Origin of the sequence: Paraburkholderia sp. (genome assembly GCF_028283785.1) — a bacterium.
In the GTDB taxonomy this organism is placed as follows: domain Bacteria; phylum Pseudomonadota; class Gammaproteobacteria; order Burkholderiales; family Burkholderiaceae; genus Paraburkholderia.
On the sequence record NZ_JAPWKB010000005.1, the window covers coordinates 576715 to 692057 of the forward strand.

The 115343-nt window shown below is 62.7% G+C and carries 103 protein-coding genes and 6 pseudogenes (2 of these 109 only partly in view); 47 read left to right on the forward strand and 62 right to left on the reverse strand.

Annotation, left to right across the window (positions count from 1 at the left end):
- On the reverse strand, nt 1-113 hold the beginning of the coding sequence (locus tag PW947_RS06580; RefSeq protein WP_299630262.1) for an FAD-dependent oxidoreductase. The gene continues 1594 nt to the left of window position 1, outside the view; the window shows 113 of its 1707 coding nt (coding positions 1-113); its start codon is at nt 111-113; its stop codon lies beyond the left edge, outside the window.
- Nucleotides 114-190: 77 nt separating this feature from the next.
- Nucleotides 191-1150 carry an MBL fold metallo-hydrolase gene (locus tag PW947_RS06585; RefSeq protein WP_299630264.1) on the reverse strand — a complete coding sequence of 320 codons (960 nt, stop codon included), beginning with the start codon at nt 1148-1150 and terminating at the stop codon, nt 191-193.
- Between the two features lie 366 nt (nt 1151-1516).
- Here PW947_RS06585 and PW947_RS06590 point away from each other — a divergent pair, with 366 nt between their 5' ends.
- The 3 genes from PW947_RS06590 to PW947_RS06600 all read left to right on the forward strand — a co-directional run bounded on the left by PW947_RS06590 (nt 1517) and on the right by PW947_RS06600 (nt 4165).
- Nucleotides 1517-2341: a helix-turn-helix domain-containing protein gene (locus tag PW947_RS06590; protein ID WP_299630615.1), complete on the forward strand. Its 825-nt coding sequence runs from the start codon at nt 1517-1519 to the stop codon at nt 2339-2341.
- Nucleotides 2341-3237, forward strand: coding sequence for a helix-turn-helix domain-containing protein (locus PW947_RS06595; RefSeq protein WP_299630616.1), 897 nt, complete (start codon nt 2341-2343; stop codon nt 3235-3237). Before PW947_RS06590 ends, PW947_RS06595 begins: the two co-directional genes overlap by 1 nt.
- Before the next feature lie 103 nt (nt 3238-3340).
- The gene (locus PW947_RS06600) at nt 3341-4165 is read left to right on the forward strand and encodes a Sir2 family NAD-dependent protein deacetylase (RefSeq protein ID WP_299630266.1); all 825 of its coding nucleotides are present in this window, start codon (nt 3341-3343) and stop codon (nt 4163-4165) included.
- Here PW947_RS06600 and PW947_RS06605 read toward each other — a convergent pair.
- The 3 genes from PW947_RS06605 to PW947_RS06615 all read right to left on the reverse strand — a co-directional run bounded on the left by PW947_RS06605 (nt 4162) and on the right by PW947_RS06615 (nt 7025).
- Nucleotides 4162-5016 carry an SIS domain-containing protein gene (locus tag PW947_RS06605; protein ID WP_299630268.1) on the reverse strand — a complete coding sequence of 285 codons (855 nt, stop codon included), beginning with the start codon at nt 5014-5016 and terminating at the stop codon, nt 4162-4164. The two genes, PW947_RS06600 and PW947_RS06605, sit on opposite strands and share 4 nt — an antisense overlap.
- A 70-nt stretch (nt 5017-5086) precedes the next feature.
- Nucleotides 5087-6169 carry a sn-glycerol-3-phosphate ABC transporter ATP-binding protein UgpC gene (ugpC, locus tag PW947_RS06610; protein WP_299630269.1) on the reverse strand — a complete coding sequence of 361 codons (1083 nt, stop codon included), beginning with the start codon at nt 6167-6169 and terminating at the stop codon, nt 5087-5089.
- A 46-nt stretch (nt 6170-6215) separates the two neighbouring features.
- Nucleotides 6216-7025 (reverse strand): SDR family oxidoreductase, encoded by an 810-nt coding sequence (locus PW947_RS06615; protein WP_299630271.1) that lies wholly within the window; start codon nt 7023-7025, stop codon nt 6216-6218.
- Between the two features lie 267 nt (nt 7026-7292).
- Here PW947_RS06615 and PW947_RS06620 point away from each other — a divergent pair, with 267 nt between their 5' ends.
- From PW947_RS06620 to PW947_RS06645, 6 genes and pseudogenes are all read left to right on the forward strand, one after another.
- Nucleotides 7293-8525, forward strand: a complete 1233-nt coding sequence (locus PW947_RS06620; RefSeq protein ID WP_299630272.1) for a sugar ABC transporter substrate-binding protein — start codon at nt 7293-7295, stop codon at nt 8523-8525.
- A gap of 204 nt (nt 8526-8729) precedes the next feature.
- A complete protein-coding gene (locus tag PW947_RS06625) occupies nt 8730-9644 on the forward strand; it encodes a sugar ABC transporter permease (protein ID WP_299630273.1) in 915 nt (304 codons plus the stop codon).
- On the forward strand, nt 9641-10486 hold the full coding sequence (locus tag PW947_RS06630) for a carbohydrate ABC transporter permease (protein WP_299630275.1): 846 nt from the start codon (nt 9641-9643) through the stop codon (nt 10484-10486). The genes PW947_RS06625 and PW947_RS06630 overlap by 4 nt, the downstream gene beginning before the upstream one ends.
- A gap of 264 nt (nt 10487-10750) precedes the next feature.
- Nucleotides 10751-11701: an IS5 family transposase gene (locus PW947_RS06635; protein ID WP_299630277.1), complete on the forward strand. Its 951-nt coding sequence runs from the start codon at nt 10751-10753 to the stop codon at nt 11699-11701.
- 1083 nt (nt 11702-12784) lie between these two features.
- Nucleotides 12785-14497 (forward strand): annotated as a pseudogene (locus tag PW947_RS06640) (glycosyl transferase); the annotation flags it as partial.
- A 303-nt stretch (nt 14498-14800) separates the two neighbouring features.
- Entirely contained in the window at nt 14801-15970 is a 1170-nt protein-coding gene (locus PW947_RS06645) for a porin (protein WP_299630278.1), read from the forward strand.
- An 89-nt stretch (nt 15971-16059) separates the two neighbouring features.
- Here the strand turns inward: PW947_RS06645 and PW947_RS06650 are convergent, their stop codons facing one another.
- From PW947_RS06650 to PW947_RS06670, 5 genes and pseudogenes are all read right to left on the reverse strand, one after another.
- On the reverse strand, nt 16060-17442 hold the full coding sequence (locus PW947_RS06650; RefSeq protein ID WP_299630280.1) for a collagen-like triple helix repeat-containing protein: 1383 nt from the start codon (nt 17440-17442) through the stop codon (nt 16060-16062).
- 720 nt (nt 17443-18162) lie between these two features.
- Nucleotides 18163-18504 (reverse strand): zinc ribbon domain-containing protein YjdM, encoded by a 342-nt coding sequence (locus PW947_RS06655; RefSeq protein WP_299630282.1) that lies wholly within the window; start codon nt 18502-18504, stop codon nt 18163-18165.
- Nucleotides 18505-18608: 104 nt separating this feature from the next.
- Nucleotides 18609-18734 (reverse strand): annotated as a pseudogene (locus tag PW947_RS06660) (hypothetical protein); the annotation flags it as partial.
- A 39-nt stretch (nt 18735-18773) separates the two neighbouring features.
- Complete coding sequence (locus PW947_RS06665; protein ID WP_299630284.1) at nt 18774-20576, reverse strand: methyl-accepting chemotaxis protein; 1803 nt, start codon at nt 20574-20576, stop codon at nt 18774-18776.
- Between the two features lie 195 nt (nt 20577-20771).
- Nucleotides 20772-22022: an SGNH/GDSL hydrolase family protein gene (locus tag PW947_RS06670; RefSeq protein WP_299630286.1), complete on the reverse strand. Its 1251-nt coding sequence runs from the start codon at nt 22020-22022 to the stop codon at nt 20772-20774.
- 252 nt (nt 22023-22274) lie between these two features.
- On the opposite strand from PW947_RS06670, the gene PW947_RS06675 reads away from it, so the two are divergent.
- On the forward strand, nt 22275-23447 hold the full coding sequence (locus PW947_RS06675) for an acyltransferase (RefSeq protein WP_299630287.1): 1173 nt from the start codon (nt 22275-22277) through the stop codon (nt 23445-23447).
- Nucleotides 23448-23513: 66 nt separating this feature from the next.
- Here the strand turns inward: PW947_RS06675 and PW947_RS06680 are convergent, their stop codons facing one another.
- From PW947_RS06680 to cyoA, 7 genes and pseudogenes are all read right to left on the reverse strand, one after another.
- Nucleotides 23514-24707 (reverse strand): sialidase family protein, encoded by a 1194-nt coding sequence (locus PW947_RS06680; protein WP_299630288.1) that lies wholly within the window; start codon nt 24705-24707, stop codon nt 23514-23516.
- A 69-nt stretch (nt 24708-24776) separates the two neighbouring features.
- Nucleotides 24777-26000, reverse strand: a complete 1224-nt coding sequence (locus tag PW947_RS06685) for an EpsG family protein (RefSeq protein ID WP_299630289.1) — start codon at nt 25998-26000, stop codon at nt 24777-24779.
- 379 nt (nt 26001-26379) lie between these two features.
- Complete coding sequence (locus PW947_RS06690; RefSeq protein ID WP_299630290.1) at nt 26380-27612, reverse strand: FAD-dependent oxidoreductase; 1233 nt, start codon at nt 27610-27612, stop codon at nt 26380-26382.
- 296 nt (nt 27613-27908) lie between these two features.
- Complete coding sequence (cyoD, locus tag PW947_RS06695; RefSeq protein ID WP_299630291.1) at nt 27909-28241, reverse strand: cytochrome o ubiquinol oxidase subunit IV; 333 nt, start codon at nt 28239-28241, stop codon at nt 27909-27911.
- Entirely contained in the window at nt 28242-28850 is a 609-nt protein-coding gene (gene cyoC, locus PW947_RS06700) for a cytochrome o ubiquinol oxidase subunit III (RefSeq protein ID WP_299630293.1), read from the reverse strand. It lies immediately after the preceding gene.
- Nucleotides 28850-30838 (reverse strand): cytochrome o ubiquinol oxidase subunit I, encoded by a 1989-nt coding sequence (gene cyoB, locus PW947_RS06705; protein WP_299630295.1) that lies wholly within the window; start codon nt 30836-30838, stop codon nt 28850-28852. The genes cyoC and cyoB overlap by 1 nt, the downstream gene beginning before the upstream one ends.
- A gap of 3 nt (nt 30839-30841) precedes the next feature.
- A pseudogene (gene cyoA / locus PW947_RS06710) lies at nt 30842-31731 on the reverse strand (ubiquinol oxidase subunit II).
- Between the two features lie 393 nt (nt 31732-32124).
- Here cyoA and PW947_RS06715 point away from each other — a divergent pair.
- The 3 genes from PW947_RS06715 to PW947_RS06725 all read left to right on the forward strand — a co-directional run bounded on the left by PW947_RS06715 (nt 32125) and on the right by PW947_RS06725 (nt 34856).
- Nucleotides 32125-32772, forward strand: a complete 648-nt coding sequence (locus PW947_RS06715) for a TetR/AcrR family transcriptional regulator (protein ID WP_299630297.1) — start codon at nt 32125-32127, stop codon at nt 32770-32772.
- 28 nt (nt 32773-32800) lie between these two features.
- On the forward strand, nt 32801-33715 hold the full coding sequence (gene cyoE / locus PW947_RS06720; protein ID WP_299630299.1) for a heme o synthase: 915 nt from the start codon (nt 32801-32803) through the stop codon (nt 33713-33715).
- Nucleotides 33716-33857: 142 nt separating this feature from the next.
- Nucleotides 33858-34856 (forward strand): hypothetical protein, encoded by a 999-nt coding sequence (locus tag PW947_RS06725; RefSeq protein WP_299630300.1) that lies wholly within the window; start codon nt 33858-33860, stop codon nt 34854-34856.
- Between the two features lie 33 nt (nt 34857-34889).
- Here the strand turns inward: PW947_RS06725 and PW947_RS06730 are convergent, their stop codons facing one another.
- On the reverse strand, nt 34890-35879 hold the full coding sequence (locus tag PW947_RS06730; protein WP_299630301.1) for a zinc-binding dehydrogenase: 990 nt from the start codon (nt 35877-35879) through the stop codon (nt 34890-34892).
- 351 nt (nt 35880-36230) lie between these two features.
- Here PW947_RS06730 and PW947_RS06735 point away from each other — a divergent pair, with 351 nt between their 5' ends.
- Together PW947_RS06735 and PW947_RS06740 are read left to right on the forward strand one after the other, a co-directional pair.
- Nucleotides 36231-37913, forward strand: a complete 1683-nt coding sequence (locus PW947_RS06735) for a long-chain-fatty-acid--CoA ligase (RefSeq protein WP_299630302.1) — start codon at nt 36231-36233, stop codon at nt 37911-37913.
- Nucleotides 37914-38008: 95 nt separating this feature from the next.
- Nucleotides 38009-38680, forward strand: coding sequence for a glutathione S-transferase (locus PW947_RS06740; protein WP_299630304.1), 672 nt, complete (start codon nt 38009-38011; stop codon nt 38678-38680).
- A gap of 260 nt (nt 38681-38940) precedes the next feature.
- Here the strand turns inward: PW947_RS06740 and PW947_RS06745 are convergent, their stop codons facing one another.
- Complete coding sequence (locus PW947_RS06745) at nt 38941-40098, reverse strand: IS30 family transposase (RefSeq protein WP_299630305.1); 1158 nt, start codon at nt 40096-40098, stop codon at nt 38941-38943.
- An 863-nt stretch (nt 40099-40961) separates the two neighbouring features.
- Entirely contained in the window at nt 40962-41258 is a 297-nt protein-coding gene (locus PW947_RS06750; RefSeq protein ID WP_299630306.1) for a hypothetical protein, read from the reverse strand.
- A gap of 378 nt (nt 41259-41636) precedes the next feature.
- Here PW947_RS06750 and PW947_RS06755 point away from each other — a divergent pair, with 378 nt between their 5' ends.
- The gene (locus PW947_RS06755) at nt 41637-42368 is read left to right on the forward strand and encodes a GNAT family protein (RefSeq protein ID WP_299630307.1); all 732 of its coding nucleotides are present in this window, start codon (nt 41637-41639) and stop codon (nt 42366-42368) included.
- A 37-nt stretch (nt 42369-42405) separates the two neighbouring features.
- The gene (locus PW947_RS06760) at nt 42406-43053 is read left to right on the forward strand and encodes a VC0807 family protein (protein ID WP_299630308.1); all 648 of its coding nucleotides are present in this window, start codon (nt 42406-42408) and stop codon (nt 43051-43053) included.
- A gap of 38 nt (nt 43054-43091) precedes the next feature.
- Here the strand turns inward: PW947_RS06760 and PW947_RS06765 are convergent.
- Nucleotides 43092-44007, reverse strand: a pseudogene (locus PW947_RS06765) (LysR substrate-binding domain-containing protein).
- A gap of 139 nt (nt 44008-44146) precedes the next feature.
- Here PW947_RS06765 and PW947_RS06770 point away from each other — a divergent pair.
- The 3 genes from PW947_RS06770 (at nt 44147) to PW947_RS06780 (ending at nt 46727) form a co-directional block, all read left to right on the forward strand.
- On the forward strand, nt 44147-45145 hold the full coding sequence (locus PW947_RS06770) for an AEC family transporter (protein WP_299630309.1): 999 nt from the start codon (nt 44147-44149) through the stop codon (nt 45143-45145).
- A 126-nt stretch (nt 45146-45271) separates the two neighbouring features.
- A complete protein-coding gene (locus PW947_RS06775; RefSeq protein ID WP_299630311.1) occupies nt 45272-46000 on the forward strand; it encodes an ABATE domain-containing protein in 729 nt (242 codons plus the stop codon).
- 130 nt (nt 46001-46130) lie between these two features.
- On the forward strand, nt 46131-46727 hold the full coding sequence (locus tag PW947_RS06780; protein ID WP_299630313.1) for a DUF4337 domain-containing protein: 597 nt from the start codon (nt 46131-46133) through the stop codon (nt 46725-46727).
- 72 nt (nt 46728-46799) lie between these two features.
- On the opposite strand, the gene PW947_RS06785 is transcribed toward PW947_RS06780, so the two are convergent.
- The 3 genes from PW947_RS06785 to PW947_RS06795 are packed head-to-tail and all read right to left on the reverse strand — an operon-like array spanning nt 46800 to nt 48961.
- A complete protein-coding gene (locus PW947_RS06785; protein ID WP_299630617.1) occupies nt 46800-48089 on the reverse strand; it encodes an RNA polymerase sigma factor in 1290 nt (429 codons plus the stop codon).
- A 7-nt stretch (nt 48090-48096) separates the two neighbouring features.
- Nucleotides 48097-48504, reverse strand: coding sequence for a VOC family protein (locus PW947_RS06790; protein WP_299630315.1), 408 nt, complete (start codon nt 48502-48504; stop codon nt 48097-48099).
- Between the two features lie 43 nt (nt 48505-48547).
- Nucleotides 48548-48961, reverse strand: coding sequence for a YciI family protein (locus PW947_RS06795; RefSeq protein ID WP_299630316.1), 414 nt, complete (start codon nt 48959-48961; stop codon nt 48548-48550).
- A 364-nt stretch (nt 48962-49325) separates the two neighbouring features.
- Between PW947_RS06795 and PW947_RS06800 the strand changes: the two genes are divergently transcribed.
- Nucleotides 49326-51137, forward strand: a complete 1812-nt coding sequence (locus tag PW947_RS06800; RefSeq protein WP_299630318.1) for a hypothetical protein — start codon at nt 49326-49328, stop codon at nt 51135-51137.
- Between the two features lie 142 nt (nt 51138-51279).
- Here PW947_RS06800 and PW947_RS06805 read toward each other — a convergent pair whose 3' ends face one another.
- Nucleotides 51280-51633 carry a YciI family protein gene (locus tag PW947_RS06805; RefSeq protein WP_299630319.1) on the reverse strand — a complete coding sequence of 118 codons (354 nt, stop codon included), beginning with the start codon at nt 51631-51633 and terminating at the stop codon, nt 51280-51282.
- A gap of 222 nt (nt 51634-51855) precedes the next feature.
- Here PW947_RS06805 and PW947_RS06810 point away from each other — a divergent pair, with 222 nt between their 5' ends.
- The 3 genes and pseudogenes from PW947_RS06810 (at nt 51856) to PW947_RS06820 (ending at nt 54074) form a co-directional block, all read left to right on the forward strand.
- Nucleotides 51856-52026, forward strand: coding sequence for a glycine zipper 2TM domain-containing protein (locus PW947_RS06810; RefSeq protein ID WP_299630321.1), 171 nt, complete (start codon nt 51856-51858; stop codon nt 52024-52026).
- 416 nt (nt 52027-52442) lie between these two features.
- Nucleotides 52443-53466: pseudogene (locus tag PW947_RS06815) on the forward strand (IS110 family transposase).
- Nucleotides 53467-53615: 149 nt separating this feature from the next.
- A complete protein-coding gene (locus PW947_RS06820) occupies nt 53616-54074 on the forward strand; it encodes a hypothetical protein (protein WP_299630323.1) in 459 nt (152 codons plus the stop codon).
- 115 nt (nt 54075-54189) lie between these two features.
- Here PW947_RS06820 and PW947_RS06825 read toward each other — a convergent pair whose 3' ends face one another.
- Nucleotides 54190-54486: a hypothetical protein gene (locus PW947_RS06825; RefSeq protein WP_299630324.1), complete on the reverse strand. Its 297-nt coding sequence runs from the start codon at nt 54484-54486 to the stop codon at nt 54190-54192.
- 36 nt (nt 54487-54522) lie between these two features.
- Between PW947_RS06825 and PW947_RS06830 the strand changes: the two genes are divergently transcribed.
- Complete coding sequence (locus PW947_RS06830) at nt 54523-56496, forward strand: carboxypeptidase-like regulatory domain-containing protein (protein WP_299630325.1); 1974 nt, start codon at nt 54523-54525, stop codon at nt 56494-56496.
- Nucleotides 56497-56612: 116 nt separating this feature from the next.
- On the opposite strand, the gene PW947_RS06835 is transcribed toward PW947_RS06830, so the two are convergent.
- The gene (locus PW947_RS06835) at nt 56613-56837 is read right to left on the reverse strand and encodes a hypothetical protein (protein ID WP_299630327.1); all 225 of its coding nucleotides are present in this window, start codon (nt 56835-56837) and stop codon (nt 56613-56615) included.
- Nucleotides 56838-57264: 427 nt separating this feature from the next.
- On the opposite strand from PW947_RS06835, the gene PW947_RS06840 reads away from it, so the two are divergent.
- The 3 genes from PW947_RS06840 (at nt 57265) to PW947_RS06850 (ending at nt 59672) form a co-directional block, all read left to right on the forward strand.
- Nucleotides 57265-57489, forward strand: coding sequence for a hypothetical protein (locus PW947_RS06840; protein ID WP_299630329.1), 225 nt, complete (start codon nt 57265-57267; stop codon nt 57487-57489).
- 309 nt (nt 57490-57798) lie between these two features.
- Nucleotides 57799-58815 carry an alcohol dehydrogenase gene (locus PW947_RS06845; protein WP_299630330.1) on the forward strand — a complete coding sequence of 339 codons (1017 nt, stop codon included), beginning with the start codon at nt 57799-57801 and terminating at the stop codon, nt 58813-58815.
- 209 nt (nt 58816-59024) lie between these two features.
- Complete coding sequence (locus tag PW947_RS06850; protein WP_299630332.1) at nt 59025-59672, forward strand: hypothetical protein; 648 nt, start codon at nt 59025-59027, stop codon at nt 59670-59672.
- 47 nt (nt 59673-59719) lie between these two features.
- Here PW947_RS06850 and PW947_RS06855 read toward each other — a convergent pair whose 3' ends face one another.
- On the reverse strand, nt 59720-61432 hold the full coding sequence (locus PW947_RS06855) for an ATP-binding protein (RefSeq protein WP_299630334.1): 1713 nt from the start codon (nt 61430-61432) through the stop codon (nt 59720-59722).
- Between the two features lie 343 nt (nt 61433-61775).
- Between PW947_RS06855 and PW947_RS06860 the strand changes: the two genes are divergently transcribed.
- From PW947_RS06860 to PW947_RS06870, 3 genes and pseudogenes are all read left to right on the forward strand, one after another.
- On the forward strand, nt 61776-62993 hold the full coding sequence (locus PW947_RS06860; RefSeq protein WP_299630335.1) for a GGDEF domain-containing protein: 1218 nt from the start codon (nt 61776-61778) through the stop codon (nt 62991-62993).
- Nucleotides 62994-63062: 69 nt separating this feature from the next.
- A pseudogene (locus PW947_RS06865) lies at nt 63063-63509 on the forward strand (GNAT family N-acetyltransferase); the annotation flags it as partial.
- A gap of 21 nt (nt 63510-63530) precedes the next feature.
- A complete protein-coding gene (locus tag PW947_RS06870; protein WP_299630618.1) occupies nt 63531-63899 on the forward strand; it encodes a DOPA 4,5-dioxygenase family protein in 369 nt (122 codons plus the stop codon).
- 4 nt (nt 63900-63903) lie between these two features.
- On the opposite strand, the gene PW947_RS06875 is transcribed toward PW947_RS06870, so the two are convergent.
- Nucleotides 63904-64212: a high-potential iron-sulfur protein gene (locus tag PW947_RS06875; protein ID WP_299630338.1), complete on the reverse strand. Its 309-nt coding sequence runs from the start codon at nt 64210-64212 to the stop codon at nt 63904-63906.
- A gap of 294 nt (nt 64213-64506) precedes the next feature.
- Here PW947_RS06875 and PW947_RS06880 point away from each other — a divergent pair, with 294 nt between their 5' ends.
- The gene (locus PW947_RS06880; protein WP_299630339.1) at nt 64507-65745 is read left to right on the forward strand and encodes a hypothetical protein; all 1239 of its coding nucleotides are present in this window, start codon (nt 64507-64509) and stop codon (nt 65743-65745) included.
- 112 nt (nt 65746-65857) lie between these two features.
- Entirely contained in the window at nt 65858-66853 is a 996-nt protein-coding gene (locus PW947_RS06885; protein ID WP_299630340.1) for an aldo/keto reductase, read from the forward strand.
- Nucleotides 66854-66880: 27 nt separating this feature from the next.
- On the opposite strand, the gene PW947_RS06890 is transcribed toward PW947_RS06885, so the two are convergent.
- From PW947_RS06890 to PW947_RS06905, 4 genes are all read right to left on the reverse strand, one after another.
- Nucleotides 66881-67798: an ROK family protein gene (locus PW947_RS06890; RefSeq protein WP_299630342.1), complete on the reverse strand. Its 918-nt coding sequence runs from the start codon at nt 67796-67798 to the stop codon at nt 66881-66883.
- 23 nt (nt 67799-67821) lie between these two features.
- Complete coding sequence (gene zwf / locus PW947_RS06895; RefSeq protein ID WP_299630343.1) at nt 67822-69450, reverse strand: glucose-6-phosphate dehydrogenase; 1629 nt, start codon at nt 69448-69450, stop codon at nt 67822-67824.
- 127 nt (nt 69451-69577) lie between these two features.
- On the reverse strand, nt 69578-72307 hold the full coding sequence (locus PW947_RS06900; RefSeq protein WP_299630345.1) for a glucosidase: 2730 nt from the start codon (nt 72305-72307) through the stop codon (nt 69578-69580).
- A gap of 100 nt (nt 72308-72407) precedes the next feature.
- A complete protein-coding gene (locus PW947_RS06905) occupies nt 72408-74375 on the reverse strand; it encodes an amylo-alpha-1,6-glucosidase (protein WP_299630347.1) in 1968 nt (655 codons plus the stop codon).
- A gap of 391 nt (nt 74376-74766) precedes the next feature.
- On the opposite strand from PW947_RS06905, the gene PW947_RS06910 reads away from it, so the two are divergent.
- Entirely contained in the window at nt 74767-75483 is a 717-nt protein-coding gene (locus PW947_RS06910; protein ID WP_299630349.1) for a hypothetical protein, read from the forward strand.
- A 40-nt stretch (nt 75484-75523) separates the two neighbouring features.
- Here the strand turns inward: PW947_RS06910 and PW947_RS06915 are convergent, their stop codons facing one another.
- The 6 genes from PW947_RS06915 to PW947_RS06940 all read right to left on the reverse strand — a co-directional run bounded on the left by PW947_RS06915 (nt 75524) and on the right by PW947_RS06940 (nt 81970).
- On the reverse strand, nt 75524-76660 hold the full coding sequence (locus PW947_RS06915) for an aromatic ring-hydroxylating dioxygenase subunit alpha (protein ID WP_299630350.1): 1137 nt from the start codon (nt 76658-76660) through the stop codon (nt 75524-75526).
- A gap of 114 nt (nt 76661-76774) precedes the next feature.
- Entirely contained in the window at nt 76775-78382 is a 1608-nt protein-coding gene (locus PW947_RS06920; RefSeq protein WP_299630351.1) for a glycosyltransferase, read from the reverse strand.
- Between the two features lie 104 nt (nt 78383-78486).
- Nucleotides 78487-79074 (reverse strand): cytochrome b, encoded by a 588-nt coding sequence (locus PW947_RS06925; RefSeq protein WP_299630352.1) that lies wholly within the window; start codon nt 79072-79074, stop codon nt 78487-78489.
- Between the two features lie 185 nt (nt 79075-79259).
- Nucleotides 79260-80408, reverse strand: coding sequence for a cyclopropane-fatty-acyl-phospholipid synthase family protein (locus PW947_RS06930; RefSeq protein ID WP_299630354.1), 1149 nt, complete (start codon nt 80406-80408; stop codon nt 79260-79262).
- A 74-nt stretch (nt 80409-80482) separates the two neighbouring features.
- Nucleotides 80483-81268 (reverse strand): DUF1295 domain-containing protein, encoded by a 786-nt coding sequence (locus PW947_RS06935; RefSeq protein ID WP_299630356.1) that lies wholly within the window; start codon nt 81266-81268, stop codon nt 80483-80485.
- A gap of 117 nt (nt 81269-81385) precedes the next feature.
- The gene (locus PW947_RS06940; protein ID WP_299630358.1) at nt 81386-81970 is read right to left on the reverse strand and encodes a lipocalin family protein; all 585 of its coding nucleotides are present in this window, start codon (nt 81968-81970) and stop codon (nt 81386-81388) included.
- A gap of 291 nt (nt 81971-82261) precedes the next feature.
- On the opposite strand from PW947_RS06940, the gene PW947_RS06945 reads away from it, so the two are divergent.
- Nucleotides 82262-82456 (forward strand): DUF3562 domain-containing protein, encoded by a 195-nt coding sequence (locus tag PW947_RS06945; protein ID WP_299630360.1) that lies wholly within the window; start codon nt 82262-82264, stop codon nt 82454-82456.
- Nucleotides 82457-82505: 49 nt separating this feature from the next.
- On the opposite strand, the gene PW947_RS06950 is transcribed toward PW947_RS06945, so the two are convergent.
- Nucleotides 82506-84011 carry a PLP-dependent aminotransferase family protein gene (locus PW947_RS06950; RefSeq protein ID WP_299630362.1) on the reverse strand — a complete coding sequence of 502 codons (1506 nt, stop codon included), beginning with the start codon at nt 84009-84011 and terminating at the stop codon, nt 82506-82508.
- A gap of 104 nt (nt 84012-84115) precedes the next feature.
- Between PW947_RS06950 and PW947_RS06955 the strand changes: the two genes are divergently transcribed.
- Nucleotides 84116-84577, forward strand: a complete 462-nt coding sequence (locus tag PW947_RS06955; RefSeq protein ID WP_299630364.1) for a GNAT family N-acetyltransferase — start codon at nt 84116-84118, stop codon at nt 84575-84577.
- 107 nt (nt 84578-84684) lie between these two features.
- Here PW947_RS06955 and PW947_RS06960 read toward each other — a convergent pair whose 3' ends face one another.
- The 14 genes from PW947_RS06960 to PW947_RS07025 form a co-directional block, all read right to left on the reverse strand.
- Nucleotides 84685-86088: an MFS transporter gene (locus PW947_RS06960; protein ID WP_299630365.1), complete on the reverse strand. Its 1404-nt coding sequence runs from the start codon at nt 86086-86088 to the stop codon at nt 84685-84687.
- A gap of 26 nt (nt 86089-86114) precedes the next feature.
- Nucleotides 86115-87377, reverse strand: a complete 1263-nt coding sequence (locus PW947_RS06965; RefSeq protein ID WP_299630366.1) for an FAD-dependent oxidoreductase — start codon at nt 87375-87377, stop codon at nt 86115-86117.
- Nucleotides 87370-88335 (reverse strand): VOC family protein, encoded by a 966-nt coding sequence (locus tag PW947_RS06970; RefSeq protein WP_299630368.1) that lies wholly within the window; start codon nt 88333-88335, stop codon nt 87370-87372. Before PW947_RS06970 ends, PW947_RS06965 begins: the two co-directional genes overlap by 8 nt.
- Before the next feature lie 85 nt (nt 88336-88420).
- Entirely contained in the window at nt 88421-89911 is a 1491-nt protein-coding gene (locus tag PW947_RS06975) for an aldehyde dehydrogenase (RefSeq protein WP_299630369.1), read from the reverse strand.
- A gap of 66 nt (nt 89912-89977) precedes the next feature.
- Nucleotides 89978-90811: an aspartate dehydrogenase gene (locus PW947_RS06980; protein ID WP_299630371.1), complete on the reverse strand. Its 834-nt coding sequence runs from the start codon at nt 90809-90811 to the stop codon at nt 89978-89980.
- On the reverse strand, nt 90804-92462 hold the full coding sequence (locus PW947_RS06985; RefSeq protein WP_299630372.1) for a thiamine pyrophosphate-binding protein: 1659 nt from the start codon (nt 92460-92462) through the stop codon (nt 90804-90806). Before PW947_RS06985 ends, PW947_RS06980 begins: the two co-directional genes overlap by 8 nt.
- Entirely contained in the window at nt 92455-93252 is a 798-nt protein-coding gene (locus PW947_RS06990) for an SDR family oxidoreductase (RefSeq protein ID WP_299630373.1), read from the reverse strand. Before PW947_RS06990 ends, PW947_RS06985 begins: the two co-directional genes overlap by 8 nt.
- Nucleotides 93252-94112 (reverse strand): IclR family transcriptional regulator, encoded by an 861-nt coding sequence (locus PW947_RS06995; protein WP_299630374.1) that lies wholly within the window; start codon nt 94110-94112, stop codon nt 93252-93254. The genes PW947_RS06990 and PW947_RS06995 overlap by 1 nt, the downstream gene beginning before the upstream one ends.
- Complete coding sequence (locus PW947_RS07000) at nt 94113-95015, reverse strand: alpha/beta fold hydrolase (protein ID WP_299630376.1); 903 nt, start codon at nt 95013-95015, stop codon at nt 94113-94115. It lies immediately after the preceding gene.
- A gap of 61 nt (nt 95016-95076) precedes the next feature.
- Nucleotides 95077-95613, reverse strand: coding sequence for a cupin domain-containing protein (locus PW947_RS07005; protein WP_299630377.1), 537 nt, complete (start codon nt 95611-95613; stop codon nt 95077-95079).
- Nucleotides 95614-95639: 26 nt separating this feature from the next.
- Nucleotides 95640-96407, reverse strand: coding sequence for an SDR family oxidoreductase (locus PW947_RS07010; RefSeq protein WP_299630619.1), 768 nt, complete (start codon nt 96405-96407; stop codon nt 95640-95642).
- Nucleotides 96400-97503, reverse strand: a complete 1104-nt coding sequence (locus PW947_RS07015; protein ID WP_299630378.1) for an aromatic ring-hydroxylating dioxygenase subunit alpha — start codon at nt 97501-97503, stop codon at nt 96400-96402. The genes PW947_RS07010 and PW947_RS07015 overlap by 8 nt, the downstream gene beginning before the upstream one ends.
- 94 nt (nt 97504-97597) lie before the next feature.
- The gene (locus tag PW947_RS07020; protein ID WP_299630379.1) at nt 97598-97909 is read right to left on the reverse strand and encodes a recombinase-like helix-turn-helix domain-containing protein; all 312 of its coding nucleotides are present in this window, start codon (nt 97907-97909) and stop codon (nt 97598-97600) included.
- Nucleotide 97910: 1 nt separating this feature from the next.
- The gene (locus PW947_RS07025) at nt 97911-98225 is read right to left on the reverse strand and encodes a non-heme iron oxygenase ferredoxin subunit (protein WP_299630381.1); all 315 of its coding nucleotides are present in this window, start codon (nt 98223-98225) and stop codon (nt 97911-97913) included.
- Between the two features lie 427 nt (nt 98226-98652).
- Here PW947_RS07025 and PW947_RS07030 point away from each other — a divergent pair, with 427 nt between their 5' ends.
- Entirely contained in the window at nt 98653-99726 is a 1074-nt protein-coding gene (locus tag PW947_RS07030) for a porin (RefSeq protein ID WP_299630383.1), read from the forward strand.
- A 64-nt stretch (nt 99727-99790) separates the two neighbouring features.
- Here PW947_RS07030 and PW947_RS07035 read toward each other — a convergent pair whose 3' ends face one another.
- From PW947_RS07035 to pruA, 4 genes are all read right to left on the reverse strand, one after another.
- Nucleotides 99791-100735 carry an IclR family transcriptional regulator gene (locus PW947_RS07035; RefSeq protein WP_299630385.1) on the reverse strand — a complete coding sequence of 315 codons (945 nt, stop codon included), beginning with the start codon at nt 100733-100735 and terminating at the stop codon, nt 99791-99793.
- A gap of 30 nt (nt 100736-100765) precedes the next feature.
- On the reverse strand, nt 100766-100927 hold the full coding sequence (locus tag PW947_RS07040) for a hypothetical protein (protein WP_299630386.1): 162 nt from the start codon (nt 100925-100927) through the stop codon (nt 100766-100768).
- 110 nt (nt 100928-101037) lie between these two features.
- Nucleotides 101038-102180: a branched-chain amino acid ABC transporter substrate-binding protein gene (locus PW947_RS07045; protein WP_299630620.1), complete on the reverse strand. Its 1143-nt coding sequence runs from the start codon at nt 102178-102180 to the stop codon at nt 101038-101040.
- 143 nt (nt 102181-102323) lie between these two features.
- Entirely contained in the window at nt 102324-103931 is a 1608-nt protein-coding gene (gene pruA, locus PW947_RS07050) for an L-glutamate gamma-semialdehyde dehydrogenase (RefSeq protein WP_299630387.1), read from the reverse strand.
- A gap of 152 nt (nt 103932-104083) precedes the next feature.
- Between pruA and PW947_RS07055 the strand changes: the two genes are divergently transcribed.
- The 5 genes from PW947_RS07055 (at nt 104084) to PW947_RS07075 (ending at nt 107137) form a co-directional block, all read left to right on the forward strand.
- Nucleotides 104084-104743 (forward strand): GntR family transcriptional regulator, encoded by a 660-nt coding sequence (locus PW947_RS07055; RefSeq protein WP_299630388.1) that lies wholly within the window; start codon nt 104084-104086, stop codon nt 104741-104743.
- A gap of 225 nt (nt 104744-104968) precedes the next feature.
- Nucleotides 104969-105328, forward strand: coding sequence for a DUF3564 domain-containing protein (locus PW947_RS07060; protein ID WP_299630389.1), 360 nt, complete (start codon nt 104969-104971; stop codon nt 105326-105328).
- Between the two features lie 216 nt (nt 105329-105544).
- On the forward strand, nt 105545-106312 hold the full coding sequence (locus PW947_RS07065) for a DNA/RNA non-specific endonuclease (protein WP_299630390.1): 768 nt from the start codon (nt 105545-105547) through the stop codon (nt 106310-106312).
- Nucleotides 106305-106565, forward strand: coding sequence for a hypothetical protein (locus tag PW947_RS07070; RefSeq protein ID WP_299630392.1), 261 nt, complete (start codon nt 106305-106307; stop codon nt 106563-106565). Before PW947_RS07065 ends, PW947_RS07070 begins: the two co-directional genes overlap by 8 nt.
- Before the next feature lie 149 nt (nt 106566-106714).
- Nucleotides 106715-107137: a hypothetical protein gene (locus PW947_RS07075; RefSeq protein WP_299630394.1), complete on the forward strand. Its 423-nt coding sequence runs from the start codon at nt 106715-106717 to the stop codon at nt 107135-107137.
- Between the two features lie 135 nt (nt 107138-107272).
- Here PW947_RS07075 and PW947_RS07080 read toward each other — a convergent pair whose 3' ends face one another.
- Complete coding sequence (locus PW947_RS07080; RefSeq protein WP_299630395.1) at nt 107273-108016, reverse strand: Crp/Fnr family transcriptional regulator; 744 nt, start codon at nt 108014-108016, stop codon at nt 107273-107275.
- A gap of 88 nt (nt 108017-108104) precedes the next feature.
- Here PW947_RS07080 and PW947_RS07085 point away from each other — a divergent pair, with 88 nt between their 5' ends.
- On the forward strand, nt 108105-108635 hold the full coding sequence (locus PW947_RS07085) for an Mpo1-like protein (RefSeq protein ID WP_299630397.1): 531 nt from the start codon (nt 108105-108107) through the stop codon (nt 108633-108635).
- A gap of 19 nt (nt 108636-108654) precedes the next feature.
- On the opposite strand, the gene rarD is transcribed toward PW947_RS07085, so the two are convergent.
- Nucleotides 108655-109545, reverse strand: a complete 891-nt coding sequence (gene rarD / locus PW947_RS07090) for an EamA family transporter RarD (RefSeq protein ID WP_299630399.1) — start codon at nt 109543-109545, stop codon at nt 108655-108657.
- A 511-nt stretch (nt 109546-110056) separates the two neighbouring features.
- Between rarD and egtD the strand changes: the two genes are divergently transcribed.
- Nucleotides 110057-111043 (forward strand): L-histidine N(alpha)-methyltransferase, encoded by a 987-nt coding sequence (gene egtD / locus PW947_RS07095; RefSeq protein ID WP_299630401.1) that lies wholly within the window; start codon nt 110057-110059, stop codon nt 111041-111043.
- Between the two features lie 60 nt (nt 111044-111103).
- Here egtD and PW947_RS07100 read toward each other — a convergent pair whose 3' ends face one another.
- Nucleotides 111104-111400: an acylphosphatase gene (locus tag PW947_RS07100; RefSeq protein ID WP_299630402.1), complete on the reverse strand. Its 297-nt coding sequence runs from the start codon at nt 111398-111400 to the stop codon at nt 111104-111106.
- Between the two features lie 151 nt (nt 111401-111551).
- Here PW947_RS07100 and hpnA point away from each other — a divergent pair, with 151 nt between their 5' ends.
- Nucleotides 111552-112562, forward strand: coding sequence for a hopanoid-associated sugar epimerase (gene hpnA, locus PW947_RS07105; RefSeq protein WP_299630403.1), 1011 nt, complete (start codon nt 111552-111554; stop codon nt 112560-112562).
- A 178-nt stretch (nt 112563-112740) separates the two neighbouring features.
- On the forward strand, nt 112741-113244 hold the full coding sequence (locus tag PW947_RS07110; protein WP_299630404.1) for a hypothetical protein: 504 nt from the start codon (nt 112741-112743) through the stop codon (nt 113242-113244).
- 115 nt (nt 113245-113359) lie between these two features.
- Here PW947_RS07110 and PW947_RS07115 read toward each other — a convergent pair whose 3' ends face one another.
- A complete protein-coding gene (locus PW947_RS07115; protein ID WP_299630405.1) occupies nt 113360-114535 on the reverse strand; it encodes a glycosyltransferase in 1176 nt (391 codons plus the stop codon).
- A gap of 427 nt (nt 114536-114962) precedes the next feature.
- Here PW947_RS07115 and ispH point away from each other — a divergent pair, with 427 nt between their 5' ends.
- Nucleotides 114963-115343 carry the beginning of a 4-hydroxy-3-methylbut-2-enyl diphosphate reductase gene (gene ispH, locus PW947_RS07120; RefSeq protein WP_299630406.1) on the forward strand. 564 nt of this gene lie beyond the right edge of the window, so 381 of the gene's 945 nt are visible here — the first part of the coding sequence; it begins with the start codon at nt 114963-114965; its stop codon lies off the right edge, out of view.

Below are 115343 nucleotides of genomic sequence, written 5' to 3' on the forward strand. Positions count from 1 at the left end.
GGCCCCGCGCCGACCACGATCACCGGATACTCCGTTTGCGCATCGCCGGGACCGTGATCCTGCTCGCGGCACCGCCGATAGTCGAACGACAGCGTCTGATAGTTGATGTCCACCGTGTGTCTCCTTCTGTCTCTTTCGTGCGTGCCGCTTTCTGCGTGCTACGTACTGCGTGCGCGTGGCGCCGAAGCCGTCAGGCTTGCAACGCGTCCCACATGTCCTTGTCGCGCTGCGCTGTCCAGATGCGCGGATGCGTGATGCCGCTCGCTTCGTCGAAGGCGCGCGACACATCGAACGGCAGGCAATGCTCGTAGATAAACACGTGGCCGAACTTCGGGTCCATCGCCTTGCGCGTGTGCGCCATCGCGTCCTTCAGGTCGAGCTTCATCTCGACGGCTTCGCGGCCTTGCTGAAGCAACGTGGTGACGAAATCCTTCGTGTAATCGAGGCCTTTGTTGACCAGTTCCGGCGTGGTCAGCGCGGGGCCGCGTCCCGGCACGAGCTGTTGCGGTTCCAGCGCGCGCAACGCTTCGAGCGTGGCCGGCCATTGTTCGAGTTGTGCGTCGCCGCAATAGCAGGCCGCGTCGTATTCGACCAGGTCGCCGGAGAACAACACCTTTTGCGACGGCAGCCACACGATCGTGTCGCCCTTCGTATGTCCAGCGCCGAGATGCGCGATGCGCACTTCCAGCTTACCCAGATATAGCGTGATTTCCTTCTCGAACACCAGCGTCGGCCACGTCAGGCCCGGCACCGTTTCGACGCCCGCGAACAGACGCGGAAAGCGCTCGATTTCCGACTTCATATCGGCTTCGCCGCGCTCGACGATCATTTCGTACGTGCCGCGACTCGCGATGACCTGCTGCGCGCCTTCTTCGAAGTACGCGGACGCGCCCAGCACCCGCACCGCGTGATAGTGCGACAACACTACGTATTTGATCGGCTTGTCGGTGACGCTGCGGATTCTCGCGATCAGGTCTTGCGCCATCGCGGGCGTCGCCGTCGTATCGACGATCAGCACACCGTCATCGCCGATGATCACACCCGAGTTCGGATCGCCTTCCGTGGTGTACGCGTACGCGTTTTCGGAGAGCTGGGTCCACGTGACCTTCTTTTCTTCGAGGTCGGCTTGGGATGCGAATGCTTTGGCCATCGTTGTCTCCATCATGAGTGAGATGTGAGGCGAGACGGCCGTCTGCGCGGCGCGCAACGTGCGACGCCGACCAAGCATTGGGAGGAATGTCTCGCCCCGAATTTTTTACTCTGTTGATGCACCGGTGTATCGGGGTGAGCTCATCTTAATCCCGGCGTTATATTTGTCAATAGCGAATTGTGTTGCTATACGCAAATTCAACGCATCCACGGACGATGCTCGGGGAAAGCCCTGGCTTCGTTTAACATGGACCTTTTTTCGACCAGAGCGATACGCGTGACGACAGCAGCAAAACCGGGCAGGCGCGGCGGCAGCAAGGCAAGCGTCGTCAAGGCCGACGCCACCGACAGCACCGCCGCCACGGCCGTGAGCGAGGGCAAGACGCAGCGCGGCATCCAGAGCGTCGAAGTGGGCGGCCGTTTGCTGCAGGCGCTCGCGCACGCGCGCGGGCCGCTGGCGCTGTCGGATCTGGCCGCGAGTGCTCAACTCGCGCCGGGGCAGGCTCACGCGTATATGGTCAGCCTGACGCGGCTCGGTTTGCTGAAGCGCGACGCGCTATCCGGACGCTACGAACCGGGACCGCTCGCGCTGCGGCTGGGCCTGTTGCATCTCGAACAGCAACCGGCGTTTCGCGCCGCCGTGCCGAGCGCGGCCGCGCTGGCCGAAACCGTCGGCTTCAGCGTCGCGATCTGCATTGCCGGGCCGCAAGGGCCGACCATCGTGCGCTATGAAAACGCCGGCTTTCCGCTGCATGTGAACCTGCATGTCGGCACCGTGATGTCGCTGCCGGCGACATCGACCGGGCGTGTGTTCTGCGCTTTTCTCGACGATGACGCGATTCGCGCGATGTGGGTGAACCAGTCGGGTGCGACCGATCAGCCGCTGGTGCCGGACGCCGAACGATCCGCCTTCGACGCCACGCTCGACGCGATCCGCACACGCGGACTGGAGCGCAGCGTCGATGCGCCGAGTCCCGGCATCAGCAGTCTGAGCGCGCCGGTTCTCGACGCGAACGGCGCGCTTCGGCTCGCGTTGACGGTGATCGGCTCGACCGGCGCGATCGACGTCAAATGGAACGGACCCGTCGCGCGCGCGCTGCTGGATGCGACGCGGGATATCGGCGCGGCGCTGGGTGCCGCGTCGGGTGCATCCTTCGATCCATCCTCCCGCGCAGCGGACCTCCCATCGTGATCGATACCGTGAAATCCACCTTCAATCCCGAACCCGACGCGAACGCCGATTCCGACGCGCGGCAACAGCGCGGCATCCAGTCGCTCGACAGCACCGGCGACCTGCTCGCGGCACTCGTGGCGGCGGGACGGCCGCTGAATCTGCGCGATCTGGCCGCCGCCGCGGGCATGCCGTCGGCGAAGGCGTTCGCGCATCTGGTGAGCTTGCAGAAAATCGGGTTGCTCGCTCGCGATGCCGCCGGATGTTACGAGGCGGGGCCGCTCGCGCTGTCGTTGGGATTGATCGGATTGCAGCGTTTGTCGCCGACGCGCGAAGCCGAACCGGAGATCGTCGAACTCGCGGCGACGACCGCGATGAGCGTCGCGCTGGCGGTGTTGGGACCGCTCGGGCCGACCGTCGTACGGCTCGAAGAATCGGCCCGGCCGACGCATGTGAGCTTGCGGGTCGGCACCGTGATGTCGATGGTCAATACGGCGATCGGCCGCGTGTTTGCCGCGACGGTCGCGCACGAAGTCCGCGACGGCCTGCTTGCCGACGACGCGCTGCGTCTCGCCGGCGCGCAGTCGCCGGAGATTTTCGTGGCGCCGCCGTCAGGGGCCGCACCGGCCGGCGCGTTGCTGCCGCGTTACGCGCAACGGCTCGACGCGGTTCGCGCGCGCGGTATCGATACCGCGTTGAGCAAGCCGATTCCCGGTATCGACACGCTGGCCGCGCCGGTGTTCGATCACACCGGCAATGTCTGCCTCGTGGTCGCGTTGATGGGACCGGCAGGAAGTTTCGACAGCGCGCTGAACGGCGATCCCGCGACGACGCTGACCGCCGCGACGCAACGCTTATCACGGCGGTTTGGCTGGATGGGCGCAACGCCGGCACCGCGCGGCCAGCCCGAAATTTGACACGCTTGCCCGATCGATCGCCGCGCCCGATCATGATGATCGTGGACGCCGGCTGGCGTGTTCGACGCCGTCGACACGGTGACCCGATCCTGAACGAAGACCTATGGACGAAGTCGATAAATTGAAGCGCGCGGTGTCATGGCTCCGGGATGCCGACGGTGTGCTCATCACGGCGGGCGCGGGGATGGGCGTCGATTCGGGCCTTCCCGATTTTCGCGGCGCAGAAGGCTTCTGGCGGTCGTATCCGGCGTTACGCAGGCATCAGCTCACGTTTCAGGACATGGCGAATCCGCGCACGCTGGTCAAGTCGCCGACGCTGTCGTGGGGCTTCTACGGTCACCGCCTTCAGTTGTATCGGAAGACCGTGCCTCACGCCGGATTTCAGATCTTGCTCCAATGGGCAGCGCGCACATCGCGTCGCGCGGCCGTCTTCACCAGCAATGTCGATGGACAGTTTCAGCGCGCGGGGTTTCCCGACGATGCCGTCGCCGAATGTCACGGCTCCATCCACATGATGCAGTGCTCGGAAGTCTGTACGGACGCGCTGTGGTCGGCGGCGAGTTTCGATCCCGTCGTGGACGAAGCCGAGTGCCGCCTGCTCAACGCGCTACCGACCTGCCCGCATTGCGGCGCGGTCGCGCGGCCCAATATCCTGATGTTCGGCGACTACGACTGGATCGCGCTGCGCACGGAAGCGCAGGAATCGCGTCTGAACGCGTGGCTTGCGTCGGTGCAACGCCCCGTCGTGGTCGAGATCGGCGCGGGGAAAACCATTCCGACCGTCCGGAATTTCAGTGAACGGGCCGGGCCGCGCGTGATCCGCATCAACCCGAAAGACTCGGGTATCGCCGCGCATCGCGGCGTCGGATTTGCAGCAGGCGCGCTCGACACGCTGACGCGGCTCAACGAGGCGCTCGACAACGTCTAGCCGACGCCGTCGTCATGCGACAACCGCGCCTTCGCCACGCGCATTTTCTCCAGCGTCTTCGGTCCCAGACGTAACGCGACGCCGATCGCCAGCGCGTCCATGATGCACAGATGCACGAGCCGCGACACGCCCGGCGTATGCGGATCGATCGCGCTCGGCACGCGCAGCAGCAGCGGAATATCCACCAGCCACGCAAGACGCGAACCGACGTTGGTCAGCGCGATCGTCGTCGCGCCACGCTCTTTCGCAATCTGGATGCTCTCGTTCACCTCGACGCTGCGCCCCGCATGCGAGATCGCAAACGCGACATCGCCCGGTTCCATCAAACCCGCGTACAGGCGCTGAAGATGCGCGTCGGTGAATGCGCTGGTCGGAATATCGAGCCGCAAAAAGCGCAGCGCCGCGTCTTGCGCGACCAGCCCCGAACCCGAGCCCACACCGAAAAACACCACGCGCCGCGCGGTCGCCAACGCCGCAATCGCGGTCTCGACAACTGCCGGGTCCAACGCGCTGCGCGCATGCGTGATGCCGTCGATCGCCGCCTCGCCGACCTTGTCGAACAGCGTCTGCACGTCGTCGTCACGGGCGATCGCCGTCGATGCATACGGCATGCCGCCCGCCACGCTCTGCGCCAGTTGCACCTTGAAATCGCGCAGACCGTGCGCGCCGACCGCACGGCAAAAGCGCGTCACCGACGGCTCCGACACATCGGCGCGCTGCGCGATCTCGGTAATGCTCGCGCGCATCGCGAAATCGACGTCGCTCAGCACCATTTCGGCAACCTTGCGCTCGGCCGGACGCAAGCTGTCCAGCGCGCTACGCAAATGAGGAATCAGGTTCGGTGCGGACAACAGGGACGTCCTTGTCAGTTCAGGGTCGGGAATCCGCGTCACGTCACGGCGTGGATGCGCCGGGTCAGTTTCACGCGAGCCTTCGACCACTTGCGGTGTCGAACAGATGCATATGCGCGGCCGGCAAATCCAGCATCACGCGCTGACCGGGTTCGAATTGCGCGCGCTGACGCGTCGTCACGCACCACACGTTGCCGCCGATCTTGCCGTACAGATGCGTTTCCGCTCCGGTCGGTTCGGTGACGTCGATTTCCATCGGCACGCCTTCGCCGCCGAAGATCGCGATATGTTCGGGCCGCACGCCGAGCGTGATCTTTGCGCCCGCCTTCGCCATCGACGACTGCGCGGCGTCGCGCGGCACTGCGATTTCGCTGCCGTCTTCGAGTTTCAGCGCGAGCCCTTGCGCGCCATCGACGATCACGCCTTCGGCAAAATTCATCGACGGCGAACCGAGAAAACTCGCGACGAACAGGTTGGCCGGACGGTCGTAGAGTTCGAGCGGACGACCCATCTGCTCGATGCGCCCCGCGTTCATCACCACGATCCGGTCGGCCATCGTCATGGCTTCGATCTGGTCGTGCGTGACGTAAATCACCGTGTTTTTCAGGCGTTGATGCAGCGCCTTGATTTCCGTGCGCATCTGCACGCGCAGCTTCGCGTCGAGGTTCGACAGCGGCTCGTCGAACAGAAACAGCGACGGCTCGCGCACCACCGCACGGCCCATCGCAACCCGTTGACGCTGGCCGCCGGACAACGCGCGCGGCAAACGGTCGAGATAGCCGCTGAGGTTCAGCATCTTCGCGGCGGCCTCGATGCGCGGTTTGAAACTCGACGCGGACTCCTTGCGGATGCGCGGGCCGAAAGCGATATTTTCGTAGACCGACAGATGCGGATACAGCGCATAGCTCTGGAACACCATCGAGATATTGCGCTGCTGCGGCGCAAGCGAATTGGCGCGCGTACCGCCGATCATCAGATCGCCGCCGCTGATTTCCTCCAGCCCGGCGACCATCCGCATCAAGGTGCTTTTGCCGCAACCCGACGGACCGACCAGCACGACGAATTCGCCGTCGTCGATATTCAGGTCGATGCCGTGCACGACCTGCGTATCGCCGTAACGCTTGAAAATGCCGTTCAGTTGCACTGCTGCCATGCTGTCCTCATCGTCGTGAATCGCGTTATATAGCTTGTTTAAAGGACTAGATCGATTCGAGCGTCAGCTCTTCGGCCATCAGCCGGTTGCCCGCCATCAAGCCGCCGTCGACCGGCAAAGCGACGCCGGTAATCACGCGCGCCATCGGCGAGGCGAGAAACAGCACGGCGTCGGCGATGTCGTCGGGCGTTGCGAAATCGCGCAGCGGATACCACTTCTTCAGTGCGTCGAACACCTGCGGATTCTTGTCCACGCGCGCCTGCCACGCCGGTGTTTTCACCGTGCCCGGACAGACGATATTCGCGCGAATGCCATAGCGGCCGAGTTCCATCGCCAGCGCTTTCGTATAGCTGATCAGACCGGCCTTGGCCGCGCTGTATGCCGGATGCCCGAGCGCCGTCATGCCATTGACCGAGCCGATCAGCACCAGCACGCCGCGCTGCCGTTCGACCATCGACGCGCGCACGGCCTCGACCGTGTGGTACGTGCCGTTCAGGTTCAGATGGACGTCGCGCTGCCATGCAGCGGCGTCGGTGGTGGCGAGCGTCAGACCTTCGGCTGCGCCCGCGTTCGCAACCAGCACGTCCACCGGACCATGCGCGGCGACGGCGCGATCGACCGCCGCTTTGACCGCAACCGGATCGCCGAGATCGGCGACGAGCGGTATCAGCCGCGTCACCGTGTCCGGCGACCCACCCGAACCGGACGATGCGCGATGCTGCTCAGCCGCCAGCGCATCGAGTGCCGCGGCGTCGAGATCGAGCGCGAACACGGTGTCGCCTTCCGCGACGAACCGACGGCACAACGCGCGTCCGATACCGCCGCATGCGCCTGTAACCAACACGATGCGATCCATGACCGTCCTTCGCCGCTTCACACAACGGCTATGTAAATTTCCAACATGCGGGATAAAGACAGTCTGCTGCGCTGAATATCGACAGTTCGGAATCCTGGCCGATGCCGACACAGAAAGCCCTTCGTAACAGCATCTTATGCAAGTTTGCACGGATAAAAAAATATGGTCAGCCCTACGTGACAACATTTTTTTCGTCCTGTAGGATTTTTTCAAACAAACACTAACCCAGCGGCCGGCGACGGCGGCGGACCACCCCAGGAGAGAGAAATGTCGTTGCATGCCCGTGCTTCCCTAACGCTCGGCAAGCTTGCCGCTGCGCTCGCGTTTGCAGGTCTCGCCGTAGCGGCGCACGCCGACACGGTCCGCGTCACCGTCGCCCACTACAGCGACGCCACCGCGCCGTACTTCGAAAAAATGGCCCGCGCTTTCGAGAAGGCCAACCCCGGCACGACGATCAAGATCGAAGACGTGAACTGGGACACGCTGCAACAGAAGCTGCAAACGGACATTTCCGGCAATGCGAACGCCGACCTCGCGATTGTCGGCACGCGCTGGTTGCTCGACTTCGTGAAGGACGACGTCGCCGAGCCGCTCGACGGCTACATGGACGCGAACTTCAAGGGCCGCTTCATCAGCCCGTTCCTCGCACCGGGCCAGATCAACGGCAAGACCTATGGCTTGCCGATCGCCGCTTCCGCGCGCGCGCTGTACTACAACAAGGATCTGCTCGCATCGGTCGGTTATCCGAACGGTCCCAAGACGTGGACCGATGTGATCGACGCGTCGAAAAAGCTGAAGGCGAAGGGCGTGGCCGGTTTCGGGCTGCAAGGCAAGGAAATCGAAACCGACGTGTATTACTACTACGCGCTGTGGACCAACGGCGGCGACCCGATCGGCAAGAACGGCAAGGCCGCGTTCAACTCGCCGGCCGGCGTGAAGGCCGCAACGATGTACAAGCAGATGATCGACGAAGGTCTGACGCAACCGGGCGTGACCGGCTATAGCCGCGAGGACGTGCAAAACCTGTTCAAGCAGGGACGTGTCGCGATGGTGATTTCCGCGCCGTTCCTTGCCAAGCAGATCAAGAAGGAAGCGCCGAACCTGAAATACGGCATCGATCCGATTCCGCAAGGAACGAATGCGGCGACCTATGCCGTCACCGATTCGATCGTGATGTTCAAGAATTCGAAGGTGAAGAAAGACGCGTGGAAGTTCCTCGACTATCTGTTCACGAAGGAGCCGCGTGTCGAGTTCACCAGCACCGAAGGTTTCCTGCCGACCACGAAGGCCGAATCGACCGATCCCGCATTTGCCGATCCGGACACGAAGGCATTTGTCGCGTTGCTGCCTACCGCCAAATTCGCGCCGACGGTGACGGGTTGGGAAGACACCGCGAAGGCCGTGACGAACGCGATGCAATCGGTGTATCTGGGCAAGGCCAAACCGGCCGACGCGCTGAACGCCGCAGCAACCGAAGCGAACAAATCGCTCGGTAAATAAGGGCTTTTCTGTCGACGCATGCGGGTTGATGCGGACACGTCGCGCGCCACTTGACCGGGTGGCGCGCGACGGCTTTCGAGGTTCGTTGCGGTCAGTTTGCAACCGTGTCGCCGCTGTCAGTTCCCCTGTGTTTTCGCCACGCTTCACCGGCCCATTCCGACTCGCGAGCTATTGCGGCATCGCGTGTCTTACGATCGAGCACGCATGAGCCGTTCCGCATCCCCGCCCACTACCACGCGCGTATCGCCGCGCGTGTCCACGCCCTGGCTGCTGATTGCGCCGAGTCTGATACTCGCGCTGTTCATCATCAGTTATCCAATTTTCAACATCGTGTGGCAGTCGCTTCACGAGGTGTCACGCTTCGGCGCGATTCGCGATTTCACCGGCTTCCAGAATTTCATCGACGTGTTCGACGACCCGGTGTTTCTCGAAGCCGCGCGTCGCACGCTCGTGTGGACCGCGTGCGTCGTGATCGGCACGGTGGTGAGTTCGGTGCCGGTCGCGCTGATCCTGAATCAGGACTTTTACGGACGCGGCATTGCACGCACGATCGTGATGCTGCCGTGGTCGGTGTCATTGACGATGACCGCCGTGGTATGGCGCTGGTCGTTCAACGACGACTATGGGATGGTGAACGTGACATTGCAACGGCTCGGTTTGATCAGTGGGCCGATCCATTGGCTCGCGACCCCTGAGCTTGCGTTTCCGGTGGAAATCGCCGTGGGCATTCTGGTGTCGATCCCATTTACGGTGACGATCTTGCTGGGCGGTTTGTCGTCGGTGCCGGGCGACATTTACGAAGCCGCGCGCATCGACGGTGCGAGTGCATGGCAGCAATTCGTGAAGCTGACCTTGCCGCTGCTAAAGCCGTTCATCAACATGGCGATTTTGTTGAATGTGATTTACGTGTTCAATTCGTTTCCGATTATCTGGGTGATGACGCAAGGCGGTCCGGACAACGGCACGCACATTCTGGTGACGTATCTGTACGAGCTTGGTTTCAGGCTTGGCCGTCCCGGCCAGGCGGCCGCCGTCTCGCTGATCATGCTGGTGATGCTGTTTGTATTTTCGATTGCGTATTTGCGTTTGCAGCCGTCGAAGGAAGGGGACACCGCATGAACCTGAAGATGAGGCGGACGGTGTGGTGCTGGCTGGCGCTATCGCCGTTGATCGTGGTCGTGCTGTTTCCGTTTGCGGTGATGTTTTTCACCGCGCTGAAGCCATCGACCGAAGTATTTGTTTATCCCGCGCGATGGTTGCCGGTGCATTGGCGCTGGCAGAACTTTATCGACATGTGGGTGGCTGCGAATTTCGGCGTGGCGTTACGCAACAGCACGGTGATCAGTTTGTTGTCGACCGCACTGGCACTGGCCGTGAGTTTGCCGGCGGCTTATGCGCTGGCGCGTTTTCCGTTTCGCGGACGCGGTTTTTACCGTCAGTTTTTGCTGGTCACGCAGATGTTGTCGCCGATCTTGCTGGTGGTTGGACTATTCCGTCTTGCCGCGATGATTCCTTACGGCGATGGCAATCTGGTGGATTCGAAGATTGGCGTGATCGTCTCGTATGCCGCGTTCAATATTGCGTTTGCGGTGTGGATGTTGTCGTCTTACTTCGCGACCGTTCCGCGAGATCTTGAGGAGTCGGCGTGGCTGGAGGGATGTAGCCGGACGCGGGCCGTGTTCAAGGTGTTTTTGCCATTGGCCGTGCCGGCGATCGTCGTTACCGCGATCTTTACTTTTATTAATGCGTGGAATGAGTTTGCGGTTGTTTATACGTTGATCCGGTCCCCTGAGAACAAGACGTTGACGGTTCAGGTGACGGATATGGTGGCGGGGAAATATGTGGTGGAGTGGCATCTGGTGATGGCCGCTACGTTGTGTGCGACGTTGCCGGTGTCGGTTGTTTTTGCCTGGTTGCAGAGGTATCTGGTTAAGGGGTTGGCGTTGGGGGCGGTGAAGTAGTTGGTACGCATTTTTTTTGGTTTTTTCATTTTTGGGGTTTTTGGGGTTTTGGGTTTTTTTGGGTTCTGCGGGTGTTGGGTTGGTTGGTTTTGCGCTTGCGTGCGTGGCCTGTTTTCACGCTGGTACGCCTGGATCGTCCCTGTGCGGGACCGCACCTACTTTTCTTTGCTCGCGCAAAGAAAAGTAGGGGAAGGTCTGCAAAAGTCCTGACATTGACGCGAGCATGGACTATCCTGGGCTCAGGGGAATTCAGGGAGTGACGTGATGACGCAACTTGGTCTGGGTCTGGATCTTTCGACGAAGCGCACCCGCAAGCGCGAATTTCTCGACGAGATGACACGCGTGGTGCCATGGCAGAAGCTGATTGCGCTCATTGAGCCGCACTACCCTAAAGGCCGCACTGGCCGTCCGCCGTTTGCGCTTGCGACGATGCTGCGCATTCACTTCATGCAACAGTGGTTCAGTCTCTCGGACCCGGCCATGGAGGAGGCGTTGCATGACATTCCGCTGTATCGGGAGTTCGCGTTGCTGGACGCTGGCATGACGCGCCTGCCCGACGAGAGCACGATCCTGCGGTTCCGGCACCTGCTTGAGGAACATCAACTGTCGGCCAGGATGCTGGCGACGGTCAACGAACTGCTGGAGGCGAAAGGCCTGATGCTCAAGGTGGGCTCGGCCGTCGACGCGACGTTGATTGCCGCGCCCAATTCAACGAAGAAGCCCGGCACGCGAGACCCCGAGATGAAGCAGACGCAAAAGGGCGGCAGCTGGCACTTCGGGATGAAGGCGCATATCGGAGTCGATGCCGAATCGGGTCTGGTGCATACGGTCAAATGCACGCCGGCGAACGTCCACGACGTCACGGTGGCGCACGCGCTGCTGCACGGCAAGGAGACGGTTGCCTTCGCCGATGCGGGTTATGTGGGCATCGGCAAGCGGGGCGAAACAGGTGCGGTTGAGTGGCACGTCGCGATGAGGCTGAGCAAGCGGCGAAAGCTGGACAGAAGCCAGCGGCTCGACAGGATTTACGACGAGATCGAGCGGCTCAAGGCGGGCGTGAGAGCGAAGGTGGAGCACCCGTTCCGGGTACTGAAATGTCAGTTTGGATATGTGAAGGCGCGGTATCGGGGACTGGCGAAAAACACGGCGCAAATCGAAACGCAGTTCGCGCTGGTCAATCTCTGGATGGCGCGCAGGAAGCTGACAGCACAATAAAGCAAGGAAACCCGGCGCGCGTGCCAGTAAGACGCACGCTCGGTAGCGCTTCGGCCGGCGTGAAGGATGACGCGATCTTCACGCTGAGCGCACCGGTTAGAAATCCGAAGCAGAAAATGGGTTATTCAGACCTTCCTAGGCAAAAGAAAGCGCGTTTACCTCGCGCTTCGTAGCGAGTGGCGCCTAGTAATTATCGGGTAGTGGACCGCGCACGATTTGAGTTTCCGCACCGCTTAACTTGGTGACAAGGCAGTCATTCGTTCCGGCTGTTCGCTCCGCGACAGCCGACGGGCACAGCCCCGTCTTTATCTCTTAGCGCCATTCGCGCGCTGCACTCCGTCCGTCACAAAACCCACTTTCCTGGCATGCGCCGGGTTGGTCGCGCGCGCAAAATTCCAGGCCAATCAGAATGCCGAAACCATCGTGAAGGCGGGTGAATGCCGTGGCGCAAACTGGGCCTTGAGTCGGACGCTGGAATGGTCGTGAAGGCGGGCGAATGGCGCGGCGCGAACCGGGCTTTGAGCCGACGCCGGAACCGTCGAAACGGCGCTCAATTAGCGTGGCGAGAACGGGTTTTTGAAGTGGGCTACCGCCGCGAAGCGGGCGGGATGTGCGGGCGCGGACCACCACGAAAAGCCAACCGACCACTCAAAACGTGCGCGGTCCACTACCCGAAAAATACTAGACGCCACTCGCTACGAAGCGGCGGTGTAAACGCGCTTTCTTTTGCCTACTTTTCTTTGCGCGAGCAAAGAAAAGTAGGTGCGGTCCCGCACAGGGACGATCCAGGCAAACCGACGTGAAAACGGGACCAACCAAACCAACCCAACCCAACCCACCCCCAAACCCAAACATCAACAAATCTCAACACCCCCCTCTCCCTGATCCCTGACAATCCGCCCGCTCCAATCTGCGGTCATCGAAAGCAAGCTGATCCGCCGCACTGGGGTGCGACTCAGTACCTTTCGAGCCGCAACGGACTGGAGAAGCGAGATGTCACCCAACCACACCCCGCAGCAGCAAAAGCACCAAAACCAAAACCAAAATCAAAACCAAAACCAAAACCGAACCTTCCCCCAAACGCTGCAAGCAATCCTCCTCCTCACCGCCTGGCTCCTGCCAGGCACCCTCCCCCATGACCCCTGGAAACAGGACGAAACCTACACCTTCGGCATCATCAGCCACATGCTGACGACCGGCGACTTCATCGTCCCGACCAACGCCGGTCAACCGTTCATGGAAAAGCCGCCCTTCTACGACTGGATCGCCGCCGCCATCGCATGGTTGCTCGATGGCTGGCTCCCACTCCACGATGCAGCGCGCCTCGCCAGCACCCTGTTCGCCGCACTCACGCTCTACTGCATCGCACGCATCGCACGTCGCACAACCATTGCCTCGCAAGGCGAGCACATCCGCGTGATCGGCACGCTCGCGCTGTTCGCGGGCACACTCGTCGTCATCAAACACTCGCATGACCTGATGACCGACGTTGCGCTGATGGCGGGCACGGCGCTCGGCTTCTGCGGCCTGTTCGAACTCGTGCTGGCGAATACGACACACCCATCCAGCCGATCGTCGAACGACACCGCCTCCGCACTTCGATTCGGTGCGGGTGTCGGTATCGCGCTGATGTCCAAAGGACTCTTCGTGCCACTCGTGTTCGGCGCAACGGTCTGCGTCGTGCTGGTGCTGTACGCGGGTTGTCGCTCCCAGCGCTTCGTTCGTGCACTGGCCGTCGCGGCATCGGCGACGTTGCCGTTCGCGACGATCTGGCCCATCGCGCTGTATCGACGCTCGGAATCGTTGTTCAGGGTCTGGTTCTGGGACAACAACGTCGGCCGCTTCTTCGGCTTCTCCGTGCCGCAACTCGGCGCGGAAAACGACCAGCCGCTCTTTATCGTGCGCGCGGCTTTGTCGGTCGGTTTTCCGGTCGTGCCGCTTGCGTGCGTCACGCTCGCGTCGATTGCATTCGCGTGCGTGCGCGCAAAACATCGTCGCGTTTCGTGCTGGACTCGTTTGAAAGATCCACGCGTCGCGCTGCCCACGATCTTCGCGATGATCGGTTTCGCCGTGCTGCAAATGGCCGCGACGTCGCGACAACTCTATATCCTGCCGTTCATCGCACCCTTGTCGATACTTGCCACGCAAGGCGTCGAACGATTGCCGCAACGGCTGCATACGGTTTGGGATATCGCGAGCCGTCTGCTGTTCGGCAGCTTTGCGCTGCTCGTCTGGTTCTGCTGGTCCACGATGATCGGACCGGCCGAATCGCACGCGCGTTTTCACTGGCTCGGCCGATGGCTTCCGCTCGACTGGATCATGCCGATCCACCCGATGCTGCTCGCGTCGGCGGTCGCACTGACACTCGGATGGTTATGGCTGCTGCCACGCCTCAGATCCACGCACGCATGGCGCGGCGCGTTGAGCTGGACGCTCGGCGCGACGCTCGCGTGGGGATTGGTCGGCACCTTGCTGTTGCCCTGGCTCGACCATGCAAAGAGCTATCGTTCGGTATTCGAGGATCTCGACACACGTTTGCGTAACGAATGGATCGCGGGCGACTGCATGGCGAGCCGCAAACTCGGCGAGTCGGAAGCGCCGATGCTTCTTTACTTCACCGGCATCGAACATCGGCCGGTGCTGTCCGCTCGCGCCGTCGCTTCGACGGCGTGCACGTGGCTGATCGTCCAGGATCGTCGCTCGCATCCGGAAGCACCGGCAGGCACCTGGCGCCTGTTCTGGTCAGGCGCACGTCCCGGCGACACGGACGAATCGCTGCGCGTCTTTATCCGCACCGCGGATTCCGCGTCCTTAAGCGAGGTGTCGGCTTTATCGAACGCTGCCCGCGCAGCTGGAATCTCACGTGTCGCACGTTCTCTTTTGACGCTCCACGATTAAAGCTCTAGTATCTCGGCCTCGCTGTTTTCGACGTGGCCCTGGCGATGTAAGTCACTCGAAAGCACGCGTCCTGCCGCACCCCGAATCACACCAAGTCCAGTCGCACCGGAAGCCGCGAAATCGAATGCGCTTCCGGCGGCTGGCATTGCAGGATCGCGACGTCACTCGCGCGATTCACGCTTTATCACGGAGCTTACGAGTATGAAGAAGTCTTTGCTGGCGATTGCCCTGTCAGGCACTTTCGCGCTGTCCGCACATGCGCAAAATAGCGTCACGCTGTATGGCCTGATCGATACGGGTCTGGTCTATACCAACAATCAAAGCGGCCACAGCAACTGGCAACAATCGAGCAGCACGACCCAGAACACGGTGTTCGGCCTTAAAGGTTCGGAAGATTTGGGCGGCGGTCTGCATGCGATTTTCAAGCTCGAGCAAGGCTTCAATCTGAACAACGGCAGCCAGGCATTTTCCGGCGACGGATTCGGTTCGCAGGCATGGGTCGGTTTGCAAAGCGATCAATACGGCACGGTCACGTTGGGTCGCCAGTTCGACGTGCTCAACGATCTGCTTGGTCCGTTGACGGCGGGCAGCAATGCGTGGGGCGGCAGTCTCGCCGCGCATCCGTTCGAGAACGACAACCTGGCCGCCGATTCGGTCGTGATCAACAATGCCGTCAAATACGTGAGCCCGACGATTCGCGGCGTGACCGTCGAGACCATGTATGCAATGAGCAACAAGGCGGGCGGCTTCTCGAACAATCGCGCGTACGGCTTCAGCGCATCGTATGCGCAAGGCCCGTTGAATCTCGCGGCAGGTTATCTGCAGATGAACAATCCGGGCGGCGGCACGCTCGGCACCAACACCAGCAGCGGCGCAGTGTCGGAAACCGACGGCAGTGCGAACTTCATCGCGCAACGTCAACGGGTATGGGGCGTCGGTGGTAACTATTCGTTCGGTCCCGCAACGGTGGGGCTGGTGTGGAGCCATACGCAGATCGACGATATGTCGAGCGTCATCGCGCTTGGCCTCGGCAGCTACATGCCGCTGGGCGGCACGCTGCGTCTGGATAACTACGAACTCAACGCGAAGTACGCGATCACGCCCGCATGGACCGTGTCCGGCGCGTACACGTTCACCGACGGCGCATACAGCAACGGCTCGACCAACGCGTCGCCGGTGTGGAATTCGGTGATGCTGCAAACGGATTACGCGCTCAGCAAACGCACCGACGTCTACCTCGAAAGCGTCTATCAGCACGTGCATGGCGCGCCCGCCGGTTCGGTGCTCGGCGATGCGATGGTGAACACGCTGTCGCCGTCGTCGACGGGTTCGCAACTGGCGGTCGCCGTGGGCTTGCGTCACCAGTTCTGATCGTCCCGGTCAAACGGAAAAACGGCATGCGCGTCACGCGTCATGCCGTTTTTTTCGCCGTTTGCGACCTGAAGCGCGAACCGCCGCGCTTACTTCTTCACGCCGAGCACGCTGCCGAGTGTCGATGTCACGCCGCTCAGCAAGCCACCCGTCGTCGCGCTCGATGCCGACGAACCGGTGCTGCCCGACAAGCCGACACCCGCGCCGACGCTGACGGTTTGCGCCGGAGCGGCGGTCGTCGAGGTAGTGCCGGTCTTCACGCCGACCGCGCCCGTTACCGCGCCCACCACGTTCACCGTCGATGAGACGAGCGTGCCTGCGGTGCCGCTGGTCGATACGCCCAACGTCCCGCCGACCAGGCTGCTGACAGCGGACAGCGGCGATGTCGAACCGGTCGTCGAGCCCGATCCGCTCAGGCCGCCCGTCAACGATGCGAGGCTCACGCTGCTGCCGCCCGTCACGAGTCCGCCGGTCGATGCCAACGCGGCGCCGGTCGTCGAGACCAGATTGCCGACGCTCGCCGTCACCGCATTGCCGCTCGCGCCGGACAGCTTCGAGCCGACACCCGATACGCCGTTGCCGAGCGTGCTCACCAGCCCGTTCACCGGCGTGCCGAGGCCGGTCGCGCTGCCGACGGTTTGCGTCGTCGTGCTCGCGAACGTGGTGATCGGCGTGATCGCGCTGCTGACCTGCTGCGTCAGTTGCTGGACTGGCGCGCTGGAGATCGCCGTGCCGAGTCCGCTGCCGGTATCCGTCACCGCGCCGCCGATCGTGCTGACCACCTGGCCTGCGGGATTCGTGACCACGCCCAGCGCCGACAACGGACCGCTGCCGAGGCTGCTGACTGCGGTGCCCGCGCTGCCGACCGCGTCGCCGGTCTTTTCGACCACGCCGCCAAGGCTGTTCGCGGTCGTGCCGAGCGGATTCGCCGTCGAGCCGATCGAGCCGAGGCCCGCCGCAACGCCGTCGCCGAGCGTGGAAACCGCACCGCCCAGGTTCGTCACCACGCCGCCCAGCGCGTTGGTGGTTGCCGTGCCCAGCAGCGGCAGATTCGCCGCGCCGAGCGCCGTACCGACCGCGGACACCGTGTCGCCCGCTGCGGTGACGACGTTGCCCGATTTCGCCGCGACCGCCGCAATCGGCAACGGATTGGCCGGATCGTTGCCGCCCGTGCCGCCGCCATTGCCACCGTTGCCGCCGCTGCCACCGCCACCGCCCGATCCGCCCGAGTGGCTGACCGCCGACGTCGCGCCGACCCCGGCCGTCGCCACGGTGCCGACATCGGTGCTGGTGCCCGCGCTCGCGCTCAGGCCGGTGCTGCCTTCAGTGGCAATGGCGCCGCCATTGCTGCCGCTGTCGGTGGATTTACTCGTCGTGCCGGAACCGCCGCACGCGGCGAGTGCCAACAACGCTGCGGCGGCCGTTGCGACGGCGGTTTTGCGAATGACTTCGCTATAGATTTGATTCGTCATGGTTTCTCTCAGGTTTGCACGTTTTGATTCCCGGATGCCGCTTCGATGGCGGACATTCCGCATCCAGATTTTTTCGCGGACGAGCGTTACCGCACGCCGTTGGCCGGCGTGGGTATCCGCGAGCGACTTAAACCCCGGCGCGATTAATCGCGCTTAAGGCCGGCCATGACACACACGCAGATCGTAAATGGATTGATACGCGGCACTGCCGACGCGGGCAGAATGGCGATTACCGGGATGACCCGTTTCAAGGACTGATTCATGTGCTTCTCGGAACTCGGATAGTTATCAGTGCGAGTCCGTGGACATCGGCTGGCGCGTGCTTTTATCGATACCGCGAATCTCTCAGTGCTTCGCGGTTCAATAGATTTTTTGATGGGCACGATACCCGGCTGATGCCACAGAACTCCACCGTGCGGTGCTCGAATGGAGCCCGGCCGGAATCCCGTAAAGCCGATGCGCGGAACTTCTACCGATGACTTTAAAAACGGGGGTTCTTGAAAAGATTAACGGCAGAAACTCACAAGACCTTACGCTTATTTACTCGGGGTTTTCTCTGATCTTTATATGATGAAACCCCGGCATAAACCGGTATTTTATTCCGCGCATGTCGCCACGTTTATTATGGCTCTGTTTAATATACGTTCCGTTTGAAACGGACAATTCACCCCGATTTTAAAAATATCGCCGGATTCGATTAATCGCGGCGATATTCGGGAATCAACTTTTCTTCAGATAGCAGGCTTTGAGCATGAAATTCCCGGCATCCATCCGGCAATCCACTTCGTGATCGCCGCCGACCAGCCGGATGCTTTTGACCTTGGTGCCCATTTTCAGCGTGATCGACGAGCCTTTGACTTTCAGGTCTTTTATCAGCACCACGGAATCGCCACCGGCGAGCACGGTGCCGTTGACGTCTTTGACGACGGCCGCGTCGGCGTCGTCTTCCGTGGCGGCGGCGACCATCGGCCATTCGTGTCCGCAATCCGCGCAAACGTAATGCTCGCTATCCGGATACGTGTTTTCCATCGTGCATTGCGGGCAGGCCGGGATAGTCGACATAGCGGGTTCCAGAGTAAAGCGGGAAAGAGGCGCGCAGTATAAACGCTGGTTCGCGCCCTTCCCGATGTCACCGCGTCGCATGTCCGCGCGCGTTTCCGATGCCGCTACAGATCGAATCCGAGTTGCGCGCGCCCGAGCGGCGTCAGGTCGTCGCTGGTCGCACGGCCGTTGAAATCGACTTCGAAGTGATCGGTTGGGAAATCCGGCGGGCTTTTGCCTTCCAGAAAGCTCGAACGGTCGCCGTCCTTGCAACGGCGACGCGGCGACGGCTAGAAGGTTTCCCAGTCGGCGGATTCGTCGACGGTGGCGGTTTTCGCGGCGGGCGCAGCGTGGCTCGATGCGGGCTTGGTCGCGGCCGGTTTGACTTCGGATACGGACGGACGGTGTGCGTCGCGCGTGCTGTCCTTGCGCGGCGGCGTCGTCGCTTTCGGTGCGGCCTTCGTTGCCGTCTTTGCGACTGGCGCGCTTCGGGTCGCCGCGTTTTGCGCGGACGCGACGCGCGCCACGGTGCCCGTCGCAAAACCTGCCGACGCCGCCACCTTGAACACGCCGACGGTATCGCGCAACCGGTCGCCCTGGCTTTCCAGCGCCTGCGCCGCTGCCGCCGATTCCTCGACGAGCGCAGCGTTCTGCTGCGTGACTTCGTCCATTTGCGTGATCGCCTGATTGACCTGTTCGAGTCCGCGCGACTGCTCGTCGGACGCCGACGCGATTTCGCCCATGATGTCGGTCACGCGCTGCACCGCCTGCATCACGTCGGTCATCGTGCGGCCGGCATCTTCCACGAGCGTCGAACCGCTGCGAACCTGCTGGACCGAATCGGCGATCAGGTCCTTGATCTCCTTCGCGGCCGTCGACGAGCGCTGCGCGAGGCTGCGTACTTCGCTCGCGACCACGGCGAAGCCGCGTCCCTGCTCCCCCGCGCGGGCGGCTTCGACCGCGGCGTTGAGCGCCAGAATATTGGTCTGGAAAGCGATGCCTTCGATGATGCCGGTGATATCCGCGATTCGCGTCGAACTGCCGTTGATATCGCTCATCGTGTCAACGACGCGGCCGACGACCAGGTTGCCGCGCTGCGCGACTTCCGACGCCGTCGCCGCCAGCGAACTCGCCTGGCGCGCGTTATCGGCGTTGTTCTTCACGGTCGCGGTCAATTGCTGCATGCTCGACGCGCTCTGCTCCAGCGACGCCGCCTGCTGCTCGGTGCGCGCGGACAGATCGATATTGCCGGCGGCGATTTCTTTCGCGGCGAGTCCGACCGATTCGGTCGCGGTGCGCACCGATGTCATCACGTCGGCGATGCGCACGATCAACGCGTTGAACGCGGTGCCGGTACGGCCGATTTCGTCCATGCGCGCGACCGGCGCGCGCAACGTCAGATCGAGCGATTCGCTGACCCGTTCGAGCGTCGAGCGAATGCCGTTCAGGCTGCTGCGAATCACCGCGACCAGCCGGGTCGCCATCACCGCCGACAGCAGCAACGCGCCGAGCGTGACGGCGAGCATGGTCCAGAAAGCGATCCGGTACGCGGACGCGTTCTGGTCGCGGACATCGGCGGCCGCTTTCATGTTGTACGCAATATGCTCGTCGATGCGCGTCTTGACGGCGGCTGCGGCCAACGCGAGCGGCGCACCAGCGGCGAGTGACGCGCGGATGCCGTCGAGATCGCCCGCGTGCGCGTGTTCGATAAACGGTTGCAGCGTGGTGCGATAGCTGGCGATTGCTGCTTCGTCGGCTTGAGCCATGCGCATGTCGGTGTCGTCGGACACATCGGCCTGCTTGTAATGCGTCAACGTGTCGTCGAGCTGACGGTTTGCCGTCGCGACCGCTTCGTCCAGCGCCGACTTGTCCGGACTATTCGAGAACACCGCCAGTCGATAGGCGGCCAGCCGCAGATCGGCGAGATAGCCTTTGGCTGTATCGAGATCCTGAATGCTCGGAATGGTGTCGGCTTCGACCCGTTCGAAACGGGCCTGCGAGCGCGCCAGTTGCGCGAGGCCGCCCGAACCGACCGCGATCAGCCCCAAAAGCGCCACGGACAACGTAATGATTACGCGTTGAATGATAGTCATGAGAGTCTGCCTTAGTCTGCCTTTCGCGCTGATAACCCCGGAAACCCGGCGCGGCGAATCTGCGCACGCGCACGCCGGTGAGTGCGTGGTCCGGCATGCCGGGTCCACTTCTGGTTATCGTCAGATGAATGACAGAAATTAAGGGATAACCCTTACTATTTCTTTAGACGAATGGCGGGCGTTGCGAGAACGCCCTTACAACGGCTTCAGCTCGAAGTGATGCCATTGCGGCTGCGCGATCTCGCGCTGCAGCGACACGATCGACGCCTCGGCGAGATCGATTGCGGAAAGAGCTTGCTTGTACCCGGCTACGCCCGCTGCGGTTTTGACGAGTTGCACCCGACGCCAGCGCGTCATGCGCAGTGAGTTGTGGGCGAGCGTCAGCGTGTGGACGTCGGCGGCTTGCGCCGTCATCGGCGTTGCCAACGCGGCCAGATTCACGCCGTCGGCGAGATCGGCGGCATCGAGTACCGCAACCGCCTTGCCGTCTATCGACAGCTGGATGCGGCGTTCGGGCAAACCCGTCACCTTCAGGATTTGCTGGTTCAACGACGCCGTGAAATCCGTTGTCGAAGCGACGACTTTCGACATCGCGTCGTCCGGAAGCGGCATCGGTAATGCGGCGTCGAGTTGATCCCACGATAACGCCGGTCCTCGCGCGATTGCGCGCAATTGCGCATTGGCCGTGGACATGGCCACGCCGCCGCGTGCATCGATATCCACCGACGACACCAGCGCTGTCGCGCCCCACGCCTCCAGCAACGCCTTCGCCAGCAGAAGACCGCCAGCAGGCACCGGGTGCGTGCGGTCCGGGAACAGCTTGCTCGCGACGTCCGGTTGAACCGCAGCGAGCCGCCGCAGATCGGACACGACCGGCGCATTCAGATCGGCAACCGTTGCGTCCGATTGCGATGCGAGATGCGTTACCTGATCGCCGTAGCGGATCAACACATCGTTATAGTCGCCGCCCGTCCACTGCGCGCGCGTGAAGTCATCGTACGGCGATGGACGGATCAACGTGAGCCGGGCGTGCGGTGCGACTGTTTTTAGCGTCGTCAATGCCGCGGTGTAGCCAGTCGTAAATGTATCGAGCGCGTGTGGATCGAACGACCGGAAACCGCCGTCGTTCATGCCGAACATCATCGTCACCACGGTTGGGTGAAAAGCGGCAACGTCACGGTCGAGCCGTTCGCGCATGTCTCCAGCCAGTCCGCCGGAAATCTTGTCTTTGCCGACGCCGGAATTGATGAATCTCACCGGCATGTGCGGGTATCGGGTCACCACGTAATCTTCGACCGGCACCGTGTACGCGCCGCCTTCCGTGATGCTGTCGCCGAGAAACACCACGGTGTCGCCCGCATGCAGAAAGAACGCATTTGCATGCGCTTGCGTGGCGACCAGGCTTGCCGACGCGCTGAACGTCAACGCGACGACAGTACGGCGCACCACACGCCAGGGCCTGCATTGAGTCTTGAAAAATCGAGTGCCTTGCAATTCAAAATCCCGATTGTGCCGCTAAGAAAACGAGTCCTCATGCTAAAGGAAAACAATCGGTGATCCACAAGCAAATGCCCCCCCGGTTCAGCCAAACTTTGTCTGAACCGGTTTGCCGAGTCCGGCTACCCTTAACGATGGACCTAGCTAAACGCGACGCGTGCAGCGGGCTAACGGGGTAAGTGGTTCAGTCAGGTTTTTAAAATGAAAAGCGACACAACGATAAAATCGTTTGAAGGACTACGCGGCGTCGCGGCTTTGCTCGTTGCCGTGTATCACTTCAACGGTTTTCTGCGACCGGGATCGATTGTCGACAGCTTCTATCTGCTGGTCGATCTGTTCTTTATCCTGAGCGGATTCGTCATTTTCCGCGCGTATCAAGACGGTCTTTCGACGCCGCGTCAACTCGGTCGCTTCATGGTGCGACGGTTCGGACGGCTGTATCCGTTACACGCATTCGCGGCACTGTTCTTCGTCGCGGTTACGTGTTCATCGCGGATGCTCAAGGTCGTGATGACGCATCTCGGACTCGGTGCTGCGCTTAGCGCGCCGGGCTCGCATGCATTCGACTTGCCGGGCGTACCGGAGATTCTGAGTAATCTGTTCCTGCTTCAAGGCATCGGTCCGTTTTCGCACTACGAGATCAACGGGCCAAGCTGGAGTATCAGTACCGAGTTCTATACGTATATCGTGCTTGCACTCGGTGTGTACTTCCTTAAGGGACGCGTGCGCATGATTGCGTTTTCCGTCATCGCGGCGGTCGGGCTTGCGCTTGCGTTCTACGGCTCCGTTCATGCCGACGCGTGCCTGCAAACCGGACATTGCCTCGACTCCCATCTTGAGTACGCGTTCCCGCGCTGCCTCGGCGGCTTCTTTCTCGGTGCGATCGCAGACCGGCTGGCGCCGCGTGTGGCGCTTGCCGGTGAACGCGCGCTGTCGCTCGCGCAAGTCGGCGCAGCGGCACTTGCGCTCTTTATCATGTGGAAGTCGATTTCGATTCCGTCGTATGCGTTCTTTGGCGTCTTCGCATTTTTTATCGTCGTACTGACGCTGGCGAGCGATATCGGGCCGCTCGCGATGCTGCTCAAAACGCGTGTCTGCCAGTTTCTCGGCAAGATCTCGTACTCGATGTATCTGGTCCACGCACCGCTGGTTTTCATCGGTCATCTGACGATGAAGCCGCTACCGCTCGTCGTCAAGTTCGCGGTGCTCGCCGGTTATCTTGCGTTGGTGATTGCGATTTCCACGCAGACGTTCCGCTTTATCGAAGCGCCCGGCCGCGACTTCGCTCGCAAGCTGTCGAACCGCTGGTTCGGCGGCGATATTCCGCAGGCGCGTCGCGCCGACGACGAACTTCAGGGTGTGGCAAGGCCATAAAAAAACGGCCGCATCGCGTTGCGATGCGGCCGTCTGAAATAGTTCCGGCAAAGACTTCCCGTCGTCTCACTGTGCGACTGCGGTGTTGTCCCTGAAGTTAGCGACCCGACTAAACGTGATGTAGTTCGAATCGTGCTGCGAATGTGCGCCGCCTTCCGCATCGTCGAACGAGGTCCGCACTGCTGCGACCAGATCGTTGCCGTCGAACTGCCAGTCGACATACTGGAAGCCATGCGTATTCCAGTCCGCGTGATGCAGCACGACGCGTCGCACGGTCCACGCATGCAGATCCGGCGATGAAATCAAGGCCAGCGTATTTCGCGCGCGTTCGTAGTTGTTGCCGCCGTAGCTCGACGTCACGGCATTCGTCAACGACCAGTAGAGTCCGCTCTTCGGGTCGAAGCGAATCGTGAATTTCTTGCCCGCACCCGGCATATCGACGAAGTCGTGCTGCGGATCGAACGTCACCGCCGTTCCGTCGCCGTTGGCTGTGACGAGTGCAGCGTGTTCCGGCAGTGCGTCGTAGTAGACGCGCAGCACGTTCACCGCGTCGCCGTTCGGCGCGACCACCGCGTTGCCTTCCAGCCAGCCGCCGAACTTGCCGTTGAGCCACGCCGGATTCGGCGCAAGCCGATTGCTGAAGGTCCAGTTCTTTGCGTCGAGCAGATCGCTGCCGACCGGCGCCGACATCATGAACGTCCAGATGCCCGTGCTCTCCACCGATTCCATCGTGCGCCAGATGCGCCCTTTGGTTACGACGACCGGCACGGCCGCCGAAAAGTACTTGCCCTTGTCCGTCAGTACGCCGCTTGTCGAGTCGTGCGGCACCGACCAGGTGTGGCCGTCGTCGATCGAGCGGCGAATGGTCGGCAAGCCGTTGAAGCCGCTGGTGCCGACGATATACAACGCGCCGTTGTCGACGAACAGCGACGACCAGTACTGACCTTTGAGCTCGCCGAGCTTTTGCCAAGACCGGCCGGAATCGTGCGACTCATAGAGTGTCTCGACGTTCTGCGTCGAACCGGCGCCGAACGTATCGTGCGCGACGATGTACGTACCATCGGGGAGAATCGCGATCGCGGGCGATCCGAGATAGACCTTGCTGGAGGCGGGACTGTGCGCGATCACCACGCCGGGCGGCGCTTCGATGACGGCAACGGCATCGGACGAATGCAGAATCGCGCCGCCGATCAGGCCGGCCCCGATCAGCAACGCGGTGGTGTACTTGACGGCGAGCCGGCGAGCGGTAAATTTCATCATTCAGAACATCCTGCGGATGGGCCCCGGGTTGAATTCGGCTTATCGACGCGCAACTCGATCGGCATGCGCTTACATGAAGTGACGGTACATATCCAGAAGGCTCGCCGTCAGATAACCGACCGGATCGCCTTCGTACAGCAGCGGCTGAATGCCGAGGTTTTTGGCAAGGCCGTACACGCCATACGCCACCGCGACAAACAGCACGAGTGCCTTGGTCGAGCCGCGCCGCATCTGCATGATCATCAGCGACAGGTACATCAGCGCGACCACGAAGAAGTAGATGTAGATCCGCTCGAACACCTTCGCGAAGTTGTACGTCGCAATCAACGCCAACGCGCCGAAATTCAGCGTCACCAGACAGGCATGCGCGGCGCGATATGCGTGCGCACCCGCCAGTTGCCGCGTTTTGGCGCTGCGAATCCACAGCACATTGCTTAGCGCGAAAATGCCCGCGGCGAGCGTGGCGACGCCTGCCACGCTAAAGGCGTCCCAGTTGCTATAGATGTTCAGTTTGGTGGACAGATACGAGTCGTCATTACCGAACGACGCGAGCAGGTTCGGGTTCGCTTTCGACGCGACAAATACCAGCGCGGCGACACCGCTCGCGGCCCAGATCGCACGTTTGCCGATATAGCGATACAGCAGGTACGGCACGCAAATGATCAGCGACGGAATATGCGCCGCGCCCGCCACCATCGCGAACAGGGTGCTACGCAAACGCGTCTTCGAGAAGATCATCAGGAAGATGAACGGGAATGCCATCGCCTGGCGGATCACGTTGCCGTATGTACCGAAAAACGACGACGATGAAATCAGCAACACCAGAAACAGCGGAATCGCATCGTAGCGCTCACGCCAGATCGCGACCAGCAGCGCCGAAAAGTACACGACGAACAACAGCAGGAAAGCGAGGTCGGTGATACCACCCAGCGCCGAAGCGATGTACAGCGACGAGAACGACAGAATTTCCGGCTGACGCGCCATGTACTGCGAGATGCCGACCGCGTGCATGGTTTGCATGAAGTCGAAGTACTGCAGCTTGTCGTTGCCGCCGTCTTGTATGGGCAGTTTGAGTGCCACCAGCGGACCCAGCACCACGACCGCGCCGATACACAACAGCGCGACCGAAAACCGTCCGGGCCGGTGCATGCAGCCCATCACGCAAACCAGCAGCAGATACAGATAAAACGCGCCGAACGGAAACGCCAGGCCGAGCCCGACCGTCACCACCAATGCAACCGCGAACGGCACGGGAACGGGCAACGTCGCGTTGCCGACAGTCAGCGTTCTCATCGTGCGCATCGTCGGATGCGGGGCACACAGCGCGACGCGCAGTGTGTATCGCCCGAACGCCGGGAGACGGGGAACAGGACGCTGGAGGCACCAGCGCGCAGGGTTGGCGGCAGTTGTTCGGACATGAAGGAGTCGAGGTAGTGATGGCAGCCGGTGTGCGCTGTCGCGGCTTCAGGTGCAGCTTTGAAGCGTAGCGATCTCACACGGGCGCAAGCTCTCGACGTCCGAATCGATCATGGTATTGGCGGATCAGGACAAGGAATCGCCGATCCACTGCCAATCGATAACGCCTGCCGTTCCTGCCGCACAGGTTGGGGTCCTGGCGGCATGCGCGTCGGCGAACCGGCCAGGACAAGCCGTCGCCGACGCGATGTACTGCTTACACCTTCGACACGAGGTCTTTCAGCGCGATGGCAGGATCGGCGAGGCCGCTGCGGTCCGCGATCAGTTCGCCACCGACCAGCATCCGGCCTTGCACGAAGTCTTTGGTGGCGTTGATGCAATCGAGCCCGATCAGGCGCTGGCCCTTCAGGTAGGCAATCGAAAACGACCGGCTGGTCGTGTCGCCGCGAACGATGACGTCGTCGTGACCGTTCGACAAACCGGCCATCTGGATTCGCAAGTCGTATTGCACCGACCAGAACCACGGCACGGCCGTTGCCGGGATCGCGGCGCCGGTGATGTCGCAGGCCACGATGCCGGCCTGTTCGACCGCGTTTTGCACGCTTTCGACGCGCACCGCGTCGCCCGATGCGAACGGGTTGGCGCGGCGTGCGCAATCGCCGATCGCGTAGACATCCGCGAGACTCGTGCGGCAAAGCGCATCGACGTCCACGCCGTTGTCGCCTTTCGCGCCGGCTTCGCGCAGCGGCGCCACCGACGGCGCAATGCCGATCCCGACGATCACCAGATCCGCCGCGATTTCGCAGCCATCCGCGAGTTTGACAGCGTTGACGCGACCGTTCTCACCGACAAACGATTCGACCACACCGCCCAGCACCAACTCGACGCCTTGCGCGCGATGCTCGTCGGCCATGAACGCCGACAGCGCGTGTCCAGCGACGCGCGCGAGCAGACGGTCCAGCGCCTCGACCACGGTCACGTGCTTGCCGGCTTTGCGCAGCACGGCCGCCGTTTCCAGACCGATATAACCGCCACCGACCACGACCACGCGCTGCGCGTCGGCCAGTTCCGATTTGATTGCGTCCACATCGGTCTTCTTTCTGACGACGTGAATGCCGGCCAGCGCCGCGCCTTCGCAACCCAGACGACGCGCGTCTCCGCCCGCAGCCCAGACCAGCTTGCCGTAGCTCAGCGAATCGCCGTTTTCGAGGCCGATGCGATGCGCGCCGGCATCGACCGATTGCACTTTCTGGCCGCGAATCAGCGTGATCTCGCGTTCCTGCCACGCGTCTTGAGGATGAAACCGCATCTCGTCGAACGAGCGCTCGGCCGCGAGATATTCCTTGCTCAGCGGCGGGCGCTGATACGGCAGGTCGCTCTCTTCGGAGACGACTGCGATGCTGCCTTCGAACTTCGCCTTGCGCAGCGCGAGCGCGCAGTGTGTGCCGGCATGGCCGGCGCCGACGATGATCACGTCAAATGCATTCATATTCGATCTAAGCGTAAGTGCGCCGGACGTCTCGCAACGTCGTCGAACGCGAGTCACTGTGTTCCGGCGCGACGCGTGCAGCGGTGCCACCGATCGCTTCGTCGAACGATCCGGCGGACCCGCGGCGACGCGTCGCGCCGCTTTTCCGAACTGCCGAGCATAGCTGCTTCGAGCGCAATCATGTTGGGAAGCGCGCCAAAATTCGCGACAAAAAGCCCCGCGAGAATCGCTTCTCGCGGGGCTTTTCGTAGAGTGCGCGGCGCGCTGAACTGCGCCGTGCGACCGGCGAACCGGCTTTAACGCGACATCATGTTCATCGCGACGTTGTGCAGAACCCACAGCGTGCCGCCGATCAGAATGACCGCCGTCATCACCGTGAAGGCAAAGGCCAGCACGTTCCAGCGCTGTTCCGACGACGTGTTCATGTGCAGGAAGAACACCAGATGCACGACGATCTGCACCAGCGCGAGGCCGGAGATCGCGAGCAACGCGTTTTCACCGGTCAGCACGCCGGCCATCACGAGGCCGAATGCGCCTGCCGTCAGGATCACCGACAGGATGAAACCGACCATGTAGCTGCCGGCGCTGCCGTGGCTCTCGCCTGCGTGAGAAGAATGGTGTTGTGCCATTTAAATCACACTCGCAAGGTAGACAAAGGTAAACACGCCGATCCAGACGATGTCCAGAAAGTGCCAGAACAGGCTCAGGCACGTCAGGCGACGCAGTTCGCGTTCGCCCAGTTCCGGGGCGCGGATCGCTTGCACGGCCAGCACCACCATCCAGATCAGACCCAGCGTCACGTGCAGGCCGTGGGTGCCGACCAGCGTGAAGAACGACGACAGGAACGCGCTGCGATCCGGGCCGGCGCCTTCGGCGATCAGGTGCGCAAACTCGCGCATTTCCATCACCAGGAACGACACGCCCAGCAGGAACGTCAGGGCCAGCCAGCCCAGCAGCACGCCCTTCTTGCCCTTGTGCGCGCCGATCATCGCGAAGCCGTACGTGATACTGCTCAGCAGCAGCACGGCGGTTTCGAGCGCGACGCCCGGGATTTCGAACAGGTCCTTGCCCGACGGACCGCCCGCGAACTGATGGCTCATCACCGCGAACACGGCGAACAACGACGCGAAAATCACGCAGTCGGTCATCAGGTACAGCCAGAATCCGAACACCGAATGCGACGGGACGTGGTCCGAGTCGTGGTGGTGCGGATCAGCAACGATAGTCTTCTGTAGCATCAGTTCTTCTCCAGCGCAGCAGCGATCACTGCCGCATGCCGTTCTTCGATCATCTGAACTGTATCGGCCGGAATGTAGTAACCCTCGTTCTTGCGGAAGCCATAGCCGATGACCGTCGCAAAGACACCGATCACGCCGAGGATCGCCAGCCACCAGATGTGCCACACCGCAGCGAAACCCAGCACCAGACTGAACACGCCAATCCAGAAGCCCGCGCTGGTATTCGACGGCATATGGATGTCGCGATAGACCGGCGGCTTTTCGCCCAGACCTGCACGCTCTTTCATATCGGCGAACGCATCCAGCGCGTGCACGTGCGGAATGATGGCGAAGTTATACGGCGGCGGCGGCGAGCTGGTCGCCCACTCCAGCGTCCGGCCGTCCCACGGATCGCCGGTGAAATCGCGGTTTTCGGGCTTGTTGCGATCGCGGATACTGACGATCAGTTGCAGCACCTGGAACACCACGCCGACGGCGATCAGTGCCGCACCGCAAGCGGCCACGATCATGTACGGCTGCCAGCTCGGATTGTCGTAGTGATTCAGACGACGGGTCGCGCCCATGAAGCCCAGCACGTACAGCGGCATGAATGCGAAGTAGAAGCCGACGAACCAGAACCAGAATGCACGCTTGCCGAGCTTTTCGTTCAGCTTGAAACCGAACACCTTCGGGAACCAGAACACGAAACCGGCCAGATACCCGAACACCACGCCGCCGATAATCACGTTGTGGAAGTGGGCAATCAGGAACAGCGAGTTGTGCAGCACGAAGTCGGCGCCGGGAATCGCCATCATCACGCCCGTCATACCGCCGATCACGAAAGTGACCATGAAGCCGATCGTCCACAGCACGGGCGGCGTGAATTGCAGGCGGCCCTTGTAGATCGTGAACAGCCAGTTGAACACCTTCACACCGGTCGGAATGGCGATGATCATCGTCGCAATACCGAAGAACGCATTGACGTCGGCGCCCGAACCCATCGTGAAGAAGTGGTGCAGCCACACCAGCAGCGACAGAACCATGATCGCGCACGATGCGTACACCATCGTCTTGTAGCCGAACAGCGGCTTCTTCGCGAACGTCGAAATCACTTCCGAGTAGATACCGAATGCAGGCAGCACCAGGATATACACCTCCGGATGGCCCCACGCCCAGATCAGGTTCAGGTACAGCATCGCGTTGCCGCCGGCATCGTTCGTGAAGAAGTGCATGCCGAGGTAACGGTCGAGTCCGAGCAACGCGAGCGTCAATGCGAGAATCGGGAACGTTGCCATGATCAGCACGTTCGAGCACAGCGCGGTCCACGTGAACACCGGCAGCTTCATCCACGTCATGCCGGGCGCGCGCATCTTGACGATCGTGACGAAGAAGTTGATACCCGTCAGCAGCGTGCCGACACCGGACAGCTGCAAGCTCCACAGGTAGTAATCGACGCCCACGCCTGGACTGAACTGCAATTCCGACAGCGGCGGATACGCGAGCCAACCCACCTGCGCGAATTCACCGATCACCAGCGAGATGTTGATCAGAATCGCGCTGATCGCCGTCATCCAGAAACTCAACGAATTGAGAAACGGAAACGCGAGGTCGCGTGAGCCGATCTGCAACGGCACGATCAGGTTGAACAGGCCGACCATGAACGCCATCGCCATGAAGAAAATCATGATGACGCCGTGCGCTGTGAAAATCTGGTCGTAGTGATGCGGCGGCAGGTAACCGGGCGCATCCATCGCGACCGCAAGCTGGGTTCGCATCATCACCGCATCGGCGAAACCGCGTACCAGCATGATGAGCGCGACGACGATATACATCACGCCGATGCGCTTGTGATCGACCGAGGTGAGCCATTCGGTCCACAAATACCGCCACTTTCCGAAATACGTGATCAGACCGAACACCGTCGCACCGACGATGGCAATCACCGCGGCCGTAATCATGATGATCGGCTCGTGATACGGGATCGAGTCGAGTGAGAGTTTTCCAAACATACGTTACCCCTTCACCCCACAATTGGCGTCCTTCGGATCCAGGACGTGACCATTGTTGTAGCGGGCGATGATGTTATGAAACAGCTTCGGATCCACCGACGAGAAATAGCCGACCGGCGCCTTTTCTTGCGGCTTCGACACGACGTTGTAGCGATTCATGTCGAGGTTGTCCTTCGATGCACGAACCTCGGCGACCCACGCGTCGAATGCTTCCGGCGACTTCGCCAGCGCGCGGAATTTCATGTCCGAGAAGCCCTTGCCGCTGAAGTTCGCCGACATCCCGGCGTAGTCGCCCGCTTCGTCCGCGATCAGGTGCAGACGCGTTTGCATCCCGGCCATTGCATAGACCTGACTGCCCAGTTGCGGAACGAAAAACGAGTTCATCACCGAGTCGGACGTGATGACGTGAAGTTGACCGGCGTGCCGACCGGAAACGCGATCTGGTTGACCGTCGCGATACCGAGATCCGGATAGATGAACAGCCATTTCCAGTCGAGCGCCACGACTTCGACGTTGATCGGTTTGACTTCCGATGCAAGCGGCTTGTACGGGTCAAGCTCGTGCGTCGTCTTCCACGTCAGCACCGCGAGGAACAGGATGATCAGGCTCGGAATCGTCCAGATCACCACTTCGATCGCGGTAGAGTGGGCCCACTTCGGCCGGTAATCGGCCCCGGCATTGCCCGATCGATAACGCCACGCAAACAGCAGCGTGAGCGCAATCACCGGAATCACGACGATCAGCATCGCCCACGTCGATGTCGCGATCAGCTGCTTTTCCGCCATGCCGATACTGCCCTTCGGATCGAGCAGCTCCAGCTTGCACCCCGACAGCAACATCAACGGTGCAAAGTGAATCAGGCTCGATGCCCTATGAAGGATTCGGTTCTTCATGTCCCTAGACCCCACTTCTCTCTCCTTCAAATCAGTTGGTCGTGCCCCAACAACGGACGAATGTTAGGGGTTTTGGAGATAGGGGAACCTTGCGAAACGTCAATGAATCGTGAAGACCGAACGCATATGCGGCATTCGGTCACAGATAGGTGAACACTGCGAGGATGGCGCTTACCCAGGCGAAAAACCCGGCGAATCCGCGAAACGATCAACGCGGTTGAACGCGCCTGGTTGAAGAGAGAGAAACAGTTGACCCGATTTCACGCTGTCTGGTGCAGCATCGGTTGCACGTCTCTTTGTTCTATGACAAAGACTCGTCAGATCGGCTCTTTCACGACGCCGTCTCGCGGCGTTATCGTGGGCATCTCTAAATTAATCTGAGCGCGATCGAGCATGACTGGCTATCCCATGCAGACGTCCCCGGTTAAACCGCGTCGCGGCCGTCCACCCGGTCGATCGCCGGCTTATGCGGAAACGCGCCGGACGCTGATCCGGTTCGGCGTGGAATGGTTGAGCGAACAAGGTTTCGCCGCCACCGGGCTCGACTCGCTGCTGCGCCGCGCGAACGTGCCGAAGGGCTCGTTCTATCACTACTTCGAGAACAAGGAAGCGTTCGGCCGCGAGTTGATCGGCGCGTACGACGCGTATTTCTGCGGCAAGCTCGACCGCTGGCTACTCGACGACCGCGCTACCCCGCTCGACCGTCTGCACCGTTTCGTCGACGACATGAAAGCGGACATGACGCAACAGGCATTCGCGCGTGGCTGTCCGGTCGGGAATCTCGGGCACGAGATCGGCATGTTGCCGAGCGGCTATCGCGAACGGCTGTCGGAGATTCTCGAAGGCTGGCAGGTACGCGTCGCCGTCTGTCTGCGCGACGCGCAACATCACGCCGAACTGTCCGCGCAGGCCGACTGCGACGCGCTCGCGTCGTTCTTCTGGATCGGTTGGGAAGGTGCGGTTCTGCGCGCGCGACTGATCAAAAGCGTCGGCCCGCTCGACAACTTCATCCACGGCTTCATTGCAGGATTACCCCGTTGATCCCGCGCATCCAGTTGTTCCTTCACCCATGAACACCACCGCTCTTCCCGCCCCTTCCGGCTCCCAGTTCTCCCAATATCTCGCGCTGACGAAACCGCGCGTGACGTACCTCGCGGTGTTTTGCGCGGTGATCGGCATGTTCCTGTCCACGCCGGGCATGGTGCCGTGGCCGGTGCTGATCGGCGGCACGGTCGGTATCTGGCTGCTGTCCGGCGCAGCGTTCGCACTGAATTGCCTGATCGAGCAGAACATCGACGCCAAAATGCAACGCACGGCATCGCGGCCCTCGGCGCGCGGCGACATCTCGCGACCGCGCATCCTGATGTTTTCGCTCGGCCTGGGCGCGCTCGGCATGTGGACGCTGTGCACGTTCACCAACGCGCTCACGATGTGGCTGACGCTCGCGACCTTCGTCGGTTATGCGGTGATCTACACGATCTTCCTGAAGCCCGCGACGCCGCAAAACATCGTGATCGGCGGCGCGTCGGGCGCGATGCCGCCCGCGCTCGGTTGGGCCGCCGTCACCGGTCACGTGCCCGGCGACGCGTGGATTCTCGTGCTGATCATCTTCGCGTGGACGCCGCCGCATTTCTGGGCGCTCGCGCTGTATCGCCGCAAGGAATACGCGAAATCGGGTTTGCCGATGCTGCCCAACACGCACGGCGAGAAATACACGCGCCTGCATATCCTGCTGTATTCGATCGTGCTGTTTATCGTGACGATGATGCCGTTTATCACCGGCATGAGCGACGTCGTGTATCTGGTGTCGGCGGTGTCGCTGGGTGCGGTTTTCGTCGCGTATGCGTGGAAGATTTATCGCGAATACTCGGACGCCTTCGCCCGCAAAGCCTTTCAGCATTCGATCATTTATCTCGCGCTGCTGTTCGCCGCCTTACTTGTCGATCACTACGCGCAAGTGAAGATTGCCGCGTGGCTGGCGTGAGACGTCGCGTGCGACGGCACGCGGCGGTGAAGCTTACGAATCCGCGACTTTCAGCGTAACCGGCAGTAAGACGCGAGGCGATACGACGCCGTGCGGGCAATCGTAGAATCGGTGCGCGACCTTCAACTACCGCCCTGATTCAATGAACGCATTCGACGGATCGCGCCCGCGCTGGCCTGCCAGCTGTTTCGCACTCGCACTGGCGGCGCTCGGCTTGTGCCGCATCACGCTCGCGCATGCAGACTGCCTTCCCGCCGACGGCCATCGCGCGTCGGAACTGACACTGCCTGCCGCGCACATCACCATTCCATTCAACGCCGAAGTCGGTACGACCGTCGGCGCCGTGCACGCGATGGTGCCGTCCGACCTGCCGTTCACCTGCACCGGTGCCGGCAATGCGCGCGACGTGCGCGTCCTCGCGCAACCGGTCAGCGTCGCGGGTCTCGCCAACGTCTATGCGACCAATGTGCACGGGATCGGCGTTCGGCTGATCGTGCGCGGCGGCAGTTTCGCCGGCATCGACGACGGCCCGCGCGCCGCACCGTACAAAGTGTCGCTGCCCGCGCACGCGGATCGTCTGACGGGCGTTGCCGTCGATGCGGAATTCGTCAAGACCGGCCCCGTGCAGGACGGCGTGCTCGCAGCGGGAAAACTGGTCAGCGTGACGATCGGCGGTGCCGAGATGGTGAACGTGGCCACGCCGCCCGACGGCATCGTGTTCAGCGCGCTTCAGTGCGCGCCGGTGACGGTCGGCGGTGCGGTATCGATGGGCGTTGGCACGATGGGCGCGTTCTCGCAGGAAAGCGTCGTGATCGGCACCGGCTGCAACCCGAACGTCAGCGCGGTGATCGGACTCGAAACCGGCTATCTGTACGGTCGCGGCGGGCGAAGCGCGATCGCCGTCGCGCATGGCGCGGCCGTCCCGGCAAAAGCTGCTGCGATTCCCGGCATGGTGTCGATCAGTCGATCGCGCGGCATGCGGACGCGCAACGGCGAACTGACGCCATCCACGTCCGACGATACCGACACCGGCACGTCCGGCTCCGCGCAATCCGCGTATCAATCCGCGTATCAATCCGGTGCGCAATCCGGCGCGCAATCCGGTGGATTCGGCATGAGCGGCGGCGGCCAGCGCCGCTAGGCGCGCGTCTCAGGCCGAGACTCAGGCCACGACTCAGGCCGCGCCGCCGATCCGCAACAGCACCTTGCCCTTGCGTCCGGGAACATCGCTGGCCGCTGCGGCTTTCGCGACATCCGCGAGATCGAACACGGCTTCGACCGGCAGCTTCAGCGCGCCGCTCGCGGCCAGCCGGATCAATTCGCCGATCATCCGCACCTTGTCCGCGCCCGACGTCGCAGCCGATACTTTGGTCGCCCAGAAGCCTTTGACGACGGCCTGCTTGAAGATCGCATCACCGGAATTGAGGCGCATCGGCTCGCCGGACATCGCGCCGAACGACACCAGCGTGCCGCCTTCGCCCAACAGTCCGAACAGATCGCCGCTGGCCTCGCCGCCGACCGAATCGACGGCCGCCAGCAACGGTGCGCCACCGGTCAACGCGCGCGCCTGATCTTTCCAGTCCGCTGTCTGCGTCGATACGGCGTTGCCGAGACCGACTTCCGCGAGTTCGGCAATCCCGGCATCGCGTCGCACGACGTTGACGACGTGAATCCCGCGCGACGCCGCCAGCATCGCCAGCGTCTTGCCGACCGCGCCGTTCGCGGTGTTCTGGATAAACCACTGCCCCGCTTCGAGCTTCAGGTATTCGAGCAACATCACCGCGCTCAGCGGCATCGCGAGCAGTTGGCAGCCGGTTTCATCGTCGATCGCGTCGGGCAGCGGCACGACAGCCACAGCGGGCGCGAGCACGAACTCGGCCCATGCTTCGTAAATGCCGGCCACCACGACCCGCTGACCGGGCATCACGTGGGTCACGCCGTCGCCGACCGCGTCGATCACACCCGCGACTTCCGTACCGCCGACCGCAGGCAGCGTCGGCTTATAACCGTATTGCCCGCGAATCGTCCACAGGTCGTGATTGTGGATCGGCGCGAGCGTGGCCTTGATCCGCACCTGTCCCGCGCCCGGCGTGGGGACGGGACGCTCGCCGCAACTCAGGACTTCGGCCGGGTTGCCGAACGACAAAAACACAGCGCTACGCACATTGCACCTCGATCTCGGTATTTCGTTTTTCGTCACGAGCGCGGCACCGGACTGCATCGGATAACGCATTGAGCGGTGCCGGTCGCGTCGATCTCATGGCCGGTATGTTCAACGAAACTAGACCAGTCGTCTAGCAAACTTTCAGCGCCCTGCCGACGCAGCCCGAAACGATCTGTCCGACCGCTTTGCGACACGCGCGCATCCGCGTCCATCGCCCGGCTGATACGGCCGCCAGGCCCGCGCCTCTAATAAAGGGCTTGTATTAAAAAAGTGATCTAATAAGATCGGTTACCCAACAAGCCCTGCCGGATTGAGCGAGCAAGCGGGTGCGGAGACAACAGAGAGAACAGGATGGACAGGATCTGGCTGAAGTCGTACCCGGAAGGCGTGCCCGCAACCATCGACGCGTCGCAATACCGGTCGCTCGTGCATCTGCTCGAAGAGTCGTTCAGCGCGTTCTCCGCGCGCAATGCGTACGTCTGCATGGGCCGCTTCCTGACCTACGGCGAACTCGACACCCACTCGCATCATCTGGCCGCCTGGCTGCAATCCAGAGGCCTCGCGCCGGGCGCGCGGGTCGCGGTCATGATGCCCAACGTGCTGCAATATCCGGTGGCTGTCGCGGCGATCCTGCGTGCCGGACTGACGGTCGTCAACGTGAACCCGCTGTACACGCCGCGCGAACTCGAACATCAGTTGAACGACTCCGGCGCGGAAGCGATCGTGATCCTCGAAAACTTCGCGACCACCCTCGAAAAGGTGATCGGCACATCGAAGATCAGGCATGTGATCGTCGCGAGCATGGGCGACATGCTCGGCGCGGTCAAAGGCCAGATCGTCAACTTCGTGGTGCGCAACGTGAAGAAGATGGTTCCGGCATTCCATCTGCCCGACGCGACCCGCTTCAACACCGCGCTGCGCGACGGCGCGCGCCAGGGCCTCGCGCCCGTCACCGCGACCCACGACGACATCGCGTTCCTGCAATACACCGGCGGCACGACCGGTGTATCGAAAGGCGCGGTGCTGAGCCACGGCAACATCATCGCGAACATCCTGCAAGGCGACGCGTGGAGTCAACCGTGTCTGAAGCAGCCGCCCGCGCTCGACGCACCCGTCACCGTGTGCGCGTTGCCGCTGTATCACATCCTCGCGTTGAGCGCGTGCATGTTGATGGGCGCACGCTGGGGCGCGATGAATATCCTGATTCCGAATCCGCGCGATATTCCCGGCTTCGTCAAAGCGCTTTCGGGATTCAGGATCAACTTTTTCCCCGGCGTGAATACGCTGTTCAATGCGTTGCTGAACAATCCCGAGTTCGCGAAGCTCGACTTTTCCGGCTTGCGGATCTCGCTTGGCGGCGGGATGGCCGTACAGGAAGTCGTCAGCGCGAAGTGGCTGAAATTGACGGGTTCGCCGATTCTCGAAGGCTACGGCTTGTCGGAAACCTCGCCGAACGCGACGCTGAACCCCGCCACGCTGACCGCGTTTACCGGCACGATCGGCCTGCCCGTGCCCTCGACCGACATCGCGATTCTCGATGAAAGCAATGCGCCGGTGCCGCTCGGCGAAGCGGGCGAGATCGCGATTCGCGGACCGCAGGTGATGTCCGGCTACTGGAACCGTCCCGACGAAACCGCGAAGGTGATGACGCCGGACGGCTTCTTCAAATCCGGCGATATCGGCGTGATGGACGAGCGCGGCTACGTGAAGATCATCGACCGCAAGAAGGACATGATCCTGGTGTCCGGTTTCAACGTCTATCCGAACGAGGTGGAAGGCGTGGTGGCCGCGCATCCGGGCGTGCTCGAATGCGCGTGCGTCGGTGTGCCGGACGAGAATTCGGGCGAAGCGGTGAAACTGTTCGTCGTCAGGAAAGACCCGGCGCTGACCGCCGATCAGTTGCTGGCGTATTGCAAGGACAACCTGACCGCGTACAAGAAACCTCGCTTCATCGAGTTCCGCGATTCGCTGCCGAAAACCAACGTCGGCAAGATCTTGCGACGGGCATTACGGGACGAAAAGCAAGCTGCCTGACCGGGATGCGGCATGGCAATTGCAGCGCGATCTCACTTTCGTCATTCGCGCGTCGTCCGACGCGTTTTTACATTTTTCTCCGAGTGCTATTGCCTATGCTGACAGTCCATCACTTGAACAACTCGCGCTCGCAGCGCGTCCTGTGGCTGCTTGAAGAACTGGGCGTGCCATACGAGCTGAAACGCTACCAGCGCGATCCGAAGACGATGCTCGCGCCGCCCGAACTGCGCGCGGTTCATCCGCTCGGCAAGTCGCCCGTCATCACCGACGACGGCCTGACGATCGCCGAATCCGGCGCGATCATCGAGTATCTGATCGATCGTTACGGACACGGGCAGCTGGCGCCCGCGCCGGGCACGCCCGCGCGTTTGCAATACACGTACTGGCTGCATTACGCGGAAGGTTCGGCGATGCCGCCGTTGTTGCTGAAGCTGATTGCATCGCGGATCGCGACCGCGCCGATGCCGTTTTTCGCGAAGCCGATCGCGCGCAAGATTGCATCGACGCTGCAATCGTCGTTTATCGATCCGCAGCTGGCGTTGCATCTTGGCTATATCGAATCGACGTTATCGAAGACAGGCTGGTTCGTCGGGGATACGTTCAGCGCAGCGGATATCCAGATGAGTTTTCCGCTCGAAGCCGCGGCGTCGCGCGGCGGACAGAACGACAAACTGCCTTCGGTGATGGCGTTTTTGCAGCGCATTCATGCGAGGCCAGCGTATCAGCGCGCGTTGGAGCGCGGCGGGAAGTACGACTACGCGAGTTGAAATCGGGTCGACCTGCGGGGGTTTCGCGGGGGTTTTGTTGGTTTTGCGTTGGCGGGCGCGGCCCGGTTTCGCGTTGGTTTGGTTGGTTTTGCGTTGCCGTGCGTGGCCTGTTTTCACGCTGGTTTGGTTGGTTTTGCGTTGGCGTGCGCGTCCTGTATTCACGCTGGTCTGCCTGGATCGTCCCTGTGCGGGACCGCACCTACTTTTCTTTGCTCGCGCAAAGAAAAGTAGGCAAAAGAAAGCGCGGCGGATTCAACCGGTCAATGCAACGCCAACGTTTCCGCCAGTTTTTCAGCAGGATTCATAAACTGAAGGGTCAGGCGGGGGCGACCGTTCAGGCGCGCGGCAACCTTGTTCAGCTCAGCCTGTGTATAGCCATCGAGCCGCGTTCCTTTCGGAAAGTACTGGCGCAGAAGTCCATTCGTGTTCTCGTTGCTGCCTCGCTGCCACGGACTCTGCGGGTCGCAAAAATACACCTGCACCTGCGTGGCCACCGTGAAGGCCCTGTGGCTCGCCATCTCCGTGCCGCGGTCCCACGTCAGTGACCGGCGTAGTTGCGCCGGCAGTTTGTTCACCTGCCTGATCAGTGCGGACGCCACGCTTTGCGCGTCCTTGCCCGCCACCTTGACCAGCATGACATAGCGCGAGTGCCGCTCCACCAGTGTGGCAATGTAGGTATTGTCCGCGCCTGCCAGCAGGTCCCCTTCCCAGTGCCCCGGTACCGCCCGGTCGTCCGCCTCGGCGGGCCGCTCGCTGATCGACACCGCCCCGCATATCCGGCCTCTGCCCTGGCCGCGCTCCGAAGCGCTCTTCGCCTGACGCATCGTCCGGTTTGTTCGCAGATGGGCGACCAGTTCCTTTTTAAGCACGCCACGTGTCTGGATGAACAGGCTGCGATAAATGGTTTCGTGAGATATCTGCATGTCCTTGTTGCCCGGGAACTCGCGCCGCAGCCACCCGGCTATCTGTACAGGCGCCCATTGTAGTTTGAGCCGGGCGGCCACCAGGCGACGCAGCCGGGCATTGTTCGACAGTGCACACGCCTTGGGTCGCAGTGCCCGCTCCCAGGTGCTGGCGTCGGCCTCATGGGCCCGATACCTTTGGCTGCCGCCATTGCGCGCGACTTCCCGTGTAACGGTCGAGGTCGGGCGCCCCAGTTGCACGGCAATCTGACGCATCGATATGCCCGCCGCCAGCGAGCGTGAGATATCCTCGCGTTCGGCCAGTGTCAGCGCCCGCCCAGAACGGGTGCGAGTGACCGGGGATATTCCACCCCCTTTAGAGATCACCCGGAAAGGCCCACTTGGATGACGTCCAAGTGCGCGCCCGATCTCGCTCAGCGACTCGCCCTGGCGCCACATCTTCCAGATGTCGGTCTTCTGCTGTGCGCTTAGCCAGTGTTTCCTCTGCCGTTCCATAGTGTTCCACTCTCCAATTCCGCATTGGAACAGATATGTTGCAACGACCGGTTGAATCCGCCGCGTTTACACCAACGCTTCGTAGCGAGTGGCGTCGGTTCATTTACCGGTAGTGGACCGCGCACGATTTGAGTTGCCGCACCGCATGTCTTGGTGACAAGGCAGTCATTAGTTCCGGCTGTTCGCTCCGCGACAGCCGTTGGGCACAGCCCCGTCTTTTTCTCTCGGCGCCATTCGCGCGCAGCACTTCGTCCGTCACAACACCCATTTTCCTGGCATGCGCCGGCCGGTTCGCGCGCGCAAAAATCCTGGCTACGCAGAGCGTCGAAACCATCGTGAAGACGGGTGAACGCCGTGGCGCAAACCGGGCTTTGGACTGGACGCTGGAACGGTCGTGAAGGCTGGCAAATCGTGCGGCGCGAACTGGGCTTTGAGCCGACGCCGGAAGCGTCCTAAAGAGGCCGGATGCAATAGCGCAAACCGCGCTTTGGGCCGGACGCCCGAACCGTCGAGAACGCCGAAAAATAGCGTGACGCAAACGGGTTTTTGAAGTGGGCGACCGCCGCGCAGCGGGCGGGATGTGCGGGCGCGGACCACCGGGAAAAACGGACCGGCAACTCAAAACGTGCGCGGTCCACTACCCGAAAATTGATAGACGCCACTCGCTACGAAGTGCGAGGTAAACGCGCTTTCTTTTGCCTACTTTTCTTTGCGCGAGCAAAGAAAAGTAGGTGCGGTCCCGCACAGGGACGATCCAGGCAAACCGACGCGAAAACGGGACAACCGAAACAAAAACCAGGCGACCCACCGCGAAACCGGGACAACCAAACCAACACCAACCCAAAACCCAACCGTTGGACAACTCACTTCCCTTTATGCTGCTCCCCCCCAAGCCCAGGAAAAAAAGCATTCCACGCTGCCCGGACTCCTTCCGCGGCAGCGGCTTCGGCAGTTGCCGTCGGGGCATCCGCGACCTCCGCCGGATCGGCGGACAAACCACGCCAATGCGTGAACACCAGCAACGGCTTCTCCGTCCACTCGCCATCGCCATACTTCGAAAACGCCGTGTCGTCGCTTACCAGCTTCACCTCGTACCAGCCGTCGCGAACCGGTGCGTAAAGCGCCAGCTCATACCAGTCAGTCGGTTGTATATCCATCATGTCCTCGATGATCGTCAGATCGTGATGTCATGCGGTTAAGTTCGATCGTCACCGCAACGGCACTCACGCAACTTCCCCGAAGCTCCGCCGTCGCACTTCCGAACCCCTCCAGCGTGCGCGATCCGTCGCCGTGACGCAAGCCGCCAAACGTAAGTTTTGTCGCGCAATACCACCGCGCCACGGCGTCGGCTTTCCGTGGACGCCCGCCCCACAAGGCCGCCCGGCACGCTTCGTGGTCCCATCGAATCCGCCCTCCAGTGGATCTTTTTCCGCCCCTTCGTTTGACGTATCGTGTGTCATCGGGTTTCGCATTTCGCAACGCAACATCGGCCCGTACCAACAGCACGCTACAGACGCCTTACACGCACAGGAGATCCGGTGGAACCACGCCTCAACGAGTATCAGCAACCCATCGGCGCAGCATTGCCCGACTGGAAGCCGGCGCACACGCCCGGCCGCGCGCCGCTCACGGGCCGCTATTGCCGGATCGAACGGGTCGACGTCGAACGCGATGCGAACGACCTGTTCGACGCGTACCGGTCAGCGCCCGACAACCGCGCGTGGACCTATCTGGCGGTCGGGCCGTTCGACAGTCTCGAAGTATTTCGTGACCACCTGACGAAGATGGCGGCTTCCGCCGATCCGTTCCATCACACGGTGATCGATCTCGCGACCGGCAAGGCCGTCGGCACGCTTGCACTGATGCGGATCGACCCGCCGAACGGCGTCATCGAAGTCGGCCACGTCACGTATTCCCCGCGCCTGCAACGCACCCGCATCGCAACCGACGCGATGTGCGTGCTGATGCACTATGTGTTCGAGACGCTCGGCTATCGCCGCTTCGAATGGAAATGCGATTCGCTGAACGCGCCGTCGCGCGAGGCCGCGCTGCGCTACGGTTTCACGTTCGAAGGCATCTTCCGGCAAGCCATCGTCACGCGCGGCCGCAATCGCGACACTGCCTGGTATTCCGTGATCGACGCCGAATGGCCCGCGCTGCGCGCCGCCTACGCGAACTGGCTGGCCGACGGAAACTTCGACGCAAACGGCACGCAGATCGCGAAACTCGGCGACCTGATCGCCGCGCAACGCGACACGCATCCGGCGTAAGCCCAACTCCCGCGGCGCCGCGCGCGCCCCAGCGAGCATGATCCACCGGTTCAGATGGCTGTCCGCGATGGTCGTGAACCTGCTGCTGCCGTGGCTGGCGTACCGGCTCGTGCTGCCGCACGGCGGCGTCGCGGGCGCGCTGGCGGCGTCGGCGCTGCCGTTGATTGCGTGGATGAGCTGGGATCTTGCGCGGCATCGGCATTTCGATGCATTGAGCGCGGTCGTGCTGGTGGGCGTGATCATGTCGCTCGTCACCGTGCTCGCGTTCGGCGGTCCGCATCTGCTGATCTTCGAAGCGCCACTCGTGTCGGGGATGATCGGCGCGACGTTCCTGGTGTCGCTGGCGACGTCGCGCCCGCTGGTGTTCTACCTGGCCCGCTCGACGATCACCCGTGAAAATCCCGTGCGCGGCGCCGAGTTCGAACAGCAATGGCGCGAACGTCCGGCGCTCGCGGCATCGATCCGTGCGCTGACACTGGTGTGGGGCGTGGGATCGGTCGGCGAAAACCTCGTGCGAATCGCGCTCGTCTGGTCGCTCGACGACACCGAAACCGCCCGAATCGCGTCGTCCGCGGTTCAATACTCGGTCTACGGCGCGCTGACGCTCTGGACCTTCTGCTACCGCCGACGCATCAAGCAGGAAGGCGAACAACACGAACGCATGCGCCGCGAAAACGGGCCGTAACCGCGTTGGTCCGGCATCGGGCCCGTATCAGGCCCGCATCAGGCCAGTTCGAGAAACCGCGTCAGACACGGATTGCGATTCGCCGTCGACCACACCAGCACCTGTTCGATGGTCGGTGCGTCGGCGAGCGGCCGGAACACCACGCCCGCCAGCTGCGCCCGGCGCATCGACGCGGGCACCAGCGCAATCCCCACGCCTTCGTCGACGAGACTCAACACCGTCTGCTGCAACTGCACTTCGAAGCGGATGTCCGGCGCGAAACCGCCCTGGCGGCAACAGTCCAGAATGGCGGCGCGCAACGTGGGCGCGACGTCTTCCGATGCGAGCACGAACGACTCGCCTTTCAGTTGCCCGATCTTCAGTTGCCGCGCCCGCGCGCGCGGATGCCGGCGCGACAGCGCCACGCACAACGGCTCGCTGACGATGATGCGCGAACTCAGCGCCGGGTTCGGCGTGCCGGGGAACATGATCGCGGCGTCGATCTGACCGGCCAGCACTTGCGCGGCCAGATCGTTCGACACGACCTCGCGCAGATTCAGCGCGACATCCGGAAAAGCCGCGCCGAAACTGCGCGCGTAGCTCGGCATCACGCTGTACGCGGCGCACATCGTAAAACCGATCGACAGTCGCCCGGCATCGCCGCGCGCGGCGGCCTGCGCGTTGTGGACGGCCTGATCGACGGACGCGAGAATGGCCACGGCGTCGGCGTGGAAGCGCTCGCCCGCCGCCGTCAAGGTCACGCTACGCGGACTGCGTTCGATCAGCTTGACGCCGAGATTCGCTTCGAGCGCCGCAAGCTGACGGCTCAACGGCGGTTGCGACAGGTTCAGACGCGCCGCCGCGCGGCCGAAATGCCGCGTTTCGGCGAGCGTCACGAAGTAACGCAACGGCTTGATGTCGATCATGAGGATTCCGTCTGCCGGATTCGGCGGTGCACGCTCGCTCACCGACGATGCAAAAAAAGTATTGTCGACGCCAGAAAACAGTATTGGATTGTATCAACGGAAACAACTACGCTGGCGGCCAGTCTTCGTTTTCAGAATGCCGTTCTGTCAACCTCCAATGCGTCCTTTCTCGCCTTCCGTTCGGTCCGATGCTGTCTACCCTTGAAATCCTGCTTCCCGTTTTTGGCCTGATCTTCGCGGGCTTTTTCTGCCGACGGCGCAATGTGCTCGGCCCGAATTCCGCATCGGAACTGAACCGGTTCGTGGTGTGGCTGGCATTGCCCGCGCTGCTGTTCGACATCATGGCGCACGCGACCTGGCATCAGTTGTATCAACCGGGATTCGCCGCCGCGTTTTCGCTCGGCTGTGTTTTCGTATTCGGACTCACGCTGATCGCGCGCCTGATGAGCGGCCGCCATCTCGCCGACGCCAGCATCGACGCGATTGCGGCCGGGTATCCGAACACCGGCTATATCGGCTTTCCGTTGTGCCTGATCGCATTCGGCCCGGCCAGTCAGACACCGACCACGATCGCGACGATCCTCGTGGCCTGCGTGCTGTTCGCGTTCGCCATCGTGTTGATCGAAATTGGTCTGCAAACAGAGCGCGCGCCGCACAAACTCGGCTTGAAAGTGTTGAAGTCGCTGGCGCGCAATCCGCTGATCGTGTCGCCGATCGCGGGTGCGCTGTTCGCGTCCATCCACGTGACGATGCCGCAAAGCGCGGAGACCTTTCTGAAACTGCTGGGCGGCGCGGCGAGTCCATGCGCGCTGGTCAGCCTCGGTCTGTTTCTCGCGGAAAAGCGCGGCAGCGCCGCGTCGAAAGCCGCCGACGCCGGTTCGCCGGACACCGACGACACGCCGCAAAGCGCCCACAGTGCGCGCAGCGCGCTGGTGTTGACCGGCCTGAAGCTGATCGCGCAGCCCGCGTTGACGTGGTGGCTGGCCGCGCGCGTGTTCGGTTTGTCGACGGCGCTGGTGGATATGGCGGTCGTGCTCGCCGCATTGCCGACCGGCACCGGCCCGTTCATGCTCGCGGAGTTTTATCGACGCGAGGCGCACATCACGTCGCGCACCATCCTGCTTTCGACGCTCGGATCGCTCGTCACGCTGTCGCTTTTCCTGCTGTACGTACGGCACGGCGGCTAAGTCGCGGCGCCGTACGGACACAATGCCCCCACACGCGTCGATGTAACTTGTCAGCCGTAATTTCAAGGGTTACCTTAGAAAGACGATCCTGCCAGGTCCATCGACGTCATTGCCGGGGAGAGCGCCATGACACCGTCCGTTGCGTCCACCAGTTCTGCCACGCCGTCTTCGACCGACCCGATCGGATCTCATGCGTCCGGAATCACCGAGCCCCACGATGCGCCCGGCGCGTCGCCGGTTCTGGTCGGCGATCATCCGGCGCTCGATCTCATCAACACCATCGCGCCGATCGACGGCCAGATGGTGGACTTTCTCCAATCCGACGACGACGTGCTGCGCTGGCTGATCCAGACCGGCTACGCCGCGCCCGACGAATCCTTCCCGTTCAAACCCGACGCGTTGCGCGATGCCGCGCACAGTCTGCGCGACACGTTGCGCACGCTGATCGATGCACGCAAGGCCGCCGCCGCGCCGTCGCCGTCTCTCGACGTCCGCGCGCTCAACGCGTTTCTGTCGCGCGGGCACTATCAGATCCAGTTGACGCCGAAGCCCGACGGTTTGCAGATTGCGCATCGCTACGAGCGCCGTAGCGCGGAGCAAGTGCTGATGCCGATCGCGGCCGCCGCTGCGGATCTGATCGTCAACGGCAACTTCGATCTGGTGCGCAAGTGCGAGGATCGCGAGTGCACGCTGTGCTTTTACGACCGCACCAAATCGCATCGGCGGCGCTGGTGCAGCATGGCGACGTGCGGGAATCGCAACAAGGTTGCGAACTTCCGGCGGCGTCAGAGTGAACGTCGCGCAGATCACCCCACATCGCCCGACGACCGTCAGGAAACTGAACGAAAAACGTAAGCTTTCATTCAATGACGCGCCATTTATCCACGCTAAGATTGACCCCCTCGTTGGGAGCGGCGGTTTCACCGGCATTCGACCCGTGCTGAAGATCGCCTGCAAAAATTAAAAGCGTTGTCTGGAGAGTGGCATGTCTGAAGAATATGAGGTGCATGGTCCGCACGACCATGCTGTCGAGCACGCGGCATCGGGGCATGCAGCGCATCACCGCGACGCCGATCCGTTCGCGAGCCGGATGGCGGTAATGACCGCCGTGCTCGCGACCGTCGGTGCGGTCTGCGCGTATCAGAGCGGCAACAGCGAAAACCTCGCGCTGTACTACAAGAACGAAGCGGCGATCAAGAAAACCGAAGCGTCGAATCAATGGAATTACTACCAGGCAAAGGGCGAGAAACAGAACCTCGCGGAGATCGGGCTTGCGTTGTCACCGGCGAATTCGGAGTCGCACGACAAGTTCGCCGCCGACGTCGATAAGTACAAGCAGCAGAAAGAGCCGATCCGCGCGAAAGCCGAAGCGATCGAAAAGGACGTGACGCAAGCCGACGCGCAAAGCGAAGCGCTGCTGCATGGCCACCATCGCTGGGCGCAAGCGACGACGCTGATTCAGGTCGCGATCTCGCTGACGGCGATTACGTTGCTGACGCGCAAGAACTGGCTGCGGAATCTGTCGATGGCCGTGGCGGCCGGTGGTGTCGCGCTTGGGGTCTTCGCGTTCTTCTCGGGTTGAGCGGTTGAGCGGTTGAGCGGTTGAGCGGTTGAGCGGTTGAGCCGATACGGTGCGTGCGCCGCATCAGCCACGTCAGTGACCGTTCGACAGCGCGCGCGCCCGTTCGAGCAACAACGCCTGTTCGCGCGCATTGCGTGTCATCTGTGCGGCGCGTTCGAGTTCCGCGCGCGCTTCATCGATGCGATCGAGTCTGGCGAGCAGATCGGCGCGCACGCACGGCAACCAGTGATACGCAGCCAGCGATGGATCGTCGGCCAGCGCATCGACAATGTCGAGTCCCGCGGCCGGTCCGAACGCCATCCCCACGGCCACCGCGCGATTCAGTTCGACGACCGGCGACGGCGACACGTGCGCGAGCACGTCGTACAGCGCGACGATCTGCGCCCAGTCGGTTTGCTCTGCGGTACGGGCGCGCGCGTGACACGCCGCGAGCGCCGCCTGCAACGCATACGGGCCGCTCGCGCCCGCGCCGTCACGCAGGCTCTGCGCCCGTTCCAGCGCGACCAGACCGCGCCGTATCAGCAACGGATCCCAGCGGCTACGATCCTGATCGGGCAACAGCACCGGCCGACCTTGCGCGTCGGTGCGGGCATGCGTGCGCGACGCCTGAATTTCCATCAACGCGACCAGTCCGAGCACTTCGCTTTCGTCAGCCATCAAGCCGGCCAGCACGCGACCGAGTCGCAATGCTTCGTCGCATAGCGCGGGACGCATCCAGTCGTCGCCGGCGGTGGCGGTATAGCCTTCGTTGAAGATCAGATAGATCGCTTCGAGCACCGATGCAAGACGCGGCGCACGCTCTTCCGCGCGCGGCACGTCGAACGGGACTTTGGCGGCCGTCAACGCCCGTTTTGCGCGGACGATGCGTTGCGCGATGGTCGCCTCCGGCACCAGAAACGCGCGCGCGATCTCGACGGTCGTGAGGCCGCCGAGCAGACGCAACGTGAGCGCGACGCGTGCATCCGCCGATAGCACCGGATGACAGGCCGTGAACATCAACCGCAGCAGATCGTCGCCGATGTCGTCGGTGCGCGCGGCGTCGAGTGCATCGACGAAATCGGGCACCAGATGCGCTTCGAGCGCATCCATATCGAGACCGAGCGCCTCGCGTTTGCGCGCGTGCAGCGCGTCCTGGCGAAAGCGATCAAGCGCGCGGTTTCTGACGGCGGCCATCAACCACGCACCGGGATTGTCCGGCACGCCGTCGCGCGGCCAGTGTTCGAGCGCGGACACCAGCGCGTCCTGCGCGAGTTCTTCCGCAACACCCACGTCGCGCACGATACGCGCCGCATGCGCGATGACTTTCGCGGATTCGATCCGCCAGACGGCTTCGATCGCACGATGGGTAGCGGCGGCGTCCACGCCGTCCTCAGGAAGGGATGACCGCATTCGGGTCCATGTACACCAACTCCCAGATATGGCCGTCCGGATCTTCAAAACCGTGGCCGTACATAAAGCCATGATCTTGCGGTACGCGCGGCGCCGTGCCGCCCGCTTCGAGCGCCTTCGCGACCAGCGCATCCACTTCCGCACGACTTTCGCACGACAGACACAGCAACGTCTCGGTGCTGTGCGCCGGATCGCACAGCGTCTTGTGCGTGAAGGTGCTGAAGAACGGCTTGACCAGCAACATCGCGTAAATGTTGTCGCCGATCACCATGCACGTCGCCTGATCGTTGGTGAACTGCGGGTTGAAGGTAAAGCCGAGCGCGCCGAAGAAGCGAGTCGAGCGGTCGAGGTTATCGACGGCGAGGTTCACGTAGATCTGTTTATGCATGATGGCTTCCTGGTGGACCTGTTTTTTTGCAGGGACGATGCGTTCAGGATTTCGACATGTTCAGGTCGCGGAATCGATCGGCTGCCGGGCCGGAATCGAAGTCGTCGAGTTCATAGAGTTGGCGCACTTCGATCTCGCCGTCAGCGTGCTCGCCCGATGGCGCGGGAAAGCGGCGCGCCCATTCCATCGCTTCTTCGCGCGAGCGAACCTGGATCAGCGTATAGCCCGCGATCAGTTCTCTGGATTCGGTGAACGGGCCGTCGATGACCTCGCGTTTGCCGTGTGCATAGCGAATCCGCCAGCCGCTGGCGGTCGGTCGAAGACCGCTGGCGTCGAGCAATACGCCGGCATTCGCAAGCGCTTCGTGATACGTGCCCATCGCATCCATCAACGGCTCACTGGGCAAGATGCCGGCTTCGCTGTCGGCAGTTGCCTTGACGATGATCATGAATCGCATGGCCGTTCTCCTGATGGTGGAAATCGCGCAGCGGGTCGCGCCTGACGTTGCGCCATTCGACAGCGCCTTACTCACACGACGAACGAGATGTACCCATTTCGACATTCCGGTCATACGAAAAAGTCAGCGTAAAAGTCGCGACACCGTGACTCCGATCTTAGCAAGCAATGCGTGCTAAATCGATCAATCGTCTGACGTCAATTCAACGCACGATCGACCAATAGTTCTACAAATCGTCGTTGAATCCTTGCTTGCGGCACATCGGGTTACGTGCTTTATTAGTGACGTGGCCGCGAACGTCTTCGCATGTGCGAACAAGGGGGACAGCATGCTCCACTTCGACTCTTTGTCACGCAGTGTCTGCGTGTCTCTTTCTGTTGTCGTCGCGGGTCTGCTCGTGCCGTCCGGTGCGTCGAGTCAATCACAGCAGCCGCAGTATTCGCACACCGGCGATGTGATTCCCGACAACTCGTATGTCCACGCACCCGACGCCGACCCCGCCAACAACGTCAATGGTTATCGCCTCGTCACGGTTGACGCATCGACATCCACAGGGCAAATCAGATCGTTGACGGGCGTAGACGGTTCGCCGTTTCCGTTATTTCCCGGCTTCCCGAGCCTGATCCAGCAATGGCGCGACGCGGGAATCGATTACGCGCGGATGCACGATCTGTTCGGTGTCGGCGATTACGATCTTCATCTCGATCCCGCCAACGCTGGCGGCGACTCCGACCTCGCCACCATCCTGTTTGGCGGCGACCAAAGCGGAACAGGACCCGAAGCCGCGCAGACCGCTGCGAACTACGTGAACCCACGGGTCATTTTTCCGGACCCGAATGCCGACCCGGAAAATCCTGCCAGCTATAACTTTGCACCGACGGACATCTACATCGCATCGATGCGCGCAGCGGGAACGAAGATCATGTTCCGGGTCGGTCGAAGCTATGGACTGAACGGCCTCGACCATCCGCCGCCTGCGCCGGATTTCGAGCGTTGGTCCGACAGGTGGGCGGCCATTACGCGTCATGTCGCGATGCACTATGTGCAGGGCTGGGACCGCGGAATGATCAATGCAATCGACGCCTGGGAGATCTGGAACGAGCCCGATCTCGGACTCACGCTCTGGCCCGGCACCAGTGACCAGTACTACACGTTTTACAAAAAGGTCGTGCTCGCAATCAAAGCGGTCGATCCCGGCCAGAAGGTGGGCGGCCCCGGCATGGCGTTCAACTCCAACTACTTTTACGGTAGTGGTGAGACACAGACCAATGCCGCCGCCTACGAAGAAGGATTTCTCCGTTACCTGCGCGACAACAACTTGCCGCTCGACTTCTTCTCATGGCATTTTTACGCGTATCTGAATGATACGTATCAGTACTTTTTGCTAGCGAGCCAGCAACGCAAGCTTTTGAACGACTACGGTTTTTCCCAGACGCTGAGTTATCTCAGCGAATGGAACGGCAGTTCGGCGTGGTACGACGTTGCGAAGACGCAGACCGTGTATAAGGCCGCATTCGTATCGAGCGCGATGACGTATATGCAGAACGGGTCCGTCGATTCCGCGTTCTACTATCGCGGCGATGCGCTTTACGACGGCATGTATGCAGGCAGGCGAGCAACGCCGGTCGTTGCGGCTTTCCGTGCGCATCATCTGATGGCGCTCACACCGATCCGGCTACAGGCCACCGGAAGCAACGCACAAGGCTACACCGCGCTGGCCGGACGCAACGATGCCGGAACGACCGTGAACGTGTTGATCACGAATTTCGTTCGCGATCCGGACTACGAGAGCGAGCCGCTCGCGACCACGCCACGCGAGGCGCACCTGAGCACCGCGTTGCCATACGACTCGTTGCTGGCGCGACCGTTTTTCGGCTTCGAGAATCCCACGCGGGTGAACAACCTGAATACGGGCACGCTGGCCGGTGCATTTCCCGCGTTCTACTATCCGCCGTATCAGCCCATTTCCACCAGCGTGCGGAACGGCTATGACCTGACGCTACGAAACATGCCATGGGGCAATGCGCCTTATATGATCACGCGATACCGGATCGACGCAACCCACGAGGACCTGACCATGATCGACAGGACCGTTGGGACGCCGGGCGTGTTGCACTTGCAGGTGATGGCACCGGCGCCATCGGTTGAACTGGTTGTACTTCAGGTAACGCGTTAACCAGCGCGATGCGGTGTTATGCCATTGCCCGGTGTCGGCGACGATTCGGGTCGTGGTGTAGAGCTTGCCAGCGTGGCGCGATTCCGGTCTATTTCAGCGGATTAGCGGTGTCGTCCGGCATGGTCTCTCGCGCTTACCGATATTACCGATAGCACGGCGCGACCTCGCGGACCTCTACCGTGCACCACTCGGCGGCCGGGCACTCGGCCGCGATTGCGACCGCTTGTTCGCGGGTTGCGCAATCGAGCAGGAAGTAGCCACCGATCATTTCCTTTGCCTCCGCGAACGGACCATCGACCAGACGGGGTTCGCCGTTTCTGACTTCCACGCGCACGCCTTCGCTCGATGCGCTGAGCGAATTACTTCCCAGCAGGACGCCGCGCGATTTGAGGTTTTCGGCGAAGCCGAGCATGCGGTCGTAGAGTGCGCGGCCGGTGGCTTCATCGCGTGTCTGACGTTGTTCGACCGGTTCGACGATTAGCAGCATGTAGGGCATGGTGGCTTGACTCCTCGGTTTTGTTCCCGCTGGGGTTGTGGTGGTCCCGCTGGCGGTTTTGTTGGCCCGCTGGGGGTTTTGTTGGCCCGCTGGGGATTTGGTAGGCCCGCTGGGGAGTCTAGTCAAGGGGACGGCTGTAGGGAAGTGCCCCGTTTTTTGCCTCGCGGCATGCGGCTTGCTTCAGAGATGCTCTGATCGCAGGTTTATTGCCGGAGGTCTGTTATGTGGAAATTATTCGGGTTGGTGGCAGTGGTTTGGTGTGCTGCCGGTTGTACTGTAGGTGGCGCCGCTGCGGGCGGCGTCATCGGGAATGAGGCCACTAATCATAGTGCGGTCGGGACGGTGGGTGGGGCCGTTGCCGGCGGGGTTATTGGACATGAATTAGGGAAGTGATTTTTTTGGGTTTTTGGGGTGGGTTTGGGTTGGCGTGTGGCCTGTTTTTACGCTGGGTTGGTTGGTTTTATGCTTTCGTACGCGGCCTGTTTTCACGCTGGTTTGCCTGGATCGTCCCTGTGCGGGACCGCACCTACTTTTCTTTGCTCGCGCAAAGAAAAGTAGGCAAAAGAAAGCGCGTTTACCTCTCGCTCCGTAGCGAGTGGCGTCTAGTATTTAACGGGTAGTGGACCGCGCACGATTTGAGTTGTCGCACCGCTTGCCTTGGTGACAAATGGTATGGACGCCTCCCCCTCGCGAGGGCTGCTGATCGAATGGTCGGGGCGCGACCAGGAAGGTGGGTTCTCGCAACCGACGGCCTCAGATGTGCCAGAGTGGAAGTTGGGCAACGTACCACTTGAGGAAGGAGAACCCAAATGAAGCTTACTCCGGTTGGTGTCGATATTGCGAAGCAGGTGTTCCAGGTCCACTGGGTTGATCCGCAAACAGGCGATGTCGTCAGCCGGCAGATCCGACGCGCCACGTTTCTGTCGCACTTTGCAAATCGCGCGCCGTGCCTGATCGGCATGGAAGCGTGTGGCGGTTCCCAGCACTGGGCGCGTCATCTGGAGCAGATGGGTCATCAGGTGAAGTTGATGCCGGGCCAGGCGGTCAAGGCGTTTGTGAGCGGTAACAAGAGCGACGTGGCTGATGCACGGGCAATCTGGACCGCGGTACAGCAGTCGGGCGTGAGGTCCGTGACGGTCAAGACTGAATCGCAGCAGGCCGTGCTGGCATTGCACCGGATGCGCCAGCAACTGATCAGGTTTCGCACGATGCAGATCAATGGATTGCGTGGGCTGCTGACGGAATACGGTGAAGTGATGGCGGTAGGCCGCGCCGCGCTGAACCGGGCGATGGCTGATGTGCTGGCGCGCCTGGAGGCGCGTTTGCCCACGATGCTGGTGGACACGCTGCGTGAGCAGTGGCAGCGGCTTGACGTTCTCGATGAGCAGATTGCGCGAATCGAACGCCGGCTCTCGGACTGGATGAAGGAAGAGCGTGCCTGCTTAGCAGATCGCCGACATTCCAGGCGTCGGGCTGCTGACAGCGACCGCTGCTGTGGCGACGATGGGCGACCCCAAAGCGTTTCATTCAGGACGTGAGTTTGCGGCCTGGCTGGGTCTGGTGCCCAGACAGACCGGCACCGGCGGCCGGATCAGACTGCATGGGATCAGCAAACGCGGTGATGTGTATCTGCGCACACTGCTGATCCACGGTGCACGATCGGTGCTCGCGCGCGCGAAAGAGCCAGGCCCGTGGATCGAGCAGTTGGGCCGGCGGCGCCCGCATAACGTGGTAATCGTTGCGTTGGCCAACAAGATGGCCCGAACGATTTGGGCGCTGCTGGCGCACGGGCGTACGTACGAGAAAGGCTATGTGAGTACGCGAGCGGCGTAAGCGCTGCAATGACTGAATAAACCGGTTTTGCAGGAGATGGGATGTCAAAGGTTGCGCAAGGTAATTGAGTGTGATGGCACACAGGTCAGACCGGGACTCACCAAACCTGAACTGCCTTGCGGGCTAACAGCCCGTGTGTCAAGTGAGGCGTGAGCCAGCGGATTCCATCGAGGCCAGCGGGTTCGACCTGCAACAAGGCCGGATATAAAGCCGCAGCCTTCCTGTCTACCAACACACACGAAATCCCTTGGCAAACGGGAGGCGTCCATATAAAGGCAGTCATTCGTTCCGGCTGTTCGCTCCGCAACAGCCGTTGGGCACAGCCCCGTCTTTTTCTCTTGGCGCTCTTCGCGCGCTTCACTTCGTCCGTCACAAAACCCACTTTCCTGGCATGCGCCGGGCTGGTCTCACGCGCAAAATTCCAAGCCAATCAGGCCGTCGAAACCATCGTGAAAACGGACAAAATAGCCCAGTGCAAACCGCGCTTTGGCCGGGACGCCGGAACCGTCGAAACGGCGGGCGAGTGGTGTGGCGAAAACCGGGCTTTAATCCGAACGCCGGAACCGTCGAAACGGCGAGCAAATGACGTGGCGAAAATGGATTTTTGAAGTGGGCTACCGCCGCGCAGCGGGCGGGATGTGCGGGCGCGGACCACCACGCCAGGCGGCGCGGCAACTCCAAACGTGCGCGGTCCACTACCCGAAAAACACTAGACGCCAGTCGCTACGAAGCATCGGTGTAAACGCGCTTTCTTTTGCCTACTTTTCTTTGCGCGAGCAAAGAAAAGTAGGTGCGGTCCCGCACAGGGACGATCCAGGCAAACCACCGCGAAACCGGGACAACCAAAGCAAACCAGACAACCCAGGCAAAAACCACAGCAATATCAAACCAAACCAACAAGCAAACCAAAACCAAAACCATCACTTTGCAGTATTCTCCCAACGCACGAATAAAAGCACCGGCCGTACCAGACCAGTCAAAAGCAAAAAGCAAAAAGCCAAAAGCAAAAAGAAGAAGCAAAAAGCAAAACCAAAAAACCAAGCCTCGGGGAACACAATGAACAACCGCCTCACCCGCCGTTGCCTCGCGACGGCCATCGCCACGACCCTCACGATCACCGTCCTCGGCCTCGCAGGCTGCGGTGGCGGCAACGGATCCACACCGTCATCCACCGCCGTCACCCCGATCGTCGTCGCACAAACCCTCACCGGTACAGTCGCGACCGGCAACCCGGTCGCCAATGCCACGGTCACCCTCACCGACTCGACCGGCGCCCAGGCGTCCACCACCACCGACGCCAACGGCACTTACTCGTTGTCCGTCAAAGGGATGACCGCGCCGGTCCTGCTGGTCGCTACGCCCGCCGGCAATCAGTCCACGCCGCTGTACGCGATCCTCGGCACGCTCAACGCGTCCACCGCAACCGGCGTCGCCAATATCACCACGCTGACCACCGCGATCGTCGCGATGCTCACGCAATCGGGCAACCCGTCCGACCTGACGTCCGCGACGGCACTCGCGAAGATCACCGCCAAAAGCATCCTCGTCGCCACGCTCACGTTCGATGAGATCCTCGCCGGCCTGCTGACCCAGAATGGTCTCAATCCGACTAACTTCGATCCGACCACGGCCGCCTTCGTCGCGAATCGTACGGGCCTCGATGCGGTCATCGACTCCGTGTCGCTGGTGCAGTCGGCAAGCGGCGGTCTGTCCATCGTGTCGAACGCGGCGCCCGGCACCCTGCTCGCGCTCAATACAAAAACCACCGCGACCACCGAACTCGCCACGCCGACCATCGCCACCACGTATCTCGATGCGCTGCCCGCCCTCCTCAACGCGTGCGCGACGAGCGGTACGCTCGATACGTCATGCTCGCCCGCCATCGACTCCACCTTCGTCGATAACGGTTCGACCAATCTGCTCACGGCGCACGGCCTCAGCGCGACGACCTTCGCGGGCGCATCCTTCAGTTATCCGAAGACCCTCGAATTCCTGACGAGCAACGGCAGGCAACTGGCGCTGATATCGCTGCCGTACACGCTCGCCGACGGCGACACCGGCAACCTCGTCACGATCGCGCAACAACTCGACACGCCGGTCACGCTCGCCAACGGCACGCAACTCGCGTGGGATCTGATCGGCAACCAGTCGTTGTTCGATGCGACGATCGGCTCGCATCTGATTCGCCGCACGTTCCTCGATTCGAATGCCGCCGATATCGACCGCTATGAATCCGGCCTCGAAATCTCGATCCCCACGACGTCGAATCCGTCCGTCTATTCCGTCGAAGTCACGGGCCCTGGGCTCGCTTCGCCGGTCTGGCTGATGCCGCGCGACGCGGTCGGCAACAGCACGCTCGCGCTGTCCACGACGCCGTTGAGCACGGCGCCGGTATCGCCCGCAACGACGTCGAGCAACACCGACCTCTACCGCTGGTCGGGCGTGCGTCTGACCGGCGCGTCATACACGATGCCGTCCACGAGCGGCGTCTACGCGGCCACGTCGATCGACACGACCAGCGTGCCGCTGTATTCAGCCTATCTGGTGACGTTTTTCGACAGCACGGGTACCCGAATCGGTCAGTCCACGCTCATCAATACCGATGCGCCGCTCAGCGCATCGGCGGGTGCATCGGTCGCGTGGCCGACGCTGTTGCCGAGCTTCGAAGCCGATTTCCTGTCGCCGACCGGCGCGCTCACTGCGTCCCAGTACGCGATGAGCGTCACGTGGTCGAGCCTCGTCGATGGGCTGGATGTCGCGTTGCCGGTCAGCTCGGTCCAGATCCAGACCACGCCCGGCACCGCGACCGGTACGACGCAGCAAGTGAACGGCTTCTCGACCGGCACGCCCAACAACACCACGATCGGGCAGTACCAGACCACCGTCTACGCCGGTCTGAACGCGTCGGGTGTGGTGTCGTGCGTGAACTGCCAGTTCGCCGCGCTGACGGCCGGTGCGTCGCGCGCGGTTCAGTTGCGCGCGGTTCGCGACGGTATCGCGTATTACGACATCACGAACTACAACGACTAGCCTCGACGATCACGCGCGCCAAACGCAAAAACGTCCCTCGCACGAACACGCTGCGAGGGACGTTTTTTTCTGGCCAGTCATCGGTATCCGGCATCTGCCGGCCGCGGCCGGTGCGGCTAGACCGCCGCCTCGGCGGCTTGCCAGTGCGCCGTGTCGGTTTTGTCGGTGATGCGTACTTTCGGAAGCAACGGCATATAGCCGCGCAGTTTGATCTCGCTGACGGCAAGCTTTTCGGACGGAAAGCGCTCCTCCGTCAGCTTGATGCCATCCTCGAATTCCAGGGTATATCCATCGATTGGTCCCCACTGGCCCTTGGGCGACGGCTCCACATAGACGTACATACGACACCTCCCACGTTTAAAAAACTTCCGGCAGTCCGCATCAACTCACCATTCATCACAAGCAAGCTCACGGACATCGACCTCTTGTATAAGAGACTACACAGGGAAGCCGGCCTTCACGCGCCGGAAAAAACGCGCGTCGTAAAAATAAAAATGCATATAAATCAATTACCTATGAAATTCGTCCCACATTGAGAAACGCGCTTTTCCAATGTGCGAGATGCGGGTGATGCCATGCACCATGAGATTTCGAAAAATGGGCCGCGGGTTCACGTTGTGAAATTTTTCATGTTTTCGGGGTGTGCCGGGTACGGAAGATTTCGGCGTGTCACATAACACTGGTATAAGCGGAATGAGCCAACCGTGCAGGAGAAGGATGTTGACCATCTCGCGCGCCTCGATTCCTACGAGGCACCCCTTCGAAAACATGTTTGTCGACCTGGGCAGTCACTCGCCCGACAAAGCGCTCGAAGCGCTCACACTCGCAATGCGCGAACAACGGCGCGATATGAACGCGTACGAGTGGCTGTCGCAAGCACTTCCCGGTGCGACGCTCAAACCGGCGCTGGCGTTCGGTTCTATCGGCGAGCTGTATCGTTCGTACACGCGGCCGGCGGAATTCGAGCGGCTGAAGAACATCCGCCGCATGTGAAGCGCAGCTAGCGTCTTCCCGCGTCCGCTTCCGGGCATGGCCGCGCGCCGCCATGCGCCGCCGTGCGCCATCACGAGACCGCCCCGCGCGCCCGACGCGAGCCGGCCAGGTTGGATTTCGTTGTAATTTCAACTATGGTCTATGAGCCGCGTTTTACGCCGGAGCGCTGTCTCCGTGCGTGTTGCGCCGGACAACATTCCGAATGCCGATTCGACGCCACGGGACGCGCGCAGCGCGTCGCCTCGCTGCGCGCCGACCACATCGACGCATTCACCCATCGACCTATCGATCATCAGCGAGGTGAATCCCATGGCCAGAATGAAGGCGGTACAGGTGGAAGCAGCGGGCGGCCCATTGACGCTCGTCGAACGCGACGTGCCGGAACCGGGCGAAGGACAGGTTCGTATCAAGGTTCAGGCGTGTGGAATATGTCACAGCGACTCGTTGACCAAAGAAGGGCTCTGGCCCGGTCTGACCTTTCCCCGGGTGCCCGGCCATGAAATTGCCGGTGTGATCGATGCCGTCGGAACCGGCGTCGAAGGATGGCCGGTCGGACAGCGGGTCGGTGTGGGTTGGCACGGCGGTCATTGCGGCCGGTGTACGCGGTGTCGTCAGGGCGATTTCGTTCTGTGCGAAAAGGCGCAGGTGCCGGGAATCAGTTACGACGGCGGTTATGCGGAGTTCGTGGTGGCGCCGGTGGAAGCGCTCGCCAGCATCCCGGACGACCTGTCCGACGCCGACGCCGCACCGTTGCTCTGCGCGGGCATTACGACCTACAACGCGTTGCGCAACAGCGGTGCGCGGGCCGGCGACGTGGTTGCCGTGCTGGGGATCGGCGGGTTGGGACATCTGGGCGTGCAGTTCGCGCGCAAGATGGGTTTCAACACCGTGGCGATCGCCCGTGGACAGGACAAGGCGCCGCTCGCGAAACAGCTCGGCGCGCATCACTACATCGACAGCACCACGCAAAGCATCCCCGACGAGCTGACCCGGCTCGGCGGCGCCAAGGTCATTCTCGCGACGGTCACGAGCGGCAAGGCGATGAGCGCGGCGGTAGGCGGGCTTGGCTTGAACGGCAAGCTGATCATGGTCGGCATTTCGGAGGAACCCGTCGAAATTCCGGTTGCCCAGTTCATCATGGGACGCCACTCGATTCAGGGATGGCCGTCGGGCACCTCCGCCGATTCGCAGGACACGCTCGCGTTCAGCGCGCTGTCCGGCGTCAAACCGATGATCGAGGAATTCCCGCTCGCGCGCGCCGCCGAAGCGTATGACCGGATGATGAGCGGCGCCGCCCGGTTCAGAGTCGTACTGAAGGTTGCATGACGCCCGGCACGGCGAACCGGGGCAGCCTGCTACGATGACCCTCGGGCCATCCGGCACGACGCTGGACGCATGAACCCTCCATGAACTATCCGTGAGCCGGATTGCCTGACATTGAATCTGGCGGAACTCCGGAATACCCGGATGGATCATGCGTCGAAAGCCGCCTGGCGGCCGCCGTTCAACCGAGGCAATACCTTTAAGGAGTGCGGGTGCATCTGAGACGTTATCTGGCATTGCTGCTGACGATCGCAGCGTTGGGTTCGACCCAGGCATGGGCGAGCGATATTCAATGCGCAAGCACGCGACAACCGGCCGAGCGCGTGATCTGCGACCACGCGATCCTGAGCAACGAGTACGACGATATTTTCGCGCAGCAACAGGCGCTTCTGAGCGCGGGAAAACTCTCGTCGCCGCAAGTCGCGCAGTGGCGGCAATCGCGTAACGCCTGCACCGACGTCCACTGCATCGACGTCGTATTCGCGCAGTGGAAAGCGATGACCCGCTCCGCCAGCAGTCTCGCGAGCGTGCCACCGGTGATGGCGTCGTCCACCGAATTCGCGCCGGTCGGTCCCACGTCCGATGCCATATCCACGGCCGCCGCCAGCGCCACCGACGCCGTGAGTGCCGCCGTCGCATCGGCGACATCGGGAGCGTCGCTGGTTCGTCAGGGCAGCGCGGCCGGCGTCGCGCTACCCCAGCCGGTCGCATCGGCGGCATCGTCGCCTGCGGGCGTGTCCGATGCGGCATCGGGTCCACGCGGCACGTCCGGCATCGGCGCGCTGGGCCTCGTCGGTTTGCTCGCGCTGGTGGCGCTGCTCGCGATCGGGTTGATCGTATTCGTCAAACGGCGCAGATAAAGAAACGCCCCTAAAAAAGGGGCGTTTTTCGTTGACCGGCGATGCAGTCAGCTTGGGTCGGCGTGCGCGAGCAGACTTTCGATGCTGGCAATCAGCACGTCCAGCGCGACCGGTTTTCGCAGTAGCGTGGCATCCGGTTCGAGCTGGCAGCGCAACGCGTCGAGATCGCTGTGACCGGTCACGAAGATGATCGGCAGACCGGGGCGGAGTTCGTGCAACACGCGCGCGAGCCCCGGGCCGCCGAGTCCGGGCATTGCGCAATCGGTGATGACGAGGCGCGGAGCCGAGTGTTCGAACGCGTACACGGCCGCGAAACCCGACGCGACCGCGTTCACGCGATACCCCACCGCCGACAGCAACGCCTGCCACGTGTCGCGCACATCGGCGTCGTCGTCGACCAGCAAAATCTCGGTCCCCGCCGATACCGCCCGCGATTCCTGTCCGGGCGCGTGAACCGGAAGGTTTCCCGCCTGACCCGACAACGCCTTCAGATACAGCGACACGCACGTCCCGACACCGAGCGCGGTCTCGACCCGCGCCGCGCCGCCGAGTTCGCGCGCAAATCCCATCACCTGCGACAAGCCGAGGCCCGTGCCTTTGCCGTTGTCCTTGGTCGTGAAAAACGGCTCGAACGCACGCTGCGCGACGTCGGACGTCATGCCCGGTCCGTTGTCGCTGACTTGCAGCACGAAGTAATTGCCGTCGGGCAATTCGCCATCGTCGACGACTGCCGCACGGCTCGTCGAAATCCGGATGCGCCCGACGTTGTGCATCGCATCGCGTGCATTGACGACCATGTTCATCACGGCCGCTTCGAGTTGCGTGCCGTTGCACGACACTTTCACATCGTCGTCCTTCAGGTCGAACTCCAGTTCGACTTCGGGTCCGAGTACGCGCGGCAACAGTTCCTTCATCTGACCGAGCCACGCGCACACCGGCAACGGCTCCGCCTTGAGGCTTTCGCCACGCGAGAACGCCAGCAGTTGCGCGACCAGACTTGCGCCGCGCCGCACGACCTGAAGCCCGTTCGACGACCATCGTTGGACGTCGTCGACGCTGGCGGTCCAGCGGTTGATCAGTTCCAGCGATGTGCTCAACGCCTGCAGCAGATTGTTGAAGTCATGCGCGACGCCGCTGGTCAACTGACCGACCGTCGCCACGCGCTGATTCTGTCGCAGAGCGGCATGTTCGCCGCTGTCGTCCGCGAGCGCCTGGATGATTTTCTTGCTCAGCTCGCGTGTCTGCCGCTCTTTGAGCGAACCGAGTTCGCGCAGTTCGAGCAGCGCGCCGGTCTGACGCGCGAGCGCTTCGAGCGCGTTGCGCTGCGATGCGTCGAGCGTGCGCGGCACCGTATCGATCACGCACACCGTACCGAGCGCGAAGCCCGCCGGCGTGAGAATCGGCGCGCCGGCATAGAAGCGGATATGCGGCGCTCCGAGCACCAGCGGATTGGCGCTGAAACGGGAATCTCGCGTCGCGTCTTCGACGATCAGCAGTTCGTCCGGCGCGAGGATTGCGTGCGCGCAGAACGCCTGGTCGCGATGCGTCTCGCGCACGTCGAGGCCGATACACGCCTTGAACCACTGACGTTCCGCGTCGATCAGCGACACCAGCCCGATCGGCGTCTCGCAGATCGACGTCGCCAGTGTCACGATGTCGTCGAACACGGTTTCCGGCAACGTATCGAGGATTTCGAGCCGCGACAGCGCGTCGAGCCGCGCGGATTCGTTCGGTGGAAACGGAGCGGGTCTATGCAACATAGGGCGCAGGTTTCAAGGTGAAAGCGACCGGCCGGTTGCCGGTAAGTTAAAAGGCGCCTCGGTCGGCCGAGGTTTTCTACACCCAATGAAGTGTACAACGCGCCTCCGCTCAGGCGTGGCGCACCGCCGCGATCTGGGACACGACGCGCTTTCCCTTTTGCGTCAGTCGGTTAGCGCGAATCCCGGCGAGTTGTTCACAGGCTTGGTCACAAAAACGGTGGATAACTTTGCGGGGAGGGGCTCCACGCTCACCCTCCATTTTTTTATCAAAACAAGGGCCACAGCGTATCATCGCGGCTGTGCGTTCCCGCCATGCCACGGTCGTGTTTCCCACTGCAAACCTATGTTCAGTCCAGTCGCGCTTTACATCGTGGGGATCCTGTCGGGCGCGATCAGCATGGTCGTATTCGGCTCGCTGCTGAGCTCCGGTATTCCCGGCCTGAGCCGCTGGATCGCCGCAAACGCGGCGATCGTCGCCGCGCTGGTGTTTCTCGCGATGGACGGCGACGCGCCGACGCGCCTGTCGGTGGTGGCGGCGAGCGGTTTGATCGCGGCGGCATCGCTGGCGGTGCTGCACGGCAGTCGGCTGTTCTTCGGGCTGCGCGCATCGCGTGCTTATGAGTCGGTGGCATTCGTGGCGCTGCTCGTCGGCCTCGTCTACTGGACCTACGTCGCGCCCAACGTCGATGCCCGCGTGCTGCTGATGTCCGGCTTTATCATCTACGTCCGGCTGCTGGTCGCATGGACCGTCATCACGATGCGTCCGCCCAACCGTCCGGCTTACAGCTATCAGTTCGTCGCGTCGCTCGCCGTGCTCGGCGGGCTGGTCCATCTGGCGCGTGCCGTGTCGATCCTGTCCGGCTGGGAACATCACACGCAATTCCTTCAGCCCACGCCGATGAACGTCGCGTTTCTCGCGCTCGGCGTGCTGACGCTGCCCTGTCTTTCGATCGGCGCGATCATGCTCGCGTACGACCGGATGGCCGAAAGAATGGAGCGGCTCGCCACCATCGACGAACTGACCGGCGCGTTGATGCGACGGGAATTCGTCGCGCGGGCCGACGCGAACCTTGCGCGAGCGAAGCGCGCCAAACCCGACGGCGCGGACGCCACGAGAATCGCGATCGCGATTCTCGATATCGATAACTTCAAAGCGATCAACGATAATTTCGGCCATGCGGCCGGCGATCGCGCGTTGTCGCATTTCGCATCCATCGTCGCGGGTGGCATCCGTCGCGGCGACCTGTTCGGGCGTCTCGGCGGCGAAGAATTCGCGGTGCTGCTACCGTCGACGTCGAAGGCGGACGCTGTCGGATTGATCGACCGTTTGCGCGCGCAGATCGCCGCGTCCACGCTGGCTATTCCCGGCGGCGCCGTCTGCTGCACGTTCAGCGCGGGCGTCGATGAACTGCAACCGGGCGACGGGCTCGCCAGCCTGATGGCGCGCGCCGACGCCGCGCTGTACTCGGCGAAGGCGATGGGCCGCAACCGCGTGGTCGCCGCGCTGTCCAATGGCGATCAACCCGCCGATCCGATCAACCGCACGCGAGAACCGAACTGATTTCCGCGTAGTCCGCACACTGCTGCACGCTGCCGCCGACAGCCGCGCACGCCACCGCCGAGCGTCACGATGACCCTTCCCGCCTTCTCACTGCGCGCCGCCACCGAAGCCGATCACGCGTTTCTGCTCGATCTGCGCAAAATCACGATGACCGCGTATCTCGCGGAAGCCGGCGAGCCGATGGACGACGCGCAGCATTGGGCGCGCCTGCTCGATCACTACGAAGCGGCGCAGGTGATTTGCGTCGAAGGGGAATCCGCGGGCTTGCTGAAGGCCTATATCAAACACAAGTCCGACGACCCGGAATTCGCCGATGCCGCGTCGGTGCCGGCGGTGTCGTGGTATGTGTCGCAATTGCAGATCGCGCCGGCGTTTCAGCGTCGCGGGCTCGGCGAACGCGCGTTGCGCACCGTCCTGCAAGCGGCGCAGGCGGATGGCTTGCCGGTCATGCTGTCGGTGCTGCACAACAATCCTGCCAAACGGTTATACGACCGGCTCGGCTTTACCGTGATCGAACGCACCGAACGGAGCTACCGGATGATCCTGAATACACCCTCGACCGACACGCCGCGCGTGGTGGAAAGCTGGCACGCGCACATCTATTTCGATGCGTCGAGCCGTGACGCCGCATGGGCGCTGCGCGAGCGCATCGATGCGCATTTCGGCGACACGTTGGTGCTCGGTCGCTTTCACGAGCGGCCGGTCGGACCGCATCCGATGTGGTCGTATCAACTCGCGTTCGGGCGCGAGCAGTTCGCGGGCATCGTCGAATGGTTGACGCTGAATCACGGCGCGCTCGACGTCTTTCTCCATCCGAATACCGGTGACGCGCTGAGCGACCATCGCGACGCCGCCGTGTGGATCGGCCGCTCGCATACGCTGCGGCTTGCCGCGCTCGGCGGCTGAACGCTTACATATTCGTGTACGACGCGCACCAGCCGTGCGCGGCGACCTGCTTGTCGCCGAACAGCATGCAGCCGCCCCATGCATCGCTGTCCTTGCCCTGAAACAGCGAGCAGTTATTGCAGGCCTGACCGGCGGCGTAGTTCGGAAACTTCGCTTTGTCGGCGTGCGTGGCGTCGGCCTTGTAGCCCAGCTCGACGGCTTTGGGATCGGTTTCGGACAGATGCGCGCTGTCGGCGAACGCGCGGCCGGACAACGCCAGCGACGAGCCGACGCCTACGCTGAACAGCAAAAAACCGCGACGTGATGTTTTCATGGCGAACAATCTAAAGTGGGGTTGAGTGTTTTTGATGGCTTGAGCCTGTGCGCTCATACTGCATCAAAACCCCCACACCGTGCGTCCGGACGCGCAGCCCGCCCCAACGCAGATCACGCGCCTCGCTGCGCCGCAACACGGCGCGCAGCCGCGCGTCGATCGCGCCGCCCTTCAGGAATCGGCCGTTCGCGCCGTTAATCCTGACAGGTTCGACAGCCCGGCCGCCCTGTCCGGATTTTCCAGTTCAACACGACGCACCGACCGTTGCTCCGGCGTTCAACGCGCATCACCGCTATGGGATTCATCGATTCGCTGTTTCGCCGCAAGCCTTCGCCCGACGCGTTCGCCGCGCTGTTTATCGCGGCCGCGAAACGCGATGGTTTCGTCGAGCCGCTGCATTACAACCGCGCCGAATTCCGTCTCGAACACAGCCACAATGCCGTGTTCAATCTGCATCACGCGTATCGCGCGTATTGCGAGAATCAGCGCAACGAACGTGATCTCGCGTTGCGCGGTTTCGTCGCGACGCTGAGTGCGTGTCGCGTGACGGCGCCCGACTCGCTCGCCGACGCGCGCGCGATGCTGCGCCCGCTGGTGCGCGCACGCACGGTGATCGAAGACGTGCGGCTGCATCAGTGGCGCACGTCCGGGCGCGACGCCGCGTTCGATCCGGCATGGCGCGCGTTCGGCGACGATTGCGCGGTACTGCTCGCGCTCGATTACCCGGAATCGACTTCGACGCTGGTGAGCGGTCCGCTCGCGTCGTGGCAACTCACGCTGGAACAGGCGCTCGCGATTGCGTGCGACAACCTGCGCGACATCACCGCCGACGCATTCGTCGAGGTCGCGCGCGGGGTCTTTCGCGGCGACTGGCACGACGGTTACGATGCCAGCCGCGTGTTGCTGCCCGATCTGCTGCATCGCGCGCCGGTACACGGCCGTCCGGTGTTCATGATCCCGACACGCGACACCTTGCTCGTCACCGGCGACAAGCACGACGACGGCCTCGCGTCGATGATCGAACTGAGTCTTCAGGCGTCGCTGACCGGTCGTCACGTGTCGCCGTTGATGTATTGCTACGACGACGGCCTGAGACGCTTCACGCCGCCGCACGACGACGTCGCGCAACGCGTCGGCCATCTCGAACGACGTTATCGCAAAGACGAATACGACGCGCAGAAGGCCGCGCTCGACCGCCTGCATCAGCAGGAACGGCGCGACCTGTTCGTCGCGAACTATCTGCTCTACGACAAGGCCGTCGAATCCGGAGCCGCCGACGCACGTGCGGGGTCGGTGTCGGTCGCGACGTGGACGGCGGGCGTCGAGACCTTGCTGCCGAAGACAGACCGCGTGGTGCTGGCGCGGCTCGACACGCAGCAGACGCGCATCGTGCCGTGGGACCGGTTGATGCAAACATCCGCGGATCTGCTCGACGACACGTCGATGTATCCGGTGCGCTATCGCACGCGCGGATTTCCCGATGACACACTGTTCGACTCGTTCGCGCCATTCGAATCGATCGAAGGCGACTGAGCCTCGCTGACAGAATGCCGACACGGCACGCGTTGGGAATTGCGGCTATCCTGATCGGCTTGAACCTCTCGCCTGTCAGTTATCGCAGCGCGTTCACCCAGCGGAGTCGATCATGGAATACCGCGCATTCGGCCGCACCGGCCTGACTGTTTCCCGTCTCTGTCTTGGCACGATGACCTTCGGTTTGCAAACCGAAGAACGCGTGTCGCACGGCATTCTCGACACGGCCGCCGACGCCGGCGTGAACTTCATCGACACCGCCGACGTCTATCCGCTCGGCGGCGGCATCGAACTGGCGGGACGTACCGAAGAGATCGTCGGACGCTGGCTCAAGGGCAAGCGCGCCCGGTATATCGTCGCGACCAAGGCGGTCGGCCAGGTGGGGCCGTCGGCGTGGGATCAGGGCGCGTCGCGCAAGCATCTGCTCGATGCGATCGACGCGTCGCTGAAGCGCCTCGACACCGATTACGTCGATCTCTATCAACTCCATTCGGACGACCGCAACACGCCGCTCGACGAAACCCTCGAAGCGCTCGATACCATCGTGCGGTCGGGCCGCGCGCGGTATATCGGCGTGTCGAACTTTCTCGCGTATCGGCTCGCCCGCGCATTGGGTCGCGCGGACGTGCTGCGCACCGCGCGGTTCGTGTCGGTCCAGCCGCGCTACAACCTGCTGTTCCGGCAAATCGAGCGTGAACTGCTGCCGCTCGCCGACGAAGAAGGTCTCGCGGTCATGCCGTACAACCCGCTCGCGGGCGGTCTGCTGACCGGCAAACATCGTCACGACACCGCGCCCGCCGAGGGCCGCTTTACGGCATCGGTCGGCAAGGCGGGCGCGATGTATCAGGCGCGCTACTGGCACCAGCGCGAGTTCGATACCATCGAAAAGCTGCGCGGTATCGCCGCGCAAAGCGGCCACTCGTTGACGCAAACCGCGTTGGCGTGGGTGCTCGCGAATCCGTCGATCTCATCGGCGATCATCGGTGCGAGCAAACCGGAACAATTGAGCGACACGCTGGCCGCCGTCGATCTGACACTCGGTGACGAACTGAAAGCGGTACTCGACGATGCGACCGTCGAGTACCGCTGGGGCGACGCCGCTCGCTGACGGAATCGCCGACGCCTGCGCCGCGCGTCAGACGAACTTGCCGATGCACTGATTCGCTTCGGGCAACTGCCGCGATTCACGCAACGAGCGCGGATGCCACAGCTTCGCGCCGCCTTCGATGCCCGCGTCGTTCGATACGATCGCGACGTTCGGCGGTAGATCGATTGTCAGACGCGCGGCATTGCCGCCGCCGATCCACAGCTTGTCGTAATTCACCAGCGACGCGAGGATGCCGATGATCTTCCCGACCCGCCGGTTCCACTTCTTGTTGCCCGCTTTCTCGCGCGCGGCGTCGCCGATATATTCGTCGTAAGCGCGGTCCTTGCTGACCGGATGGTGCGCCAGCTCCAGATGCGGCATCAGTTCGCCATCGCGGAACATCGCCGTGCCCGCGCCCGTTCCGAGCGTCAGCACGAACTCCAGCCCGTGTCCTTCGATCGCGGCAAAGCCCTGCATTTCGGCATCGTTGATCATGCGGACCGGCAGACCGCCGAGTCTTTTCGCCAGCGAAGCCGCAAGCGGAATGCCGTGCCAGCCTTCGTCGCCGAAATGCGGCGCGGTCAGAATCAGGTTATCGCGCACGACGCCCGGAAAGCCGATCGAGATACAGCCCGGCCGTTCCGACATCAGCGGCTCGACCAGTTGTGCAAGCGCATCGACCAGTTGATCCGGCGTGCACGGATGCGGCGTCGCGACTCGCACACGCTCGGTTTTCATCGCGCCGTTGCCGTCGATGACGGCCGCCTTCAGTCCCGTCCCGCCGACATCGATCGCGAGAATCCGCTCGGCGCTTGCGGCGGTTGCGCCCCTGGCCGCGCGCGGCGCGGTTCTCCTTGCCGCCTTCGTTGCGACAGTCTTCGCGGCTTTGGCTGGCACCGCATCCGGCGTTACCGTGGCCGCCGGTTCGATCGCGTGGGTGGCCTTATCGCTCGCTTTCCTGGTCATGTCGTTCCCCGTCAATGGTTGGCTTACTTTTTCGCGTCCGGCGTGGTTTGCAGCGGACGCCACGTGCGCCCGTCGCGTGCGAGCAGTTCGTCGGCTTCTTTCGGCCCGGTGCTGCCCGCCGGATAACCGCACACCTTCACCGCACCCTGTTTCGGATGCAGCACGTCATCGACCGCGGCCCAGCTCGTCTCGATACTGTCGGCACGCTGGAACAGCGTTTCGTCGCCGAGCATGCAGTCGTAAAGCAGCGTTTCGTATCCGACGTTCGCGCGTTCCGCGAAGAAATCCGCGTAATCGAATGACGACTGAACCGCGCCGATCTGCATCAGCGGTCCGGGCACTTTCACGTTGAAATCGAAGCTCGTGCCGTGTGCGGGATCGATACGCATGGTCAGCACGTTCGGCGTCAGCGCCTCGACGGGCGTGTCGCGGAACAGCAGAAACGGCACGGCTTTCAGTTGCACGGCGATCTCCGTGCGACGCACCGCGAGGCGCTTGCCGGTACGGAGATAGAACGGCACGCCGGCCCAGCGCCAGTTATCGACGAACACGCGCGCGGCCGCATAGGTTTCAGTCGTGCTTTCGGCGGCGACGTCTGGCTCGTTACGATACGCGACGCCTGACGGGCCCTTTTCGTATTGACCGAACACGACATCGGACGGCGTCAGCGGCTTGATCGCGTCGGCGATTTCCGCTTTCTTGTCGCGAACCGCTTCGGCATCGAACGAATTGGGCGGTTCCATTGCGACCATTTCGAGCAGCTGGAACAGGTGATTCGGCAGCATGTCGCGAAACGCGCCGGTCTGTTCGTAGAACTTGCCGCGCCCTTCGACACCAATCGTTTCAGCCGCCGTGATCTGGACGCTGTCGATGTACTCGCGACGCCAGATCGGCTCGAACAGCGCGTTCGCGAAGCGCACGGCGAGAATGCTCTGCACCGTGTCCTTGCCGAGAAAGTGATCGATCCGGTAGACCTGCGATTCCTGCACGTAATTCAGAATGTGCGCGTTCAGATCGCGCGCCGATGCGAGGTCGGTGCCGAACGGCTTTTCGATCACGAGCCGGCGGAAGCCACTTTTGGCGCTTTTGCCGTCGCTTTCGCTGGCGTCGCTTTCCTTCAGCAGTCCCGCTTTTCCCAGATGTTCGACGATGGGTTTGAAGAAGCGCGCGGTGACGGCGAGATAAAAAATCACGTTGCCGCCAGGCGCCTTGTCGAGCTTCTGCTTGAGCGCGGCGAAGGTGGCGTCGTCCTCGAATTCGCCGCCCATGTATTCGAGGCGTTTCGCGAGCGAGTTCCACGCGGTGTCGTCGAGTTTGCCGGCGTGAAAGGTGCTGGCTTTGTCGGCGGCGAACTGCTGCAGCGCGCCGTGCAGATCGTCGCGCCACGCCTGCGTTTCACGCGCGCCATGATTGACGCCGATGATCTGCATGCCGTCGTCGAGCAGGCCGTCGAGCGTCAGGTTGTACAGCGCGGGCATCAGCAGACGCTTGGTGAGATCGCCGCCTGCGCCGAAGATCACCAGCGTACACGGCGGCGCCGGGCGTTTGCCGGCCGGGCCCGGCGCGACGGAATGCGGACCGGGGTTCAGCTTCGCGGTGGTCGCCGTGGTGTCTGACGCGTCGGAGCCTGCTGCGTTCGAAGAAGTGGACATGAGCGTTCGCCTTTTGAAAGCCGCCTGGACGCGCGGCAATACCTTTACTGACCCCGTCACCGCTTGCACAGTTCAAGGTTTCTGTTGTCTTTCAGCCCTGAACGAAAGCGGAACGGCCAGTCGCCGCTCACTTGGCCATCGCTTCCATTTCTTCGCCCGCTGCCGGCACGCTTCCCGACACGCTCATCGCGCGCGGCTGCAACAGCAGCGCCACCAGTCCGCTCCATCCGGTCTGATGCGATGCGCCCACGCCGCGCCCGTTATCGCCATGAAAATACTCATGGAACAACACCAGATCGCGCGAACGCGGATCGGCCTGCAACTGCGGATACGCGCCCATCACCGGACGATTGCCGTTCGCGTCCTTCAGAAACAGCGTGGTGGTACGACGCGCCAGTTCGTCGGCGATCTCGCTCAGCGAGAACATCGCGCCGGAACCCGTCGGATATTCGACGCGAAAATCGTCGCCGTAATAGCGATGAAACTCGTATAAGGATTCGATCAGCAGATAGTTGACCGGCATCCACACCGGACCGCGCCAGTTCGAATTACCGCCGAACACGCGCGAATCCGATTCCGCCGGCAGATACTTCACGCCGAAGCTGTTGCCGTTATGCGTGTACACGAAAGGCTCGTCGCGATGCACACGCGACAGCGCCCGCACGCCGTGATCGGACAGAAACTCGCTTTCGTCGAGCGTACGCCGCAACAGCGCTTTCATCCGATGACCGCGCAACAGGGAAAGCAGCAGACTATTGCCGCGCCCCGGTTCGTTCCAGCGCGACACGAGCCGCGCGAGATCCGGCCGATGCTCGAGAAACCAGACCAGCCGGTCGCGCAGTCCCGGCAAGTCGCCATGCAGACGCTGCTCCAGCACATGCACCGCGAACAGCGGAATCAGCCCGACGATCGATCGCACGCGCATCGGCACGTTGGTGCCGTCGGGCAAACGCAGTTTGTCGTAGAAGAATTCGTCGGCGGTATCCCATAGACCGGTATCGCAATTGTCTTCGCAACTGACCGCTTCGGCGATATACAGAAAGTGCTCGAAGAACTTCACCGCAATATCGACGAACACATGATTCTTCACCGCGAGTTCGAGCGCGATGCGCATCAGGTCCAACGCATACGCGGCCATCCACGCGGTGCCGTCGGCCTGGTCGATATGGCCGCCGGTGGGTAACGGCGACGACCGGTCGAAGATGCCCACGTTGTCGAGCCCGAGAAAACCGCCCTGAAAAATATTGCGGTCGTCGGCGTCTTTACGATTGACCCACCACGAGAAATTCAGCAGCAACTTGTGGAACACGAGTTCGAGGAAATCGCGATCCGCCTTGCCCGTCAGCGCCCGGTCGATCTCGTAGACGCGCCACGCCGCCCACGCATGCACCGGCGGATTCGCATCGCCGAACGCCCATTCGTAAGCGGGAAGCTGCCCGTTCGGATGCATATAGCGATCCTTCACCAGCAGCAGCAACTGACGCTTCGCGAAGGCCGGATCGATCAGCGCGAACGCGGTCGCGTGAAACGCCAGATCCCACGACGCGTACCACGGGTATTCCCATTTATCCGGCATCGACACGATGTCGGCATTGCACAGATGACGCCACTCGGCATTCCTGCCGCGCTTGCGGCTGGCGGGCGGGGTCGGCTGCGCGTCGTCGCCGTCGAGCCAGCGCTGGATATCGAACTGGTAATACTGCTTCGACCACAACATGCCCGCGAGCGCCTGGCGTTGCACCAGACGCTTGTCAGCATCGTCGATCTCCGCTTGCAGCGCGGCGTAGTACGCATCGGCTTCCGCGATGCGTCGCGCGAACAGCGCATCGGCGTCGAACTTGCCGTCGCGCGGCGTGGACTCCGGATGCCAGCGCAAATACACCACCGCGCGCCCGTGAGCCGCGAGTGTCACCGGCACGCGCGCGCCCGCTTTCGTGCCCTGATCGCGACGCACGGCGTTCGCATCGTCGTGCACGAGATAATCGTTGAAGCCGTCCTTGAACGGACCGGCGCCGTCCATCCCGAACAGACGCTTCACATTGGTTTCGTTCTCGCAGAACAGCCACTCCACATCCGACACGCCCGGCGCGGATTTGACCCACGCACTGACCGCGATCGCTTCATGCGACGGATGGCGTCCGAGCAGATACGTGTCGCCGTGATGCGTGGTTTTGACCAGCGACGGCTTGTCTTTCGACGCTTTCCACGACCACTTGTTACGCGCGAAAATTTGCGGCATCACATCGATCGACGCCGCCTGGTCCGCGCGATTTTCGACGGTCACGCGCATCACGATGTCGTCCGCTTCGTGCTTCGCATATTCGACGGTCACGTCGAAAAAGCGGTTGTCGTCGAACACGCCGGTATCGAGAATCTCGTACTCGGGCATGTCGGCGCCGCGCCGTGCGTTCTCCTGCACGAGATCGTCGTAGGGGAAGGCGGCATGCGGATATTTGTAGAGCATGCGCATGTACGAATGCGTCGGCGTACCGTCGACGTAGAAGTACAACTCCTTCACGTCCTCGCCATGATTGCCCTGCGAATTGGTCAGACCGAACAGCCGTTCCTTGATGATCGGATCGTGACGATTCCATAGCGCGAGCGATACGCACCAGCTCAGCGTGTCGTCTCCGAAACCGGCAATGCCGTCCTCGCCCCACCGATACGCACGGCTGCGTGCGTGATCGTGCGGAAAGTACTCCCACGCTGTTCCGTTCTCGCTGTAATCCTCACGAACCGTGCCCCACTGACGCTCGCTGAGGTATGGTCCCCAGCGTTGCCAGTGATTGACATCGCAAGAATGAAGACGGGTTCCTTCTACAGTAGCAAGCAGATTCGCGGCGCGCAGCGGTGGCATGAAATGCGTCCTGACTTGAAGCTTGACAGCGGAGCCACATCGTAACGCCGTTTGCGAACGCGTGTGGCGAAGCGCGGTCGCAAACTTGCGATGCACGCGTTCAGGTCTGGTCGAGCCACGCGCCGATCCGCAACCGCTCGCCGAGCGACCACGCCTGAAACGGCGTGCCGCCCGCCGTGTGCGGCGCGTCGCCGTCCGCGACTTCGGAAAGATGATCGAGTCCGGCGCGGTCCAGATGCGCATCGAGCGGCGCAATGAAGCGCTTATGTGCATTCGCGCGCAACGCGCTGCGCGCGCTTTGCGACGGGTCGGTGGAATGCACGCGCAGCCACGCTTCGACGAATGGACCGAGCAGCCACGGCCATACCGTGCCCTGGTGATAGGCGCCGTCGCGTTCGAGCGGCGTGCCGGTGTAACGCCCTTTGTAATTGCGGTCGAACGGCGCAAGCGTGCGCAAGCCGAGCGGCGTCAGCAGCCAGGCTTCGACCTGTTCGACGACCGCACGCGCCGCAGCGCCGTCGAGCAACGCAAACGGCAAACCACCGACCGCGAAAATCTGGTTCGGTCGCACCGAACGGTCGAGCGTCCCCGCGACATGATCCACATCCACGACGTCGAACAGTCCGCGTGTGACGGGATCGACGAAGCGCGCGCCGAACGCCTGCTGCACGCGCACGGCTGGTTCATGCCAGCGCGCATCCCAGTTTGCTGCAATGCGCAATGCGTTGAACCACAACGCCTGCACTTCGACCGGTTTGCCGATTCGTGGCGTGACGACCCAATCGCCCACTTTCGCGTCCATCCACGTCAGTTGCACCCCAGGTTCGCCGGCACGCAGCAAACCGTCCGCATCGACGCCGATATTGAAGCGCGTGCCGCGCGTATAGCCGTCGAGAATCGCCACGACGGTGTGCTGCAAACGCTCGCGCGTGTCGGTATCCGCGTGCGACGTGGCGAGGTAATCGTGAACGGCGACCGCGAACCACAACGACGCATCGACGGCGTTGAACTCGGGCACGTCGCCGTAATCGGGGAAGCGGTTCGGCAACATGCCTTCCGACAACGTGCCCGCCCATTCGAGCAGAATTGCGCGGGCTTCGTCGAGACGCCCGGTTGCGATCAGCAAACCGCGCATTGCGATGAAGGTGTCGCGTCCCCAGTCGGTGAACCACGGAAAACCGGCGATCAGCGTGCGGCCTTCATTGCGCCCGACCACATACGCGTCCGCCGACCGCGTCAACCGCGAGCCGAACGACGCGCGACGCGCGTGCTCGACAGCCGTCAATGTGTGCGCGCGCTGCTGCGCGGACGCGGCGTCGGCGGTGCCGGCACTGAGGATCATCACCGCGCTTTGCGTGGACAGATCGAACGTGAAGACGCCGGGCGTGGCGAGGTCTTCGGTGAAATCGAGCCCGCGTTCGCGCTCGCGAACGTAGCAGAAATTGCGATACCAGTCGGGCGCATGCGTGTACGTGCCGTTCGTGGACGCGTGAATCACGGGGACGTCGCCATACGGTTGCCAGGCGATCCGCGCGGTGTCGGTGTCGGGATTGGAATGGGCGGTGAAGCTGAAGTTGAACGCGTCGTTGGCATGATGCAGCGCGTGGTAATCGCGACCCGACAACAACGGCCGCACTTTCAACGAGACCGGGCGCGACGACGGGTCCGTGTTCAGCAAACGCCAGCGCAGCATCGTTTCGCCGCTCGCCTTCGCGACCAGCACTTCCGCGCTGACCGTGAGCGATTCACCGAACGAGAAGCGCCACGTCGGCCACGGCACGGTTTCGAACGACACCAGATTTGCAGCGATGTCCGGATAGATGAGGTCGGGCGCATAACGTTGCATCGTCAACGAAAGGCGCTGGCCGTTGACTTCGAGCCATGCCTCGACGCCGTTGACGAGCACCACGCGACCGCCGGGCGGACGCGTCGCCGCCAGCAGCAACGCGTGATAGCGACGCGTGCGCGCCGTGCCGACCGTGCCGGAAGCAAAGCCGCCGAACGCGTCGGCTTCGAGCCATTCGTCGTCGAGACGACCGGGTTGAAACGGAGAATCGATACGGGTCATAGGCGGTTCCCGGCGCGTTGGAAAAGAGCGCGCTGCTCAAGTCTGACAGTCTCGCAGCGCGACGGTTCGCAACGCGCTGCGCGGTCGAATAACACCCGAAACTTCGCAATCCGCATGAGTTTCGCGCACCATGTTCGCCCATGCTTCACGGCCCGCGAATCCCTTACGCACCCTTACATCAGAACGTCAAGGGTATCCAGGGTGTAATGTTCGCTGGCTCGCATAGGACGAAAATAAGGAGGACTACCATCCGTTGAAAATCACGCCGGGTATCCCACCCGCGCGGCCAACGAAGATGGGTCCACCGATGCAGACAGGGAACCCCGATCTAACAGCCCGTGAGCCTCTACCGGCACTTTTCGATGCCGACGTCGAAGCGTTGGCGCGCAACATGGACGCATCCGGCGTCGCTGTGCTGGAGGACGTGATTCCGGCCACGATGCTCGCCGCAGCACGCGAATATATCGCCGCCGAACTGGTGCTGCACGATCACCAGTACTTCGGGCTGAGCGGCCGTGAATGGATCGCGGCGAGTCCACTCGACGCGCTGTCACGCTCCGACGCATTCCGTGAAATCCTGTGCTCGCTGTGGGAACGGCAGATGCACAACATCGCACCCGCCGACGACGTTCGCGCGTCGTTGCGCGTGCTGGCGGGCACGGTCGGTATGCGTCACTCGAACCTGTTTCACTACGATTCCTATGTCGTGACCGCGCTCGTGCCGCTGCTGATTCCGGACGGCCCGAACGATCCGCGCGGCGAACTCGTGGTGTATCCGAATCTGCGAAACGTACGGCGTCTCGCGATCGTCAATATCATCGAAAAGCTGATCGTCGAAAGCGCGCTTGCGTGCTGGTTGTGGCGAATGCCCATGATCCAGCGCCGGTTGTCCGCACGTGCAGTGCCGATGGAACCGGGACATATCTACTTTTTCTGGGGAATGCGTTCGTTGCACGCGAACCGCGCGTGCAAACCGGAACACGTGCGAAGCACCGCGCTGTTTCATTTCGGCGATCCGCATGCACGCAGCCTGTTGAAGCGACTCAGTGCAAGACGGCATCGCGCACGGCTGCGGCGTCTGAGCCGCGCCGCCGGATCGCCGCAATGAGGTCGGAACGGGCCAGCGCCGACACGGCGCCGGACGCCGTCTAGACGCGCACCAGCTCGGTTTCTTCTTCCGCGCCGCTGTCGCGCAGCAACGCACGCAGTTCGTTGATGACCGGGAACACCTCGTGGTTCCAGTCGGCGCCCTGCTTGTCGTGCGCCTGCTGTTCCATTTCGACGATCTCGCGATCTTCCTTGAAAATGCGCTCGGTGAACCACACCAGCAACGGCCACGCGAGGTCGAGAATGCCGGGGATTTTCGGCTTGCGGATGGACAGCAGACCGAAGGTGCGATTGGTGCGCTGCTCGGCGTCGAGCGGCACATAAACGATCCACAGATCCATCACCAGCGTGTCGTCCGACGTGCGGATTTTCAGCGTCTGATACGGATACGCGGTGCGGATCGTCATCACGTCTTTGTGATTGTTGTCTTCACCGGTCTTGCGGCTTTGCCCGAACACCAGCGCTTCGCCGATAGGCTGCTGACCTTGCTCGCGTGCAAAGGTGTAATCGACTTCGACCCAACCGTCGCCGCGACGCCGGCCGAGCGACCGCGCCTTCATCTGGCCCATTTGCCGCCGATGCAGAAACTGATGGTTCATGTCCATCAGGTTCTCGTGCATGAACGAGTAATGGCACGCCACTTCGCGACCGAAACGACGCGTCTTGTACGCCTTGTCGGCGACCGAGCCGAGTTGCGGCAACGGCGTTTCGTCGGCGAGCACGGCGCTGCCCGGAAACACGAAAATCAGGCCTTCGACTTCCTTGCACGGATACGAGCGCACGCCGTTCGGCAGACGTTCCTTGCCGAGATACGGCACGTCGATGCACTTGCCGCTGCAGTCGTAAGTCCAGCCGTGATAACAGCAGCGAATCGATTCGCCGTCTACCACGCCTTGATGCAACGGCACCTGCCGATGCGCGCAGCGGTCTTCGAGCGCGAACACGGAACCGCTTTCGGTACGCACCAGCACGATCGGCTCGCCGGCGAACTTCACGCCGTGCGTCTTGCCGCGCTTCACTTCGTGCGACCACGCGAGCGGATACCAGTTATCGGGATGAATCGGCACGCGCCGCAAGTCGCGCAACGGCGCCTCGGACGCGAAGGGAGCATGAATGCCGGGATGCGGTTCACCCGGTCTTTCAGTGACGCTAGTGTCCAGCGGGGTAACAACGTGCATGGGTGGAGCCTCCTTGCTACTGGAACCTGGTTGGGCGACTGCGCGTAAGGGAAATTAACGTCGGCAATCAGTCTAACCGAAGCGGCGGGAACCGCAAGCCGCCGCCGGCATCCGTCACAGTGGCTCGTGAATTTCCCTCGCCTTGTCTGCGTCAGGCCTGGCGGGGCTTTCCGGCGCATCGGACGATGGCGCCACCGGCCGCGCCGACGCGTCGCGAGTCGCCGTGCGGGCCTCGTGCGCGGCTTGCGCCTCCGCGCGCGCCACCAGCCCGCCGCGACGCTGCACGCCCCATGCACGACCGCCGCGCAGGAAGTAGAGCCACCCAAGCGCGGCGCCGAGATGGCGCAGCAACTGAAACGTGAATGGCTCGGCAATCGCGGCGGCGGCCGCCATCCACAGACCGGCATCGCGCTGTCCGGTCCAGCGCCGGTACAGGTGAATGCTCCACAGATAAAACGCCAGATCGATTGCGGTCTTGATCCCGATCACACTGAAGATCGAAATCACGATGCCGCCGTGTCCACCGAACAGAAAGCCGACCAGCAATCCAAACGCGGTCAGCCCGTAGATCGGTTGCATGGTGTCGAACGCCTTGACCGGCAACATCAACAAACCGAGCGCGCCATAACGGCGATTGCCCGTCATGTCGCGATTCCAGTATTGCGTTTGCAGGAACCCCGCGAACCAGCGACGCCGTTGCCGCAGAAAACTGCCGAGCGTGCCAGGCGCGTCGGTATGCGCGAGCGCGTCGCCGATCACCTGCACGTCCCAGCCCAGACCGTGATCGACCGAGTAGCGGCGCAAACGGTGAATCAGCTCGTAATCTTCGACCAGACACGCGGGATCGAAGCCGCCCACGGTCACCAGCGCGTCGCGCCGGAACGATGCAAACGCGCCCGACACCAGCAGCAAACTGTCGGCGCGCATCCACGCGAACCGCGCGATGAAATTGCGCATGTACTCGTAGGTCTGGAACCACTGGAACACGCGCCCGGACACGCTCTTGCCGCACACCGGCACGATGATCCCGGCCGCCGCGACCAGCGACGCGCTGTCCGCGAACGCTACGCGCATCGCGCGGGTCGCGTCGTCGTCGAGCAGCGTGTCGGCGTCGACGGTCATCACGGTGTGAGTGGTCATCACGGTGATCGCGGCGTTCAGCGCGCGCGCCTTGCCGCCGTGCGGCACCCGCAACCAGTAGAGGTTCGGATACAGCGGACTCGGTGCGCTGAGCACGCCGTCGGCTGCGGGCGTCAGTCCGAAACGGCCGGTCAGCAACGCGTGGGTGCCGTCGCTGGAACCATCGTCGGCGATCACGATTTGCGCCGGACCGTCGACCTGACGCAGCAGCGCGGCCAGCGTCACCGGCAAGACCGCCGCCTCGTTATGCGACGCGACGATCACGCCCATCGACGGCAGCGTGCGTCCGTCGTCCGCGACGCCGTTTCGCCCGTGCAGCGCGGCATGCGAATCCACCGCCGACGCGATCCGCATCAACGGCCACGCCTTGTACGTGACGAACGCGAGCAGCAAGGTGTCGTAAATCACGTAGGCGAGCCCTGTCGACCACGCGACGACGCCCTGCAAAAAGAACGCGCGCGCGAACAGCAGCAGCCATAGCACGACCACGCTCAGGTGGATGATCGCGCTGGCCGGCGATGCGCGTCGCGGCAAGATGCGGGGCGACGCAACGGCGAGCGCCTGTTCGAGAGAATTCTTCAAAATGACCTGGGTAACGGTGAATACGCGTTGACTATGCGTTGACTACACGTGGAATGCACCAACACGTTCGGGAAGCGACAGCTACCGCAACCACGGACGACCGCTCACGGCATCATGCGTTTCAGCACCGAATGACGATCGATCCACTGATGCTTCAGCGCGCCGCCGATATGCAGCGCCAGCAGCGCATAAAGCCCATAGCCGAGCCACGTATGCAACGCACCGAACCGGTCGTGCAGACGTTCTTTCAGCGCCGGATCGAGATGCATCACGAAGCCGATACGCGGCCATTGAAAAAGGTCGAACAGACGCATCGGATGCGTGGCCGCGTCTTTCCATGCGGAGTCGTGCAGCCAGCCCGACAGCGGCAAACCGATCATCAATGCATACAGCAACAGATGCGCCAGATGCGCGGCCGCGCGCTCCCATTTTGGAAACACCGCGGGCAACGCGGGCGGCCGGTGCGACACGCGCCAGAGTATGCGCATTAGCGCGAGGCCCAGCACCGTAATACCGATCGACTTGTGCGTATCGATCACCGGACGCACCCAGTCGTCAGGCAGGGAATCGGCGCTCAAACCAAGCACCACGTTGGCGATCATCAGCACGGCGATCAGCCAGTGCAATGAAACGGCGGTGCGCGTATAGCGCGAAGGGGGATCGTAAGACTCGAAGTGGGCCGGCGTGGTCATGTCGAATGCGGTTGCGTGTGGGTGTCTTACGTTTAAGCGACGGTACGAAAGCGGACTGAAGGCCGCTGGCGGCGCCGCGCGATATGCAATGGAAAGTGCGAATGCGCACCTTGAATAACGCGTCGATGCGCGTTTTTATTCCCATCTCATTCGACGACGCCCGGCCGAAACGGTTTCAGTTTATTTCAGAACGCGCGACGCTCGAAAAGGTAATGCGCGACGCCCCATTCGTTGCCGCTCGCGTAGCCGAACAGTTCCGCGACCGCCATGTAGAACATGCGCCAGCGCTGCAACCAGCGCGCCGCGTCGCGTGCGCCGTAGGTGGCGACGAGCGTCGGCATCACGCGTTCGCGCACGGCGTCCAGCGCATCGAGCCACTGGTTCGCGGTGCGCTGATAGTGCGTGCCGCTGACCCACCATTGCCGTTCGAGCCGCAGATCGTCCTGAAAGTTGAGCAGCAAGGCTTCGGACGGCATCGTCCCGCCGGTAAAGAAATACTTCGACATCCAGTCGCTGCCGTCCTGCACCTGAAAGTGATACGCCAGCGTGCGATGCGCGAAGATGTGCACGAACAGCTTCGCATCGTCGCGCATCCAGTGCGCGAGTTTCGCGAGCAGCAGCCCGTAGTTTTTCATATGCTCGAACATTTCGATCGACAGCACGCGGTCGAAGCCGCCGTCGAGTTGCGCGTCGCTCAACTCGACGGTGGCGATATTGCCTGTCACCACCGACAGATTCGTCAGCCCGCGTTCAGCCGCGCGCGCTTCGATAAACGCGCGCTGCCCGTGCGAATTCGACAGCGCGACAATCTTCGCGCGCGGATATCGCGCCGCCATCCATAGCGACAGCGAACCCCAGCCGCAACCGAGATCGAGAATCCTCTGGCCGTCCGCGAGTTCGGCCCGGCTTGCGTACAGTTCGAGCATCGCGACTTCGGCCTGCGCGAGCGTCTCGTCACCGGTCGGGTACAGACAACACGAATACTTCAGATGCGGCCCGAGATGCGCGGCGAAAAAATCCGGCGGCACTTCGTAATGCTGGGTATTCGCGGCTTGCGTTTCGATCGCGATCGGACTCGCGCGCAGATCGTCGAGCAACAGATTCAGCCGTTGCGAGCGCGCTTCGCCATCGTCGAGCGCTTCGTCGCGCAGACGTTCGACCATCAGACGACGCATCCCGAAGCGAACCAGCGCATCCGGCAGCCAGCCGCGCTCGCACAGATCGATCACGCGGCCGTCGCCGGATAGCTGCGGCGTCGATGTGTCCACGGTGGCAGGCACGGCGGAAGCAGCGGCGGACGGCACGAATGGCCGACGGTGGGTCTGGGCGCTCATGGACAGGTCTCCTTGTATGACGGCCGTGCGATCGGGTCGATCGGCACTCGTTGAATTCAAACGCGCGTTCGACGTCACTGCGATTCCCGGCGCGGCGGCCAGGGAATCAGCGCGCTGGTCGTGCGCATGTAGTCCGCATAACCGGGGCGCGTTTCGGCCATGCGCGCCTCGACCATCGGAATACCGGACAGCTTCAGCAGCAGCCACGCCATCAGCACGGGCGGCAATATCGACCACCACGCCCACGACGAGCCGATCGCCAGCGCGAGATACGCAACCCAATGCAGGCATTCGAAAAAGTAATTCGGATGACGCGAATATCGCCACAGACCGGCGCGGCACACCTTGCCGTGATTCGACGCATCGGCCTTGAAGCGCTGCAACTGCCGGTCGGCAAGCGCCTCACCGACCACCGACGCGATCCAGATCGCCACCGCCGTCAGCGCCCAGCCCGTCGCAGGCGGTTCGTCGCGGTACGACGGCACCAGAAACGCAATCGACAACAGCATCGACACGACGACCTGGACCTGGAAAAAGCCGAACATCTTCGCGGCGGCGGCGTCGCCCCATTCTTCGCGCAACGCCCGATACCGCGCGTCTTCCGGCTTGCCCGCGTTACGCCGCCACAGATGCGCACCGAGCCGCACGCCCCACACGAGCCCGCCGAGTGCGCTCAACGCGCGTCCCAACGGCGCGCCGGTGCCGGCCACGCCGTACAGCAGCGCGACCGCGCCCAGCGAATACGCCCAGACCGGATCGACCATGCCCGCGTTGGCGGTCTTGAGCTGCCACGCCCAGACCGCCGTGAACACCACGACCAGTCCGGCGAGCGCGATCACAACGACAAGCACAAGCGACATGACACCCTCGTTCGAAAGACATCGGCAATCTCAGCAATTCATACGATATGACGACAGGATTGGATGCACGCCGCAGTAAGTACTAACCTTCTGGCGCACTCGCGCGGCTCCGGCGCGCTATTCCGGTGAGGCGAATCCCGGCTTGCCCAACTGGTCGGGCCGCTGCGCAACGCGCCGGAAGCGCGTCGTGTCGTAACCCAGCGCGTCGAAACGGGCGAGCAGCGCCTTGTACGCGTCGTCGCTGATGTCGGGTTCACGCGCAAAAATCCAGCCAAGGTTTTTGCCTTCGCAGCCGAGCAGCGTGTACCGGTAGTCGGGATCGACGTAGAGCGTGTATTGGGTGATGTGGACCGGCCAGAACGGTTGCACGCTCCACTGACCGTTGCCGCTGCCGGGCACGACCGTGTCGGTGAATTCGTAGTGCTTTTCCGGCGCGTCGAAAGTTTTCTTGCGGCCGTAGAACGAGTCGGAAATCTTGCCGTCGTCCCGCAAACGCCACTCCGCGCGACTGCCGACGAAGTCTTTCTCAGCGAAATACGGAATGTTAGCGATCACATACCAACGTCCCATATAGCGCGGCAAATCGAGCGCGATGGGTGCGAGCGGCTGGTTTGAACGGGGATTCGGATTCGGCGGATTGTTGCTGCAACCGGCCAGCGTCAGCAGCAACACGGCAGCGGCGATACAGACGAAGCGGTGCATAGCGGTCCTCGAACGGCGGGTCGATAGCAGTCTTTACGCAGCTTTTTGCAATTTGGATGCGGGCGCAACCGGTCGCACCGCGTCGGTCAAGCGGGCGGTTTCACCATTGGTCGCATCATTCGAGACGGTTTCTGGCTAAGGCGGCGACGGGTTGCACCGGCTTTTTGCGCGAATCCGGGCGGCCGCCGACGACGAACGTCATAGGCCAATTCAATTGGCATCCCGCTTGCGCGCATCCTGTAATGGATGCTCGTTGCCGTTTCGCCACGCACGTTAATCCGGAGATTTTTCATGGCCCAGCCTCAGACCAACGTCGACGAAGTTGTCAACGCGATTGCCGCCGAGACCGACACCCCTGCGGAAACCGTGTCGCAACTCTACGCGGACACGATTGCGACGATGCGGACCGAGGCGCGTGTGTTCGACTACGTGCCCTTGCTGACCGCGAAGAAAGTACGCGAGACGCTGCGGCACAAGCCGCATTGAGCGTCGCCGCAGCGCTGGCGAATCGCGTTGCGCGCGGATCGCGGGATGCTCACAGCATCGACCGGATGACGCGCTCGAGTCGTGCCACCAGCGCATCGGCCTGATCCGGCAACACGCGCGCGTAGCCGACCATAAAGCCGTTGTAGCGGGCATCCGGGGTTGCGGACGCCGGCGGTGGCGTGTCGCGTTCGCTGCCGGAAAGACAAAACGTGCTCAGCGGCGAGATCGTCAGCCCTTCGCGCTGCATCGCCGCGCTGACGTCGCGATCCTTCAGCGGCGCGTCGAGTCGCACCGTCAGATGCATGCCGCCGCCATCGGACGACACCGTCAGCAGATCGCTCATACGTCGCTCGATCGCGCCGACCAGTGCGACGCGGCGTTGCTGGTAAAGCCGCCGCATCCGGCGCAGATGCCGCGCATATTTGCCGCTGTCGATGAAATCCGCCAGCGCGATCTGATCCGCCACGCGCCCTTGCCGCGACAACTCGACCAGCGCGCCCTCCACCGCCGTCGCCAGATGCGCGGGCACGACCATGAAGCCGATCCGCAACGCGGGAAACATCGTCTTGCTGAACGTGCCGAGATAGATCACCGGCGATTCTTCCGCGAGACCTTGAATCGACGGTAACGGCGGCCCGCTATGACGCAACTCGCTGTCGTAGTCGTCTTCGATGATCCACGCGCCGCGCGCAGTCGCGTTTTCGATGATCGACCAGCGCCGCTCCAGACTCAGCACGCTGCCCAACGGATATTGATGCGACGGCGTCAGATAGATCAGCTTCGGCGGGTTGTCCTGCCAGTGTGCCGATTCCGGCGCCATGCCCGCGGCATCGACGGGAATCGGGACGAGATTCAGGCCCGCCGTGCGGAATGCGGCCTTCGCGCCGTGATAACCGGGGTTCTCCACCCACGCGCTATCGCCGACGTCGGCCAGCAGGCACGCGCAGAGATCGAGGCTCGCCTGCGTGCCTGACGTGACGAACACCTGTTCCGGCGTGCAGCGGACGCTGCGCGACACGCGCACGTAATCGGCAATCGCGCGGCGCAACGACGGATGACCCGCGTGATTGCGATAGTCGAGTTCGCGCGGATCGATCGCGCGCCATGCGCGTTCGACACAGGTGCGCCATTGTCCGAGCGGGAATTCGTCGAGTGCGGGCACGCCCGGCCGAAACGGTGACGCGTCGTCGGGACGCGCGCGTTCGTGCGGCAAACCGGTCACGCGCCGCGACAGTCCGAACGCGGGCGTCGCCGCATGCTCACGCCACGCCGACAACGACGGCGATGCCGCGCGGCTGACTTCGCTGACGATCGAACCGTGGCGGCTCGCCGAAATAAAGCCTTCGTCGGTGAGACGCTCGTAGGCGTACAGCACCGAATTGCGTGCAATGCCGAGTTGTTCGGCGAGCGCGCGCGTCGCCAGCAAGCGGCTGCCTTCGCGAATCGCGCCGCTCAGAATGGCATGACGCAGGCTTTCGTACAGCAGATCCTGCTGCGTCAGTTTGCGCTCACCGAATTGCGTCTCGACGTTCGACATCAACAAGCCGTAGTCCAAGCCGTGGCTCCAAATATATGCGCGTGGGTGGAGCTAACAATAGTGCCACAGATTTTCTATGCTGACGGCTCCCCGACCTTTCCGATCCGCACAAGGAGCTTTCCGTGACGTCTCCCGTCAATATCCGCGCCGCCGCGCCCGCCGACTTCGACGCGTGGTTGCCGCTATGGGATGCGTACAACGCGTTCTACGGCCGCGCCGGCGACACCGCATTGCCGCGCAACATCACGGACCTGACGTGGTCGCGCTTTTTCGACGGCTATGAACCGATGCACGCGATGGTCGCCGAACGCGACGGCAAACTGGTCGGCATCGTGCATTTTCTGTATCACCGACACACCACGCTGGCCGGTCCGATCTGTTATCTGCAAGACCTGTACACGCTCGAATCCGAACGCGGCAAGGGCGTCGGGCGCGGGTTGATCGAGGCCGTGTATGCGGCCGCGAAAACGGCGAATGCCGCGCGCGTGTACTGGCAAACGCACGAGACCAATGAGACCGCGCAAACGCTCTACGACAAGGTCGCGGACAAGTCGGGATTCATCGTCTATCGCAAGGCGTTGTAGACCGCACGCACGTCCTGACGGCATCGCAAAAGCAAAAGGGCGCACCACCCAGTGCGCCCTTCCGCATTCCCACCGTCTACGTCTTTACTGCCTTACCGACTTCACACTTACGCTTCGAGTTGCTCCAGCACTTTGCCCTTCGTTTCGATGCCGAGGATATGCACGGCGATCGCAGCGAGGAACGGCACGGCCGCCAGGATATAAAACGCCACGTCCAGATGACCGCCGATCATCGTCTTCGACACGATGGCCGGCGCGAAAATCGCCGCGATCTTCAGCCACGCGCCGCCGACGCCGCAACCCATCGCGCGGATGCTGGTCGGATACAGTTCCGGCGTGTACACATAGGCCGTGATAAAGCCGCACGCGAGGAAACCCAGCGAGAACGCACAGCAGGTCGCGACCACGTAGACCGAACTGTCGTGGAACACACCCGCCAGCAACAGCGAGATCGCACACAGGATGAACGAGCAGTTGATGATCGGCTTGCGGCCCACCTTGTCGACCAGCAACGCGCAGGTCAGCGATCCCACCACGCCCAGCACCGAAGCCGCCACCGCCAGATTCAGCGCCAGTTGCAGCGGCGCGTGATACACCGCGCGGTAGATGGTCGGCAGCCAGGTGGACAAACCGTACTGGATAAAGCCGCACGTCACCCACAACATCGCCACGGCCATCGTGCGCCTCAGATACGCCGGACCGAACAGGTCTTTCATGCTGCGCTTCGGATGACGGTGCGTCAGCGCATCGAATTCAGCCGAATGCACGACCGGTTCCAGCGGTCCCTTCACCGACCGTTCGAATGCCGTCACGGCCTGATCCGCGTCGTTCATCCGTTCGCGCTCGGCCAGCCAGCGCGGTGATTCCGGCACCAGCTTGCGCAACACGAAGAACAGGATCAACGGCACCCCGCCGATGAAATACATCGCCTGCCAGCCGAAACGCGGCACGAGCCACGCGCCCAGCGCATTCGATGCGAGCAGCCCGACCGGGAACACGATTTCGTACAACAGCACGAAACGGCCACGGCCATGCGCACGGCTGATCTCGTTGATGTACGTCGCCGCCACCGGCAATTCGCCGCCCAGTCCGAGACCCTGAATCACGCGCAACGCAACGAACACCGCAAACGACGGCGCAAAGCCACACGCGATACTCGTGATGCCGATAATCCCCGAGCTGAGCGCGATGGCGCGCACGCGGCCCTTGCGTTCCGCGTACCACGGGAACGCGAACGCGCCGATCAGTTGCCCGACCGAACCCGATGCGATCAGGAAGCCGATTTCCCAGGGCGTGAGGCCCCATTTCTGGATCAGGATCGGCAGTGTCGCGGCAATCGCGATCACGTCGAAACCGTCGAAGAACGTTGCGAGACCGATCAGCAGACGCGCCCGCACCTGCATCGAATTTCGCGGCAACCGCTCCAGACGCGCAATGATCGAGCCCTGTGTGACAGGGCCTGAGACACCAGCGCTGGCGCGGTCTCCCAAAGTGTTGTCCATGGTTCTCATGCCTTTATCGCCGTCCGTAGTAGTGGTTAGGCAAGCGCCGTTGAGGCGTCAGTCAGTGTGGCAAGGTCGACTGCGCGACCCTGATTCATCCATTTGCGTGCGATCTTCAGATCGCGCGCGCTATTGATGGCGATCACACCGCGAATCGTGCCGTTCTCGACGTGGAAGAGCGTCGCGCGCTTCGCGCTCAGGTCTCCTCGCACGGCCAGTTCGGCGTCGGTCGGGATGTCGCCGAGAATCTGCAGATTCACGTCGTACTGGTCCGACCAGAACCACGGAATTTCCGCGTACGGTTCGAACGTCCCGAGCAGGGCTTTCGCGGTGACGATGGCCTGGTTTTGCGCATTCGCCCACGATTCGAGGCGCACCCGGCGCTTCAACCACGCGCTCGGATGATTCGCCACGTCACCGCAAGCAAAGATGCGCGGGTCTTCGGTCGCACCGAAGTGATCGACGACGATTCCGTCCGCGACGGCGACGCCCGCGGCTTCCGCGAGCGACGTGTGCGGAGTGAGGCCGATCCCGGCCACCGCGAAATCGGCGTCCAGCGTGGTGCCGTCGGCGAGCGTCGCGCGAACGCGGTTCGCGTCCGTGGGATGATCGTCGAGCGACACCAGCGCTGCATTCAGGCGTACGTCGACGCCGTTGGTTTGATGCAGATTCAGTAAGAAGCTGGAGATCGCGGGCGGCACCGAACGCGCGCACACACGCGGCGCGCCTTCCACCACCGTCGCCGCAACGCCGAGCTTGCGCGCGGTCGCCGCGACTTCCAGCCCGATCCAGCCACCGCCGATCACCAGCACGCGTTCGCTTTTGCGCAGCCGTTCACCGAGCGCAACCGCTTCGTCGAGCGTGCGCAGATAGGCGACGTGCGCAGTCGTCACGATCGACGCGGGCAACTTGCGCGCCGCGCCGCCGGTCGCGATCACGAGACGGTCGTAGTGCACTTCGCGGCCCGATTGCGTGCGCACGATGCGCGCGTCGCGATCGATCGACGTCGCGCAATCCGGCTGCCACGCTTCGACGTTCAACGCGGTGAAGTCGTCGGGTTTGACGAGACGCACCGTGTCGATATCCGCTTCGCCGGCCAGCACCGCTTTCGACAGCGGCGGGCGCTCGTACGGCAAATGGATTTCGTCGGCGATCATCACCAGACGGCCCGCGAAACCTTCCTTGCGCAGCGTCTTCACGACCCACCCGGCTGCCTGGCCACCGCCGATCACGACGATGGTTTGCGGCGCGTCGAGCCCGGCGTGCGCTGCGGCGGACACAGCAGCGGCGTCAGCCATTTTTGCGCTCCGTCATGAACTTGCCTTCCGGCGCCTTCGCATGGGTTTGACGGCGCGTATTGCCGTCGATGCCGCCGTCGATCGCCCATTCGGCGAATACCGTCGGACCCGGTTCGAAGTCACGCGGCTCCCAGTCGGGCGTCAGTTGATCTTCGTCCGCGTAGTACTCGATCAAGCCGCCCGACGGATTCTGGAAGTACCAGAAGTACGCCGACGACACCGGATGACGGCCCGGTCCCAATTGCGTTTTCCAGCCGCAACGGCTGATATGCAAACCGCCGCCGAACACCTCGTGGATGTCGCGCACGGTGAACGCGACGTGGTTCAGGCCGCGTTTGCCGCCCGGCAACGCGAGCAGAAAGATGTCGTGGTGGCCGCCGTGCGGCGCGCAGCGCATGAACGCGCCACGGCCCGGATAACGGTCCGACATTTCGAAGCCGAGCAGTTCCTGATAGAACTTTTCCTGCTCCGCGAGGCGGTCGGTGAAGAACACCACGTGACCGACTTCGACCGGTTCCGCGCGGTCGTAGATCGGCGACGGCTGATCGACGCGCAAGGTCTGGCCCCACACGTTCGACGGCGAACCCTTGATGTCGAGCGCGCGCTTGCGCGTCACTTCCACGCGCACCGCCATGCCGATCGGATCGAGACAGCCGACTGCATCGTCGGTTTCGTAGTGGCCCGGCTGACCGGCGAAGCGGCCGCGCAGTGCGTCCAGTTCCTCGCGGGTCGCGACGCCCCACGTCACTTCGCGCAGCGTCGAGCCTTCTTCGAAAGCGGGCGGCAGCGACGGATCGTCGGCGGCCACGACCAGCACCGTGCAACCGTTCAGCGTTTCGAAGCGCGCGCGCGTCTCGTCGTGCGCGGTTTCCTTCATGCCCCAGTCCGCGAAAAAGCGACGGCTGGTTTCAAGGTCCGTCACGCCGTAGGTAATCTGTTCAATGCCGAGAATCGTCATACGTGCCTCTTAACTTGTGCGGTTGCTGCTGCGTGTCAACGTGTCGTGCTGTGCTGCGCGTGAAATCATTCCGCCGGACCGGCGATCAGTTCGCCCACGCGAGCGGCGCTTCGTTCAAGCCCCAGTAGAGGCTCTTTTGCTGCATGTATTCGCGGATGCCGAGGCGTCCCTTTTCGCGGCCCATGCCGCTTTCCTTCCAGCCGCTAAACGGCGTCGAGATCGAGAACAGCTTGTACGTGTTGATCCAGATGGTGCCCGCTTCAAGCGCGCGAGCGACGCGGTACGCGCGCTTGTAGTCGTTCGTCCAGATGCCCGCGGCCAGACCGAACACGCTGTCGTTCGCTTCTTTCAGCAACGACGCTTCGTCGTCGAACGGCATCGCGACCAGCACCGGCCCGAAGATTTCTTCCTGGCAAATACGCGCGCTGTTGGTCAGGCCGTCGAGGATCGTCGGCTGGTAGTAGTTGCCTGCTTCGCGCGCGTCGCCAACCGGTCGTTCGCCGCCGCACAGCAGACGGCCGCCCTCTTCCAGACCCAACGCCACGTAACGTTCGACGGATTCGCGATGCGCGGGCGTAATCAGCGGACCCATCTGCGTACCGGCATTCGACGGATCGCCGACGCGCAGCTTGCGCGCGCCTTCGGTGAGACGTTTGATGAACGCGTCGTAGATACCGCGTTGCACGAACAGACGCGAACCGGCAATGCACGCCTCGCCCGACGAACTGAAAATGCCGTACAGCACGCCGTTGACCGCATGGTCGAGATCGGCGTCGTCGAATACGATGGTCGGCGATTTGCCGCCCAGTTCCAGCGACACCGGCATCAGCTTGTCGGCGGCGATACGCGCGATACCGCGACCCACTTCCGTGCCGCCGGTGAACGACACCTTGCGCACTTTCGGATGACGCACCAGCACGTCGCCGATCACCGAACCCTTGCCCGGCAACACGCTCACGACACCCTTCGGCACGCCCGCTTCTTCGCAGATGCGCGCCAGTGCGAGCGACGCCAGCGGCGTCACTTCGGCCGGCTTCAGCACCACGGCATTGCCGCCCGCCAGCGCCGGCGCCAGTTTTTGCGCGTCGGATGCGATCGGCGAATTCCACGGCGTGATCGCCGCGATCACACCGATCGGTTCGTGAATGCTCATCGTCAGATAGTCGCCGCGCGACGGCGTGACTTCTTCGTCCATCGTTTCGAGGCAGGCCGCGAAATAGCGGAACGTGTTCGCCGCGCTCGCCACCAGCACGCGCGTTTCGCTGATCGGCTTGCCGTTGTCGCGGCGTTGCAGGTTCGCCAGCGCTTCGTGACGCGCCATGATCAGGTCGGCAATCCGGTACAGAACCAGCGCGCGTTGATGCGGCTTCAGACCCGCCCAATCCGGCTTGCGCCATGCGGCGTCGGCGGCTTCCACCGCGTCGCGGGCATCGTCGGCATTGGCTGTCGAGATTTCCATATTGACCGACTGATCCGCCGGATACAGGCTTTTGTACGGGTTGCCACGCCCTTGCCGCCATTCGCCGCCGATGAAAATATCGCCGGTGGGCACGAGGCTGGTATCGAAGTGAGTCATGTCGGTCGTCCGTTCGGTCTTACTGCTTCAACTAGTCAGAATGCTATTTACGTGTGCTGCCGCGTGTCAGATCACGCAACGCGCTGCACGATTGCGCAGTGCGCGGATCGCGCTGTACGCGGTCAATGCGGAGGTCTTCGGGTTGTCCGGCAACGGCTTGCCGCTCATTTCCAGCGCCATTTCGCCGAACGCGCCACGCGCGAGGATGCGATGCACGTTGCGGGTCACGTTCGGATCGGCGATCAGGCGTACGGTTGTCTGGTCGAGGCCGAGACCCGCCAGCGCCACGGTCGCCGCGACGTTCGCGTTCTTCGGATACAGACGCGCGGCGTCGCGCGCGCTGCCTTCAAAGATCACCTTCTCTTCCGTCAACGCGCGCAGATCGCAGACGTTTTCCGCCGGCGTGCCGAGCCAGCCCAACGGCGGCTTGCGGCCCGTGTACAGCACCTCGTCGAGGCCGCCGAGCTTCGCCGCCGCCAGCGCATCGACACCGCCGATCGCGCCGGACAACAGCGTCAACGTCGCGTCGCCTTCGTCGGCGGCGGCCGACAGCGCGTCGAGCAAGCCGACGTCCGACAGCGCGCCGATCGACGCCACCGCGCAGTCCGTGCCCGCCTTCAGCAGCGGCACCACGTGAGCGACGAGCGCGCTGTGACCGGCGCATTCGAGCGCGAAGTGCGGGTGGCTGCTCAGCGCGTCCACCGACGTCACCACGTCCACCGACGCGCCGACGAATTCGCGCACCTGCGCCGCGTTGCGTTCGGACGTGATCACATGCGACACGCGCACCAGCGGATCGTGCTCGACCGAGCGGAACACCGCCTGGCCGATCGCGCCGAAGCCGATCATCGCGATATCCACTGGCGCGTGATGATTCATGTGACCGTTCCGGTTAGGCATGTTCCGGCTCCGCCTTCTTGACCGGCGGGCCCGCGAACGCGGTCGTGAACGAGCCGACCGACAGCATGTCCACTTCGACCATCACCGGACCGTTGTGCGCAAGACCTTCGGCGACGATGGCGTCCGCCTGATCCATCGACGTGATGCGGAAATGCTTCAGTTTCAGGCTCGCGCAGAACTCCGCGAAGTCCGGCTGATGCAGTTGCACGTAATGACGACGGCCGCCGTATTGCGCGTCCTGAATGTTGCGGATCACGCCGTAGCACTGGTCGTTCATCAGCACGATCATCAGGTTCGCGTCTTCCTGCACGGCCGTCGCGAGTTCGCCGACGTTGACCATCAGGCCGCCGTCGCCGACCAGACACACGGTTTTCGCGGCAGTCTTCGCGAGCGCTGCGCCGATCGCCATCTGCATGCCCTGGCCGATACCGCCGCCCAGCGCATGAACGCCCGCACGCGGCTCGAAAATCTTCAGCAGGCGGTTGCCCCACGTGCTGTTCGAGATCGTCACGTCGCGCACCCAGTTGTAGTCGCGGCCCACTGCCTTCTGGATCGATTCGACCAGACGCTTGTACGGTCCGAGACCCTTCGCGACATCGGCGGTCGCGGTTTCGCGAGCGGCGGCGAGATCGGTAGCGAAGGTCGGATCGATCTTGATGCGGCTTTCCAGCAGCGTTGCCAGCTGGTCGAGCACGGCAGCAGCGTCGCCATGCACGAACAGCTCGTTGCGATAGCCACGGTTATCGGCCAGTGCGTCGGCATCGATGCGATACAGCGGCTGCGGCAACGCCAGTTTGTACTTCAGCGTCTCATTGCCACGCAGACGCGAACCGACCACCACCATCGCGTCGCAGGTCTTGTAGAACGCTTCGACTTCGGCGTGCACGTTGAATGCGCCGAGCGTCGCCGGATGATCTTCCGGCAGCACGCCGCGACCCTGCACGCTCGTGACGACGCCAAAACCCAGCGACACCAGACGCTCGACCGCCGCACGCGCATGACGCGTGCCGCCGCCCAGCCACAACAACGGACGCTTCGCCGTCGCCAGCGCGTCGGCCAGCTTCGCGACGCGGTCTTCCGAATGCGTCAGCGTGGTGATGTTCGGTGCGCCGAGGTCCGACGGAATCTCGATTTCGGCGGCTTGAATGTCGATCGGAATTTCGACGCTGACCGGGCCGCTCGGTGCGGTTTGCGCGACGCGCACGGCTTCGCGCACCGTCGACAGCGCGGTTTCGACCGAACGCACGCGATACGCGGCCTTCGAGATCGACTTCAGCATCGACAGTTGATCCGGCGCTTCGTGGATATAGGCGAGGTCCTGATCGAGGTAAGGCGTTTCGATCTGGCCGGTGATGTGCAGCACGGCCGTGCCTGCCGTCAGCGCTTCGACCATCGCGCCCGCTGCGTTGCCCGCTGCGGTGCCGGTACTCGTGAACGCGACGCCGAGGCCGCCCGACACGCGCGCCAGGCCATCGGCCATGTTCAGCGCGCCCGCTTCGCCGCGTGCGCCGACGTAGCGGATATTGCCGCGACGGGCGATCGCATCGAGGATCGGCATGTTGTGGATCGAGATCACGCCAAACGTCGTGCTGACGCCGCACTGTTCGAGGAACGCGGCAATCAGATCGCCGACGGTAGTTTTATTAGACATGTCGTGCAACGCCTCCAGAAACATCGATATGACTGCCCGTCGTATAGGACGACAGGGGTGTAGCCAGATAAAAGAGCGCCTGAGCCGCCTCTTCGGGCAGACCGAAGCGGCCGAGCGGAATGTGTTTCGAGCGCGCCAGTTCGCCGGTCCAGTCTTCCCAGCTTTGGCCGGGCTTCGCCTGGGTCGCGTAACGACGACGCCATTGACCCGATTCGACGATGCCGATCAGGATCGAGTTGACACGGATGTGCTGCGGCGCGAGTTCGGTCGCGAGCGACTTCACGAGACTCAGCAAACCCGCCCGCGCCGACGACGTGGCCACCATATGCGGTTCCGGTTGCAGCGCCAGCAGCGAGTTCACGCAGACGATCGCCGCGTGCTTCGCATCGCGCAGCATCGGCAGGAACGCGCGGGTCGGGCGGATCACGCCGAAATACTTCAGGTCGAGTTCTTCGCGCCACGCTTCGTCGGTGGTGTCCGCGAAGGTCGAGACGCGGCCCTGGCCTGCGTTGTTCACCAGCATGTCGGTGCGGCCGAAACGGTCCTGCACCGCTTTCGCGAATCCGGCGACGGCGTCGGCATCGAGCACGTCGCACGATTGCGCGAGCAGTTGCGCGCCCGGAAATTGCGCGTTCAGCGCGGCTTCGGCGGCAGCGAGACGGTCAGCATCGCGGCCGCAAATCGCCACCGATGCGCCCGCGCGCAAAAACAGTTCGGCGGTCGCGAGGCCGATGCCGGACGAACCGCCCGTCACCACCGCCACCTGGCCGGTCAAGTCGATTTGAATCATCAGATCCCCAATGCCTTCATGTACTGGTTGCGAGAGGCGGGCGGCCGGTAATTGAGCCGCTGCGACAGTTCGGCAGCGGCGCCGCGCACCTTGTCGATCAAACCGCCGTCGAGCAGCGACGCGCCGATTTCCGGACGCGGAATCGTCGTGGTAATGACCGCGACGATGCGACCCGTGTCGTTGCGCACCGGTGCCGTGACCACGGAAATACCGCGTTCGAACGACGACTCGCTGATCGCGAAACCGCGTTGCGCGTCGTCCTGAATCCGCTCGTACAGATCGACGATGGTTTCGGGCGTGTGTTGCGTGAAGCGTTCGAGCGTCGGTTCCGGATACAGCGCGCGCAGGTCCGACAGCGACAGATCGCCCATCAGCACCTGACCGTGCGTGGTGGCATGCGCCGGCAGACGCGTGCCGACGTTGACCTTCACCGAACTGAAAATCGGTGTATGACTTTGCGCCTTCGCGACGAACACGACATCGCGGCCGTCTCGGATCAGGATGTGACTGGTCAGGCCGGTGTCGTCGCGCAGCGTTTCGATCACCGGCAAACCGAGATCGGTCAATTCGAGCGAGCTCAGATATTCGAAGCCGAGCCGCAGCACGGCCACGCCGAGCCGATAGTTGCGGTCTTTGTCGGCACGCTCCAGAAAACCGAGCGATTCCAGCGTTTGCAGCAGACGGAACACCGTCGTGCGCGGGATGTTCAACCGGCGCGAGAGTTCCGGCGCGCCCAGCACCGGCTCGCGCGGCGAGAATTCAGTCAGGATCTTCAGACCGCGTTCGAGGCCCGGCACCTTATAGGTGTCGGCGCGCTCGTCGTCCGCTTCGCGCTCGGCGATGATCGTGTCGGGCGTCATTCAGTGGCTCCGTTGAGTGTCGTGTGCACGACAGAACGTGTCGATGATTGCGGTGTACGCGGAAGGCGATTCGATATAACCGGCGTGGCCTGCACGCGGCACGATCTGCAAGGTCGTGCCTGCGGCATCCGCGATGCGCTCGCACGCGGACGGCGGCGTGATCGTGTCGTCCGCACCGACCGCCACGGTCGCGCGGCCGGAGAAGCGCGCGAGATCGGCGGCGAGGTCGGCGTTTGCGAGCAGATGCGTGGCCTGCGCATAGCCGTGCGGAATCACCCTCGCCATATTCCAGCGCACCCAGTCGCGCGAGGCCTGATCGGCATGCGCGGACAGCATGTTCGCGCTGCGTTTTTCAGCGAGGCCCGACGGTCCGAGTTCGGCCAGCATCGCGAGACGCTGGTCGCGCTTTTGCGCGCGCACGTCGGCGGATGCCGCGCCGTATCCGCCCGCGGGCGACAGCAACAGCAATCCGGCGACCCGCGCGGGATGCGCCGCGGCGAACCCGCCGGCCACAATGGCGCCGAGCGAATGGCCGACCAGCAGACAACGCGCGATGCCCAGCGCGTCGAGCCAGCCGCTTACCACGTCGGCGTAATCCATTGCAGCCGGCGATGCCGGTGCGACCGGGGTGGACGCGCCGTAGCCGGGCGCATCCCACGCGAGCACGCGACGTGTCGCGCCGAGCGCCTCGAATTGCTGAACCCACGACGCCGCGCCCGAGCCGATGCCATGCAACAGCACGACCGGCAACGCGTCGGCGGCCGGCGCGTCGGGCGACGCTTCGCGATAGCTCACCATGCGCTGTGCGTTCGCCGCCACCTGCTTCGAAGGAAAGCGTGCGACACGCGTTTCGAGCGAAGTGGTGTTTGAAGCTTCAACGGATACGGACGGAACAGCCGACATGGTTTCTGACTCGCGTGGGATAAAGAATTCGTGACGCAGGACTCGTGACGCCGGGTCCGGATTACTTCGCTTCGCGCTTGAGCTTGGCCAGCGGCGAATCCGGCGGATACGTCGGCGTGATCGGCTTTGCTGCGCCGAGCATCACGCACATCAGCGCGTCTTCCTCGCCGATATTGATTTCCGTGCGATACACGCCGGGCGGCACCGAGATCAGATCGCGTTCGCCCAGCACCGATTCCCACGTTTCGCCATCGCGTTCGCAGACCACTTTCATCTTGCCGCGCAGCACGAAGAAGATTTCTTCGACATCCATATGAATGTGGCTCGGGCCGATGTTGCCTGCCGGAATCACCATCGTCGAAAACGTGAAGCCGCCCGACGGCACGGTGTTCATGTCTGTCGCGACGCCGGTGCCGCCGGTGCCGACGTAGCGCATTTGCGCACGGCGATACTTCGGGTCGTAGTCGGCCTGAAACTTCAGCGCGTCCCAGTCGTAGCGGCGCGTTTCAAGGCGCGCGACGCGCGATTCCATCCACTGCGAGAAGTTTGCGTCGGTGGGTTGATCCCACGATTTGCGTTCGATATCGGCGTCTGCCATTTCCATCTCCTTTCGGTTCGACAAGATCAATTCATCACGAAGCCGCCGTTGACCGGCAGCAGTTGCCCGGTCACGAAACGCGCGGCATCGGACAACAGGAACAGGACCGGACCGGTGACATCGCCGGGAACCTGTGCGCGCGGCAGCGCGCGGCCTTGCAAGTAATACTGGTGACGCTCGGCGGGCACGTAGGCGGTCGCTTCGACTTCAGTCAGGCCCGGCGCGATCGCGTTGACGGTCACGCCATCCGGACCGAATTCGCGTGCCAGCGAACGGGTCATCGAAATCACGGCGCCCTTGCTCGCGACATACGCGAGCAACTTCGGCGCGCCCCACATCGCCGTATCCGACGCGATGTTGACGATCGAACCGCCGCCCGCCGCGCGCAGATGCGGCAGCGCTGCGGTGCTGGCGAGCCACACGCCGCGCACGTTGACGTTCATCACCGCGTCCCATGTATCGATCGAGAGTTCGTCCGCGAACTTGCCGCCCGAATTGGTGATGGCCGCGTTGTTGATCAGCGCGTCGATGCCACCCATCTGCGTAGCGCCTGCGTCGACGAATGCGTTGATGCTGAGCGGATCGGCGAGATCGAGCGGGTGATAGGTCACAGCGTGGCCTTCCGTCGCCAGCGATGCGGCGAGCGCGCGGCCTTCGGTGTCGAGTACGTCGCCGAAGGTCACGCGGGCACCGGCTTCGGCCAGCGCGCGGACAAACGCCGCGCCCAGACCGCGCGCGCCGCCCGTGACGAGCACGCGCTTGCCGTTGAGTGCCGCAACCGTTGCGTTATGCATGGCTATGGCCTGCATGAGCAGCGTCCGGCGATGCAGCGGCTTGCGCTTTCTCTGCGTTGAATGCTTCGAGCGCGGCGACATCCTGTTGCGCGCGCTGACGCAGCATCCGGCGAACGCGCGTCATGCCGACATCGTGCTGATAGAGGAATTCGTGATTGCGTGCGTTCGGCGCCATGCTTTCGAGCACATAGCGGTCTTGTTCGAGCACGGCCCAATGCAGACCTTCGAGACGGTTGCGATACAGGAAACGCCATGCGTCGCGCTGCCAGCCCGAGACTTTGCGGGTGCGCCAGAAGTACACCTGGCAGTTGTCTTCATCGACGGGAACCGCGATGCCGACGATGCCGAAGCTGCCGCCGGGACCGAACTTCTTGCGGTACGGAATCGCGAGACGCATCCACAGCGTGCCGGTTTCACCGAGTTCGACCCAGTCGAAATTCACGTCGCGCTGACCGACCTTTTCGAACATCAGGCCGGTGTCCGTCTTGCGCACGCGCATGTCTGCCTGCTTGTCGCCTTCGGCCATCGAGTGCGACGTCGCGTGCAGATACGCGCCGTGCATCGGGTCCATCACGTTGTCGATCGCGTACTGGTAATTGCACTTCCAGTGCGACATGCACAGGAAGTTCGAGTATTCGTCACCGACCAGTTCTTCCGGCAGCACGAGCGGCGCCGGTTCCTTGTGCGCGTCGTCGCCGAACCACAGGAAGATCGCGCCGGCTTTTTCCTGCACCGGATACGACTTCACGCACTTCGTGCCTTCCAGCGGACACGCCGACACGGCCGGCACGCGCTGCACGGTGCCGCTGCCGTCGACTTCGATGCCGTGATACCAGCACGCGACGCTACCGCCCAGATTCCAGCCCAGCGACAGACGCGCGCCACGGTGCGGGCAGCGATCTTCGAGCGCGTGAACCAGGCCTTCCTTGTCGCGCCACAGCACGATCTGGTCGCCGAGGCGCGTCAGGCCGATCGGCGCGTTGGCGACTTGCCAGCTCGGCGCGACCGGATACCAGTAATTGCGCAGGCCGCGATCGAGATAGGCCTGAAGCGGATCAGCGGCTTGGGCCGTCGTATTCGTAGTGGGGGACGTCATGTGAAGACTCCGGGTGCTATGCGATGAAGCAGATTCGGGGAAACCGGTCAGGGGTTCGGTACGGCGGCGTGAGGCGTGAGGCTCGGGCCGCGCGTTATTCAGCGAGACGGTGGAATTCGGCGGCGAGGCGCCCGGCGTTCCACGGCGTGCCTTCCGGCGTGCGAAAGCCGATGCGGTTCAGCCCTTCGACCACTTCGTCGAGTTCCAGCGCGCCTGCGTCGAACACGGTTTCGAGCGCGTCGCCGAAGTCGTTTTCGTATTGAGTGGGTTCGGCCTTGCGGGTTTGCCAGATGAAGTTTTCAGTCTGGCCCGGCTGCTCGATCACGCCCTTGCCCGCGACGTTGTTCGGTTCCGGCGCCAGCCACGGCTTCAGGTTCGGATTGAAGTTGACGGTGATCTCTTTCATGTCATTCCACCTTGATCTGGATTTCTTCACCGGCGAGGCGCACCGCGTACATCTTCAGGTCGCGGCCGCCCGGCTCTTTCAGGCACTTGCCGGTCGGGATATGGAACACGGCTTCGTGCAGCGGACATTCGACGGTATCGCCGTCGACAAAGCCTTGCGTCAGCAATGCATACGCATGCGGACAGACGTTTTCGAGCGCATAGACCGCATCGCCCACCTTGTAGATACCGATTTCGGTGCCGTCGAGCTTGAACTCGATCGGCGCATCTTCGGACAGGTCGCCGGCATGTCCGGCGCATCGCCATTGTTCAGTCATTTGTTGCCTTCTCCTGAAGCATCATGTTCCACCGAAGGAACATCAGTTCGTGTATGGACATTATAGGAGTCAGTTTTCGGCGCCAAAATAAAAATCTCGCCTGGTTAGGGAAAACACTGAAATGTGGTGTCGCAGATACAGCGAGCAAGACGCGTACACACCTCGCTGGGACGATCGGTGCCCTTTGCAGCAAGGCTTTGAGGGGGATTTTCAGCGTCTGGAACGACGCTGGATGCGGGTTTCCACGGAGTCCGAAAAACTTTTTTGACCGATTCTGAAATCTCTATACTTTCCACATGCGGCACAAATGCCCATAGGTGGAACACTACTAGGGCAAAAGTTTTGGCGCATAAACCAGGACTACTTACCCACTCAACGGATAGCAGCAGTGACGACGAGATTTCGTCATAGATCAGGAGAACCAACGGTGAAACACATCATTGCAGCCGGGCTTGCGGCGAGTTGCGTCACGACCGGCGTGTGGGCGCAAAGCAGTGTCACGCTCTATGGCAGTCTCGATGCGGGCGTCGCGTACATCAGCAATGCTGGCGGGCATGCGAAGTACATCGAAGAACAGGGCAACATGCAGCCGGACCGCTGGGGCTTTAAGGGCGTCGAAGATCTGGGTGGCGGGATGAAGGCCATTTTCCAGCTTGAAAATGGCTTTTCGACGGCAACCGGCAACTTTGCGTATGCCGGCACGCTGTTCAATCGTCAGGCGTACGTCGGATTGAGTTCGGACAAGATCGGGACGGTCACGTTAGGCCATCAAACGCCGTTCGCGTTCGATGTGCTCGGGCCGTTGAGCACCGCGTATCTCGCGGCGAGCTGGTACGCGTTCCATCCGGGCAACCTCGATGAACTCGCGGATACGGGCATTGTGCCGTTCAATAACTCGGTGAAATTCCGCTCGGTGTCGTTCGGCGGCTTCACGGTCGGCGCGATGATGGGTCTCGGCAACGACACCAACTTCTCGACCGGCAAGACGCTGAGTTTCGCAGCGACCTACAACAACGGTCCGTTCAAGGCAGGCGCGACCTACGCGGTCGAACACAATCGCACGCCGTCGATCACGACGACAGGTCTCGCGACGTTCCAGGGCGTCGCCGCAGCAAGCTATACCGCCGACACGGTTCGCAACGCGGGCGCCGGTGCGTCGTATCAGTTCGGCAAGTTGCTGGTGCACGGCCTGTACACGCACGTGAAACTCGAGGCGCGCGGCCATTCGGACACGTATCAATCGTTCGATGCAGGCGCGAACTACCAGTTCACGCCCGCCAACAGCGTGGCAGGCGGCGCCGCGACGACGACGCTTGCGGGTCATCGCTGGACGCAGTTTGAAATCGGCGATATCTACGCGCTGTCGAAGTCGACGCAGATTTACGTGAATGCGCTGTACGAACACGCGAACTCGAATACGAGCGCGGCGTTCTTCACGGCAGGGGTGTCGAGCGGCCGGAATCAGACGGTGTTTCTGACCGGCATCCATCACTCGTTCTAATGCGGACATGACGCGTCGAGGCGACTCGACGCGTAGCGACCTCGAACCGGTCGCGGCGAACCCGTCAGTTCGCTGCGACCGGTTTTTTCTTTGCCTGTTGCAATGTGGGATCGTCGAACGAAGGACGGTAATTCAGCCGCTCCGACAGTTCCAGCGCGGCGGCGCACACGGTCGAAACCAATGGGTCGCGCTCTTCGGCTTCGCCGAGATCCGAACGCGGCACGGTCGCCGTCAACGCGGCGACGATGTGTCCGGTCTGATCGCGAACCGGCGCGGTCACGACCGAAATCCCGCGTTCGAACGACGCCTCGCTGACCGCATAACCCAGTTCGGCGCTTTCGCGAATCTTGTCGAACAGTTCATCGACGGTGGCGGGCGTGCGCTCGGTGAATTTTTCCAGTTGCGGTTCCGGATAAAGCTGCCGCAATTCCTCGATGGTCAGATCGCCCATCAATACCTGACCGTGAACCGTCGCATGCGCGGGCAGGCGCGTGCCGACATGCACCTTCACCGAACTGAACATCGACGCGGTATGGGTCTGCGCCTTCGCGACGAACACGACATCGCGTTGATCGCGAATCAACAGGTGCGAGCTGAGGCCCGTCGCGTCGCGCAAACGTTCGAGCACCGGCGTGCCGATGTCGGTCAATTCGAGTGAACTCAGATATTCGAAGCCAAGGCGCAATACCGCGACGCCGAGGCGAAAGTGGCGGTCGCCGTTGGCGCGCTCCAGGAAGCCGAGCGCTTCGAGCGTTTGCAACAGGCGGAACGTGGTGGTGCGCGGAATGCCGATCCGCTTGGACAGTTCCGGCGCGCCGAGCACCGGTTCGCGGCCGCTGAACTCCGCGAGAATCCGCAGGCCGCGCTCGAGGCCCGGCACCAGATAGGTCGAGCCGCCGCCAGCGTCGTCATCGGCGTTGTCCGACGCGTCCGCCGCCGGCATCTCGCCCGCTGCGCCACGCGCGCGCGCCGCCTTCCGCTTCACGTCCGGTTGGTCTTCGTTTGCCATGTCTCAAGCCAATTTTCAGATATCTCCAGGTCAGCATGATAGCGCGAAGCGTTGCCCGTCCATTAAGGCGTTGGCGACGATCCGGCGACGATCGCGCGCACGCGCCGGACGTAAAAAAAAGAGCTTCATGTCGCCATGAAGCTCTTCGAAGCGGCGCAGCATCAAGTTAGAGGAGAAGCCGACTCTTGCCACGCCGGAGCCTGGGACCGCAGGCCCACCTGGATACTTTCAATCTTGCACCGGACGGATCGCGCGCCCACCGCGCGCCGCCCAGGCGCCTGATTGCGAATGACCGATGCCGCTTACTTCGTGCCGACCGTTTGCAGCGCGGCCCACTTGCCGTTCGTCACCTTGTAGACCGTGACGCCGCCGTACTTCAGGTCGCCCTTGCTGTCGTAGGCGAGTTCGTTAGTGGTGACGCCTTTCATCTGGGTCGCCTTCAACACCGGCAGATACACGTGCGGATCGGTCGAATTGGCTTTCTTCATCGCGGCGAACACGGCCATCGTGCCGTCGTACGCGTACGGCGAATACAGTTCCACGTCCTTGTCGAAGCGCTTCTTGTAGCGGTCGACATACGCCTGACCGCCCGGCATCTTGTCGAGCGGACTGCCGCCCGACGACGCCAGCGCACCTTCGGCGGCCGGTCCGGCGATCTTCAGCAGTTCGTCCGAGTGAATCATGTCCGGTCCGATCAGCGTCGCCTTCACCGCCAGCGTGCGCATCTGCTTCAGGAACGGTGCGGCTTGCGTGTCCGCGCCGCCGTAGAAAATCGCGTCCGGATCTGATGCCTTGATGTGCGTCAGGATCGAACGGAAATCGACCGCTTTGTCGTTGGTGAATTCTTGCGCGACGATCGTGCCGCCCGCCGCTTTCACCGCCTTCGCGAATTCTTCGGCGACGCCCTGACCGTAGGCCGTCCGGTCATCGACGATCGCGAACTTCCTGAACTTCAACGCGTTCACCGCGTACTCGCCGAGCACGCCGCCCTGTTGCGCATCCGACGTCACCAGACGGAACGTGGTCGGGAAACCTTGCGCCGTGTAGGCCGGCGCCGTGGCCGTCGCGAGTTCCGGAATGCCGGCCCTCGCGTAGATCGGCGCAGCCGGAATACTCGTGCCCGAGTTGAAGTGACCGATTACCGCGACCACGCCGTCGTCGACCAGTTTTTGCGCGACCGTCGTGCCGGTGCGCGGGTCGGCCTGATCGTCCGCTGCATCGATCACGAAATGCACCGGCTTGCCGCCGATTACCGGCTTCGTCGCATTGAAGTCTTCGATCGCGAGCGTCACGCCGCTGCGGAAGTCCGCGCCGTAGTGCGCCTGGCCGCCCGTCAACGGCGCGGCGAAACCGATCTTCACGTCCTGCGCCTGCGCGAACGCGCTCGCGCCGGAAAGTGCCAACACGCTCGCCGCGATACCCGCGACGACAGGTTTGATGCGCATGCTCATCTGCTGCTCCTCTTTATTGTGAAAATGACGCGAAACGGCCCCGGCAGCGTGATCTCACGCGACGTTCGTTTCGTCTCTACAGACAACACGGGTAATTCGACGGACGCGGCACCGGGCGACGCCGCTCGCGGCCATGTTCAGCGCATGTGCGGATACGGATAGGCGCTGGCGGGCACGTAGGTTTCCTTGACTGTGCGCGGCGAGATCCAGCGCATCAGGTTCAGCGCGGAACCAGCCTTGTCGTTGGTGCCGCTGCGGCGCGCGCCGCCGAACGGCTGCTGGCCGACGACCGCGCCGGTCGGCTTGTCGTTGATATAGAAGTTGCCCGCCGAAAACCGCAGCGTGGCGCTCGCTTCGACCACGGCCGCACGCTCCTGCGCGAAAACCGCGCCGGTCAGCGCGTAAGGGCTGGTCGAATCGACGAGTTTGAGGACGTCGGGCCAGTACTGGTCCGCGTACACGTAGACGGACAGCACCGGTCCGAAAATCTCTTCGCGCATCGTGACGAAGTTGGGATCGGTGACTTCGATCACGGTGGGCTGGATGAAGTAGCCGGTGCGGTCGTCGCACTGGCCGCCCGCAACGATCTGCGCGCCATCCGATTCCTTCGCGAGCTTGATATATCCGGCGATCCGGTCGAACGCCTTGCGGTCGATCACCGCGCCCATGAAGTTGCGCAGATCGGCGACATCGCCCATTTTCACGGTGGCGAGATCGTCGGTCAGACGGGCCTTGACCGCAGGCCACAACGACGCCGGCACATACGCACGCGAGGCGGCGCTGCACTTTTGCCCTTGATACTCGAACGCGCCGCGCAGCAATGCAGTGCTCAGCGCCGCGACATCCGCCGACGGATGCGCGAGCACGAAATCCTTGCCGCCGGTCTCGCCGACCAGACGCGGATAGTTGCGATACGACGGCAAATGCTCGGCGGTGGTGCGCCACAGCGCGTCGAACACGGCCGTCGAGCCGGTGAAATGCAACCCCGCAAAATCCGGTGACGCAAACACGCCTGCCGACACAGTTTGCGCATCGCCCGGCACGAAATTGATGACGCCCGGCGGCAAACCCGCGGCTTCGAGCAGTTCGAGCACGAAGTAATTGGACAGCGCGGCGGTCGCGGCCGGTTTCCAGATCACCGGGTTGCCCATCAGCGCGGGCGCACATGCGAGATTCCCGCCGATCGCCGTGAAATTGAACGGCGTGACCGCATATACGAACCCTTCGAGCGGCCGATATTCGAGCGAATTGCGCATACCCGACGGCGACACCGGCTGGTGCTGCTGCAACTCGCGCGCGAAAGCGACGTTCCAGCGCAGGAAATCGATCAGTTCGCAGGCGGAATCGATTTCCGCCTGATACACCGTCTTGCTCTGGCCGAGCATCGTGGCGGCGTTCAGCTTCGCGCGCCACGGGCCGGCGAGCAGATCGGCCGCCTTCAGAAAGACCGCCGCGCGGTCTTCGAACGACCATTGCGACCAGTCGCGCTGCGCGTCGACCGCCGCATGGATCGCCGCCGCGACTTGCGCGCCCGATGCCTGCTGCACGTGCGCCAGCACATGACGGTGATCGTGCGGCGCGACGACCGGCTGCACGGCCGAACCGGCGAGGCGCCGACCACCGGCAACCACCGGAATCTGCACGACTTCCGCGGCTTGTCGCGCCAGTGCGCGCTCAATTTCGGCGCGTTCTGGAGAACCGGGTGAATAAGCTAAGATTGCTTCGTTTTTGGGCGCATCGAGCATCGGAGAGACCACGCTGTTCGGATTGTTTTAGGATTCAATTGACACTGAAAATATCCATTCGAAAACGGATTGTATCCAATCCTAGCAGCCCGCTTTTTTGACGACAACCTTTTTCGTCGGTCGACACTCGTCCGGCTTTTACGCTTTTACTCATGACCACAGTGCAGTCCAAGGCAGATCAGCGTTCGCTGCCGCAAACCATCCGGGACCAGCTTCGCGACGAAATCCTGCGCGGCACGCTGCCACCCGGCACGCAATTGCGGCAGGAAAATCTGGCGGAGCGTTTCGGTGCGAGCCGGATTCCGGTGCGCGAGGCGTTGCGCCAACTCGAAGCGGAAGGACTGGTCAGCTACCAGTTGAATCGGGGCGCGGTGGTGATCGCGATGTCCACCGCCGAGATTTGCGAGTTGCTCGACATCCGCGCGGCGCTCGAAAGTTACGCGGCGAAACTCGCGGTGCCGAATATGGTTGCTGCGGATATCGAATTGATGAAGCGCATTCTCGGGTCGTACGACGTCGCGACGAATCCAGCGGAATGGGCCGAATGCAACCGGCAATTTCATCTGGCACTCTGCGCGCCGTCGAACAACGAACGGCTCAAACGGATGATCGAAGAGTATTGCCTGAGTACGACGAACCGCTATCCGCATTTGCGGATGTCGCTCGACACGCAAAAGGACGACGTGCAGCGCGATCACTATCAGATCGTCGATGCATGCAAGCGTCGCGCGGTCGACGAAGTGGTGGCGCTGCTCGAAGCGCATATTCTCGAAACCAAACGCGAAGTACTCGCGGCGGCGCGGCTCGGCTAACGCGCGTTTCGCCAAAACGGTGCATGTAGAAAGCACCGTAAAACAGGCGGTAAAATGGAAAACAGCGCAGCGCACGAACGGTCTTTTATACCGTTGGTGCGCTGCGCTTTTTATTGCGCGCCCAATGCGGAACAGTTGCGTTTGGTCACGTTGTTTCGCTTGCATAACGCGGACTGCGAAGTAGACTAAAGAGGCGCAAATTCCGCGCGTTCAACGGATTACGCCATGCGTCTCACCATTCTGATCAACGGTTCCGACCCGACTGTAAATCACGATTACGCGGTGTTGTGGCTCGACACCGACGAGCATCGCTGGTCGCGCGAAGCGCACGAAGGAATCGACTTGCCGCCGTGGGGCGAATTGCGCGACGCGAACGGCGTCACCACGTTGTGCGCGCCGCTTAATGACGCACCGCTTTGCACGCTTGCCGGTCTCCATGTGGATCGCAAACAGCGGGTCACGTCGTCGCAAGGTCCGGCCGCGTGGCACTGCGTGCCCGCACGCTCGCCCACCAACGGTTTCTGGCGTCTGCAAGCCGTAGACCGTCAGCCCATCGAGGCAGAAAACCGGGTCTTCGACAATTGAAGCGCATCACGTTTTCGGGGTAACGTACCCCTGTTTTTCGATGAAACGCGGTTGATCCGCGCGTCAGGCAAAGCGGACAAACGTCTCGCGTCGCCGTTCATCGCAGCACCGTCCACGTAGTTTTGAGGCCGCGAAATGCGGCTCTTTTTTTGCCCGCGATCTTCGCTTGCCGCGGCTATACTTTGCGCCCCTCGTTCTCGCGCATCGTCACCTCACATGAAGAAGTGGTTTGCCACCCTGCTGGTCGCGTTAGCCGCATCGGCAACGCACGCATTCGCCGCGCCGTCCGCCGCATCCTGCACCGATTTCACGCCCAACGCCCAATGGCCGGAACTCAGCAACGCGAAAATGGCGCCGAAGACGCGCCTGCTCTGCTATTCCGATTTCGCGGTCCTGCATTCCGGTGTCACGCACGGACCGTTGTGGTCCGCTGAACATCTGACGCGCGATCACATCGAAGCCGCCAAAGCGATGGTGCGCACCAACAAGTTCTTCGAAGACGCGCGTTTGCCCGACGGCGAAGGCGCGACGCTGGCCGACTACAAACGCAGCGGCTTCGATCGCGGTCATATGAGTCCGGCCGGAAACCGGTGGAACCCGCAGGCAATGGCACAATCGTTTTCGCTTGCGAACATCGTGCCGCAGGATCGTGAGAACAATCAGCGCCTGTGGTCGCGGATCGAAAGCGCGGTGCGCAAACTCGCGGTGAAATACGACGACACCTACGTCGTCACCGGCCCGATGTTCAACGGCAAGCAGTTGCAAACCATCGGACCGACGCGCGTCTTCGTGCCGACCCAACTGTTCAAGGTCGTCTACATCCCGTCGAAAAAACTCGCATTCGCGATCGTGGTCGACAATGTGTCCACCAGCGACTACTCGCTGCAATCGATTCACCAGCTCGAAGCAGCCAGCGGCATCCGCTTCCCCGGCATTCCCGACTCGCTGAAAGATCAGCGTCCAGGAGGACTCAAAGGTGTTTAAAGCCTATTCGAACGACGACGACGTACTGAATGTCCAGGGCGATGCGCTCACGGTCACCAACGGCACGACGCGCGTGGTGATCGCGGGCACGCTCGAACTCACGCGCGACAAGCGCGGGCTGAAGGCGGCGCTCGCGCTGAAACAGGCGCTCGACAGCGTGGTGGCGGAATTGCAGGGGCAAGCCGCCCTGCCCGAACGGATCGCCGACGAACCGGACGCCAAACCCGGCGTCGTCGACAATCCGTTCAACTAGCGGCGTGCGGTGGCGGCGAGTTGTTGCCGCCGTTACGCGCCGTTACGTATTAGTAAGGTGGCCCGGTCAACTCGTGTCATCCGGTCAACGTTAAACCGGCAGCGCCGATGCATATCGGTGCGATTCAGATGTCCCACGAGGAGTTTCACATGAAGATGATTTTCGCCACGCTTGCCGGCACGTTGCTGGCTTCGACCGCGTTCGCGCAAATCGCCGCACCGTCGGTCGCCGCGCTGCAATGGCAGGCTCAACCGTCGACGCAGGCAGCCGGGCAAGCCAATCTGAAGGCTGGCACGAGCGCGCAAAACGGGCTGGCGAATTCGCCTCTCTCCGGACCGTCCGGGCTGGACACATCGCGCACCATCGGGCATCACGCTGACACGAATCTTCACGCGAGGAAGACCAACGCCGCCAGGCCGGAAGCCGCGCAACCCGACAGGGCTGCGGCACATCAGGCGAACCACGTCGGCAACACGAAACCGGCACACAACGCGATCAAACAAGCCAGCAATGGCGTAGACAAAGAAGCCAACGCGCAGCCGGCGCCGATCGCCACCACGAAGATGCCATAACGTGGATCGGTCGAGGGCGCGAGCCTGCCGCGCGTCGTCGCGAAACCGGGGTTGAGCCGTTGCAACCGGTATCGCGACAACGCCGTCAGAGCGGGCCGTGTCGTTAGGGAGGGCGAGTCTCAGGACTCGCCTTTTTTATGCGCGCGGCAAACCGCCGAGCGCCGCGAGCGTGTCCGGATCGACGATTTCGATTTCGGCGTAACGCAGCGCGAGCGCGCCTTGCGCTTCGAACTGCTTGAGCACCTGATTGATGGTCTGACGCGATAACGCGAGCATCATCGCCAGATCCTCCTGCGGCACTTTCAATACGCGTCGCATCGACACAAACGCCGGTGCGTGTTGCGCATCGCGCGACGTATCGTCGGCGTCGCCCGCATCGAATCCACGCGCCATCAGCAGCAGGCGGCGCGCAACACGCTGCGCCGCCGGCAACAACGCGGTTTCCTCGATCGCATCGAACGCAAGCCGCAGCTTGTGCGTCACCAGCAAACCGAACGCATGCCAGTGATGCGGCTCGCGCGCCAGCAACGCGGCAAGCGCCGCGCGCGACACGTGAAACACGCGCGATTCGCGTTCGGCATAGGCGTCGTGCGTGCGCGGACGACCGTCGAACAGCGCGATCTCGCCGAACCAGTTGACGGGTTCGATCACCGCGAGCAAAGCCTCGCGTCCGGCGACGCTCGCCGCGCCGATCCGCACGATCCCGTCGAGCACGCAGTAAAGACCGTCGTCCGCGTCGCCGCGCATGAACAGCCGCTCTCCCGCCGCGAGCGCACGCACCCTGCCATGCGCGAGCAGCGATTCGCGCAACGCATCGGGCAACGCGCGAAACCAGCCGCTGCGGTCGAGCGTCGCGCGCACTGCGTGAGGAAAAGTCATAACGGCGTCGTGCTCGATTGTCGGCTACCCGAAAGTCTGAAAAGCGATTGGCCGCGATTATGATGACTTTGAAGAAGGAGCGACATCCATGAGAACGCTGACCGACCACCTGACCCAATACGCGGCCTACCATCGCGACAGCCGCAATATCGCCACGCATTTCGTCGGCATTCCGATGATCGTGCTCGCGCTCGCCGTGTTGTTGAGCCGGCCGTCGATCGCGCTGGGCGCGTCGGCGCTGATGGTCTCGCCCGCGTGGCTGCTGTTCGGCGCGGCGACCGTCTATTACATCGCGCTCGATGTGCCGCTCGGCCTGATGATGGCGGTGGTGTCGGCGGTATGCGTCGGTTTCGGGGAATGGCTCGCCGCGCAGGGCACGCTTGCGTGGGCGGCGACGGGCATCGGCCTGTTCGTGACCGGATGGGCGTTTCAGTTCGTCGGACACGTCGCGTACGAACATCGCAAACCCGCGTTCGTCGACGATGTGATCGGCCTCGCGATCGGGCCGCTGTTCGTGCTTGCCGAAGCGCTGTTCGGAATCGGCTGGCGACCGGCGCTGCGCGAATCGATCGATGCGCAAGTCGGCCCGACGCGAATCAACCGGCGCGCAACGCTTTGACCGACGCGCGCCGCCCTGCTCAACGCGGCGCGAGCAAACGCACGCCGTGCAGCGCCGTCAACGCGACCGCGATCCAGATCGGCACGTAAGTGGCCAGTTGCTGCGAGCTCAAGGTTTCACCGAGCATCGTCACCGATACCGCGACCAGCAATACCGGTTCGACATAACCGAGAATGCCGAACAGCGCGATCGGCAGCAACCGGCTGGCTTTCAGAAACGATCCCAGCGCGATCATGCTCAACGCGCCGAGTCCCGGCAACAACACGAACCACATGTCGAGTCGCCCGCCGATCAACGACAGCGAACCGCCCCAACCGACTTGCACAAGCGCGACCGGCAGCAGCAACAGCATGTCGAGCGCGAACGCGGTCAGCGAATCCGCGTTGATTTTGCGGCGCAACACGAAATACGGCGGATAGCCGCACGCGACCAGCAGCGTCGGCCACGAAAACGCGCCGGTCGCCCACAGCTCATGCGCGACGCCGACCGCCGCGCAGCCGACCGCAAGCCACTGCAAGCCGTCGATCCGCTCGCGATAGTAGAAGCGCCCGACCAGCACCATGATCAGCGGCAACAGAAAATAGCCGAGCGACACTTCGAGCATGCGCCCATGCAGCGGCGCCCACAAAAACACCCATAACTGCAAACCGAGCATCGCGGCACTCGCCAGCACGGCCGCGCCGAGACGCGGTTCGGCCAGCGCGCGCATCACCAGATCGCGCAGCAGCGTCAAACGCTTGCGCTGCGCGAGCAGCAACACGGTAAATGGGACGGTCCAGATCACGCGCCACGCGAAGATGTCGAGTCCGGTGAGCGGCGCAAGCAGTCTGGCGTATGCGGATAACAACGCAAACATCGCCGACGCGCCCACCGACAGCGCGATGCCGCGTCCCGGCTGATAGTGATTCATCGACGGTTCCGCCGGGAATCGCGTGACGCGGCGCTGGCTTCTTTCATACGGACAGGTCTCATGGATTCGGCGCGCATTGCACAGGCCGGTTCGGTCCGGCGCGGATCATGCCGACGTCACGCTGACGTCATGCACCGCACCGCACAATGCCTTCAGCGCGCTCGTTGTTCGGATCAAAATCAAGCCGGCATTCTAGACGTTTCGACACACATCGCGACGCGAAGCAGGCGTTTTTTCCGGCAGAGCGACGATCGATGGTCTAGAACATAACTTCACTGCGCACGCGTGCAGCCGCCGCCGGATCGGCTGCGAGCGCGCCCTTTCGCAGATACGCGCGCCCCAAGCGCGGTTCTTGCTAAACAGTTGGCCCGGTCTCGATCTTCGTGCCGGGCTTGGACGCCGACTTGCGGACCTGCCGTCCGCCCTCTTCGCTGCCGGCGCGCTGTGGTTTAACGCGTCTGCATCCACCCGTGCCGACCCCGAAGCGTCGCACGTATTCACTGGAGACAGCATGATTCAGCCTGCCCTGTCGCATGAACTGCTTGAACGCAACCGCGCCAAAGCCGACTTTGTTGCCGACGTCCGCGCCGGTCTGTCGAAGGCGCCGCAAAAAGAATTGCCGTCGAAGTATCTGTATGACGAAGTCGGTTCCGCGTTGTTCGAAGTGATTACGGTATTGCCGGAATACGGCGTCACGCGCGCCGAAGAGCGTCTGTTGACCGAGCACGCCGCCGACATCGTCGCGCATCTGCCGCACGATGTGACTGTTGCCGAACTCGGCAGCGGCAGCGGCCGCAAAACGCGCCGGATTCTGGAAGCGCTGTGTAAAAAGCGCCCGACTTCTTACTGCCCGATTGAAATTTCTCGCAGTGCGTTGCAGTTGTGCCGACGCGAACTCGGCGATATCGAACGGATTTCGATTGTCGGCTACGAGCGCGATTATCTGGCCGGTCTCGCGGAAGTCAGCCAGAACCGCGCCGCCAACGAGCGCCTGCTGGTGCTGTTCCTCGGTAGCACGATCGGCAACTTCGGGCGGCTCGCGGCGACCCGTTTTCTGCGCGATATCCGCACGATGCTCGCGCCCGGCGACGCGCTGCTGCTCGGCACCGACCTCGACAAGCCGGTGGACACGCTGATCGCCGCCTACGACGACGCGGTCGGCGTGACGGCGGCGTTCAACCTGAACCTGCTGGCGCGGATCAATCGCGAACTGGACGGCAATTTCCCGCTCGACAAGTTCGAGCACGTCGCCCGATTCAATCGCGACGCGCGCAGTATCGAGATGCATCTTCGCGCGAAGGAACCCGTGACGGCGCAGGTTCGCGCCGCGCAGCTGACGGTCAGCCTCGAAGCGGGCGAAACGATCTGGACCGAAAGCAGCCACAAATATCGCGCCGACGAAGTGCCCGCGATCGCGTACGACGCGCGCTTCACGTGCAGCCATCAATGGATCGAGCGCGACTGGGGTTTTGCGGAAAGTTTGCTGGTAGCGCGTTGAGCGCGCGCTAGCGCGGGACGACCTCGCGGTGCCGCGTTTGATGCGCGGCGCCGCGATCGTTCAGTGCTGTTCGAATCGCTCGTAGCGCTTTTCGGTGTAACGCTCCTCGCCGGTCACTTCCGACACGCGCGCGGCGGGCGGTCCGTGGCGCAACCACGACAGCATCCGGTCGACCTGATTGGCCGGACCTTGCAGCAGCGCCTCGACGGAACCGTCTTCGAGGTTCGCCACCCATCCCTTGATACCGAGCGCGTGCGCCTGACGCACGGTCGCGTGGCGAAAGCCGACGCCTTGCACGACGCCGCGCACACGCACGTAATACGTTTCGATCCGCGAGTCCAGATCTGGGCCAGTCATGCCGTCCTCTCCTGACAATATTTCAAGCGGGCATTCTAGACGCGTCTTCGCAAGAAGCGTGCGGCGCGTGACGGCGACATCGCGTGCGCCCACGTACAATCCGACGACTTCGACGATAGTCATGCAGCAACCAGGATAAATCAGGAAAAGAATGACCGATCAATCTCGCGATCTCGTACTTGTCACCGGGGCGTCCGGCTTTGTCGGCTCGGCGGTGGCGCGCATCGCGCAACAGAAAGGATTCGCCGTCCGCGTGCTGGTGCGCGCAACCAGTTCGCGGACCAACGTGGACGCGCTCGACGCGGAGGTTGTGGTCGGCGATATGCGCGACGAAGCGTCGATGCGCGCGGCCTTGCGCGGCGTGCGCTATCTGCTGCACGTCGCCGCGGATTACCGGCTGTGGGCGCCCGATCCGGGCGAAATCGAGCGCGCGAATCTCGAAGGCACCGAGGCCACGATGCGCGCGGCGTTGAAGGAAGGCGTCGAACGGATCGTCTATACGAGCAGCGTCGCGACGTTGAAGGTGACGCCGTCCGGCAAGCCGGTCGATGAAACCTCGCCGATGACCGCCGATCAGGCGATCGGCGTCTACAAGCGCAGCAAGGTGCTGGCCGAGCGTGCCGTGGAACGGATGATCGCGCAGGACGGCCTGCCCGCCGTGATCGTCAATCCGTCCACGCCGATCGGTCCGCGCGACGTGAAGCCGACGCCGACCGGCCGCATCATCGTCGAAGCCGCGACCGGCAAGATTCCCGCGTTCGTCGATACCGGTCTGAACCTCGCGCACGTCGACGACGTCGCGATGGGTCATTTTCTGGCGCTGGAGCGCGGCGTGATCGGCGAGCGCTATATTCTCGGCGGCGAAAATCTGCCGCTACAGCAGATGCTCGCCGACATCGCAGCGCTGACCAATCGCAAGCCGCCGACCATCGCATTGCCGCGCTGGCCGCTCTACCCGATCGCGGCGGGCGCGGAATTCGTCGCGCGGTTCACGCGCAAGGAACCGTTCGTCACCGTCGACGGACTGAAGATGTCGCGCAACAAGATGTATTTTTCGTCGGCGAAGGCAGAGCGCGAACTCGGTTATCGCGCGCGGCCCTACCGCGAAGGTCTCGCGGATGCGATCACGTGGTTCCGCGAAGCCGGCTATCTGACGAAGTAACGCGCCGGGTCCGTGCGCGTCGCGGCACCCGCCGCGCATGCATGATCTCGCGCAAAAGGCTTTCCGGTTCTTGCCGAACGCTAGACTTTGTTACAAGGTCGAACGTCCGACAAAACGGAAGGCCCGCGCGCAGCAGGTAAAATCCCGCTGCTAACGCTATCAAGAAAAGAAATCTCGCATGAATCTCAATGAACAGATCGGTGCGCTGGAGATGGGCATCGATCAACTGATCGACGCATCGGACGCATCGCGACAGCCGGAATCCGCAGTCCATCCCGAAGCGCTGCCGGCCGACCCGCCGGTGGAATCGCCCGCCGCCGCTTTGCCGGAAGAACCGGTCGAGGCCGCGCCTGCCGCGATGCCCACGCTGGCCATCGCGCGCCCGGCGCAAGACGAAATCACGATGACGATCGGCGATCAGACGGTGCGTCTGCATACCGAGCAGATCGGTCAACTGATCGAAGAACTCGCGAACGCGCGTGCATCGATGCAGCCGGAACCGCCGCCGAACGTGCCGCCGGGCTGGCGGTTCGTGTCGACGAAAAACCCCGCAATGGCCGTGCAGAAAAGCGCGAACGGCGATCGTCTGCTGATCCTGCGTCACACCGGCCACGGCTGGGTGCCGTTCACGCTGTCGCCGGAAGTCGCGGTCCAGTTGTACATGCTGTTGACGCAAGGTTGAGCCGCGGACGCTAACGCGAACGCGAACGATCGGCCCGACAGCCGTCGTACCGACGAAAAAAAGCCGCGCATCGAGCGCGGCTTTTTTCATGCGTGAACGTATGTGCGCGAGCGTTTTACTGTTCGCGAACCGGCGCCTGAACCCGCGCTTTCCATTGACCGCCCTTGCCGCGCCAGTACCGCAGCGCCGACGCAAACGTCGCACCGACGTAGAACAGCGCGATCAGCGGCAGGAACGGCGCCCACAACGGCGAACGGCCGTAGTAGCGCAGCATCGGCGCATAGGCGCAGCACATCGCCGCCCACGCGAGCCACGCCGGCCAGCCCAACGGTCCGAGCAGCAACGCGACGACCGGCGGCACCAGATAAATGATGGTCATGCCGAGCAAGGTGCCGGCCAGCAACCACGCCGAATAGTGAAGCTGCGTGAATGCGGTGCGCGCGATCATGTTCCAGATATCGCGCCAGCTGTCGTACGGACGCAGCGAAACGCTCTGCGCCGCGACGTCGAGCCGAATGGCGTGACGGCCCGTGCCACGATGCTTGATGCGCGCGGCGAGACTGCAATCGTCGATCAGTTCCGCGCGGATCGATTCGATGCCGCCCGCCTCTTCCAGCGCGCTGCGGCGCACCAGCATGCAACCGCCCGCCGCCGCCGCCGTCTTGTTGCGCGGATTGTTGACCCACGAGAACGGATACAGCTTCGCGAAGAAAAACACGAAGGCCGGAATCAGCGCCTTTTCCCAGAACGAATCGCAACGCAGCCGCACCATCAGCGAGACCAGATCGCGCTGTTCGGCTTCGGCGCGGGTGACGAGTTGCGTGACGGCGTCGGCGGGATGACCGATATCGGCGTCGGTGAGCAGCAGGAAACCGGCGTCGAGACCGAGCGTGCGCACCGCTTCGATGCCTTGCGATTGCGCCCACACCTTGCCCGACCAGCCCGGCGGCAGCGGCTTGGCGCTCAGCACCGTCAGCCGGTCCGGACATTGAAGCTGCAACGCGGCGGCGCGCGCGACGTCGGCGGTGCCGTCGGTGCTGTGATCGTCGACGACGATCACGTGAAACGCGCCGCGATAGTCCTGCGTCAGCAACGTGGCAACCGCTTCGCCGATCGCGTCTGCTTCGTCGCGCGCGGGAACGACGACCGCGACGCCCGGCCATGCATCACGCGAGGCGGGCGCCAACGGCGCGGCCGGGCGCGCGCGCCAGAAACCGCCGCGTGCGAACAGCAGAACGCACCAGATCAGCAGCGATACGCAACCGGCCAGAAACAGACATGCCGCGATCATGCGCACTCCTGTGCGGACAAAGCGTGCGCAACAATATTATTCGTGCCAACCTGCGGATTCGATGGGTGACGCCGCGCGCGGACGCTTGCATCACGTCGCGATGCATCGGGGATCGGAAATTTTTGCTGATCGACTTTCACGTGCAAAGCCTCGGGACTCATTCAGTAATGCGGCTGTAAGCAATCACCGCAGGGCCAGATAGTGTAAGGGTTCCGCCCCGCCGATGCAGCGTGGATGATGTGCGACACCCCGCGGCGGCGGGCGTGCGGCACGAAAGCAAAGGGCGCGCAATAGCGATAGAATGCGCGTTTGGTTTTGGTGCGCCGGCTCACGTCGGTATTAAAGACATCAATTAATATCAAGTCGCGGCGTCAGGTCGTATCAATACGGCTTCGTCGACACCGCGTCAGTCGGAGTTCGCCAACCTATGCGAGTCATCCTTGCTCAACCTCGTGGCTTTTGTGCGGGGGTTGTCCGGGCGATCGAAATTGTCGATCGAGCGTTACAACAACACGGTGCACCGGTTTATGTGCGCCACGAAATTGTCCACAATCGTCACGTGGTCGAGAATCTGCGCCAGAAAGGGGCTAAATTCGTCGAAGAACTCGACGAAGTCCCGCACGGCGCGGTGGCCATTTTCAGCGCCCACGGCGTTGCGCAGACTGTCGAACGTGCTGCCGAACAGCGCGATCTCGACGTGCTCGACGCGACGTGTCCGCTGGTCACGAAGGTTCACGTGCAAGGTCGCCAGTATGTCGGCGCCGGTCGCACGCTGATCCTGATCGGTCACGCGGGCCATCCGGAAGTC

Bases quoted from the DNA above. Each gene is read 5' to 3' on its own strand.
- PW947_RS06715 (WP_299630297.1), top strand. From the start codon at position 32,125: ATGACTGGCTATCCCATGCAGACGTCCCCGGTTAAACCGCGTCGCGGC.
- PW947_RS06830 (WP_299630325.1), top strand. From the start codon at position 54,523: ATGAACAACCGCCTCACCCGCCGTTGCCTCGCGACGGCCATCGCCACG.
- ugpC (WP_299630269.1), bottom strand. From the start codon at position 6,169: ATGGCAGCAGTGCAACTGAACGGCATTTTCAAGCGTTACGGCGATACG.
- PW947_RS06970 (WP_299630368.1), bottom strand. From the start codon at position 88,335: ATGACGATTCTCGGCATTGAACAGATTACCTACGGCGTGACGGACCTT.
- zwf (WP_299630343.1), bottom strand. From the start codon at position 69,450: ATGTCCACTTCTTCGAACGCAGCAGGCTCCGACGCGTCAGACACCACG.
- PW947_RS06665 (WP_299630284.1), bottom strand. From the start codon at position 20,576: ATGACTATCATTCAACGCGTAATCATTACGTTGTCCGTGGCGCTTTTG.
- PW947_RS07060 (WP_299630389.1), top strand. From the start codon at position 104,969: ATGCGTCTCACCATTCTGATCAACGGTTCCGACCCGACTGTAAATCAC.
- PW947_RS07115 (WP_299630405.1), bottom strand. From the start codon at position 114,535: ATGATCGCGGCATGTCTGTTTCTGGCCGGTTGCGTATCGCTGCTGATC.
- PW947_RS06690 (WP_299630290.1), bottom strand. From the start codon at position 27,612: ATGAATGCATTTGACGTGATCATCGTCGGCGCCGGCCATGCCGGCACA.
- PW947_RS06995 (WP_299630374.1), bottom strand. From the start codon at position 94,112: ATGACGCCCGACACGATCATCGCCGAGCGCGAAGCGGACGACGAGCGC.
- PW947_RS07075 (WP_299630394.1), top strand. From the start codon at position 106,715: ATGAAGATGATTTTCGCCACGCTTGCCGGCACGTTGCTGGCTTCGACC.
- PW947_RS06945 (WP_299630360.1), top strand. From the start codon at position 82,262: ATGGCCCAGCCTCAGACCAACGTCGACGAAGTTGTCAACGCGATTGCC.
- egtD (WP_299630401.1), top strand. From the start codon at position 110,057: ATGATTCAGCCTGCCCTGTCGCATGAACTGCTTGAACGCAACCGCGCC.
- PW947_RS06790 (WP_299630315.1), bottom strand. From the start codon at position 48,504: ATGCATAAACAGATCTACGTGAACCTCGCCGTCGATAACCTCGACCGC.
- PW947_RS06760 (WP_299630308.1), top strand. From the start codon at position 42,406: ATGATCCACCGGTTCAGATGGCTGTCCGCGATGGTCGTGAACCTGCTG.
- PW947_RS07000 (WP_299630376.1), bottom strand. From the start codon at position 95,015: ATGTCGGCTGTTCCGTCCGTATCCGTTGAAGCTTCAAACACCACTTCG.
- PW947_RS06780 (WP_299630313.1), top strand. From the start codon at position 46,131: ATGTCTGAAGAATATGAGGTGCATGGTCCGCACGACCATGCTGTCGAG.
- PW947_RS06980 (WP_299630371.1), bottom strand. From the start codon at position 90,811: ATGCCTAACCGGAACGGTCACATGAATCATCACGCGCCAGTGGATATC.
- PW947_RS06930 (WP_299630354.1), bottom strand. From the start codon at position 80,408: ATGAGCGCCCAGACCCACCGTCGGCCATTCGTGCCGTCCGCCGCTGCT.
- PW947_RS06965 (WP_299630366.1), bottom strand. From the start codon at position 87,377: ATGGCTGACGCCGCTGCTGTGTCCGCCGCAGCGCACGCCGGGCTCGAC.
- cyoE (WP_299630299.1), top strand. From the start codon at position 32,801: ATGAACACCACCGCTCTTCCCGCCCCTTCCGGCTCCCAGTTCTCCCAA.
- PW947_RS06960 (WP_299630365.1), bottom strand. From the start codon at position 86,088: ATGAGAACCATGGACAACACTTTGGGAGACCGCGCCAGCGCTGGTGTC.
- PW947_RS06880 (WP_299630339.1), top strand. From the start codon at position 64,507: ATGGGATTCATCGATTCGCTGTTTCGCCGCAAGCCTTCGCCCGACGCG.
- PW947_RS07005 (WP_299630377.1), bottom strand. From the start codon at position 95,613: ATGGCAGACGCCGATATCGAACGCAAATCGTGGGATCAACCCACCGAC.
- PW947_RS06615 (WP_299630271.1), bottom strand. From the start codon at position 7,025: ATGGATCGCATCGTGTTGGTTACAGGCGCATGCGGCGGTATCGGACGC.
- PW947_RS06685 (WP_299630289.1), bottom strand. From the start codon at position 26,000: ATGAGAACGCTGACTGTCGGCAACGCGACGTTGCCCGTTCCCGTGCCG.
- PW947_RS06635 (WP_299630277.1), top strand. From the start codon at position 10,751: ATGACGCAACTTGGTCTGGGTCTGGATCTTTCGACGAAGCGCACCCGC.
- PW947_RS07010 (WP_299630619.1), bottom strand. From the start codon at position 96,407: ATGCATAACGCAACGGTTGCGGCACTCAACGGCAAGCGCGTGCTCGTC.
- PW947_RS06775 (WP_299630311.1), top strand. From the start codon at position 45,272: ATGACACCGTCCGTTGCGTCCACCAGTTCTGCCACGCCGTCTTCGACC.
- PW947_RS06900 (WP_299630345.1), bottom strand. From the start codon at position 72,307: ATGCCACCGCTGCGCGCCGCGAATCTGCTTGCTACTGTAGAAGGAACC.
- PW947_RS06855 (WP_299630334.1), bottom strand. From the start codon at position 61,432: ATGTTGCATAGACCCGCTCCGTTTCCACCGAACGAATCCGCGCGGCTC.
- PW947_RS06655 (WP_299630282.1), bottom strand. From the start codon at position 18,504: ATGTCGACTATCCCGGCCTGCCCGCAATGCACGATGGAAAACACGTAT.
- PW947_RS07085 (WP_299630397.1), top strand. From the start codon at position 108,105: ATGAGAACGCTGACCGACCACCTGACCCAATACGCGGCCTACCATCGC.
- PW947_RS06745 (WP_299630305.1), bottom strand. From the start codon at position 40,098: ATGGAACGGCAGAGGAAACACTGGCTAAGCGCACAGCAGAAGACCGAC.
- PW947_RS07035 (WP_299630385.1), bottom strand. From the start codon at position 100,735: ATGGCAAACGAAGACCAACCGGACGTGAAGCGGAAGGCGGCGCGCGCG.
- PW947_RS06805 (WP_299630319.1), bottom strand. From the start codon at position 51,633: ATGCCCTACATGCTGCTAATCGTCGAACCGGTCGAACAACGTCAGACA.
- PW947_RS07065 (WP_299630390.1), top strand. From the start codon at position 105,545: ATGAAGAAGTGGTTTGCCACCCTGCTGGTCGCGTTAGCCGCATCGGCA.
- PW947_RS06585 (WP_299630264.1), bottom strand. From the start codon at position 1,150: ATGGCCAAAGCATTCGCATCCCAAGCCGACCTCGAAGAAAAGAAGGTC.
- PW947_RS06975 (WP_299630369.1), bottom strand. From the start codon at position 89,911: ATGACTCACTTCGATACCAGCCTCGTGCCCACCGGCGATATTTTCATC.
- pruA (WP_299630387.1), bottom strand. From the start codon at position 103,931: ATGCTCGATGCGCCCAAAAACGAAGCAATCTTAGCTTATTCACCCGGT.
- PW947_RS07055 (WP_299630388.1), top strand. From the start codon at position 104,084: ATGACCACAGTGCAGTCCAAGGCAGATCAGCGTTCGCTGCCGCAAACC.
- PW947_RS07100 (WP_299630402.1), bottom strand. From the start codon at position 111,400: ATGACTGGCCCAGATCTGGACTCGCGGATCGAAACGTATTACGTGCGT.
- PW947_RS06890 (WP_299630342.1), bottom strand. From the start codon at position 67,798: ATGACCAGGAAAGCGAGCGATAAGGCCACCCACGCGATCGAACCGGCG.
- hpnA (WP_299630403.1), top strand. From the start codon at position 111,552: ATGACCGATCAATCTCGCGATCTCGTACTTGTCACCGGGGCGTCCGGC.
- cyoD (WP_299630291.1), bottom strand. From the start codon at position 28,241: ATGGCACAACACCATTCTTCTCACGCAGGCGAGAGCCACGGCAGCGCC.
- PW947_RS06925 (WP_299630352.1), bottom strand. From the start codon at position 79,074: ATGACCACGCCGGCCCACTTCGAGTCTTACGATCCCCCTTCGCGCTAT.
- PW947_RS06905 (WP_299630347.1), bottom strand. From the start codon at position 74,375: ATGACCCGTATCGATTCTCCGTTTCAACCCGGTCGTCTCGACGACGAA.
- PW947_RS06910 (WP_299630349.1), top strand. From the start codon at position 74,767: ATGGACGCATCCGGCGTCGCTGTGCTGGAGGACGTGATTCCGGCCACG.
- PW947_RS06835 (WP_299630327.1), bottom strand. From the start codon at position 56,837: ATGTACGTCTATGTGGAGCCGTCGCCCAAGGGCCAGTGGGGACCAATC.
- PW947_RS06735 (WP_299630302.1), top strand. From the start codon at position 36,231: ATGGACAGGATCTGGCTGAAGTCGTACCCGGAAGGCGTGCCCGCAACC.
- cyoC (WP_299630293.1), bottom strand. From the start codon at position 28,850: ATGCTACAGAAGACTATCGTTGCTGATCCGCACCACCACGACTCGGAC.
- PW947_RS07110 (WP_299630404.1), top strand. From the start codon at position 112,741: ATGAATCTCAATGAACAGATCGGTGCGCTGGAGATGGGCATCGATCAA.
- PW947_RS06915 (WP_299630350.1), bottom strand. From the start codon at position 76,660: ATGCACGTTGTTACCCCGCTGGACACTAGCGTCACTGAAAGACCGGGT.
- PW947_RS06940 (WP_299630358.1), bottom strand. From the start codon at position 81,970: ATGCACCGCTTCGTCTGTATCGCCGCTGCCGTGTTGCTGCTGACGCTG.
- PW947_RS06860 (WP_299630335.1), top strand. From the start codon at position 61,776: ATGTTCAGTCCAGTCGCGCTTTACATCGTGGGGATCCTGTCGGGCGCG.
- PW947_RS06645 (WP_299630278.1), top strand. From the start codon at position 14,801: ATGAAGAAGTCTTTGCTGGCGATTGCCCTGTCAGGCACTTTCGCGCTG.
- PW947_RS06845 (WP_299630330.1), top strand. From the start codon at position 57,799: ATGGCCAGAATGAAGGCGGTACAGGTGGAAGCAGCGGGCGGCCCATTG.
- PW947_RS06675 (WP_299630287.1), top strand. From the start codon at position 22,275: ATGAAAAGCGACACAACGATAAAATCGTTTGAAGGACTACGCGGCGTC.
- PW947_RS06840 (WP_299630329.1), top strand. From the start codon at position 57,265: ATGTTTGTCGACCTGGGCAGTCACTCGCCCGACAAAGCGCTCGAAGCG.
- PW947_RS06680 (WP_299630288.1), bottom strand. From the start codon at position 24,707: ATGATGAAATTTACCGCTCGCCGGCTCGCCGTCAAGTACACCACCGCG.
- PW947_RS07015 (WP_299630378.1), bottom strand. From the start codon at position 97,503: ATGACGTCCCCCACTACGAATACGACGGCCCAAGCCGCTGATCCGCTT.
- PW947_RS06935 (WP_299630356.1), bottom strand. From the start codon at position 81,268: ATGTCGCTTGTGCTTGTCGTTGTGATCGCGCTCGCCGGACTGGTCGTG.
- PW947_RS07020 (WP_299630379.1), bottom strand. From the start codon at position 97,909: ATGAAAGAGATCACCGTCAACTTCAATCCGAACCTGAAGCCGTGGCTG.
- PW947_RS06885 (WP_299630340.1), top strand. From the start codon at position 65,858: ATGGAATACCGCGCATTCGGCCGCACCGGCCTGACTGTTTCCCGTCTC.
- PW947_RS06875 (WP_299630338.1), bottom strand. From the start codon at position 64,212: ATGAAAACATCACGTCGCGGTTTTTTGCTGTTCAGCGTAGGCGTCGGC.
- rarD (WP_299630399.1), bottom strand. From the start codon at position 109,545: ATGAATCACTATCAGCCGGGACGCGGCATCGCGCTGTCGGTGGGCGCG.
- PW947_RS06870 (WP_299630618.1), top strand. From the start codon at position 63,531: ATGATCCTGAATACACCCTCGACCGACACGCCGCGCGTGGTGGAAAGC.
- PW947_RS06750 (WP_299630306.1), bottom strand. From the start codon at position 41,258: ATGATGGATATACAACCGACTGACTGGTATGAGCTGGCGCTTTACGCA.
- PW947_RS06985 (WP_299630372.1), bottom strand. From the start codon at position 92,462: ATGTCTAATAAAACTACCGTCGGCGATCTGATTGCCGCGTTCCTCGAA.
- PW947_RS07080 (WP_299630395.1), bottom strand. From the start codon at position 108,016: ATGACTTTTCCTCACGCAGTGCGCGCGACGCTCGACCGCAGCGGCTGG.
- PW947_RS06990 (WP_299630373.1), bottom strand. From the start codon at position 93,252: ATGATTCAAATCGACTTGACCGGCCAGGTGGCGGTGGTGACGGGCGGT.
- PW947_RS07025 (WP_299630381.1), bottom strand. From the start codon at position 98,225: ATGACTGAACAATGGCGATGCGCCGGACATGCCGGCGACCTGTCCGAA.
- PW947_RS06625 (WP_299630273.1), top strand. From the start codon at position 8,730: ATGAGCCGTTCCGCATCCCCGCCCACTACCACGCGCGTATCGCCGCGC.
- PW947_RS06770 (WP_299630309.1), top strand. From the start codon at position 44,147: ATGCTGTCTACCCTTGAAATCCTGCTTCCCGTTTTTGGCCTGATCTTC.
- PW947_RS06740 (WP_299630304.1), top strand. From the start codon at position 38,009: ATGCTGACAGTCCATCACTTGAACAACTCGCGCTCGCAGCGCGTCCTG.
- PW947_RS07045 (WP_299630620.1), bottom strand. From the start codon at position 102,180: ATGCGCATCAAACCTGTCGTCGCGGGTATCGCGGCGAGCGTGTTGGCA.
- PW947_RS06650 (WP_299630280.1), bottom strand. From the start codon at position 17,442: ATGACGAATCAAATCTATAGCGAAGTCATTCGCAAAACCGCCGTCGCA.
- PW947_RS06600 (WP_299630266.1), top strand. From the start codon at position 3,341: ATGGACGAAGTCGATAAATTGAAGCGCGCGGTGTCATGGCTCCGGGAT.
- PW947_RS06630 (WP_299630275.1), top strand. From the start codon at position 9,641: ATGAACCTGAAGATGAGGCGGACGGTGTGGTGCTGGCTGGCGCTATCG.
- cyoB (WP_299630295.1), bottom strand. From the start codon at position 30,838: ATGTTTGGAAAACTCTCACTCGACTCGATCCCGTATCACGAGCCGATC.
- PW947_RS06810 (WP_299630321.1), top strand. From the start codon at position 51,856: ATGTGGAAATTATTCGGGTTGGTGGCAGTGGTTTGGTGTGCTGCCGGT.
- PW947_RS06620 (WP_299630272.1), top strand. From the start codon at position 7,293: ATGTCGTTGCATGCCCGTGCTTCCCTAACGCTCGGCAAGCTTGCCGCT.
- PW947_RS06795 (WP_299630316.1), bottom strand. From the start codon at position 48,961: ATGCGATTCATGATCATCGTCAAGGCAACTGCCGACAGCGAAGCCGGC.
- PW947_RS06725 (WP_299630300.1), top strand. From the start codon at position 33,858: ATGAACGCATTCGACGGATCGCGCCCGCGCTGGCCTGCCAGCTGTTTC.